The organism is Domibacillus sp. F004, assembly GCF_057814295.1.
In genome coordinates this window covers 401,115-516,457 of sequence record NZ_JBVATB010000001.1, presented here as the reverse complement: position 1 = coordinate 516,457, position 115,343 = coordinate 401,115, and the positions used below count along the sequence as shown (strand labels likewise).

Genomic DNA, 115,343 nt, shown 5'->3' with positions numbered 1-115,343 from the left:
TGAATCAATCGTTTCCTCAAACATCGGATCAAAATATACTACATCAAACGAATGATCCGGAATCGCTTGTAAATAGGCATGGTAATCGGCCGCTGTCACATCAATGCGGCGCATCGCTTTTAACAATTCGTCAGGTCCTTCTGTCCAATTTGACAGCCCTTTTTTCACAATGCGTGCAATAACAGGATTGGCTTCAATCGACTTTACATACCCTTTTGGACCGACAGCAAAGGAGGCTGTTATACTATCTGAAGCAGGACCCATTGTGCAATCTAAAAACGACATGCCTGGGCGCAGTTTGCACGCCTCCACAAAGGCATCCGGCTCTTCATTTAAAAGTCTTTTCACGCGGAACATAGCAGATCCGGGATGAAAAAAGAACGGCGAAGCGCCGTTCAAATCATACAGCTCCATCCGTTCTTCTGTCACGAGCAAGACGGGACAGTTGTGAAAAGATGTCATTTTCGCAAGCGACAGCTTGCCGCGCTCCACGTAATGGGCACCCAACAAGACAGCTTCCGCTGCCGCACGTGTCTTTACATCCTTCCCTGCCCGCTGTGATGTCGTGACAATCACTGGCAGTGCACATCAAATGCAGCAGTTAAATTGCTAATAATCGTCCCAAGATCTTGCCCCTCAATTTCATGACGCGGCATAAAATGAACGACTTTATTTCCTTTTAATAACGCCATTGACGGTGATGACGGCTCAAATTCAGGCATCCACGCCCGCATCGCCGCTGTCGCGTCACGGTCTTGACCTGCAAATACGGTCACAAGACGATCAGGTGCGTGTTCATTCATGGACGCTTGTACTGCTGCCGGGCGGGCAAGACCTGCTGCGCAGCCACAAACCGAATTAATTACAACGAGTGTCGTTCCTTCTGCTGACTTCATAAATTCATTTACTTCATCTTCTGTTGTCAACTCAGCAAAGCCTGCATTTGTCAATTCTGCACGCATCGGCACGACCATTTGCTTCATATATTCTTCATAAGCATTCATTCAAAATTCCTCCTTCTCATTGTTTGCGCGATTCCGTCATTTGTTTCCATACAGAGCCTTTTGCTTCTTCTCCGCCTTCAATCCGTTCAATCGCCATCAAAATTTGCATCTTCACTTCAAATTCCGGATCGTCTGCGGCTTCTTTTAAAGCAGACAACGCAGATTCATCCGCTGTTTCATATAAAAACATGGCCGCTCGCCAGCGAACAATTTTGCTTTTATCTTTTAACGCGTGAATCATTTCAGGCACGGCTTCGGCAAAACCAAGGTCAGACAAACAGTCACCAGCCGTCCGTCGTACGGTGACAGCCGGGTCTTTCAATGCTTTATACAAAACAGGCAAAATGTGTGGGTCTTCAATCATCCCTGCATAGACGACAGCCAGCCGGCGAATCGCTGCTTTTTCATCATTTAAGGCCGCGTCAAGAAGCGGCATATCCGCTAAATCCGGATCAGGCATTTGTTCTAATTGCTGATACCGTGTCCGCCAGTCCACCTCTGTCAGCCACTTTGTAACATCCGGTTTAATGCCATGTTCTTTATGCTGAATAAGCGGGCCGCCGCGTCCTTCTGCTTCGACAATCCGGTCGATGCGCTCTTTCGGATAAGCCGCCATTACTTCTTCAAGCAGTTCAGGCGCTATTTCTTCCAACTCACCGTAACGAATGCCGAACTCCTGCCATTTCCGCTCTAAAATGTAATTATCACCGTCTGTTATCAGTTTTTGAAAAGCTTCCTGACAGTAAGCCGGCAGTGCCACCCGTTTTTCTTCTTCCGCTGATACGAGCTTTAACTGAATGGGAACCCCTTTATACACTTGTATAAATGTTTCCACTTCACCGAAATGATCCAGTTCTGGCCTTGCTGCTCCCGATTCACTGCTGCCTTCTCCAAACGCTGCGCGCACTTTCGGTAAAATCTCCTGCCAATCATACCGACCATTTCGTTCAAGCGCAATAAAATCGGCAACGTGATACACGCCTTTAATTCCTTCAATCGTCAAAATCGCTTTAATGACATCCGGGGCCTGTTCGGCTGTTTCTTGTTTATAATTCGTCCGTTTGCCTGCAGCAAGTTCTTCATCCAAAATGACTTTCATCGTATTCGGGCTTGGTGTCGGTTCGATTTTTAAAATCTTCATCAAATACGCCTCCATTTTGTGAAAAAATCCGCCCGTACTGCGGACGGATCATTCTTTATTTCGTTCATTGACCTCTTTTAATGCGGCCATTCGCGTCGGATCTTCCTCAAAAAACTCGATTAAATCAGCAATGCGGTTAATGGAATCCCAGCTTAAATGATGTTCAATTCCTTCCACATCATTGTAAATGTTCTCCTCTTTCACACCAATCACCGATAAAAACCGTTCGAGCAAATCGTGGCGTGCAACTAAACGCTGACCTATTCTTTGGCCTTTCGCCGTCAATATGAGCCCACGATACCGCTCATACACGAGGTATTCATCTTTATCAAGCTTTTGAACCATTTTTGTTACGCTTGACGGATGAACAGAAAGTGCATCTGCAATATCTGATACACGTGCATACCCTTTCGTATCAATCAGCAAATAAATTTGTTCTATGTAATCCTCCATACTCGGTGTCGGCATGTGGATATTCCTCCTGACATTACTCATCATTAAAAGTTTACTATATACAAGCAGTACGAACAAGGAAAAAGCCGGGATATGTATTCCGGCTTATGATAACTTCATTCCATATTGTTTTAATTTTTCTCCGACAGAGCAGTCTGTAATGCAAAATTTATGCGCCGCCGTCTTGCCTTTTTCTTTACGCAGCGCCGCTTTCACGAGGCAGTCTTTGCAATACGTATTTAGCACACCTTCTACTTCAATTAATACATCTATTCGGCTCAAGTTCACATGCCACCTTTCGATTCCGTCCCGATTTCGGCATGACTTTGTATTTCAACACCGTCAAGCGCCTGTCGAGCAAGCTGGTCAGCTTCTTTATTGTGCCTTCTATCGATCGGTTTGTAAAGCGGCTTAATTCTTAGTTTATTTAATTTTTCTTCAATACGTACGAGCCAGCGAGCATGGTTTTCTTCATAGCATGGCCAATCTCCGCTCAGCTGGTTCAACACCGTTAATGAATCGCCTGAAATGGTTACTGGCTGACTGGCTACACCAAGTTCTTCAAGCTTTCCTACTGCAAAAGAAAGTGCTGCATATTCTGCTTCATTATTTGATTGAATGGCGTCCATTGGCACATTTTCACGCAAACGGTACCGCTTGCCGCCTTTTGAATAATAAATAGCTGTTCCAACGCCTGCACGGCTTGAGTCCACATCGTAACTGCCGTCAAATAAAACGGTGACCTTTTCCGGCTCTTCATCCAGTTTTTCGTTCAGCTTTTTAAATTCCTTCAGCGTCCATTCCTGGCCTAACTCATCGATAATCGTTACTTCTTTTGTGCGGCTGGTTTTTAATAAGTCGTCTGCTGTTTTCAAAACGAGTTCCCGGTCAACCGGCTCTGATTCAAACATCATCTGAACCCCTTTAAAGCTGTATAAAAAACAAATTTTCATTTGCATAATCCAACCTCTTTCCTCTAAAATAAATACAAGATTGGGGGTATCCATATGTTTGAAGTGTATACAGACGGCGCATCCACTGGCGATCCAGGCCTTGCTGGTGCCGGCATCGTCATTCGCCACGATGGCAAAACGGAACGGTTTTCGATTCCCCTTGGAGAATGTGATACACACGAGGCGGAGTTCATCGCCGTTATTAAAGCACTCGAATTGTGTAAAGAAATGGGTGCAGATACTGTATCGCTCCGCAGTGATTCACAAACCGTCGTTTCAGCGATTGAAAAAGAATATATACATAAACAACTGTACAAACCGCTTTTAGCGACTATTTTAACCTTATCAAAAGAGTTTCCGCTTTTTTTTATCAAATGGATTCCATCTAAACAAAACAAAGCAGACGTAGATGCCAAAAAAGCCATACGTGCGAACCGTTAAGCCCGTTTCTTTCTGTTCGCTTCGATTCATATAATGCGTAATTATTTTTTTTGAAACATTTTTGGTTTGCTTAACACGAGAAGCGTATCCATATCTTCTTCAAATCAGCGGCGATTATACTAGCCCTTCCGCTTCTCCATCACTGCCATTTTTTATGTTTTCTAAGCACTTCTTTTTATTTTAACCGATAGAAGGCGATGCTTACAATCATCGACTTGTAAGCTGTCTTTTTTATGATGGATTTCACTTGATTCATCACGTAATCTAGGAAGTACAATACATATAACAAGGAGACCGCCCTGATGAAAAAGCAAACATTGCTATTAATAGATGGATTTAATTTATTAAGCCGTGGATACTTCGCTACATCCTACGGAAAAGAATTGGAGCAATTGACGAAAAGCAGCAAAGGCGTTTATACCAATGCATTAAAAATATTTTTTCAAAAGACCTTTACCCTTATTTCTCAATATGAAGTGACTCATCTTGCTGTCGTATGGGACGTCAAAAAAAATGAAACAACGAGAAGACTAAAACATGATTTTTATAAAGCTACCCGCTCTGACTTGCCGGATGCGTTAATTCAGCAATATGAAGTATGCAAAGGGGTATTGGATCGCATAGGCATTCAACAAGTTTCTGTCCCTTCTTATGAAGCAGATGATGTCATTGGCACTTTAGCAAAAAAGTGGTGTTCCAATGAGTATGGCCACTGTTATATTTACAGCAATGACAAAGATTTATACCAGCTGCTCAGCCAAAATATCTCTCAACTGATCGGCAGCAAAAAAGGGGACATTGTTTATTCTTTGAATCATTTTCAAGATGAATATCGTATTACCTCTGAGCAATGGATTGATGTTAAAGCGCTTCTCGGCGATAAAAGCGATAATATTCCGGGCTGTCCGGGTGTTGGCGAAAAATCGGCTCTGCCGCTCATTCAACTTTACGGATCGGTAGAAAATATTTTCAGGCAAATAGACACGCTGGATCCAAAATTTAATCGATACAAGAAAAAGCTTATAGACGGACAAAACATGGCGCTCATTAGTAAAGAATTATCCGCCATCATATGTGATATTCATGAATTAAATGAATTTCTCTTTGATGATTTACAAGTACGCATTGAAAAAAGCAATTTAATCACAGAGTTAGATGAATTGGAACTTACAATTAAATACTAAACTGCTCAGCGCAGCAATTCGAAGCGGTTTTCTTGAATACGTTTATAAAGCTCCTTTTCTTCAAAGCATATAGTTGATGGAACGCCCCGGCACAAATAACGAAACTCGGTCATATCGTTACCCTGTGCGTGTTCCCCTACTATGCGTAATCCTCTCGTGCTCATCTCTTTTCTTAATGCTTTTAACTGCTTGAGGGCTTGGCTTTCTTGGTATTGGTTCGCTGATAAATAAACGCGTTTCATTTTTACATTTGATGTTTCATTTTCCCTTAACTCACTTTGAAGTGCTCGGATCGTCATGTTATGTATGATATAGTTGTAAACAATTTTTCTGTCTTCATCTGTAATGGCTGTCATGTATATCCCCCTTATTCATTGCAGATTCAATACCGAAAATTCCCATTATTTAATCAACTTTTTCATAACTTAACATTTCTTCTTCCACTACGATTTTCCTTTCAACTAAATAGATTTTATATAATAAAGGCTCTATTATAGAATATTGTTGATTTTTGGCTTCTTTTATCCCGCATTAACGGGCAGTAAGACCCCCACTTCAAGATTTTGGAAAGAAAAAAAGGATATATGGGGGATCAACTGCCCGTAAAAGCCCGATTGGTTCGGGCCAGGCTGAGCCTGGTCACTCAGGTATTGCCGCAGGACGCGGCGCTCTTTACCTGAGTTCCTCTTTTATTCAGTGGGGATAGCGGAACGCAGACTAAACCCGTCACGTCCTGTGACAACGTCTGCATGACCCACATCCTGAGGGCCTAAACCCCCACTGAATGAAGTTTCACTTTATCTGACATTTTCGAATTAAAGCAGGGAAAGGAAATTTTTTTGGCAATCTGGCAACAGAAGCAGAAGTCCAAAAGACATGCCCCGGACCTCTGTCGAACATGTCTTTTGAAAGTGTGCATATTAAACTAAACACTAAAAGCCGTTTCGTACTGACACCGGGTTTTCCATTTCTTTTTCACACAAAGCCATTTACATTAAGCCACTTTCAAATTGAATGGTCACGTTCGGGTTACGGCGATCCAGTTCTTCGATCAATTGTTCTTTTTCCACCACATGCCTAAACGTAATGTTGAGCATCGGATAGCCCATTTTCATACTTAAACGCGTTATCCGTCTCATCCCATCTGACATCATCGGTATGTATTTTTCTTCATCCAACAGCACAAGACCAATAAATTTCGTCCCTTGAATTTCATAAAAAACATAGTCTATTATATCAATCCACTCAATATCCACTTTTTCATTCGGTGTCACGTACAGCGTAAGATAGTTATTCGTTGTTGTAATGTACGGATTGTCTGCCGTTAATTTTTGCATATTTTTAAAGATGACCCAAATCATCAGCAGCGTAAATAAGAAAAAAAGGACCATCATAAAATAGTCTTCCCCATAGTAAGCCAAAACGGTTAGCCCGGCAAAGAAAAGAAGGACCGTCCCGCAAAGAATCACTAAAAACCTATAATTTTTCTTTGCTTCATAGAAATTCATTCATTCTTCCCTCCGTTCTTTCTTAACCATACGGCTGAAAGAAGAATATGTTTCATTTTTTGTGAAAATAATCATCCCGGGGGGACAACCGGGATGTGTTCTTTCTATTCTCCAATAACGCTTTGAAAAATTCTTTAGCAGCGTGAAAACGATTCAGAATCGAAAATAGGAAACTGCGGGTAGGATGACTGTTTTAGAGAGAGCCCGTTTTCTCCTTCGTTCAGCTAGAAGGAACCATATTGTTTCCTGTAGCCTTAAAATAGGAGCGCTTTGATTCCTGTTAAAATGATCCCGATCATAAACCCGCAAACCGCTCCATTCACCCGAATCCATTGCAAGTCTTTTCCAATGTTATTTTCCATCATGTGCACGAGCGTTTCATTATCTAACTTATCCAGATTTTCTTGCACAAGCTTACCGATTTTGGAATGATTATCTTCAACAAGGCTGATCAGTTGCTTTTGAACTTTGTTTTCAATCATGTTGTTTTTTATTGGATCTTCTTTTATTTGATTAAGTAAGCGTGTTATAAATGGAAGAACATACGTGTCCATAAACACGCTGCTTTGAATAAAAGCGGCTGCTTTTTGCTGAATTCGCTGTAAGATTTCAGTTATTGTCTCAGCCGGCTCCCAGTCAGCCAGAAGTTGTTGCTTCCATTGTTCGATTTCTTCGATCCATTCTTTCTTGTTCTCAATATTTTGTAACTTTGTACGTACATGCAGTAGAAACGCTTTTCTATTCGGATCTTCCGTCTGGCGCAAATGACTTACAACATTAAGCAGAAGGTTTTGTAAAATACTGCCGAGTTTTTCTTCATTTAATAAGTTTTGAACAGACTTTAAGGCAAACTGCATAAATCCGTCTAATTCGATATTGTTAAGAGCCTGCATGGCTACACTGCCAAGTTGATAACCTGTATTCTCTTTTTTCGCCCATTGTTCCGCTTCGCTAAGGACGTAATCGAAGGCCTTCTCGTCATATTCATGGAGAAGCACTTGATCAACGACAGATCGAAGGACTCCTTTTACTTCAATTGAAGAAAGAGAAGACTTTAATTCCTTTTCAATAAACGGTGTAATCTTCTCCACTTGAATAGAACGAATTAGTTGATCAGCTAGTGAGACCATTCCATTTCTGACAGATTCAGAATGAAGCTCTCTTTCTAAAATCGGAAATAACTTTTCAGTAAATTGGATTTTTTGTAATTTGTTTTGAATACTTTCTTTTGAAAGCCAATCATTTTCAAGCGTAGAAACAAGTCCTTTAATCATTTTGTTTCGATTTTTAGGCAAGAGAGCTGTATGCGGAATAGGGATGCCCAGCGGGTGGCGGAATAAAGCCGTGACGGCAAACCAATCCGCTAGTCCACCGACCAGCCCCGCTTCAAATCCCCCGTGCAGGACATCAATCCAAGGTAAGGATCCTTGAAAAGGGATCGTTGCCGCAAAGCCTGTCCCCATAGCAGCCAATGAAAAACTAGCTAAATGCTTTGATTGTTTTGATTTTTTAGAAGTCATATGTCTCTTTCCCTTTACAAAATAGATTTGCTGTAACTAGATGAAAAAAATACTTATTTTTCACTATTCTTTCTCACATATCTTTGTATAACCGTTTCGCTTCAAAATAGAAGACTTGGATAAACTTCTTCATATTGACTTTCGTAGGTGTAAAAGACGTCGATGACTCTTCCTGAAGTTCCCTCATCTTTTGACGAACGACCATAAAATCAAAGAATTTTGATGCGTAGTTCTCAAATTTCAGATTAGCATAGTCTGTCAAACCAAGAGAAGCAAAATGAATGAGTGAATGTGTAATAGCTCTTCGGATTCGCTGTTCAGAAGCTTTCGTTTCCCTCGTTATATCCATTTTTGAAGCAGATGATCCCAGCTTTTTTTGAGCAACCTTTGTAAATAGCTCTTTTAAGGAAGGGAAATTTTGGTCAGTAGCCTGTGTATGTTCATACGTAAACAAGCATTCAAGAATGTCAATTAAATCCTTCGATCCATTCTTCCCAACAATACCAAGCTCCGCTAATAAAAACTCTCCGATGTTTACAATGCTTTTTTCATTACTTGCAGGTGACTGTACTGCCTGATCCTCTAAATTTAACAAGCTGCTAAGGGATGTTTTGATTTCCTGAATGGATTTTTCAAGTTGGATTCGTTCCATCACTTTTCGGATGACCGTGACTATTTCAATTCGATTAATAGGTTTCATAATATAATACTCCACCCCAAGTGCATAGGCCTCGCTGATTAGTTCCTTTGATTCCACTTGAGAGATCATGATGATTTTTCCATTAAATTGTCCGTCAAGATGGCGTATCGTCTCAATTCCATCCTTAACAGGCATCAATAAATCAATAAAAAGAATGTCAACTTTTTGTATAGTCAAAAAAGAACCTGTTAGCTGATCGCCATCCGATGATTCTCCAACCACTTCCCCTAAATCCTCATCTTCAATGATTTGACTTAAGATAGACCGAATGGCTTCATCATCATCCACAATAAAAAACCGCATAAAATCAACCTTTCTGAATCAACTGATGGATGGGCAATTTTATGGAAAACACGACCCCATCTGTTTGGTTTTCAAACACAATGTCACCGCCAAAGCTTGTAACAGCTTCTTTCACATAGGCCAGTCCAATGCCTGTAGATGGATTTCCATGTTTGTCATATTTTGATGTAAAACCAGGTTCAAATACAACTTTTTTGTATTTTTCTGGAATGAATGAGCCACTGTTATAAACGTTACATTCAACCATTTTATCCTGTTCAAGCACTTCGATATGAATGCTCCCGCTCTCTTCTATCGCTTCTACTGCATTAGCAGCTAAATTATTAATGAGCGACAAAACCGTGTAAACATGATAATCTGAATGGTTTCCTTTAATAGAATACGTAAAGACAATTTGTTTTCCAAGAGAAAGTGAATATTTTTCGTTACTATGAACAATTAATTGAATTAATTCCACTATACTCATGTAGTCTTTATCGCTTTCATTCGTAATTAATTTCGAAAGCCCGGCAAAAATTCGCTGATTGTCTTTTTTAATCTCATGGATCTCCCCGGCAACTCGAAGCATTCTCTGACTCATTCCTTTGTCAATCTCTTTTAAAGAACGATATAACTGATACGATTCTTTTGTTACGGTTTCTGCATTTTTCAATGTTTTGTTCAAATAAACAGCTTCTTCATACAGATTAGAAATAAGCATCAGCATATGCTCATTTTGCTTTCTAATGTGTTTTTCCCTTGATTGTGCCTCATATAGTTTCACCATATTAAAAAAACTTACCACAATAAAACAACGGATAAATGCGATCATTACCATATCGATCACTTCACTAAATGAAATAGTCGATTTCAATACTAGATATTCAAGCAGAAGTTCTATCCCATTAGATACAAGTTCCGTAAAAAGGCCAATAAGCCCGATTAAAAACGACCAGTTGCGAAATCGTTTTACGTCTACTAGTTGAAATAAACAGGCGTACGTAAAATAAAAGAAAAACGTTGGAAAATGATGTTGAAAAGATAACCATGCATTTTCCATATTCCCTGTAATGAGATCAAGGGTGACCCGGAAAAGAACAACGGCTGCACCCGTCAAAAAACCGGGCAATATAAAAGACCCTTTTTGTAAAAACAATAAATAGAAAAACATCACAGGTGCACCAAAACCGATACGAAACGTTTCGTTAAATGGATAAAACTTCAACTCCCCCGCAAGCGGTACCGTAACGATCATAAGTACAATAATGTAAATATCCTTCTTTATAAATGAATGAAGATGAAAGATCACATCTCACCTCTTTTATTTAACTGAAAAGCAATATACAACCCTTTCACTATTATAACAACAACGTTTCCTTTTTTAAAAACCGCTCTGCTGTCGACATTGTTGATTTTTGACTCATTTTCGCTCTAGCTCGATGAAACGTTTAAAGAAAGCTTGCTCGCTCTTTCGTTTCATCGAGCTGGAGCAACCTTTCAACTAGGAAAAAATAAGCAAAAAATCGTTTGATCAACAATAAGGTTTAACGTATCCTTAAAAATTGTAGATTTTTTTGTCATTATTCGTATGATTCCGTAGGTGCTGCTTTACATTTATAACATACCGATACGGCCTCTTGAAAGCGCTTAATATTTTACTAAGACTGACAGGTGTGACTCTTTCTTGTACGGAACAAATACTGTTTAAATCTATATTAAATGATCGAAAGGACTGATTGTTTGAAAAAGGTTAGTTTAGCTTGGCAAATATTGATTGGTTTACTAATAGGGATTGCAGTAGGAGCTATCTTTTATGGAAATCCTGCTGTTCAAACCTATTTACAGCCTATTGGAGATATATTTATTCGATTGATTAAGATGATTGTCATTCCGATCGTCGTTTCTAGCCTTATCATTGGAGTAGCGGGTGTAGGGGATATTAAGAAATTAGGGAAACTAGGCGGAAAAACGCTTCTCTACTTTGAAATTATTACAACGTTTGCGATTATTATCGGTTTATTTGCTGCAAACCTTTTTCAGCCTGGTGCCGGTCTTGATATGGGTTCTTTAGAAAAAGGGAATATCGATGATTATGTCAGTACGACAGAGGAAGTACAAGGTCACAGCTTTGCTGATACGTTTGTCAACATCGTCCCTGACAATCTATTTGAATCGCTTGCTCAAGGCGACATGTTAGCTATTATTTTCTTTTCGGTCATCTTCGGTCTTGGTGTGGCCGCTATCGGAGAAAAAGGGAAACCGGTTCTCCAATTTTTCCATGGTACAGCGGACGCCATGTTTTTTGTGACCAATCAAATTATGAAATTTGCTCCGTTTGGTGTATTTGCTCTTATCGGTGTAACTGTATCCAAATTTGGACTAGCTTCACTCATTCCTCTTAGTAAGCTCGTCATTTTAGTATACGGTTCTATGTTCTTTTTCATTGTAGTGGTATTAGGATTAATAGCAAAGCTTGTAGGCGTAAATATCTTCCACTTGTTTAAAATATTGAAAAACGAATTAATCCTTGCTTATTCAACAGCAAGCTCTGAAACGGTTCTGCCAAAGTTAATGGAGAAAATGGAGAAATTCGGCTGTCCGAAAGCGATTGTTTCCTTTGTTATCCCAACAGGATATTCCTTTAACTTGGACGGTTCTACACTCTATCAGGCGATCGCGGCTCTTTTTATCGCACAAATGTATGGAATTGATTTATCTATCGCTGATCAACTATCCTTATTGCTCGTCTTAATGGTGACATCTAAAGGGATTGCCGGAGTGCCTGGCGTATCCTTTGTCGTATTACTTGCTACGCTGGGAAGTGTCGGTATACCAGCTGAAGGGCTCGCTTTCATCGCTGGCATTGACCGTATTTTGGATATGGCCCGTACTGTGGTCAATGTTGTCGGAAACTCTTTAGCAGCAATTATTTTATCCAAATGGGAAGGTCAATATAATCCTATAAAGGCAAAGCAATATTTAATAGATTTAAAAAAGGCTGCTTAAAAAAGCCGACCAGCATGAAACAGAGATCATTATTTATAGGATAGTTAGTCACATTGGACTAATTATCCTTTTTTATTTGTATAAAAGCCTCATTGTACAAACGGTCCTCTGGTAGAATGGAAAAAAGAATAAAATGCTGAAAGAGGAAAATAAACGATTACATAAGAAAGAATACATAATAGAACTCATTAAAGGAGCTATATGAATGAAAACAGAAAAGGAAAAAATGGTGAATGGAGAGCTGTACAATCCTGCTGACCCTGAATTAGCAACTAAACGTGAAGAAGCACGGCGCAAAACAAGACTGTATAATCAAACTTTAGAGACTGAAATAGATAAACGTACTAACCTTTTAAAAGAGCTTTTCGGTTCAACGGGAAAAGGCCTGTCGGTGGAGCCAAATTTCCGCTGTGATTATGGTTTCAATATTCATGTAGGTGAAAATTTCTATGCTAATTTTGATTGTGTCATTTTAGATGTTTGTGAAGTAAGAATTGGCGATAATTGTTTCCTTGCTCCCGGGGTACACATTTATACAGCCACCCATCCACTAAATCCATACGAACGTAATTCTGGTGTAGAATACGCAAAACCAATTACCATTGGTCACAATGTTTGGATTGGCGGCAGGGCTGTGATAAATCCAGGAATTAATATAGGGAGCAATGTCGTTATTGCATCCGGAGCAGTCGTGACAAAAGATGTACCGGACAATGTCGTTGCAGGTGGAAATCCTGCAACAGTAATCAAGCAAATAGACATATAAATTGTTTCTCATTCAAAGAAGGCACATAGTAGACATATCTACTATGTGCCTTCTTTTTGTTTTTATATGCTTATCTGATCTAACACTTGTTTTTAATTCGATCAAAAACATACATGATGATCGTTAAATAACGAATACGGCGTTATCCAGTGTTAAATAGGATATAATTAATTCTATAATTATATTTTAATAGAAGAGGTGAGAAACTTGCGAAAAGAGTTGATTTTGGTTATTTCTTTCTTATCGTTACTTATTTTTGCAGCAGCATGTTCTACTTCAGACACAGATCCATCTGCTGGCAAGAAAGAAACGGCATCTGAAAATACGGAAAAAGTAGAATTAACCGTTTCAGCTGCCATTAGTGTAAAAGATGCCATGACGGCCATTCAAAGTACATATAAAAAAGAACATCCTGAGGTGGAATTGACATTTAACTATGGTTCTTCTGGTGCCCTGCAGCAGCAAATTTCCCAGGGAGCACCTGTTGATCTCTTTTTCTCCGCTGCAGAAGATAAATTTAATAGGCTGGTAGAGAGCGGGGATATTTCAAAAGAGGACGGAGTAAATCTTGTAGGGAATGAATTAGTCTTAATTGTCCCAAAAGAAGAAAAGCCCATCATCGAAAGCTTTCAAGATCTGGCAAAAAAAGAGGTACATAAAGTATCAATTGGAATTCCTGAATCTGTACCTGCAGGGAAATATGCAAAGGAGTCCCTTGAAAAGATGGATGTATGGAACCGGATGGAGTCGAAAATAGTATATGCGAAAGATGTACGTCAAGTATTATCCTATGTAGAGACGGGAAATGTGGACGCTGGGATCGTATACAAAACAGATGCGCTCATTTCCGACAAAGTAAACATCATCGCAACAGCTGACCCTGAAACTCATACGCCCATTATTTATCCAGTCGGCATTATCAAGAACACTAACCATTACAAAGAAGCAAAAGATTTTTATAGCTATCTACAAAGCGACGAAGCGATGAAGGTGTTTAAAGACTATGGATTTACTACTGAATGAGGCTTTAAGGCAAGAATTATGGAGTCCAATATGGCTGTCTTTGAAAATAGCGAGTGTATCAGGTATGATCGCCATCATAACAGGGACATTAACAGGGCGGCTTATGGCTCGAAAAACATTTAAGGGAAAAGCCGTTTTGGAAACGATTCTTATGCTTCCAATGGTTCTGCCTCCTACAGTCGTTGGATTCTTTCTCATTGTCATCTTTGGAAAGAATAGCATAGCTGGACAGGCCATTGAATGGCTTTTTAAACAGCCTATTATTTTTACTTGGTGGGCGGCTGTCATTGCTTCCACTATTGTAGCCTTTCCCCTTATGTATCAGTCTGCCAAATCAGGATTTCAAGGAATAAATGTGGAGATTGAAGAAGCTGCTCGAATAGACGGAGCAAACAAATGGAACGTTTTTTATTTTATTTCTATCCCTCTCGCTTCTAAAGCGCTTATTTCCGGAAGTATCTTAAGCTTTGCACGAGCGTTAGGTGAATTTGGTGCTACCTTAATGTTTGCCGGGAATATTCCGGGGGAAACCCAAACCATTCCTACAGCCATTTATGTAGCCATTGATTCTGGCAATATGACGATGGCTTGGCTTTGGGTGATTTCTATCGTGATTATCTCTTTTCTCATGCTTCTTACTGTCCAAATCAAACAAAAATAAAAAGAAAAGCTTGGCTGAAATACTGCCTTGCTTTTCTTTTTATGTAAACAGGACCCTTAATGCCTCGGTCCCCATAGCATGACCGAAACACCAGCCAAACAAATGACCGCACCAATCCAATCATACATATCAGGTGTTTTTTTATCTACTCCCCATCCCCATAAGACTGAAAGAACGATAAACACTCCTCCATAAGCAGCATAAACCCGTCCGAATGAAGGGAACGTTTGAAATGTCGCAATCACCCCGTACAAAGCTAAAGCCACTCCCCCAGCGATTCCCCAATAAAATGGCTTCCCTTCTCTTAGCCATAGCCAAATAAGGTACCCCCCGCCAATTTCCGCCAACCCTGCAAGGATAAATAAACCAATCGTATAAATGATAATAGCCCCTACTTTCAATAAACTATTTTTATAGGAATTATACAGTATTCTAGACTTTTATGGCTTTACATAAAACCGGAGAGAAATTTCATTTTTCTCCGGTTTTCTTATCAGCTAATTCAATCCTTTACTTTTTCTTAATAAATTCCTTAAAAGATAGATATTTCTGTACACTTGTTTGAGTGAAAGCTCTACCTCTACAGGCGCTATTATCATACATGAGTGAAATCCCTTTTCTCACGGCGGGTACTACCCCTATTATCTTGATGACCCGATTACCATTAGCATCTAGAGCATCAAATACTACGATAGACAGAAATTCCTCAAATAACTGTAACTAATAAAATAAAGAAATTCTTCATTTATTTCAATGTTATACATAATCTTCTTGTTTTCATCGTAAGAGTACTGAAAGAATGAACACTATGATAATGTGAATAACCATTTTCAACGGCAAGATTTTTTTCAATAAAATCAAAAAATTTATTGACGGAATACTCGTCCATGCCGCACAGTATAGCCATGCGCTAAAGAGTTTCCTTAGGTAAACTTTTTAAAAGGAGGGAAAGTTATGTCGGATGGAAAAGTATCACGTAGAGATATTCTAAAGATAGGTTCCGCTGGAGCACTTGGAGTAGCAGGCAGTTACTATTTGAATAAGTTTTCTGGAGTGCAGGGTATAGCTCATGCTGCCTCTCATACTTCTCATAGCAACCATGTGAATATGAACGATACGACTAAATCGGCTGGCTATAAAATGGCGGAACGTCTGTTAACTGAGTTTGATTATGGAAAAGTCAGCCTACTACCAAACGGGAAAACATTGCGGGAATATACTGTTGTCGCTATGGATAAAGAAATTGAAATCGCGAAAGGTATTAAGTTTCCAGGCTGGACGTACAACGGAACTATTCCAGGTCCAACGTTTCGCTGTACAGAGGGAGATTTGCTTCGTTTTCATTTTACTAACAAAGGAAGCCATCCCCATTCCATCCATTTTCACGGGATTCACCCTCCTGAAATGGATGGGCTCGAACCTATTCCTTCGGGTCAAAGTTTTACGTACGAATTCGAAGCGCAACCTTATGGATTGCAATTGTATCATTGCCATGTCCTTCCATTAGCAAGGCATATTCATAAAGGGCTTTATGGTAATTTTATTATTGACCCTAAAATACCAAGGGAAAAGGCACTTGAGCTGAATATGGTTATGAATGGCTATGACCTGGATTTAGACGGTGAAAATGAATTTTATACGATAAACGGCTATGCATTTGCCTTTATGAATCACCCTATTAAAATAAAAAAAGACCAGCTTGTTCGCATTTATCTTAGTAATTTAACTGAGTTTGATTTAATAAACTCGTTTCATCTTCATGCGAATTACTTTACGTATTCACCGACTGGACGGATGGATAATCCATCTCAATTTACCGATACCATCATGCAGTGTCAGGGAGAGCGCGGCATTTTAGAAGTAAGGTTCCCATACAAAGGAAAATACATGTTCCACGCACATGTGAGTGAATTTGCCGAGTTAGGCTGGATGGGCTTATTTGAGGTCGAATAAAAAGGAGGAATGCAACATGAAAATGAAATGGATCATTTCAGCGCTTGTTCCTCTCTTGCTATTGGTTGGAGTATTAGGATGGGTGTTGAAGAATGGTGCAGGAATTGAAAAAGATCCTGCTGCTCCTATTGAAGTGCTTAATATCGAAAGGATTAAAATGACCAACTCAGGATTTGAACTTTCCGTCAGCAATACGGGTCCCAAAACGCTTGAAATATCTCAAGTGATTGTGGATGATTCTATCTGGAATTTCACTGTAACGCCAAGCCCTGTTCTAAAACGTCTTCAAGATGGAACCGTCCTTATCAACTATCCGTGGGTAGAGGGAGACCCTCACTCGATTAAGTTAATTACCGCTAACGGAATCGTTATCGAAAGTGGAGTTGATGCTGCAACCCTTACCCCAGAGTTAAACTGGGATAACTTTTTAAATTACGGTTTTATTGGCTTCTACGTTGGGATTGTTCCCATTTCTTTAGGATTAATATGGTACCCCTTCATGAAACGCTTTAACCGGAAATGGATCAATATGATTCTTGCCTTGACGGTTGGTCTTTTATTATTCTTATTTATTGGTACTTTAGCTGATGGGTTTGAAATCGGTGCAGAAGCGCCCTCCATTTTACAAGGAAACATGGTCGTAATTATTGGAGCTGCGCTAACCTTTTTATTACTGATTGCGTTTGATCAATACCAGCGTCGGAAGCAAGAAGCGAAGGGCTATTCCCCATTTCGAGTATCACTTTTGATGGCTACTGGAATTGGTCTTCATAATTTTGGTGAAGGCCTTGCTATTGGATCTTCCTTTGCTCTAGGATCTGTTGCACTAGGCACCTTCTTAATCGTGGGCTTTACCTTGCACAATATAACAGAAGGAATTGGTATCGCTGCACCTTTGCTGAAATCAAAGCCCCGAGGAAGGGATTTTCTTCTACTTGGCACTGTTGCAGGTGCGCCGGCGATTTTTGGTACATGGTTCGGCGGGTTCATCTTTTCACCTATACTAGGTGCCTTATTTTTAGGTATTGGCGCAGGTGCCATTCTGCAAGTCATTTATGTCATTGCAAAAATGCTTATTGATGATCATCGTCTGCACAAAGAACCATCTGTTTCATGGCTAAATCTATCCGGGTTTACAATAGGGATGTTAATTATGTACTTTACTGCCTTTTTTATCAAATAGAAAAGAGGGGATTTTGATGGCTGGTCCAGGAAGTATTGCTTTAATTGGTATAGCTGCTCTCATTATATTTGGTCCTTCGAAATTGCCTGAGCTAGGGAGATCGCTCGGAACTACACTAAGGGAATTTAAACAGGCAACACGCGGGTTAATGGCGGATGATGATGAAAAACATACTAAATAATACCGAGCTAATCCTTCTAAATTTTTTTCTGACGACCTGACTGTTTATGCTGGGAGCGATGATTTAATATCTTCTTCCTATAATTAAGAGAGAATAATAAGAATCTCCTATAAAAAACAGCAATTGAGCGAGAAAAAACCGGAAAGAAATTCAATTTCTCTCCGGTTTATCTTTATTTATTAATCATTGATAAGACACCTAACTTTTTTTTGGAAGATCACTGCATCTTTTAATTACAATGATCTCCTGATGAACAACCTTCTCCGCCTTCTTTATCGATTTGAATAGTAACATGATGCAAATGAAATTCTTCGAGAAGAAGTTTTTTCGCTTTTGATAATACCATTTGATCATCTTCATCCTGATCGACTACTAGATGACAGCTGAGCGCTGGAAAATCGGATGTGATAGACCAAACATGCAAATCATGAATCTCTCTTACTTCATCCAGTGAAAGCAGCCCATTCTTTACTTCTTGAATATCCATATTTAAAGGGGCACCTTCCATTAGAATATGGAAGGAATCTCTTGTTACACGATACCCGCTGATGACAATCAAGATGGCCACAATAATACTGGCGATCGGATCCGCCAAATACCAGCCAAAAAACATAATGAGTATGGCGGCAATGATCGCTCCGACCGATCCAAGCATATCACCGATGACGTGTAAAAAGGCACTTCTCACATTTATGTTTTCGTCTTTATCGCCTCTCATTAAAATAAAGGCAGCCACAATATTGATGACTAAACCAAGAATAGAAATGATCAGCATCCCCCCACTGATAACCTCAGGCGGATTCATCAATCTTCGGTATGCTTCAAAAAAGATATAAACGGATATGGCCATGAGTGTGATGCCGTTAATAAAGGCAGCCAGTATCTCAAAGCGTTTATAACCATATGTTTTTTTGTCCGATGCTGCTCTTTGTCCGAATGTTAAAGCAACATAGCTAAGACCAAGTGCAGCTGCGTCGCTTAACATGTGCCCCGCATCGGAAAGCAATGCCAGACTGTTTGTCATAATCCCACCGATCACTTCCACAATCATATATGAACTGATTAAGAAGAACGCCCATTTTAAAGCAGATTTATTACTGCTTCCATGTTGATGACCATGATCATGTGAATGAGAATGTCCCATTGCTTTTCACTCTCCTTTTTGCATTTTCAGCCATTTAAAATGTGAAGGAATCGACAGAGACTTTTTCATGAACTATATTATTTGCTCTTACTTTTCCGAACATTCATATGCAAAAGAACCATGAAGATGCTAATCAGCGTGAATGCTGTTAGTGCTAAAAAAGGAATCGTGACAAAGCCAAACCAATTAATGTACTGCATATTACATGGAACTCCCTGAACACAAGGCTTAACCTCAGCAAATCCCGGTACCTTTTGCACAAGGTAATGGTAGAAAGAGACCGCTCCGCCGATAAGGGACAACGGAAGCACATATTTCTTTAGATGAATTTCGTTGTAAAACGCCGCAATTCCCAGAATAATGGCCAAAGGATACATAAAAATCCGCTGAATCCAGCAGAGCTCACATGGAACAAATCCTTTAATCTGACTGAAATATAAACTTCCAAGCGTAGCGACAATCGAAACGATCCATGCTGCATACAATGCATATTTTTGAATAAAGGACTCTTTTGATGGATTACTCATCAGCTGCTGATCCTTCTTCAATTAACGATACAATTTTTTCATAGTCAAACGGATCTTCCAACATGACGCCATCAATAATGATTGTTGGGGTATAGGGAACATTAAATTCTTTTACCAAGCCATCATCTGTACTCACTTGTTCCGCTACAGATGTTGCTTCCGAATTTAAATCAGCTTCCAACTGCGCCAGATCTACTTTCGGTGCTGTTGCTCCTGCTATTTCTTTCATCTTATCTATGGTTACCCATGGATTATCATGCTCCTGTGTGGCCGGCTGTGCGTCAAATACTGCTTTATGGAATGCCCAGAATGATTCCGGATCTTGTTTGTAGACAGACTCGGAAGCCAGTGATGCTAGAATAGATTCTTCTCCATGAAACAGCACATTGATATATGAAAATTTTGCTTTTCCGGTGTCTACATAGTCTTCCATCAATTTAGGATATATCGTTTCGCCCCACTGTTTGCACGATGGGCATTTATAATCGCCAAACTCGACAATGGAAACAGGTGCATTGGCGTCTCCTAAAGTTGGCTGTCCCTCAATGGGAGGATGCCCTTTACTGTTCGTTGTTTGATCTATTTCCTGTGCCGTTTCATCTTCTCTATTTATAAACAACACAAGGCCAACGAGCGCGGCAAAAAGAATAAGTGTCGAAATCACGATTTTTTTACTGTTTTTCATAAAGTACCTCCACTTGTTTGTATGTATTCAGCAATATATTTAGCATCATCCCCGACCCCTTGAAGAAGTGCGGAACCGCGCCGATACTGCCACGGTAGTCCTAAAAAATATAGTCCTGCTGCTTGTGTGATGCCTCTTTTGTGTATCGGTTGTCCTTCATTATTTAACGCACCTTTCACTTCCAGCCAGCTGTAATCCAAAACAAAACCGGTGGACCAGATAATATTTTGAACTTCAAGCGTCGTCTGATCCTGAAAATGGATGATTGTGTCCTTCCCATCTACAGCTCTGCTTTTTTGTATCACGATCCCGCTTGCCAATGCCTCTTTTAATGGCAAACCGAAGATAGGATCTCCACTCGCCTGTATCTTTTTCGCTATCCATGAATGACTCGGAGCCTTCAATAATCCAAGCTTGTCAAACCACCAAAAGATGCTCTTATCTCCAATTGTCAGCGGTAAAAACTTCATTTTTTGACTGACCGACAAATAGGTTTCCCGTTCATTGGACAATTCCGCAGCAATTTGAGCACCGCTGTTACCACCGCCTACTACGAGTACATTTCCCTCTATAAGATCAGCTGGGTTCTTGTATTCGGAAGAATGCATTTGGATGATTTCCGGTGATATGCTTTGTGCAAAGGCCGGAATATTAGGTACTTGGAAAGGGCCTGATGCAATGATGACATTCTCTGATTCATACTCTTGATCCTTCGTTTGAATATGAAAATGGTTCTGTTCTTTCCAGACGCGCCTTACTTCTGTCTGGAGCTGAACCGGCAGTTGAAACGACTCCGCATATCTTTTTAAATATTGAGCGATTTCATCTTTTGGCGGAAACTCATGCGGATTCCCTTCCAGCGGGAGACCGGGTAAAGAACTGTACGTTCTTGGCGTAAACAGCACGAGAGAATCATACCGCTTTCTCCACCCCTCCCCGATTGCCTGATTTTTATCTAAAATAAGGAACGATTGGTTCATTTCCTTTAAATAATACCCCATGGACAGCCCTGCCTGACCGGCTCCTATAATGATGGTTTGATACATAGAAACACCTCCTGTCACCTTATGGATAAAGATAAATAGACTTTCTTTTTTACTATTTAAGTGCCCTTATGAATATGATTGAACTATCTCTTATGGATAGGGGTGTAACCATGCATGCCGTATCGTACTTGCTCAGCTTTTATCTTTTTCTTGGAACAAATTTAGGAGCGCTTGTCGCGTGTGCTATTTACAAAATCCCTAAGATCAAAGCCGCTCATTTATACGTTCTTTGTGGTCTTATTTTAACAGCGTTACTTGTTTTAGAACTAATTCCACACGCTCTGAAGGAGTACGGTTTTATAAGTGTTGCCTTTGGTGCTTCGCTAGGTGTGCTGACTTGTATTGGTCTCCATGGCTTTATGGAAGACAAATCATCTCCAGCCTATCGACCGGTGTTCTTTTTAATTGCCGCTATTGCCGTTCATAATATTCCAGCGGGCTTCGCCATCGGTTCCACATTGGATAACCAACATTTATCCACTTCATTTATTACAGCCATGATGCTTCACCAAATTCCGGAAGGATTGGCCATTATGGCTTCCTTGCTGCTTTCAGACAAAAAACATCTTTCCTTGCCTGCTTTTTTCCTCTTCAGCGTTCTTTTATCGGTTGTTTTTCTTATCTGTTCGATTCTAGGACATTCTTTAGCACTGCCGATGAAATTAAACGGACTCATTTTAGGATTAGCCATCGGTTTTTTACTCTTTACAGCTATATGGGAATTTTTAATCAAAAAACACAGCTGATCCATACATCGCCATTACATGATAGTTGGATTTTCTTTTCTCTCTCATCAGCAGCCGTTGAGAGAGCTCTTTTTCTGTTTGCTCCATTCCCACAGCGTCTTTACTGATTTCCTAAGTCCAACTCTCCCCTTATCTAACTCCTCTTGCGTGTCCTTTTTATGCTGAACGATAAACAAATCATTCCATTCAGTGACACTGCCCTATTGAATCGTTACCACCGTCTAACGATGCGATTGTTTTCCCTTATTGTACGAAATGCTCTTCTATGATTAAATAATCATTTGAATATATAATTGACATTTCTGAAAACTCATCATACACTAAAACATAACAATCAAACAATCATTTGAATGAGGAGGATACGGATGACCGAAAAAACAAATCTCGATCAGACAGCGGATACATGTGAAACTTCTTGTTTTAATGAAGTAGTTGTACAACGTGTGCAGCCGAAAATAGACAATGTAAACGGTGTTGAACTTCTTTTTAAAGCCATGTCTGACGCAACACGGCTTAAAATTGTGTATGCCCTCACGCTCGAAGATGAATTATGTGTGTGTGACGTCGCTCAAATCATCGGTTCCACAACCGCTACGGCATCCCATCATTTACGGCTGCTTCGAAATATGGGGCTGGCAAAATATCGAAAAGAGGGCAAACTGGTATACTACTCTGTAAAAGATGAGCACGTTTACCAGCTAGTCCGCATTGCTCTTGAACACTCACAGGAGGACTGATTACAATGAGCGAATCAAAAAATGAATACCGCCTGCAAGGATTATCCTGCACAAGTTGTGCCGCTAAGTTCGAAAAGAATATACGGGATATTCAAACCGTTGAAGATGTTCAGCTGAATTTTGGCGCCTCTAAGATTGCGGTTGTTGGTCAAGCTTCTATCGAGCAGTTAGAAGCAGCCGGTGCGTTTGATGGCATTAAAGTCTATCCGGCAAACGAAAAACGAAAAGAAGAAAAAATTCCGTTTTGGCAAAAACGTGAAAATAAAAATGCAATGGTCGCCCTGGCCCTTTTACTCTTTGGGTACATTTCCAGTTTCACTACCGGAGAAAGCAGCCCGACTACTATAACGATTTTTGCCTTATCCATTTTAATTGGCGGATTTGATTTATTTAAAGTCGGGTTGAAAAACTTGAGCAAACTTCAATTTGATATGAAAACGCTTATGACGGTAGCGATTATTGGTGCGGTAATTATCGGAGAATGGGGCGAAGGGGCCGTCGTTGTCTTTCTCTTCGCTGTCAGCGAAGCACTTGAAAGCTATTCAATGGAGAAAGCACGCCAATCGATCCGGTCTCTAATGGATATCGCACCTGACACTGCTATTATTAAACGGGGAAAGAATGAGTTTGAAGTCGACGTAGAAGACATTCAAGTCGGCGATATTATGGTTATTAAACCCGGCCAAAAAGTAGCAATGGATGGAGAAGTACTAAATGGTCAGTCTTCCATTAACCAAGCCGCTATTACAGGTGAATCCATTCCTGTTCATAAACAAACTGGTGATGAAGTATTCGCCGGATCTTTAAATGAAGAAGGCTTTTTGGAAGCCCGTGTAACGAAGCGTACCGAAGACACAACGATTGCAAAAATCATTCATTTAGTGGAAGAAGCACAAGCAGAACGCGCCCCTTCACAGCAATTTGTTGATCAATTCGCTAAGTATTATACGCCTGCTATTATGATAATTGCACTCTTCGTTACCATCATCCCTCCCCTTTTTACAGGGGCTGACTGGTCAGAATGGATTTATCGTGGTCTTGCTATCCTTGTCGTCGGCTGTCCATGTGCGCTCGTTATTTCTACGCCGGTGGCAATTGTAACGGCAATCGGAAATGCAGCGAAAAATGGCGTTTTAATCAAAGGCGGCATTCATTTAGAAGAAACAGGGCGTTTAAGTGTTGTGGCGTTTGATAAAACAGGTACGTTAACCGTAGGAAAACCAGTTGTAACCAATGTCGTTTCTTTATCTGATCTGAGTGAAAAAGACCTTTTGGCTATTGCTTCAGCCATTGAAAAGTTTTCACAGCATCCTTTGGCTTCTGCTATTCTCCAGAAAGCAGCAGAAGAGCATGTAGAACAATATACAGCTGACGACTTCCAATCGATGACGGGCAAAGGGGCAAAAGCCGTTTTGAACGAAATCACCTATTTTATTGGAAATCCTACATTGTTTGATGAAATGAAATCCATTCCTGAAAAAATTAAAAATCAAATTATCGGCCTCCAGCAGCAAGGTAAAACAGTGATGCTGATTGGAACAGAGGAAGAAATTAAAGGGTATTTAGCCGTAGCAGATCAGGTACGGGAAGGCAGCTTATCCATTATTCAAAAGCTAAAAAAATTAGGTATTGAAAAAATTGTTATGCTGACTGGTGATAATCAATGGACTGGAAACGCGATAGGAAAGCAATTAGGGTTAAGCGAAGTAAAAGCCAATTTAATGCCTCATGATAAACTTGAAGCCATTAAATCGCTCCGGGAACAGCACGGAAAAGTAGCAATGGTCGGCGATGGGATCAACGATGCTCCTGCTCTTGCACGTGCCACAGTCGGAATCGCCATGGGAGGTGCTGGAACAGATACAGCGCTGGAAACAGCCGATATTGCTTTAATGGCAGATGACCTCGAGAAACTGCCCTATACGATCGCTCTGAGCCGCAAAACACTCCTTATAATTAAACAAAATGTTACGTTTGCATTTGGATTAAAGCTGCTGGCCTTGCTTTTGATCATTCCTGGATGGCTGACTCTATGGATGGCGATCTTCGCTGATATGGGCGCTACATTGATTGTTGTACTCAACTCACTGCGTTTACTAAAAACAAAATACCATTAATCAATAATAATAGTCCCCTTTCACGTAAATAGAAAGGGGACTAAAACAGGTCTATATACCTATATAAGAAAGAGTGATATTTTTAAAAACTTTGTCTACTGGCCCGCCTAAAGGATGCTATTATAAACAGCAATAACAACCAGTAAATAAACGACTGCGGCAATTGCCCAGTTTTTCATATGATCACACCTTTATAATTTTACTTTCTGCAATCGAAGGGCATTAAGGACGACCGAAACTGAGCTGAATGCCATGGCCGCGCCCGCAAGCCACGGGGCCAAAAACCCGAGAGCAGCGATCGGAATTCCAATCGTATTGTAACTGAACGCCCAAAACAAGTTTTCTTTAACATTTCGGATCGTTTTCTTACTCATTAGTATCGCCTCGGCAATACTGTTTAGATCGCCCCTGATTAAGGTAATATCCGCTGCTTCTAATGCGATGTCCGTTCCTGTTCCAATCGCCATCCCAATATCGGCCGTTGCCAGTGCCGGTGCATCATTAATTCCGTCGCCCACCATCGCGACTTTTTTCCCTTGTGCCTGCAGTTTTTTCACTTCCTCTGCTTTCTCTTCCGGAAGAACTTCTGCGATCACACGGTCAACATTAACCCGTCCCGCAATCGACTGCGCTGTCTGTTTGTTGTCACCTGTCATCATAATGACTTCAAGTCCCATCTCTTTTAATCGTCCGATAGCAGCTTTAGATGTTTCTTTAATTGTATCTGCAACAGCCACAATCCCTGCATACTGACCATTGATGGCTACCAGCATAGCTGTTTTTCCTTCTTTCTCCATTTCTACCATTTTTTTATGAGCATCCATTATATCCACCTTGTACTGCTTCATCAGCTTACGTGTCCCTACAAGTACCTCTTTTTCTTCGACGATAACTTTAATACCGAAGCCCGGAATCGCTTCAAATGAGTCCGTTTCTTTTAATGAAATCCCCTTGTCTTTAATCCCTTGTACAATTGCTTGAGCGAGTGGATGTTCTGACTGCTTCTCTGCCGTTCCAACAAGGGCAAGAAATTCCGCTTGATCAATGGCGTCATGCACTAAAACGTCTGTTAATACAGGTGTCCCATTTGTAATGGTCCCTGTTTTATCAAGAATAACGGTGTCAATGCGATGTGTTGTTTCGAGATGTTCTCCGCCTTTGAACAAAATACCATACTCTGCAGCACGTCCTGATCCTGCCATGATAGAAGTTGGCGTCGCCAGTCCAAGTGCACAAGGGCATGCGATCACTAATACAGCAATCAATTTTTCAAGTGCTTCGGCGAAGTTTCCTGGCGTCACCCATATAAACCAAATGATAAAGGTGATAATGGCAATCCCAACAACAATCGGAACAAAAATACCGGATATTTGATCCGCTAACCGTTGAATCGGCGCTTTTGATCCTTGTGCTTCTTCAACGACTTTAATAATTTGCGATAAAGCCGTCTCTCTGCCTACTTTCGTCGCTCTCATTTTTAAAAATCCATTTTTGTTCATCGTTGCCCCAACGACTTCATCATGCGGCTTTTTATCTACTGGAAGGCTTTCTCCTGTCAGCATCGATTCATCCACAGCAGATTCGCCTTCTATAATTAAGCCATCTACCGGAATTTTCTCCCCCGGCTTCACATGAAGAATATCGCCCGCAAGTACATCTTCAAGCGGAATTTCCACCTCTTGTCCATTTCGTTCAACGAGAGCTGTCTTCGCCTGCAAGCCGATTAATTTTTTGATTGCCTCTGAGGAACGGCCTTTTGCTTTTACTTCAAACAGTTTTCCTAAAATAATCAGTGTAAGGAGAATCGAGCTCGTTTCATAATACAGCTCGACCATATGACCAGAATGACCGATCGATTCATAAGATAAATACAAACTATAAAAGTAAGCAGCAGATGTTCCGAGTGCGACGAGCACATCCATATTGGCGCTTTTATTTTTTAGCGCTTTATAGGCTCCTATGTAAAACTGTTTCCCAATAATAAATTGTACAGGAGTCGCGAGCGCTAATTGCACCCATGGATTCATAAACATAGCTGGTACGTAAAGTGAAGACGTAAATTCAAAGTGCCCAAACATCGCCCATAAGAGAGGCAGCGAAAGAATGGCTGAAAAGATCAATTTCCCTGTCTGATTTTCAATTTCTTTCTGTCGATGATCGATGCTTTCCTTGCTGCTGTCTTCTTCTTTCAAAACAGCGCCATATCCAAGTGACTCCACTTTTTTAATGACGTCTGCTTTCGATAAAGTGGAAGGATTATATTCAACCGTCGCTCTTTCAAGAGCCAGGTTAACATTTGCATTCGACACACCGTCTAGTTTATTTAATCCTTTTTCAATTCTTGTTGCACACGCTGCACACGTCATGCCGGAAATGAGAAATTCTTTCTTTTCTATGATCACATCATAACCAAGATCTTTAATTTTTTTTTGAATCTCTTCTTCCTTTATTTTGAACGGATCATATTGCACTTGGGATTTTTCTAATGCCAAGTTTACTGTGGCCTTTTCTACACCATCCAGTTTATTTAACCCTTTTTCAATCCTCACAGCACAGGCTGCACATGTCATGCCGGAAATGAGAAGATTTGTTTCCTTCACTTGATCGTTCATATTGACCACTCCTTATACCCATAAGGGGTATATTTATTACCAGAAAGAACGTGCTGAAAAGACCAGCACGTTTTATACGTCTATTTTCAGGCTACTTCATAGCCTTGTTCATCAATAGCTTCTATAATTTTATCCAAAGATACTTGCTGTCTATCAAATTCCACATCCACTGTATGTTCTTGCAAATGAACTTTCACTGAGTTGACACCGTTTAGTTCTCCTACACTGCCTTCAATGGATTGGATGCAGTGTCCGCAAGACATTCCTTGTACAGTTAACGTTGTATGTTCCACTAGTTTCTCTTCCTCCTATTTTAAATCTTCATTTTTTCATTAATTTTTGCATTGTGACAAGCAGTTCATCGACTACTTCAAGATCGCCTTCTTGAATACGCTCAACAATACAATTTTTCATATGCCCTTCAAGAAGAATTTTAGCCACACTATTTAACGCCGCCTGCGTTGCAGAAATTTGTGTAATAACATCATCACAATAAACATCCTTTTCAATAAGGCCTTTAATTCCACGAATTTGACCTTCTATCCGATTGAGCCGCGTCACTAAATTTTTTTTCGTTTTCTCAGAATGGTGGCTCTTTCGATCAGACCCATTCATGTCATCCATCTCACAATTCGGCATCTCCATTACATTCATACTGCCACCTCCTACATTCAGTTTACCATACCCCCCTAGTGTATACAATCTATTTTGCTTAAATAATCAACGATTTCTTCTTTCTATTTACAAACTACTATATACAAAAAAACCGTCCAATAAACCTGAACGGTTAAATTTTACTTTTTTCACTTCTCCATAATGCCTCGTTTTTCTGTTTCAACTGGACGTGACGGATCGCTTGACCATTCACTGTAGCTGCCTGGGTACAATTTAATATTTTTATACCCTGCCATCTGTAAAGCCATTACATTCGGTGTCGCTGAAACACCTGAGCCGCAGTATACAATAACGGGTTCCTCTTTATGGATATGTTCAAACCGGGAGGCCTGCTCTTCCTTTGATTTCCACTTGGTCCCGTCTAGTCCTTCCGCAAAAAAATGATTAATCGCACCTGGAATATGGCCTGGCACACGATCGAGCGGTTCTGTTTTACCAAGATAACGAACTTGTGCCCTCGAATCAATCAGTAAGGCTGAACCTGTTTCAGATGCCTGTTTAACTTCTTCAATGGAGGCACGCATGTCCTCCTTCACATTTAATTGAAACGAAGCTGAACGCTGGCTTGGCCTTTTCGCTGTGACCCGGTATCCTTTTTCCATCCATTCAGAAAACCCACCGTCTAAAATATGTACATCTTCGTGACCAGCATACTTGAGCAGCCACCATAGACGGCCAGCAAACATCGATACACCATCGTCATACGCCACAACGATTGAATCATTAGACACGCCGCAGCTTTCTAAAAATTGTTTAAACACGTTCATATCCGGTAATGGATGACGCCCTCCAGTTGCTCCTTTTTCTCCAGAAAGGTGACTGTCAAGATGTGCATAAAAAGCGCCTGGCACGTGGCTTTTTTCGTATAATTCGGCTCCTTCCGCTGAATCCGCCAAATTAAACCGGCAGTCGAAAAGGGTGATATTCTTATTTTCGAGCTGCTCATGAAGCCAGTCAGTCGTTACGATCATATTCGTTCACCTGTTCCTTTTCCATTAATTTTCTCACATTGGCTTTCGGGTCCCAGCAATTAAACCGATAGCTCGGATTCGTTTCGAACCTGAGCCGGCGACATTTGTACATCATGTGAGCAGACGTTTTTAACGCCGCGAAATGGCGGCATGTCGCACATGCATGAAATCGTGTATTAAGAGGCAGCTTGGATGTCACGTAAAATCCGCTCCCACTCCTCAATATTTTCACTATGCTCCAGCACATCAAGCCACGCTGTAAACTGTTCATTTACATCTAATAAAGCGGATTTTTTCACCTCATCCGTTCCTTTCTCGATAAACAGGAATGCACTGGCTTGAAGAGCTTCTTTTTGATTAGCTAAATACAGATCTGCCTGTGCTTCGATCAGTGTTTGAAGCTCCTTCATCATTAGTTGCTTCTCATTCTTCTCAAAAAACACGCGGGCATTTTTAAATAATGAAAGCGCCTTGGCAAACGCTTCACGCGGTATCTCTGTAAAAGCTGAATCAAAATCCGGAACAGCGAGCTTCGGTGCATCTAGGCCGGATAAAAGCAATTCCCGCTCAATCAGCGATGCTTTATTTGTCAAACGCATCTGCTTTTCATGAAGCAATTTCACGCCATGATTTTCAACACGAATAGACGTTGCCCTCATTTCTTGAGCAAGATCATACCCGACGGATCCAAGTAATTCTTCCAGCGCTTTTTGGAGTGATGCTTTTACGTCTCCCTGTCCGCTTAGCGTGGCCGGGTTAAACGATTCTTTGAAAAAATCAGAGAAACGGTAAAAGACGCGCTGTTTAATGTAATACACCAGTTCATCAAGTTCCTGCGTCATCCGCTTTTTCTCTACGTCTGTATTCTCACTGTTAATGACAGCCGTCATGCGGACCCATTTATCTTCCAGCTCTGCTTTCTTTTGCGCCCGATTGTCACGGTTTTCTTTCGCTGTTTCAATTAGCTTTTCTAACTGCAAAATGCCGCGTTCCGCTTCCGCTTCCGCAGACTGCACAGCCATTGACGCAAGGTCGTTTGATAAAAAGGTGCGGAACGGTTCTTTAAAGTTCTTCATGCCAGACTGTGGATGATTCCATTCGCCGCGTCTTGCTTCTTCAACCGCGAGCATACTTGATACACCATAAAGACGCGGGAAACGGACGCCATATTGAAGCAGCTGCTCGCGTACATATGCTTTTACTTCATTCAGTTCGTCTTCATTTGCTGCCAAGTCAATCGCGTTAATGATAAAGAACATTTTATCAAGCTCAAACGCATCTTTTACACGGCCAAGCTGGATAAGAAACTCTCGATCTGCTTTTGAAAACGCATGATTGTAGTACGTGACAAACAAAATAGCATCCGAATTTTTAATGTATTCAAAAGCCACACCTGTGTGGCGGGCGTTAATGGAGTCAGCTCCTGGTGTGTCCACTAATGTAATACCAAGACGCGTAAAATCACAATCGTAATATAAATCAATCGAATCCACAAAACAGCTTTTTTGTTCATTGGCAACATATTGTTTAAACATATCGAGATCTACGTTAATCGTCTCACCGGGCTTGTTTTCATAAGTATGAAAGCCTTCATAAAACGCACGTAAAAAAGACAAATGAATTTTTTCTTTTCCTTCTCCTTCATTCGAATCCAGCACGCCTGGCACCATTTTATAGGCATCCTGAAGAGATGACGCATTGCGGCTAAACAGTCCAAGTGATACATTCACATCCGCAAGCATGATAGAACTCGTCTTCAAATGAACATCGGCCGTGCGGTGTTTTTTCCCCTCAGTTACTGGATGAATACGGTTAACGGCAGCTGTCGTTGGGTTCGGTGAGACTGGCAGTACTTTTTCACCGAGCAGCGCATTCGCAAATGACGATTTTCCTGCTGAAAACGCCCCGAATAAGGCAATGGTATACGTTCGATTTTCAAGACGCTCCGCTTTTTGAAGCGCACCGCTGCTGTAACGTCCAAAACCGGGCACATCTTTTAAATGATCTGCAAGATAACGCAACCTTTTCACCGCAGAAGCTGGATCCATGACAACTGCCTCCTGCGCCGGTTCCGCATCCCATTCCTTCTCCTCTTCTTTTCGTACTTCTTCCATATCTTCCTGTCCCGTATAAACCGCTATATTTTCCGCTTCCATACGCCACTTTTCCACCAACTCATCTATAACAGCTGGCATACTTGTGTCCTCTATTAATAACGTTTGTTTTAGCTCTTTTTCACGCATCTCTCGCACAAATTCAAGTGATGCAAGCTTTTCTTTTGCTAGAAGACGTTCTTTCCAAATATGATGATCTGCCGCAAATTGCGCATATTCTCCTTTAAACTGGTCCGTTAAAACCGGTGCAGCCTCACGTTTCCATTCATCCGATATAGTACGGGTCCGCTTTTTAATAAGGTTGGCGACATCTTCACAATAATTCAATACAGCTTCACCTGTTACACCAGCACCCCGTTTTACTGCATCTGTAATAACAGATGAATCGACCGGCACAGATAATGCCTCTGCCTTTAAAGCAAGCGACGGATCATCCAAACCGCTTTCTTTTAACCATGAAGCTGTTACTTGCCTTACATGCCACTCAAGCTGTGCTTCTGTCTGTTTTTTCAAATCGACAAGCAGGGCATTCAAGCGTTTTTCACGTTCTTCTTCCGTTTTCCTTTTCGCAAACAGCATTCCTACTTTAAATTCTGAACGAGTCGATTCTAAATAACTGCGAGCCAGTTCACGTGTAGAGGCCGGCATTAAAATCGCATTTTTCAGCACATCTTCACGTCTTTGTTCGTACTCTTTCAGCCAGAACACCGCATCACGCTTTTTCAGTTCCTTTGCAAGTGCCGCTTCTTTTTCTTCAATAGATTGGACCCCAGCTTCCGCAACGACTGCTTCCAACTTTGTCTTCTCTTCTTTCTGCTGTTCTAAAAGCCATTCCATATGTTCATGTACAAGACGATTCATCATCGTTTCAGCTGACTGTTCAGACAACTGTTCCCGGTTCGCCATACTATCATGAATAAGCTGTTTTACTTCATCGAAATCATTATATGGCAGATTTCTGCTCCGCAGACTTGTAAAGTAAAACGCTTCTGGCTGTACATTCCACGTCGCAAATGAATCATACACAGACTGGCGAAACGTACTAAACGATAATTCTTCTTCTTTATGTTTATCAATCTGATTAATAATTAAATACAGCTTTACCCCATGCGATAATAGTTCCTTCGTATAGACAAAATTCAATTCCGACTGTACGTGATTATAATCCATTACGTAAAACACCATATCCGCAAGGTGAAGCGCAGACTCCGTTGAAATACGATGCGCATCATCTGTCGAGTCTACGCCTGGCGTATCCATTACTGTCACATCAATCGGCAAATTAGACGACGAATGACCGATTTCAATCGATGCGACTTCATCGCCATCTTTTGCAAACTTTTTCACATGCTTGATGTCATATGGCGCTTTAAAGACGAGCGGACGCCCATTATGATAATTAATTTTAGCAAAGTCTTCTTCCGCCGGTTTAATTTTAACGAGATTGGCACTTGTTGGAATCGGGCTTGAGGGTAAAAGGGCTTCACCTGTTAATTCATTAATCATTGTTGATTTTCCAGCTGAAAAATGGCCGCAAAATGCAACGATAAATTCATGATCATTCATTTTACGCAAAAAAAGCTCGGCCTTTTCTGCCCGTTCAGTATCTTTATTATGTATAAACTCTTCATAAAGCTTTGCGGTACGTGCTCGAATTGTATCCATTACGCGGCTTTTGGTCGGTGCTTCCATATTTTGTTCCATCCCTTCGATGCGTACACCTTTTTTTATTATTGTATATGATTTTGGACAAATAAAAAAGGATACAGTGAAAGCAGTTTACACTTCTTTCACTGTATCCCTATTGTCATTTTTTATTTTTTCATTGCAGGCGTATTCGTTTGATTTGCCGTACGATCCAGTACATATTTCATTACTCCACCATACGTTACTACTGTCGCCGTCACAAATAACCAGATCATTCCAAACGCCTTCTTTCTTAGTTGATAATGATTTTCATCCTTATTTATATCCTACCATCGTTTTTCTGTTTTGGCAACCTAAAAAGAGACCTTATTCAGTATCGTTTAAAAAGATGAATACATAAGTAGAGCAAGAATAGAACCCCATATGATTCGTGTGAAAGATTTATATAAAAGCTTATTCCCTGCCATCTTATGTATACGTAAATATGTTTATGTATATGGAATTCGCCAACTGCTGTTAACCCTTTTCAATATTTAAAACTAACTCGTATTCCCCGGCTTCCTGAAACGCTATTGGCAGCTTGATCGCCTGCTTGAATCCAGAAATTTTCGAATCGCCTACAATGATCGTTGGCGGTGTAATATCAATCGTAATTCCTTTTACAAACAGTGCCGCACCCATATTGCCCGCGATCATATTGACGACTTCACCGGCAAATGACTCCACCATTTCACCTTCGATTGGCATGCCAAACATCTTCGTCCCTAAACGTGAAAACGATTCTTCTGATCCTTCTAAAATGAGGCGGCCCGGCAAATCACCGGTGATACCGATAAAAACACCTATTGCATGATGGCTAAATGACTCCGTTAATAACGTCGGCCTTCCCATCTGCGCTTCAATTGGAATGACCGTCCGGATGGATTCAATGGCGCAATTTAACACTTCTTTAATGACCGTATTTTTATCTAGTTGTATGTTTTCCATACTCGCACCCCGCTTTTTCTTTTCACCCCGCATTAACAGGTAGTAAGTCCCCTATCGAATGAAGTTTCACTTTATTTTACTGTATAACCGCTTAATTGTCAGTATTTTTTACTATATCTTTGGAACTAAAAAACATTTAAATGTTACCTAGTAAAATAATCAAGATAGGATTGACGTTACTGATTTTTTTAGAGGCTAAATAAATGTTATTGCTTTTAGCTCATTCTCTAGCTAAAAGGTTTACATGGATGTAACTTTACGACGAAAGAAGTCGTTTCTACTGAATTAACCTTTTCTTCAACAGATTAAAATTACAGTCTGTATGGTTTTGGTGCAAATACAGTACGAATCTTTTAAGATCATACTATATTTGCACCAAAACCTTAGCTTGTTAATAGTAGTATTCAAATGGTGAATGAGCGTTATTTTTAACAAAGAATCCATTCACAACGGAGCGGATATGGATCCCAATTGGAAGGTGGCTGGATAATACCTGTTACTCGAACAGATGTTGATGTGTCGACAGGGCAACATGAGACTGGCAAGATGTTTAGGATGAATCGTACTGAACCTTATCATAAGTAAAAAAATGTTTTTATAAGCTGTATAATATGAAAAACACCTATTTATATAATTTGATTTTTCAACCAGATTCAATTGAGAGTATCTTACTCATCTAAAAAGGCAGATCTACTTAGATGCTCTCCAGCAACAATTAGGCTCATCGATTATTGGTAGCAAACAAACGGTAAAAGAAAAGCCGCAGACATTTTTGGAGGAAAGCCAGGCGGATGTGATGAAATCATGGTCATTTCCCAAGTTTTCGACCACAACGCTCGCTTGCGTTATTGTATAATTCTGACAGAAATTATACAAAGCGATAGATTGTAAACAAAATGCCCTAGAATCGTTTGATTCTAGGGCATTTTGTTTACGTTATGAGTTATTCGATAGGAAAAATTAAAGGTTTTGCCTTTTTGAATTTGCATCCGTCAAAGGATCGATATTAATAATGTATTTTATTTTAATGTCCATCTTCTCAAACATTTCAATCCATTTTTTTTCTTCCATTGGTTTTGAGAATGGTCTTTTTGTTTGTATGCCAAGCTGTAATGGATCCACTTTCAATTCTTGCATCTTTTTAACTAGTTCATGTGTTTGTTTTTCAAGATGGGTTTCGAGATCTTTTTTCATATTTTCTAACTCCTTTGGGTCAAATAATTGCTTCTCTCCCCGGTATTCCTCAATTCTTGTATCTACATTCACGGTATAGGTCATTGTAGAATAGCTGCTATCGATATCTACTTTTGTTTTAGATCTAACATGACCCAGTACAACTTCAAATTCTGGAATCGGTAAAACTTCTAAGTAGTGATTGTTGTTTATCAGCTGGAAGATACGATCATCTAAAGATGAAATAGTTTCAACTAGCTTGTCATCTTGAAACAAGGCTGTACCTTCATAGCTGACCCCATCCTCTTGTATTTTGAATACAGGCAAGAAAGGATCTGAATAAGGAGTATAGAGCAAATTTTTAAATTCATGAAGATTAACGACAGTTAATTCTCCTTGGTTTTTTTCCTCATAATGCTTCAGCATTCGGTAAAACGAGTAATCCAAGTTTTCATCTTTGTCCAATTGACTTTCCAAGTACTCGTCAAAATTTCCTTTTACGATAACTAAATAGATTCTTAAAGGAATATCCGGATCAGTCAATAACACATTAATAATAGACATAATCCCTTCTTTTCCAAGTTCATCACTAATTACCAGCATCCGCATTTGTCCGGATTTAATTTCCTGGTAGAAGTTTAAGTTGTACTTCTGTACTCCTTCCTTTAATAAGCTGACTTCTTGCGACATTACACTCTTATTTTCTTTGCTTAGAGGAGGCAAAATTGTACTGACTTTTACTTTCCCTTCATCCCCCTTACTAATTGACAAAAAGGTAATGGGAGAAATTTCTTCAATCATGTTATTTTCGGTAAAAGGGGCACAGCCAGATAACCATAAAGTCATAAAAAGGAGTATCAATCTTTTAAATATCTTTTTATGTAGATGCATGTTTATTAACCCCCTTTTTTTTCATTACTAAAACAATAACAAGTGGAACAAGAAAATAGCTTATGCTTCCAGCTATAATTTGAAGATTAAGTAAAAAGAGCTGCTTCTCCCAAGACTTCCAAAATAATTCATTCACAAGAACCATTCCGATAAAAATAAGGAATACACTGAATAACAAACCTTTTCCACTGGACGGCTTGCTCATTTTACCAAAAGCTATTTTAGATGCTCCATAAAACAATAGTAGAAATAGAGAAACTGCAAAAACTAGGTTAAATAATTCAAAGGAAAGCATGACCATATCAATTCGTTCAAACACTGGGTTTTGAAAATAACGGGCCATATTAATAATTGGATATTGACTTTTACTTAAATAATTGGAACCGAAATAAAGTAGGGATGCTATAAATAGGAATACATACTCTACAACGGTGAGAGCGTTGCCGTAAGACAAATAGCGAAAGGTTTTATTGTTTGTTTTAAGCCATGGTCCCAAAAATACCAGAAATTCCGGACCAGAATAGGAAGACAAAATTAAAAAAAAGGCTTTCCAATTTTCTACTTTCCACTCCATTGGAATAAGTGGATACAAATCACTGAGTTGAGCTATTGGAGGAAAGAAGAAAAAAACGAAAAATGTGATCATCCAAAATGTACAGAAAAAAGAAATCAACACAAAACGAATGGTATGTTCAACGCCCTTACCTGCGACATAACAACAGAACAACAAAATAAAAAAGACAAGAAAATTTGTATCTGTTGATGGAAACATAAATGTTTGAACAATTTCGCTGAATCCTAACATTATGACGGAAAGTTTAAGTAGAATAAAGAACAACCCGATGAAAGAGAGAAATCGTACCAATTTTTTTCCAAACAATTGGACAAATCCGTTATATCCATTGCTAGATAAACGGGTTAAAAGCCACTTCGATAAAAGAAGAAGGTTTAGTTGGGATAATATCCCGACAGCTATAAGCACCCAAATCATATATGGATTGATCAAGATATTTGGCATAATCAGAAAAAAGTATAGCATTTGGAGGCGATTTACCAACAACATGGCATAGAGCCCATTATAGGTTTCATTCTTTTTAAATAATTGGTGGGTTTCCATCAAGTCATCTCCTAGTTTTATATCTCTTCAGTTTTAGAGGTTTAAGATGCTCTGGACGCTCCATCATTTTGACTAATGGCCCTCGAATGAATAAGTCAATCCAATCCTTTCTAAAGAAAGGGGAAACTGGTGAAAAATATGGTTGCTTGATTGAAGACAAGCTATTAAGATGGGCTAAAATAGCAATGATTCCTAGTGCAATCCCAATTATCCCAAGTAAAGAAGAAAAAACAAGAAGCATCAATTGAATTAATGAATTTGCTTTTGTCATAAGGTAGTTGGGAATAAGAAAGGAAGCTATCGTCGAGATCCCGACCATGACAATTAATACGTTGCTAGCGAATCCAGCCTCAACAGCCGCTTGACCAATCACAATACCCCCAATAATCCCAAGTGTTTGACCTGTTTTTGTAGGCATCCTTAAACTTGCTTCTTTTATGATTTCAATAAAAATTAACATGATAAATGCTTCCCAAAAAGGAGTGAAAGGAAGCTTGCTCCTTGAGTCGACCAAGACCAGAAGTGTTTGTATAGGAATCATTTGATAGTGATGAGTTGTCAATGCCACATAGAAAGGAATCAATGTGACTGACAGAATAAAACTGACATATCGGATGATGCGCAAAAAACTGGCAACTACCCATCGATTAATATAGTCCTCGGGTGATTGGAACAAATGGAAAAAAGTAATGGGTGCAACAAGAGCAAATGGTGTATTGTCTACCAGAAGGGTGATTTTTCCTAATCCCAGAGAATAAGTAACTACATCAGGCCGGTCAGTTTGCTGAAACTGAGGAAAAATACTGTTTTGATGTTCCTCCAGGAATGCCGCAACTTGAGAGGAGTCATAGAAGAGATCAAAATTAATTTCAGAAATCTTCTCTTTGACTGTTGAAACAAAATCTGGATTAGTCAGCCCCTCTATGTACATTAAAACAACACTTGTCTCACTCAAAGAACCGACAGTAAACTTCTCTGCTTTCAGTTCATGTATGGGGAGTCGTCTTCGAATAAGCGTAATATTTTGTTCTACTTGTTCACTAAAGCTGTCTTTTGCTCCGAACAGGATGGTTTCTGTTTCGGAAGTTTCAATGGCACGTCCAATAGGATTTTTTAATGGCACAGCTAACCAAAGGTTTTGCGAAGAATCAAATAACAAAATGGACCCTGAAAACAACTGTTTTTTTGCCTCTATAAAAGTAGGAATGGGAATAATTGAGGAATTCACAATGCAATCTTGAATAGACGGTTTGGAACAATTAGTTAAAGGTTTTATAATGCTTTCATTTAATTTTTCTTGGTCAATGAGAGTTCGTATGTAAACAAGATGAATTTTTCGAATATCGGAAATGTCAATTTCCACAAATTCTGCATCATCCATTTGAACGAGGCTTTTTTTCAGAGCTTCTATCGATAATTCTGATTCAGCTATTGATTGAGCAATAAGCTTACTTTCAATTTGTTTTTTTTTCCAAAACATGTACATCCCACCCCTCTTATTGAGAAAAAAACATTTCTAGTCGAACGTAAAAATTCTATATTCATACACATTGTTAGCTTTTTAATATTAAAATATACAAAACACGTAGAGGTGCATTAACGACCCAAGAGGAAAAAGCAATCCATAAAAGAACGAAAGGAATTAATTTTGCTCATTTTCTCAAAAAAATTCAAGACTAAAAGTAATTTCTCATCTAATAAGAAAACACTTATATCCAAACAAAAAAAACGGGAGAAAAAATCACCCGTCCAGAGCGTTGACAAAAGTATTTTTATCAATACGAATGCATGGAATAACACATCACTTGTACTTTGTAGACTTGTCAACTGATGTTGAAAAGTCGTGCATTTTTTCATTTTTTTAATTAATTGCTATATGAAAATGAATGGCAGGGACCGCCACGAAGACTCCTGGGGGAATAGCTTGAACTGAAGACCCCGCAGGAAACGACTAGTGCAAAAGCAATTTTGCGCAAGTCGTTTGCGACGAGTAACCGCAGGAGCACAGGTTTTCGCAGTGACGAGGAGGCTGAAGGCAAGCCCACGGAAAGCGAAGTGGCGGTACCTGCCTACTTTTATATACACCATTATTCATTCGTAATCGACTTTGTCTACAGTCTGAACGGGAGAAAATCCCGTCTTTTTTGCCTCTTACGTTATTTCGGTGAACCGTACCATAAGTAACTGAGGTTTTTTTAAATGTAGTAATAGTAGAGGGACTTCAAAAAGGATACAGAAGTGACGAGTGGGATGTCGGCGATGAGAATAATTTAAGGTGAGGAAGGCAATGCTCATTTAATCAGAGTGCAAGGGAAATCCTCAGTCGATAAAGCGGTGGAAGATATCAGAGCGAGGTTGTTGCCATGCATGAGGCTGGTACGGATTTAACGACGATTGCTAAGCAGACGGGGCATAAGTCTTTGGAAACATTGTTGGAGCATTATTTAACAGTTTCAGATACGACGGTTGATAAATATTTATAACAATATATGCAAGTTCCTAATCCTAAAGATTTATGACATTTGTAAAGTTGAACAGCTGTGGGAGATAGGGTTCAGAATTTACAAAAAAAAGAAGTAATATCAATTGGGAATTATGGTAAAATATTCACAACGAACAGATAATATAGTAGTGAAATAGAGGGAGGTCCAATTTTGAGTTATCAAGAATTGTCTCTAAAAACTGAATACAGATCATTTTTAGATGATATGGTTAAGGATTTCTACATACCTGTCCTTGATAAGTCGGTTAGATATGATAGAGCAGTAGGATTCTTTTCTTCTACAGCATTGATAGAGATTACACGAGGGTTGTCAGGGCTAATAAGAAATAAAGGTAAAGTAAGAATTATTGCTTCACCCAGATTATCACAAGAAGATATTGAAGCTATTACATACGGATATAAAAGTCGGAAAGAAATTATTGAAAAAAATTTATTAGATTCTTTTGAAGAAGAATCAAACATCTTCGATAAAAAAAGATTAAACCTCTTAGCACATTTGATTACCAATGGAATTGTTGATATAAAAATTGCACTAATAGAAGATAGGGTTCTGGTGCAAAAACTTCAAGACAGTTGCAAAAAATCTATGAAGTTTGGACATACTGATACTACTACTTTCAAAAAGGTGCGTGATCAGTATGAAGAATGAACATTTATTTAAGTGGAAGCACTACCAGCCTGAAATCATTTTATTAACGGTAAGATGGTACCTACGGTACAACCTCAGTTTTAGGAATCTTGTGGAGATGATGGAAGAACGGGGTCTATCTATTGCACATACCACCATTATGCGTTGGGTTCATCAATATGGACCTCAATTGGATAAGAGAATCCGTCGTCATCTCAAGCAAACGAATGACTCATGGAGAATCGATGAGACCTATATCAAGGTAAATGTGGAATGGAAGTACCTGTATCGTGCAGTGGATTCCCAGGGAAACACGATTGATTTTCACCTAAGCAAAACTAGAGACAAAAAGGCTGCAAAGCGGTTCTTAAAGAAAGCTTTGCTCTCTTTTCATGTCTCTAAACCTCGTGTCATGACCGTCGATAAGAATCCGGCTTATCCTATAGCCATTCAAGAATTAAAAGAAGAGAATCGTTTGCCTGAAGGCATACAAATAAGACAAGTGAAATATCTCAATAACATAGTGGAACAAGATCATCGGTTTATTAAAAAGCGAGTTCGTTCGATGGTAGGATTGAAATCTTTTCGCACGGCAAGGTTCATTATTTCTGGAATAGAAGCCATGCATATGGCTAAAAAAGGGCAACTTGTTTTACGGGACAAGTCTGTCCAAAATCAAGTGAAGTTCATCCATCAATTATTTGGAATTATGGCGTGAACCTCGATTCCGTTAGGAATCTGTACGAATCTTTCAAGATCATACTATATTTGCACCAGAACCGTCTGTATTCTTTATCTTTCTTCTTTTATTCTGATATAATGTAAAATTATTATTCATAGGAAATGAAAGATAAAAATCCCGCCAGCATATAAGCCAACGGGAGAATCGATTTATTTTCCGATAAACATTTGTGTCCAATGGCCGTCTACATATCCAACGCCAATATGCGTGAAGTCGGCACTTAAAATGTTTTTACGGTGACCATCACTATTCATCCAACCATCCATTACTTCTTCCGGTGTTTGTTGTCCTTTTGCAATATTTTCACCGGCTGCTTTGTACGTAATGCCAAACTGTTTCATCATATCAAATGGTGATCCGTATGTCGGAGATTGATGAGAGAAATAGCCTTTATCTTTCATATCTTGTGATTTTGTACGCGCAACATCGCTTAACTTCGTATCTAGTTGAAGAGCTTGCACTCCTTGTTTCGCGCGTTCTTGATTGACCAATTCAAAGACTTGCTTTTCAAATTGGCTGACAGAACCAGTCGTTGCTGTTGGCTGCGCTGCTGGCGCTTGTGTAGTAGTAGTTGGTGCTTGTGTTGTTGTCGGTGCTTGTTCTGGTGCAGTAGGTGCTTTTTGAACCGGCTGTTGTACTTTTTCGACTGTTTTTTCACCATTATATGTTTTATATTGAACAGGTTGATTCCAGTCACAAGTTGGTGTAGCGGCTTCTGCTTGTCCTGCTGTAAATAATCCAATTGACATTGCACCAGCAATCGCGGCCATACGTAGATTCTTTTTCACTTTTAAAATCCTCCTGCGTCATTTATTTTTGAATGTGGTGCCTCGGCTTCGGCTTTAATATTGCCGGAAATCTTACAATCCCGCAATAGGTTTTAAGCTTCCAAATTAAGCTAGCTTTCCATAATAATAGTTTCCTGTTTTCACCACCAACTTCAGCGCACACAGGGCTTGGGATTTAATCAGGTCGCTTTTTCCAAAAAAAAATCAGGTTATAAAAGCGTAACCTGCTTGTCATATTTGTTATGGTGAAAAAATCCTAAAAAGGCATTTTATAAAGACGTATTATCATCAATATGAAGAAACATATATTTTATCTTCGGGGTATATGCCGGAGAATTTTAGTATCTCCAATCGCGGTTGCGGGTGCTCACTGTATGAGCGTTGACGACCGGTGTATTGCCTGTTTTCCCGGTAACAATGGTTGAATGATCAAACCGGCCATCTCCATTGAAATCATAAAAAATCACATCTCCCAACATAAACTGCTTTGGTGAAGATACTCTTTTTGCTTTTAATCCTTTCATCTAACCTTTCAAATACTATCTTAAGGAATAAGAAACACTCCAGCTAAAACTCCAAGTGCCTCCACGAATCCACCACCCTTTATTTCGAATCGGGTACCTGTGCATTGGACCCCCGCAGATTTGTATAGAGCATGGTTGTTTTTGCGCTGGCATGACCTGCTTATGAATGATCATTCTTTTTTCAAGCCATGAAACCATTATTTTTTGTCATTTTTATACACTATTTTATTAGAAAATAAATGATGTAGCAGTTTAAGATACTTATCCCTTACCGTTCTATTCATTGTTAAAAATTCAATTGTTACAAGAATATAAATGGACGTATAAGACGCTCTGCTGCGATCTCTTGACATCCTGCTCAAGACTTCTTATTCATTCTTATTATAACGATTTGACGGCTCAAGATGATTCTGGTGTACTTGGACACATTGACAACAAAAAAAGAACCGCTCAGTGAACGGTTCAAAATTTTTATTGATTGCTAACTTTTTGCTCGTACATTTCTGCCTTCTTGGTAGAATTATGCAAGCTATAAAAAATTTAGTTATCCATGATACCAACCTGTTTTTACATTCACACCAACAATTCTATATTCTACCCCATCCATTTCAGCGTAAACTGACAGGGTTCCTTGATTGCCATAAACACCAGCTTTTTCATATCTAATAGTATCAATAGAATCTGCGTATCCTTGTCGTACTAGATCAGCTTCAAATTCCGCTTTTACCCCGGGAGCCCAATTATATGGATCAGCAAATTTCAGCTCGTGTGTTATGACATAGGCATATTTGTTTTTGTGTTTAATTTTGGACCAGCCATATTGCTGAGCAGTACTAAAGTCGTCCTGATCCTCACCGATAGGTACGCCACCATATACTTCCACTGTTTGACCAGTTTTAATATTCCCTACTGTTTTAGACGATGTGCTTGGTGAAGATTTTACGACAAGAGATTTGGCTGCATAGGCTTTGTCATAGTGTACAAATCCACTTGAAGCTACGTATCCCGCTTTTCCATTATACTTAATTTTCGACCATCCACCGGACACTGTACTATATACAAATACCGGTGTTCCTTTTTTTAGTGAACCAATCACTTTTGCTCTAGGACTTGGATTATCTTTTACATTTAAAGTATTCACATTTACTGTAAAGTGTTTGTTTACATCAGTAGATTTATTTGGTGATGGTGAAGAAGCCCCATTTTGCTTTAATCCACTGGTTGCAATATACCCTGCTTTGTTGTTGTACTTAATTTTCGACCACCCACCCGGTGCTGTATTATAGACGAATACAACTGCTCCTTTTTTAAGAGACCCTACTACTTTTGTTCTAGGTGATGGGTTTTCACGTACATCTAACGTTTCCACACTCACGGTAAAGTGTTTGTTTACATCGCTTGCTTCTGCTTTCTGCAAAGGTACCAACGTAATCATTAAAACTAAAGCTGCAATGAATCCAATAATCTTTTTCATAATATACCTCCTATGTAATTTTCTGAACTTCAAAACTATTTTACCACAACTTTTGGTGTGTTAATTAGAAAATTTTTGGTTTTAATAGACGTTTAATCATTCATTTTTTATATAGTCTATTAAGGTGTATCTTTAGAGAAAAAATATATTTAATAAATAATCAAATATGATCGGCGTGAGGATACTTCTTTCTCTTGGCGGTATTGAAATATACGCAAAAAAAACACCCGACTAAGTCGGATGGCTAATTATCTATGTTTATCGTAAAAAGGCTTATTTTCTTTGTTGTTCAATTTTAACCATCAAAGTACCTCTTTTATAACAGTAATCCAAAGAGATCCCCTTTCGATTAGCTGCTTGTTTCATCAAATCTATTTCGTAATACATAGCGTTAGACAAAATACCTTTTTTAATATTTTTGTTTATATAATAGTAATATCCAACTAATACATTCAGTGGCAGACAATCATACTCAGTATCCTCTTCCACTATTTGGCCCCCTCTTTATACACGAAGAACATGCCATTAAATGGAATATACCCTTTTTAATTTTATATAAACTAGTATTCTTCAATGTTCGAATGATTATTTTGATCCTTTTTTTTCAATATATTACCTCACCTTCGAGAATTATTATAAGCAGGAAAGAATTTTGGTATCTTTTTTAAAAGAAGTTCATGATATTCAAATTTCCCTTTTTCACAAAAAACGCCTTTTCCCCTTAACCTTGTTCAACTAACCTACTCCGTTAGTCCAATAAGAAAAGCAACACCAGTCGTTATATACATATGATCGTTCTTGCTTTATAAACCAAAGCGATCATCTAGCGGCAGCTTTTTTCCTCTACAAGCGTTTCTCCTTTTTTATTAATTAATAAACTATCGTCATCACTCTCATTTAATTAAATTTCGCTTGTAATAAGAGCGGTGTAGACGGTAGAATAACTTATTCATATCATTCAATCACACCCTATCTTGAATCCTAAACTCCCCCCACTTCATCTGGCAAGCTACGTGATTCCGGTTCCCAATAAGTAAATTTAAACTCTATTTCTTCATTTGTTACCTGCCGTTTTGTTACTCTTTTTGAACACAAAAAACGCCACCTCCATTTCTTTTCATGTAAGAAATGTAGATGACGTTCCGACATTTTACTGCCTTTAAAACGTGGGAGTATTTTATACTGCTTCTTTATTGATCGCTGTCCGCTTCCGGCCGATTTCATTAAACAGTACATTTAGGAAAAGCGCCGTCAAACTGCCGGCGACGATTCCATTTCCCGTTAAAATCTTTACACCGTCCGGCAGACCCGCAAATAAATCCGGTACAACTGTCACGCCAAGTCCCATACCAACTGAGCAGGCAATAATCAGTAAGTTTTCCTGCTTGCCCATGTCGACATTTCCAAGCATCTTAATTCCTTGAGCAATGACCATTCCGAACATTGCCACCATTGCTCCGCCAAGTACACTCGACGGAATAACCGTCGTAAACGCGCCGATTTTCGGCACAAGGCCAAGCAAAATTAAGAAGCCGGCTGTATAAAAAATCACCGTTCTTGACTTCACACCTGACAATTGCATAAGACCGACGTTTTGTGAAAAAGCCGTGTACGGGAACGCATTAAAAATCCCGCCGAGCACAATCGCTAGTCCTTCTGCACGGTACCCTTTCGCCAAATCACGCTCGGTGACTTCTTCGTCACAAATATCTGAAACGGCAAAGTAAACACCCGTTGATTCAACGAGGCTTACCATCGCTACGAGAATCATCGTTAAAATACTCGTCCATTCAAACGCAGGAATACCGAAGTAAAACGGCTGAACGATATGGAACCAAGATGCATCCGTAACGGGGGCAAAATCAACTTTGCCCATAAAGAAGGCAATACCCGTTCCGACAAGAAGACCGAGCAGCACAGAAATGGACCGGGCAAAGCCATTAAAAAAGCGATACATCAAAATAATAATAGCAAGCGTCGTAAATGCAAGTGTAATATTCTCGGCTGAGCCAAAGTCCGGGCTGCCTTGTCCGCCGCCCATATTATTCATCGCAACCGGAATAAGTGTCACACCAATAATCGTCACGACCGAACCCGTCACAACCGGCGGGAAAAAGCGGACAAGCCTGCTGAAAAAAGGAGCGATAAGTAAAACAAAAACGCCTGATGCAATAATGGCACCGTATATATAGTTAATACCGTGCGTTGTCCCGATTGCAATCATCGGACTGACCGCGGTAAACGTACAGCCAAGAACAACAGGAAGTCCGATGCCGACCCATTTGCCGCGCCATACTTGCATCAATGTTGCTATTCCGCACATGAAAATATCAATCGATACGAGATACGTCAACTGTTCTGGCGTCATGCCGATCGCTGCACCTACGATTAACGGAACAATGACTGCACCTGCATACATTGCTAGAACGTGTTGAATGCCGAGAGATGCTGTTTTAAACGTCGAGGGATTCATTTTGCAGCCCCTCTTTTTTAAACTGGATTTTCCCTTCTTTAAGCGACCCGATACGCGCTAATGATTCGACACGTATGCCTTCTTGTTCAAGCAACTCGGCGCCGTTCTGGAATGATTTTTCAATAACGATGCCAACCCCTGCAATGGAGCTGCCTGCCTGACGGACGATATCGATCAATCCGAGTGCTGCCTGACCATTGGCAAGAAAGTCATCAATAATAAGCACATGATCATCAGCCGATAAAAAGGTATTGGATACAGCAATACGATTCGCCGTTTCTTTCGTAAATGAATACACATTGGCTGTCAGTAAATCATCCGTCATCGTCAATGACTGCCGTTTACGAGCAAACACGACTGGCACGCCGAGTACGAGCCCCGTCATAACAGATGGTGCAATTCCGCTCGATTCAAGTGTAACAATTTTTGTAATTTTTTCTGATGCAAAACGCTTGGCGAATTCTTCCCCTATTTCTTTCATAAGCAAAGGGTCAATTTGATGATTCAAAAAAGAATCTACTTTTAAAATGTGTTCGGACAAAACGCGTCCGTTCTGTTCCATTTTTTCCTGAAGACGCTTCATTCTTTCTTCCTCCTAATTTATACATCTTCAGGCATTAAAAAAGCCTGAAGCACAATTTTCTCTTTACTAAACAGAGTGAACAATGCCCTTCAGGCTGCGAACGGACGAACCGTGCTGTTGTCCACTCATAGTCGGAACATTTACGGTAGTCCGGTAGATACTTGCAGGCCAATTCCTGCAATTATATGAGCGAATAATAGTTAATTTATGTTTTATATAATAGCAGAAAGCATGAAAAAATCAAGTTGAAATACGAACATTAAGATTCTATTTTTTCAGATTATTCGTCAAATTATATTTAACATTCTTTCACACTCTTTTCACATTCAGAAGTTATTTCGTGATTTTCCTCACAGAATCTGTTTTTTTGCAAGCTTAAGATAGTGTTAACGGGGAAATAAAGTAATCAAGAAGGGGGAGATTTAATGGCTTCAGGAAAACGCAATCATCATAATCAGGAAGAAGAGCACTCATTAAAAGGAACATTATACGCCGTATTTGGAGTAGGCATTTTCGTCATCGCTTCATGGTTCGTCGTCTTTTCTATTTTCACTGATCGTTTCTAATTTGTTTAAGGGAGGAAGTACACGTATGCATTTACACCGTTATGAAAAGTGGTGGCTCACGTTTGGAATCAGCTCGCTTGTCTTATTCCTCGTCATCGTTGGGATTGGCGCATTCCATCAAGGACATCAGCCGCCTAGTTCAGTAAAAACAATTAATTATGAACAAGTGGACAAAATCGCTCCATTTAACGAACCCGGCCTGAAAAAAGTGGAAGGAAAAGAGTGGGACTATGAACTTGTCGTTGTTGCTTCTGCATTTATGTACTTGCCTGCTGAAGTAGAAATTCCCGTAGGTTCAACTGTAAAAATTATTGCTACAACGAAAGATGTGGTGCATGGATACGAAGTAGCCGGCACAAACATTAATATGATGCTTGAACCCGGCTATATAAGTGAATACGTCACAACGATGGATAAAGCAGGTGAATATCTTGTTGTATGCAACGAATATTGCGGTACAGGACATCACACGATGAAAATGATGTATAAGGTGGTCGATGTAAATGAATAATAGCACATTTTTACGTGTAGATAAACGGGATGCACGCCTTGCTATGGCTCATATGTATGTTGCATTTGCGGCCCTTGCTATTGGCGGATTAATGGGACTTTTACAAGTATTTGTCCGTTCTGGACGTTTTGAGCTTCCAGCAAATATTGGTTATTACCAAGTATTAACTGTTCATGGCGTTATGCTCGGACTTGTCTTAACGACATTCTTTATTCTCGGTTTTCAAGCTGCTGCTGTAAGCCGTACATCTGGTACATTTACAGCGAAACAACGTCTAGCTAGCTGGATTGGTTTTTGGATTATGCTTCTTGGTACTGTTATGTCTGCAACGATGATTTTATTAAATGAAGCAACGGTTTTATATACCTTTTATGCACCGCTGCAAGCACACTGGATTTTTTATCTTGGTTTAACCTTTATCGTCGTTGGCAGCTGGCTCGTCATCTTTGCTCAAATTGCAAAGTATGCACAGTGGCGCAAAGAAAACAAAGGGCAAACTTCTCCGCTTTTAACGTACATGGTTGTTGCCAACTCTCTTATGTGGTTCGTTGCAACACTTGGGGTTGCAGCAGAAGTATTGCTTCAGCTTTTGCCATGGTCGCTCGGGCTAATTGAACGTGTCGACGTGGCGATTACCCGTACGCTATTTTGGTATTTTGGTCATGCACTCGTCTATTTCTGGCTCCTTCCTGCCTACATGGCATGGTATGTCGTTATTCCAAAAGTGATCGGTGGTAAAATTTTCTCCGATTCGCTTGCTCGTCTTTCATTCATTTTATTTTTATTATTCTCCATCCCGGTTGGTATTCACCATCAGCTTACAGAACCAGGGATTACAGAATTTTGGAAATTCCTTCAAGTTGTTTTAACCTTTATGGTTATTATTCCATCGCTCATGACAGCATTTAGCATGTTTGCTACATTTGAGCTGCGTGGACGTGAGCTTGGCGGAAAAGGATTATTCGGCTGGCTTCATAAACTTCCATGGGGTGATGCACGTTTTATCGTTCCATTTATTGGAATGGCTGCATTTGTTCCAGCTGGTGCGGGTGGGATTATCAACGCCTCTCATCAAATGAATCAGGTGATTCACAATACCATTTGGGTAACCGGGCATTTCCATTTAACCGTTGCAACAACCGTTTTATTAACATTTTTCGGGATTGCTTACTGGCTCATTCCGCATTTAACAGGACGCGTTTTAACACCACAAATGAATAAACTTGCGATTATACAGGCCTTTACGTGGGCGTTCGGGATGACAATTATGTCCGGCGCGATGCATTGGGTCGGCCTTCTCGGGGCTCCACGCCGTTCGTCTTACTCAACATATGGCGATGCTGAGCAGGCGCTTGAATGGATCCCCTATCAAATCGCACAGGCTGTTGGCGGCACCATCTTGTTCCTCGGCATCATTTTAGTGTTAATCATTTTTGTAAACTTATGCTGGTTTGCACCAAAAGGCGAAGAAGAATTCCCTCTTGGTGAAGTGGATAAAGATGCTGAAAAAACACCTAAGATTCTCGAAAACTGGAAAGTGTGGCTCACCGTACTGGTTGCACTCATCTTAATTGCGTACACCGTTCCGATTATGGACATCATCAACGGCGGTCCACTTGGATCAAAAGGATTCAAGCTCTGGTAATAGTTATAAAAAAAACGCAAAAGCAAGTCTGCTTTTGCGTTTTTTTCTATCTTCTGGATTTCTGACTGCTCACTGCTATTTTCTGATCACTCTATTCAGCACGGCGCGGTGGACGCTTGCCCCAGTATTGATAATAATCGCAACGAATAAACCCATTGAATAGTTTTCGCTTTTTCGTCGCCGGTTTGCCATATACTTCTTCAAACTGTTCATGCGACGTTAGCATATATATAGACCAGGTATCAAGCGATTTGAACTTATATCCCATATTCGCATACAATTTTTCAACAGCTGGACGGTCGCTTAATCGCTCGCCGTACGGTGGATTACCGACGATGACGCCATATTCTTTATCCGTTTCAAACTTTGTAACATCTCCAACCCGGAAGTTAATTAAATCACCAAGCCCTGCTTCAAACGCATTGCTGTTGGCAATACTGATCATAGTTGAATCAATATCAAACCCTTCAATGTCAAGCGGCTGATCATAATTTGCTTTGTCTTCTGCTTCCATTCGGACATCATTCCAGACGTTATCACCAATCCAGTCCCACTGTTCAGACACGAAATCCCGGTTAAAACCAGGCGCAATGTTTTGACCGATCAACGCTGCTTCAATCGGAATCGTACCAGAACCGCAAAATGGATCAATAAATGGCTTATCTGGGTACCAGTTTGTCAGCTGAACGAGTGCAGCAGCCAATGTTTCCTTGATCGGTGCTTCCCCTTGCCCGACCCGGTAGCCTCTTTTATGTAGACCTGCACCGCTCGCATCGATCGTAATCGTTACTTTATCTTTTAAGAGTGCGACTTCAAGCGGAAATTGCGCACCCGTTTCTGGCAGCCATGCCTCTATTTTATACGCATGCTTCAATCGTTCTGCAATGGCTTTTTTGACGATGGCCTGACAGTCCGATACACTGAACAGCGTCGACTTCACCGATTTCCCCTGCACCGGGAACGATGCATCTTTCGGCAAAAATTGTTCCCATTGAATCGCTTTCGTCTTTTCAAATAATTCATCAAATGTTTTCGCATAAAATTCAGCGGCCACTATTTTGACGCGATCTGCCGTCCGCAGCCACATATTGCAGCGGGCAATCGCCTTTGCATCTCCTTCAAAATAGACCTTTCCATTTTCTGTTCGCGGCGTATAACCGAGTTCTTTCACTTCTTTAGCAACAAGTGATTCTAGACCCATAGCAGCTGTCGCGATGATTGTGTATGTCATAATATCCTCTTTTCATTAATATTCTTCCGTTAAATCCAAATAAAGAAAGTCCATTAATTCTGTAATTGAAACCGGTTTTGAATAATAATAGCCTTGAATGTAATCACACGCTTCGCTTATTAAAAATTGAATTTGCTGCTCATTTTCAACACCTTCTGCGCTGACTTTTAAATGAAGACGGTGGGCCATTGTAATAATCGCTTTTACAATTGAAGCATCATCACCGTGCCGATCTATCGTCTGAATAAAATGACGATCAATTTTTAGGTGGTCAAGCGGAAAACGGTTTAAATAACTGAGCGATGAGTACCCTGTACCAAAATCATCAATCGACAATTTAAATCCGATGTTTTTCAGTTTTGTCAGCCGCTGCACTGATTTTTCCGCATTTGGCATAACCGTACTTTCGGTCACTTCCAAATCTAAAAGGTGAGCCGGTACATTCTCTTCACTTATAATATTGCGGATCGATTTAATAAAGTTATCCTCTAAAAATTGAATCGGAGATACATTTACAGCCAACGGCACATCACTAAATCCAATTTGTATTATTTTTTCAAATCTTGGCATACTTGCTTCAGCACCCATAAACCGATTGGAATGATAAGTCCCGTTTCTTCTGCAAGCGGAATAAATTCACTTGGCGATACCTCTCCAAAGTGGCGATTATTCTATCTAAGCAGTGCTTCCGCTCCCGCAACCGTTTTTGTTTTCACATCAACTTGCGGCTGATACACAATGGATAGTTCTCCTCGCTCAATCGCTTTCCGCAATTCCATTTCCATCGTCCATATTTCTTCGTTTTCAGTTTCCAATTCTTGGTGATATGCAGAAAAGCGATTGCGGCCATTTTGCTTTGATTCATACATCGCTTTATCGGCTTTCCGCAAAAGAGTGTGAGCATCCTGTCCGTCTTCCGGAAAAAAACTAATTCCGATACTTGTCGACATATAAATTTCCTGTCCAGCAACCTTAAACGGTGCGGAAAATGACTGAATAACCCGAGCTGCTAAACGAAATGCCTCACGTGGATGATGAATATTCGTTAGCGTAACCAAAAATTCATCACCGCCAAAACGAGCTGATATGTCTTTATTATGTAGCAAACTTTTAATACGATCCGATACCTGAATAAGAAGTTGGTCACCCGCTTCATGTCCAAATGTATCATTGACTTGTTTAAAGCGGTCAAGATCAAGAAAAAGAACAGCCATTTTTTGTCCATATTTTTTTGATGTTTCGAGCAGTGATTTCATACGGACATTATATGAATACCGGTTTGCGATACCTGTCAATGGATCGCTGTGTGCCATTTTCTTTAATTCTTCCTCTGCCGTTTTTTGATTCGTTATATCTGTGAAGACACCAACATACTGTTCTACAAGCCCTTTATCATCCGTTACAGCTAAAATCGTCAACCATTCAGGATAAAGTTCCCCATCTTTGCGTTTGTTCCATATTTCGCCGCTCCATATGCCTTCTTTTCGAATCGTCGCCCACATGTCATCATAAAAACGCTGACTTTGAATTCCCGAGCGCAATATGTTTGGCCGATGCCCAATTACTTCTTCTTCAAGGTAACCTGTCACGACTTGGAATGCAGGATTCACTGATAAAATAATTCCATCTGCATCAGTAACCATGATTCCCTCTTGTACGTAGCTATAGATCATTTCATTTACTTTTTTTCGCAGCGAATTACATTTTTTCATAAGAAGACGCCTCTCCTGTCAAATAGAAGAAAAGCTCCCCTAAAAAGGAGAGCTGAGTATGATATATTGAACCCTGAATAACGTTCTATAAGCCATGTTTTGTCCCTTTGTACTACAAGCGGCCAGGGTATGACCTCGTACTCCGGTGGCAATCATCTGTCTGCAGAAACATGTGCTTCTGCCTTTCCATTCGTTCAATTCCGTCCGGAAAGTGCCCCTACCAAAATTTGGGTTGCTCGCTCACGGGGTTTACCTCGTTCCACCTTTACCATTTCTGATAAAGCTCCGTCACTGTGGCACTTTCAAAGTATTCACACCATATCCGTGGGGACTTAGGTGTTTTCCCTGCCGTCAGCATTAAATGCTGCCCTGGCTTATGGTTTCGCCAGGCGTGATCACTACAGGCATCTCAGCACTGTGCGAGCATGGACTTTCCTCTGCAGCCGCTTGGACTGCAGCGATTACCCGAACGCTATTCATTTTCGTCTCCCTATTATACTTGATGATCACTCCAAATGCAACGAGTATTTATTCGTTGTTAAGACGATCACCAAATACGTGCCGCTCTAAATTCGACAAACGCTTTAAAATGTCGAAATTCGTTGATCCTGTTGCTTGCTGCTGCTGCGCGCGTATCGGCGGCTCGGGTTGTCTTTGGCGGGAAGCGATAGAACTGTTTTCTTTTTTTAAACGTAAATTTTCCTGTTGTAATTCTTCAATTGCCTGTTGAAATACATCATAATCTTTAATAATCAGATCTAAAAACTGATCCACATCATCCGGATTGTATCCGCGCATGGATGTTTTAAATTCTTTTTCGAGAATATCTTTCCCGGTCAGCTTAAGTTGGTCTGACAACATTGCCTTGCACCACCTTCATCGAGTCCTGTTTTTATAGGTTAATTGTTTCAAAAACAGTACCATTTGTCAATTAGGAAACAGGCCGTCTAAAGGCTTATTGCTTTTTACAAAAAAGCATAGAAACTATCTTTTAAATTCGTTAACACAAATGCAGTCAATCCGATAAACACAAAAAATAATAGAAAAAGCGCACGATTCAACCTGTCATTCACCTCATAGTTATAATTTCTCTTTTAAAATGGTACTCTTCATTTTACGATGTTTTCAACTATGTTACAACAATATGACATTAATTTTTACAATGATTCGACTTTTTTCTTTCTAGTCTTGTCAAACGATGTTCAATTTCCTTTCTGATCCTTTCGTCTGTTGCCATTTTAAGTGCTTGCTCAGTTACCTTAATTGCTTCGTCTATTTCTTTCCATCTATGTTCATACAGCTTGGCTAACTCGAGCGATGCATCGACTGCCCGCGTACTGCGGGACTTCCGGACGCGGTCAAACAGTACTCTCGCTTCTTCAAATGATTTTCCGCGCTTATATTGCATCGCTAGCCTGTAGGCAGCGTCAAGCGCCACATTATCTTGTCCTCTCTCCGCTGACTCGGCAAGGGCTACTCGAGCAGCTTCAACATTACCAGATGATTCAAACCATTTAGCAATTTCAAGCGCTGTGCGATCATCGTTTCGGACAGAACCGTCTAGTACAAGGCGGCTAATATGTGTATACAGTGTAAGCAAGCTGAGAATATCACGCTCATTATGCTTCATTACTTGTAATACACCTTCCGGATCTCCACGCTCCACATAATCATAATAAATAATTGGTGCTAAATGCCCTGGCACATCATCGATCCGTTCAATCCCAAGAATGTTTTTTTCTACATGGACGAGCTTGACCGATTCCATTGTATGCTTAAATAATCGGCGGGATGCATGATATAGATCGAAATGACCAAATGCGGGAAGAGCTGGCACTCGGTCACGCACAAATGTGTGGCGGGACTTTACCTGCGGCCAGTCAAAAGATTTCCCATTATAGGTGACAAGTGTCGTATAATCTGTTTCTTGTAAAAACTTCGCATAGAGTGCGGTCTCATTACCCGGTGACGGAAGGAAATATTGTTTTACGGTGACATGATTACCTGAGATGCGAGCCGTTCCAAGTAAAAAAATAATACTGCCTGATCCTCTAAGGCCTGTTGTTTCCGTATCAAAAAAATACAAATCTGACGGGGAGAATCCTTTTGCAGACAACGGATGAGCACCGTTGAAAGAAGACCAGTCTTGAATTGTTTTTTCCGCATCAAGGAATGTGTAATGGCCATGCTTATAATCAAGTGAATAATGCGTTTCACGGGTAATGCAATACTCGCCTTCAAAATGAAATACGCTTGCACCTGCCGCTTCCCACGTATCCCAGTGACGAATATTCTCTTGCTGCTTCTTGATCGGTAAAACGCTCTCTTCCCGCACAAGATGCTTTTTCATTCGTTGCAGTTTTTTAGTCATACTCATCCGTCCGTACTCCTTTCTTAAAATTGGTCAATTAATTGAATGCTTTTTCGTTTTGCATTCATTCCTTCGATTTCCATGCCAATGCAAGATGGACACCCGTTCTGACATGGACATTTTTCAATTAAATCTTTTGCAGCAGCTTTCACTTCATCGAATCTCTTATACACATCTTCAGCAAGACCAATTCCGCCCGGATAATGATCATACAAGAAAATGGTTGGAAATCCTGTATGGGTTGCTTTTATTTGCGAGACAACGTGAATATCATTCCGATCACACATCGTATGGATGGGTACAATATGATTCAGCACATTCGCAATCCCAATCAGCAATTGTTCAAGGGTCTTTTCTGTTAATTCTGGACTGATCTTTTTTAATTCTAGCCAGGCTGCACTTGTATGCAGCTCTTCTTCTGGCAGTGAAATCGGTCCTGATCCTATATTTTCGAATGTCGATAGCTTGATTTTTTTAAAAATCGTCGGAAGTGCATTCACAGTTACATCCCCATAATGGATAGCTGTCTTCTCCCGCTCTTTCGATTGATCAATTTCCAGCACCTTTAGCTGAACAGCTAGATTCGCATCTGTATAATATTCCACGTCCACTTTCCGAACGTACGCCTTTTTATTGGCCCAATCCAGCTTTTCAACTTGAAATTGCACACCTTCATGTAAATAAATAGCTTCATCATGTAAAAGCGTCATGGCACTAAACCGATCCATTTCACCGATAATTTTCACGTTTGCCACATCCGATTGATCCACAATTACTACATTTTCCTGAGAGGCCGATCGTAAGCTAATATTCGTTGCAGGAAAGGATTCATGTGCCCAATGATATTTGCCCCCATTGTAGTGAAGTACCCGCTCTTCCTGCAAATATTCAAGGATCTCATGAACTTCGGCCGGTCCGAATTTTTCCTCTTCTTTAAAAGGCAATTCATAGGCGGCGCATTTTAAATGATCTACAAGAATAATCAAATTCTCCGGATTAATCCGTGCAGATTCAGGTGAACGGTCAAAAAAGTAGTCCGGATGTTGAACAACGTATTGATCGATCGGTGCAGAACTTGCTACCATAATAATGAGCGCTTCACCGTGCCTTCTACCAGCTCGCCCGGCCTGTTGCCATGTGCTTGCAATGCTTCCTGGATACCCTGTCATCACACATACTTGCAGCTGCCCGATATCAACACCAAGCTCCAGTGCGTTTGTGCTGACAACGCCCAAAATTTCTCCGTCGCGCAGCCCTTTTTCAATCGCCCGGCGTTCATTCGGCAAATAACCGCCGCGGTATCCCCGAATTGTCTTCGGTCCCAGCTCTTTTTTGACCAGTTCTTGAATATGGCTTAAAATAACCTCCACCCTCACCCGGCTTCTTGCAAATATAATCGTTTGAATTTTATTTTTCAAAAATTCTTTTGCCATATTGTTTACTTCAACCGTAGCACTCTTTCGAATATTAAGCGGCTCGTTGATGATTGGAGGATTATAAAAAACAAAATGCTTTCTCCCTCTTGGCGCCCCGTTATTATCGATCAGCCTCATCGGATTACCTGTCAGCTGTTCCGCCAGTTCTTGCGGATTTGCAATTGTCGCCGATGTACAAATAAAAAGTGGACTGCTCCCATAAAAAGCGCAAATCCGCAATAGTCGCCGGATTACATTTGCCACATGGCTGCCAAAGACACCACGGTACGTATGTAGTTCATCGATTACGATGTATTTTAAGTTTTCAAATAAATGCACCCATTTCGTATGGTTTGGCAAGATGGCCGAATGAAGCATGTCCGGATTCGTAATCACGATATGACCCGCTTTTCGCACCTTCTGTCTGATCGCGGGCGATGTATCTCCGTCATATGTGAAACTTTTAATATCAATACCCATTTCACTGATCATTTCATTTAATTCACTTTTCTGATCTTGAGCAAGAGCCTTTGTTGGAAAAATATACAGTGCCCGGTTCGCCTCATTTTCAGCGATCGATTGCAGAACAGGCAAATTGTAACATAGTGTTTTACCTGAAGCAGTCGGTGTCACTGCCACAATATTTTCACCGTGCATAACCGACTCAAATGCGGAATATTGATGCGTATATAACTCCCCGATCCCTCTTTGCCAGAGAGCTTTTCGAATACGCTCGTCAACCATTTCTGGGAGCGGTTTCGTTTTCGCTTCTTCCGGTTCAATCTCATGCCAATTTATAATTTGTTCATTGTTTCGCAATTCAGCAATTAATTGTGAAAGTGTTTTCTTCTTCACCGTTCTTCACACCTTTCTTCCTATGCTAGTTTAACGAACAAACGCTCTTTTTGAAAGCAAAAAAAAGAACGCCTTATAGCGCTCCATCTCGTTTTACTATTTTTTCAAGCGATTCCAGCACGTATAACGCGGAATCTGCTGATTGAATAAATTTCGCTTTGCCCGTTTCAAAAAAATGGGCGTATGCACCGACTCGGCGTGCATTATCCGCTGTTTGCGTCACTTGAGCCGCATGTATATATTTTTGCGGATTTGTTTTCAGCCATTCGAGAGCAGATTGTTCCCATGTATCCGCCACCTTGTCCATTTCATCGGCAAATGGCTTCACAACACCGAAAAAATCAGCTGTCTCTTTGGTTTCTCTCCGCTCTTCATAAATTGATTTTGCTTTATGGATAAGCGCTTGAAGTGTTTCCGTCTGTTCAATCAACTGCACTGCCCACTACCCCGTTTCGTTTACATTGATCCTGCCGCCGGTTTTAACGTAGACATGAAAGAAGGTACGTCCGGTTCGCCACATAAAAAGCGGGCGCCTTCTTCCACAAGCAAAAGCCTGTTTTGAATGCGTTCTTTTTTCACGCGCAGTCCGAATAACTGTTGGTGCCGTTCAGCTGCTACTTTTGTGTATACGAGTCTTTCCAGCTCCAGCGTCTGTTGTTCAATCTCAGCTAACCGTTCCATCCATTCTTCTTTTGTCATGATCGTCTCCACCCCTTTGCTGTGATAAGGATAGATATTCGATTTTCCCTTTGTAATCCCTTCCTTGTCGACAAAACAAGTTGTGTCTTGGCAAAGAAAGAAGAATTTCGACAAATATTTCAGAAGTAGATTAGCTTTCTTCTACATATACCCAGTCATTATTATAGTAGCCGAATGAGAAGGATTATTCAATGTTAATGGTAAAAAAGCAATAAGGCTTTCCAAACAGGCCATTTGCTCATTCATGTGGTATAATATGTATGGATTCAGGAGGAGGGAAAAAAATGGCTATCCGCTACCCAAATGGCAAAAAACATACGTATCCGGCTCATCTAAATCAAGCTGAAACAACAGTGAAAGACACGACCTTCAGCAATCGGGGCATGACGCTTGAAGAGGATATTAATACGACGAATTCGTATTATTTAAATCGCGGGATCGCGGTCATTCACAAAAAACCTGTCCCCATCCAAATTGTCCGCGTCGATTATCCAGCTCGAAGTGCAGCTGTCATTAAGGAAGCTTATTTCAGACAGGCATCCACAACGGACTATAACGGGGTATATAAAGGAAAGTATATTGATTTTGAAGCGAAAGAAACGAGAATTGCATCTTCTTTTCCGCTCAAAAACTTTCACGAACATCAAATCAGCCATATGAAACAGGTAGAGTCGCACGGGGGCATTGCATTTGTCATCATTCGCTTTTCCCAATTGGACGAGCTCTTTTTTCTGCCATTTCAAGCGCTGTATACGTTCTGGTGCCGAATGATTGAGGGCGGACGAAAATCGATTACAAAAAAAGAACTCCTCACATTCGGTACGTCTCTCAAGCTTGGATTATCGCCCCGAATTCCTTATTTGGATGCGGTCGAAAGCATTTATTTTTAACTTTTGAAAGCGAGGAAATAAGACACATGTCTGATGAATACACATCGAGAATCGAAAAGAGGAACAAGCAACGAAAAAAACCGGCTCGTTCAAGCAAAGCACCGAAACAGAAAAAGACACCTGCTAATAAAAAGCAGTCGGTTATTAAACGTATTTTACTTGCACTCTTACTGCTCGTCTTTTTAACACTTGCAGGAGGCGCAGGATTGTTTGCTTATTTTGTAAAGGATGCACCGGAACTGGATGATGCATTGCTTCGTGATCCAATTTCATCGAAAATTAATGACATGAATGGGGATCTTATCACGAATGTAGGCTCAGAACGGCGCGATTACGTCACTTATGAAGATATCCCTGCGCTTATGCGCGATGCAATTTTAGCAACAGAAGACATTCGTTTCTTTGAACATAAAGGGATAGACCCGATCCGCCTTGCCGGTGCCGTTGTGAAAAATGTGACAGAGGGCTTTGGCTCACAGGGTGCAAGTACAATCACCCAACAAGTCGTGAAAATGTCATACTTGGATTATGATAAAACGTTAAAACGTAAAGCGCAGGAAGCATGGCTTGCTTATAAACTTGAAGAAGCCTATTCAAAAGAAGAAATTTTTGAAATGTATGTAAATAAAGTGTATATGTCTAAAGGAATAAATGGCATTAAAGCTGCCGCTGATTACTTTTTTGGTAAAGAGTTAAGTGAGTTGACTTTGCAGGAAGCCGCTTATATTGCCGGAATCCCACAAAGTCCAAATAATTACAATGCCAATGAGCATCCAGAAAATGCAGAAAAACGAAAAGACATTGTTCTTTCCCTTATGCATCAGCACGATAAAATTACACAATCAGAAATGGACGAGGCACAGCAACAAGACATCACTGATTCCTTAATTGAACCCGTGAACAAATCAGAGGTGGCAAAAGAATATAACTCTTACATTGATCTAGTTGTAGAAGAAGTTGAGGAAATGGGCTACAACGCCTATTCAGACGGCTTAACCATTGAAACCACGCTTGATAAAGATGCGCAAATGTACATGGATAAATTGTTAAATAGTGATGAATTCATTGATTATCCAAGTGATTTGTTCCAAGCAGGAATTGCCCTGACAGATACACAGTCTGGGGAAATTCGGGCCATTGGCGGCGGCCGTAAACAGGAAGTAGAACGCGGCTGGAACTATGCGGTTGATTCTCAGCGCCAGTCGGGCTCTGTTATTAAACCACTCATTAATTACGGGCCTGCAATTGAATACTTGAAATGGTCGACGTATGAACAAATTGAGGACAGCCCGCTCAATTATTCCAATGGCGGACCATCTGTTGGAAACGCCGGCGGTTCGTACGCTGGCATGATGACGATGCGCGAAGCACTTGTGCGATCAAAAAATACGCCGGCGGTTCGTACGCTGAAAGAAGTCGGATTTGAAGATTCATATAAATTCCTATCAGGACTCGGCATTGATATGAAAAATGAATATGAATCATATGCGATCGGTGCCAATGACGGCGAAGATGCGATCTCTCCCCTGCAAATGGCAGGTGCCTATGCTGCGTTTGGCAATGGCGGTACGTACAATGAGCCGCATACCGTTACAAAAATTACGCTTCCTGATGGAACAGAAATTAAAAGCGAATTTAAATCGGAATCAGCCATGAGTGATTACACAGCCTACATGATTTCAGATATGCTAAAAGACGTTGTGGACCATGGTACCGGAAGAGCAGCGAATATTCCCGGTCTCCCTGTTGCCGGTAAAACAGGAACAACAAACTATACGGCAGATGAACTAGCAAAGTATGATATCCCATCCAGCGGATCGCCGGATGCTTGGTTTGTTGGCTACACGACGAATTATACAGCAGCCATCTGGACCGGATATGAAAATCGAACAGAATATTTATCAAAAGAAAGCCAGCAAATTGCAAAAGAATTGTTTAAACAGTTAATGACGGAAGTATCATCCGATATAGAAACAGAAGATTTTGAAAAACCGGACAGCGTCGTTGAACTGGCTATTGTAAATGGGTCCAATCCAGCCCAAATTGCTGGAAATGGTATATCGGACAGCAATAAAGTCTATGAGTTGTTTGTACGCGGCGAACAGCCGAAGCGGACAGCGAAACCGGTGAAAGAAAAAGAACCGGAAGAGGAAGAAGACGAAGAAGAACAAGAGCAAGAGGAAGAGACACCATCAGGTGAAGTGACCGGATTAAGTGCTTCAGCTGACGCGGGCGGCAATATTTCTGTCTCTTGGTCATTTAGCGGCAGCGGCGCTTCATTTAGCGTAACGAACGGATCGGAAACGCAATCGATTGGCGGATTCTCTACCGTATTTGGCGGCGGGCAGCCAGGTCAGACCTACTCAATTACGGTGACAGCACTTGTCAATGGTCAAAGCGTGGACTCTGCTTCTACATCCGTAACCATTCCAGGCGGCCAAGCGGAAGAACCGGAACCAGTACCAGAGCCGGAACCAACGCCTAATCCAGTACCGGAGCCAGAACCAGTACCAGAACCAGTACCAGAACCAGAGCCAGAACCAGTACCAGTACCAGAGCCAGAACCAGAGCCAATACCAGTACCAGAACCGGACATACCTACTAACAACGGCAATGGGAACTCCGGAAACAATGGCAATGGAAACAATAGTGGCAGTACCCAAACCCAAAGCAACAGCAGTGGAGAAACCGAAGCAACAGAATAAAAAACAAAAGCGTCTATATGGAGCATATGCTCCGTATAGACGCTTTTTTATCGTTTACGAATGGCGTTTACTGCTGCCGCTTTCTGCAGCTCAGACATCAGTTCGATCAACTGTCGAAACGCCGGGTAGGTGCAGGGCCCGGCAACAATAAATTGAAATCGTTCGCGAAAATTAATCGGTTTTATGCCAAACTCCGCTTCTCTTTGCTTCCAGAAAACAGGGGCTGCCGGCGATCCATTTATCCAAAACAGCGCCATGAAAAAAAGAGCCAGCAGAGCGCTCGTCTCTTCGTGCGTATCTTTTTGGCGCAGTCGGTGTTTTTCCTCTACAGCAGCTATTAGATGTTCCCATATCGGCAGCAACTCTGGCAGCCCCCGCTGCTCTTTTAGCCACGGTTTTTTTTCGCCGGTTAATTCATATAAAAAATAAGGATATTGATCAAGCGTTTTTGGAACTGGTGCGTGCTGTTCATCTGAAAAGAAGCGAAGCCCAGGCGGTATTAGAATGAGATCCCTCATACAATCTTCTGCTTCATTCGTTTTTTCCCTTCCCGGCATAAATCTAATAGCGGGCATTCCGGACAGTTCGGGGACTGTGCTTTACAATGATAACGTCCAAAGAAGATCATCCGGTGATGCGTGACGGACCATTCATCCATCGGAATTTTCTTCATCAATGTTGCTTCTACTTCCGTCACGTTATCTTTCCAGCGGCAAAACCCTAACCGCTTGGAAATACGTTCCACATGTGTGTCCACCGCGATGGCCGGTACACCGAATGCAACAGACGCCACTACATTTGCTGTTTTGCGGCCAACACCTGGAAGTTTTACAAGTTCATCTTGTGTTTTTGGAACAATCCCGTTCCACTCGTTTATAATTAGATGCGACAATTTTTGAATATTTTTTGCCTTGTTTCGATACAAGCCGATCGAGCGAATGTCCTGTTCTAGTTCTTCGAGCGGTACTTCTATATAATCTTCTGGCGTTTTGTATTTTTCAAATAACCTTTTCGTCACTTTGTTGACGAGCACATCTGTACATTGTGCCGATAATAGAACCGCGATGACAAGTTCAAACGGATTGGCATGGTTCAATTCGCAATGCGCATCGGGAAACATCTCGCCAAACGTATCAAGACAGCGGCGAATTTCTTTTCTAGTCAGCATATTACATTCTCCTTACTGCTCAAGCCAATTGTAAAATGGAACGGCATTTTCAGAACGTCTTACCTGCTCTGTTCCAGTTGGCTTACGAAATTTCCGTCCTTGCTCTCGCGCTTGATCTACTGTTTTAATGCCTTGCTTTTTCCACTCAAATAAAATGCGGTCCATATAGCGGAAATTCAGCTTCATTGACATCACTGCTTCACGAAGAGCCGCTTTAATGACGGACGGATCATGTTGATCCTGATCAATCCAAAGTGCCAGCGTTTCACATTCAATCGCTGAAAGGGGCCGGCCAAATTCTTCTTCAAATAAGCTATATAAATCTTTCTCTTCTGTCATCGCTTGTTGTAATGATTGGCCGCGTGCATCCGATTCAAAAAGGGCAGCAATCTTGTACCAAAGCGGTTTTAACGAATAAAATTCATATCCAGTCTGATCCCCTTGTTCAATGGCCACCACTTGCTTCTGTATCATTTTTTTTACACAAGCAGCACAATCAGAAGACGAAATCGTCATCCGTTCCGCAAGGTCTTCAAAGCTTGGAAATAATATGCCTCTTTGAGTAAACGAATAAATGTGCAACAGCACCATCATCTCTTTTTCATCGATTTGCAGCCGTTTATAGTTTTGGAGAAGAACGTTCGGTATACTTGTCATCCCATTTTCCATCCAGCTCATTACGATCTCTTTTTCTTTCATTTTCTATTCCACCTCAAAACTTTTTCACTGGCATTGTTTCATATTATACTAGCAGATACATAAAAAGAAAAGCCGCCCTTGTGGACAGCTTTACTAGTAAGATTAGCCTTTTTTATTATTATTAACATAATCGGCAATGCGTTGTGTTGCTTTTTCAAGCAATTCAAGTGATGTTGCATAGGATAGACGAATGTTTTCAGGCGTTCCGAATCCGCTTCCTGGTACGACCGCTACATTTGCTTCTTCAAGAAGAGCCGTAACAAAGTCATCTACACTTTCATGGCCCGTCAATGTAGCTGCTTCTGCTACATTCGGATACAAGTAAAATGCACCCTGTGGTTTCAAGCATGTAACACCTGGAATAGCTATTAATTTTTCATGAATAATGTTTAAACGCTCTTCAAATGCTTTTTTCATCTCTTCAACCGGCGCTTGCGTATCTGTGTAAGCCGCAATGGCACCATATTGGGATGTTGTTGTCGGATTTGATGTAGAATGGCTTGCAAGGTCCGTCATCGCTTTAATGACCTTTGCATTACCCGCTGCATACCCAATACGCCATCCTGTCATAGAATGCGATTTTGACACACCATTAATAATAATCGTCTGCTCTTTTAACTCCGGAGACAATTCTGCAATTGAAATGTGTTTGTTGCCGCCATATACTAATTTTTCATAAATTTCATCAGATACGATCCAAATATTTTTACGCAGTGCAACTTCACCAAGAGCTTTTAATTCATCCGCTGTGTAAAGCATGCCTGTTGGATTTGATGGCGAGTTAATGATCACTGCTTTCGTTTTATCTGTAATCGCTGCTTCTAATTGTTCAGGCGTCACTTTGAAATCATTTGATTCTTTGCCGTCTACGTACACTGGCACACCATCTGCGAGCTTTACTTGTTCTGGATAGCTAACCCAGTATGGTGTTGGAATAATGACTTCATCGCCTTCATTTAAAATAACCTGGAACAGGTTGTAAAGCGCGTGTTTTGCACCTGTTGTCACAATGATTTCATTTGGTTTATATGTAATGCCTTGATCTTCTTTAAATTTGCTAATGATCGCATCTTTCAGTTCTGCAAGGCCGCCCGCCGGTGTATATTTTGTTTGTCCATCTTTCAATGAAGCATAGGCTGCTTCAATAATATGATCTGGCGTATTAAAATCCGGTTCGCCCGCACCAAGACCGATGATATCGATTCCTTGCGCTTTCATTTCTTTCGCTTTCGCTGTAATGGCAAGTGTCGCTGATGGGGTGAGTGCTTTAACACGTTCTGCTAATTGTACATCCATTTAAATTCTCCATTCTATTATATATTTTCGATTTTTTTCCACCATTTTCCATTCGCAAACGATAAATAGTAGTAATTCAAATTGCCTTTTTCATTTTCAAATGTAAATAACCAGATAGGGGTTTCTTTCTCCATGCCAAGTGTAAGCGAAAGAATCTTCACATTGCCCGCTTCCTTCTTGAAGAGAGCACGCGCTTCTTTTTCCGTTACACCTGTATCAAGTGATTTAATAATCGGTTCTGACTTGCTATCTCGCGCTAGCCACACTGCGACTTTTTTGCCGTTTTCATCTTTCCCTGTCGCCGTATAAAAAACATTTTTGCTATTATATAGATACACCTTTTCCACTTCTGTAAGAGCGGCTTTTTCTTTTATTGCCTGTACAGCGGTCGCTTTTTCTTTTTTATACGGTTTTTGTGCATTATTATACATGATTCCAATTGTTAGCGCAAGAGCAAGCATAATAAAACCGATTATTAACACCCATTTTTTAAAATTCGTTCGTTTATCCATCGCTTCTTACGTTCTATAAATGGTGAAAACCGCTTTCGTTTCGTCTTCTGCATCAAGCGCTAGACCAAACATTAAATTTTCACGCTTCAGTGTTCTATTTAACGTGTCGACAAGCTTATATAAATCACCGCTATTTTCAACGGTTACGGTCGACAGTACATCAATTTTCGACTCCATTATAACCCCTCCTGTTGGCATTATAGCAGGAATATCCACTCTTCATGCAACTATTTTTCATTTGGAAGCCACTTTTCAATGAGCTCTATTGTACCGTAGATATCTTCCTCCAAAGCCGGGATATCCGAAAGCGACTCTAAAAAAGATTTTCCATATCTGCTTGATATGATACGCCGGTCAAAGATGACCGCAACCCCGCGATCAGACTGCGTGCGAATCAACCGTCCGAATCCTTGCCGAAAGCGGATAATCGCCTGTGGAAGTGAATATGCGGAAAATGGATTTTTCCCTTCCTCTTTTAATTGCTTGCTTTTAGCCGCTACAAATGGATCATCCGGCGGTGCAAAAGGGAGTCTAACGATAAACAAAACAGATAGATCTTCACCTGGAATATCGATCCCTTCCCAAAAAGCGCCGGTTCCAAGCAAAATGGCTTTATCATACTGACGAAAATTTTTCGTCAAGCGCGTGACACTTCCGTTTGTAATGCCCTGTGCAATAACCGCGTAGTCTGCCAGCAAGTCTGTTTCTCGTATATAATCATGCGTTTTTTTCAAAATATCAAATGACGTAAACAAGACGAGCATTCGTCCACCTGCTGCTTCTGCTGCCGCGATAATATAATTGGCCACTGCAGCCGCATAGGCTGCATTGTCTACCTCTTTTACTTCCGGGACATCATTTGGAATCACGATGCGGCATTGATCGGCATAATTAAAAGGCGATTTGAACACATATTTATCATAAGAAAATGCAGACAAACCTATTTGATGTGCAAAAAATTGAAATGAATTTTCAACAGTCAACGTTGCTGATGTAAACACGACATGTTTACGTTCAAGCAAATAATGGTTAATAAGCGCTCCTGCGTAAACAGGCTGTGTGCGTATGGTCAATGTATTTAATAATGATCGTACGTCACCTTCCATCCAGACAACTTCACGATCATCCGGCCGGAATATAAGTTCAAATAAACATTCATTCCATTGGCGGCATCGCTCCCGCAGTGCCGCTGCATCATCGACAAACAACTCATCACGTGCAGGCAGCTGTCCGCGAATTTGTTCAATAGGGGCTATTCTTTTCGTTAATTCTTCAATGAACAACGAAAGATCTTTATATACACGTTCTGCTCCCCATTCGATTTGCTGCCATTCGGCCGTTTGACGTTTCTCTTCATCAATTGCCAGCTGTCTTTTGGATTGTGCCATCCATTTCGTCTTTTGTCCAAAGAAAGCCCCTATCAAGGCAAACCACTCTTCCGCTTCCGTTACAACAGATGACATCCGCTTCATCAATTCAATCGAAGAAGGCGCCGATAGATGCTTTTTCTCTATTCGTTCTACTTGATAAAGCAACCGCTTCTCATCGGACATGCCTATTTTTCCAAGTAAAAATTTTAATTGCGAAAGTGAGAGCTCTTTTCCAAGTCGTTCACGTGCTGCTTTTTCAAACTGATGTGCTTCATCGATAATCACGTGCCCATTGTCCGGTAAAAGCGGGCGCTCTGCTTTCATATCAGCAATTAAAAACGAATGATTTGTGACAATAATATCGGCATTTGCCGCCACCTCTTTTGCATATATAAAAAAGTCATGTGCACGCCATGCCTGTTTCGCTTTATTCATATAATCATCCGCCTGGCACACTTCTTCCCAAAGAAGAAGTCCGCCTGAAGACAAATTCAATTCATCGCCGTCTCCTGTCATCGTTTCAAGCAGCCAGACGAGAATTTGCATTTTTGCGATCGTCCGGTCGTAATTCGTCTCACGTTCTTTTAACACGCGCACAAAGCGCGATAAGTCCAGATAATGACGTTTTCCTTTTAATACGGCTGTACTCACATCAAATGGAAGCATCCTCTGGACTTTCTTTAGCTCGTGCTCAAGAAGCTGATGCTGCAATAAAACTGTATACGTTGAAATGATGACCGGCTTGCCCGATTGCCTGCTTTTATACACGCTCGGCAAAAGGTAAGCGAGTGACTTCCCTGTTCCAGTGCCTGCTTCAATGACTGTATGAATGCCGCTTTCAAGCGACTTTTGTACCGCTGCCATCATCTCCATCTGACCGGGACGGCGCTTCATACCAGGCGCTCCTGCTAACAAGGTCCACTTTGCCTCCATTTCTTCCGGAAATGCAATCGACTTATTCGCTTCCCGCTTCACGGGCCGTTCTTTTTTCCGGAGAGCAAGGCCCCTGTATACTGTCCATTCTGAAGGCAGCGTTTCAATACGCTTTTTTTTCTGCATGGCAATACGCGTAAGCAGGACGTGAATATCACTTTTCAGCCCGACTGCCAGTTTTGCAAGCTGTTCAATCGTGACAAGCGGCAATTGCTCCAGCCGCTCCATTAACTGCAAAAAAAGCTGTGCTGTCGCGTACGCATCGCTGTCAGCACGATGCGGCTGCCCGTGATTCAGCTGAAACTGTTCAGATAAATCACTAAGCTTATAGCTGTCGGATGTCGGCAGAACGATTTTTGAAAGTTCCACCGTATCGATTACAAGCCCTTCAAATGAAGGATAACCGGCGGCAGCAAACTCATTATTCAAAAATGTTAAATCAAATGTGACATTATGTGCGACAAAAACAGACCTATTGATCCACTCATTAAAAAGACTCGCTTTGGCTGAAAATGGTGATGCATCTTTTACTGTCTGCTCATCGATCCCTGTTAATTCTTGAATAAACGGGGGAATCGGTGCTTCTGGGTTTAAATATGTATCATATTGTTCTGTTATTATTCCTTTTTCAATGGCAACAAATGCCGCCTGCATAATACGGCCTCCACTTGCATAAGAATGACCGGTCGTTTCAAAATCAGCCACCACAAATCGTAAATCATTGATCACGGCAAACACACCTTTTAGTAAATTCCTCTTCAGTTTACCATAAAAAAAGACCACTGCACGCGCAGCGGTCTAAAATAAAAGGTTACATAATGGTTGCGGCTGGCTCTTGATGCAGCATATTCGCAATCTGATTTTTTTCATTCATAATCAGCACGTTTGGTTTATGATCCTTCACTTTTTCCTCTGCAACCATTACATACGAAATAATAATGACCGTATCCCCTGGCTGCACAAGGCGCGCTGCTGCTCCATTTAAACAAATTACGCCACTTCCGCGCTCACCTGGAATAATATATGTTTCGAGACGTGCACCATTATTGTTATTCACGATTTGCACTTTTTCATTTGCCATCATACCGGCTGCATCCAGTAAATCTTCATCAATCGTAATGCTGCCGACATAGTTTAAATTTGCTTCTGTCACCGTCGCACGGTGAATTTTACCGTTCATCATTGTTCGAAACATGACGTTCTTCCTTTCACAGTTAAGATGGCATTATCAATTAACCGGGCTTTTTTATATTGAACAGCTGTCGCTATAATAATTGTGCCCTCTGTTTCACGTATCGGTTCAAGCTCCGGGTACGAAAGAATTTCTACATATTCTACTTCCGCGCCTGAATGACCATGTAAATAGGCCGTTGCTTGTTCTTTTAAACGGTTCACATGTATTTCACCGGCTTCAATTGCCTCTCTCACATGAGACAGAGCTTTGTAAATAGCGGGCGCTTTTTCACGTTCTTCCGGCAGCAAATATACATTACGTGAGCTTTTGGCAAGTCCATCGTCTTCTCGGACTGTCTCAACTCCAACAATGGTAACAGGTACATTCAAGGTATCGACTAAACCATAAATAACCGCAAGCTGCTGTGCATCTTTTTTGCCAAAGTATGCCTTGTCTGGCTCTGTCAAATGAAACAGCTTTAAAACAACGGTGGCCACGCCATCAAAATGCCCTTCTCGTTTTAATCCGCATAATGCATTCGTCCGTTTTTTCACAGTAAGCACGACAGCCGGTTCATCTGGATACATGTCATTCACAGACGGCATAAATAAGTAATCAACACCAGCCTTTTCCGCAAGGACCGTATCTCGTTTTGGATCACGCGGATACCGCTCATAATCTTCATTTGGACCAAATTGAAGCGGATTGACGAAAATAGACATGATGACAACATCATTTTCCTTTCGTGCCTGTTTCGCCAATGTGATATGGCCTTCATGCAAAAATCCCATTGTTGGAACAAAGCCGATCGTCTTTCCCTTCTTTTTTTCCATATGGACGATGTCTTTTATTTGTGCCACTGCCGAGATTACCTTCATGATTTCATACCTCCGTACAGCTGATCAAGTTCCTCTTCATTCATCGTAAACTCATGTTCAGCAGCCGGGAAAATGCCGGATTTTACATCTGACACGTACGACTGAATAGCCTGTACACCTTGATTGTCAAAATCCGCATAGCTTTTCACGAACTTTGCTGTGCGATCCACACCGTAGCGCATTAAATCGTGATAAACAAGAACCTGACCATCTGTTTTGGCGCCTGCACCGATGCCAATAACAGGTATCCGCAATGCTTTTGAGACTGATTCAGCCACTTGATGCGGTACACATTCAAGCACCAGCATAAATGCACCTGCCTGTTCCATCGCTTTCGCATCAGTAAGAAGACGACGGGCGGCTTCAGCTGTTTTTCCTTGTACTTTATAACCACCCATTACCCCGACAGACTGAGGTGTTAAGCCTAGATGGGGACAAACCGGTACTCCTGCGGCCGTTAACTCACGGACGCGGTCGACAATATCACCGGCTCCTTCTACTTTTACTGCATCTGCTCCTGCTTCTTGAATCAGTTTTCCTGCCGCTTTCATCGTTTCTTCTCTATTTACATGATACGTCATAAATGGCATATCCGTAATAATAAATGTATTAGATGCACCACGCTTTACTGCTTTCGTATGATGAATCATATCATCAAGCGTCACTGACACGGTTGACTTATAGCCAAGAACGGTCATCCCTAATGAATCACCGACAAGAACAACATCTGCTCCACCTGATTGTGCATGTTTTGCTGATGGAAAATCATATGCGGTGACCATCGCAATGTTTTCGTTGTTTGCTTTCATTTGAATAAAATCCACTGTTTTTTTCATCCGTTCGTCCTCCTTTTAAATAAGAGGAGACGAAACAATATAAAAAGGGTCCTCACCAAAAAGCAGAAGGACCCCGTTCCATACGGTTTGAATGTTTCGACCCTCTGTCCCTGTCCACATGGATCAAGGCAGTATATGTCTTAGTAATATGCTATTTTCACTTATTTAACCGGTGCAGCTCACTTTGATACCGCCTGATTTAAGACCATTATAACAGGGTATGTACTCTTTGACCATGATAATTTACTCTTCCATTTCAATATCAGCCGAATAAATATCATGAATGACTCCATTTTTATCCTCCAATTTCAAAACGCCTTCCTCCGTAATACCAAGCGCTTTCCCACGGATTGTCCCCGTGACGGTACGTGCAATAATGGAGCGTCCGATTGAAATGGCATACGTCTCCCACTTCTCTTTAATAAGACTAAATCCATTCGTCATATATTCATCGTAATAGGTTTCCAAATTTTTCATGATTGCTTGAACAATTTGTGCCCGAGAGACCGTTTCTCCTTTTTCAATGGCAATCGAGGTGGCAATATCAGCCAGTTCTTTCGGAAATTCACGCTGATTTACATTTACACCAATGCCGATAATAATGGAGCGGATATGGTCAGAGTCCGCCTGCAGTTCGGTTAAAATACCTGTCACCTTTTTCCCATTTAATAACAGATCATTCGGCCATTTAATGGTTGGCGTGATACCTGTTGCTTCACGAATGGCTTCTGTAACAGCGACTGCCGTAATAAGCGTAAACTGTGGTGCTTTAAAGGGAGGCAGTTCCGGTTTTAAAATTAGGCTCATCCAAATGCCTGTATATTTAGGTGACTGCCATGGACGTGCCATTCGTCCACGTCCCGCTGTTTGCTCTTCTGCAATGATGAGGGTGCCTTCTTCTGCTTCCTCTGCAATTTGGTGTGCTTCTTTTTGCGTTGATTCTACGCTTTCTTTAAAAACAATCCGCTTGCCCAAACGGTTCGTTTCAAGCCCGATCAGCAATTCATTTTCACTTACTTTATCTGGCTTAGACGTAATACGATACCCTTTTTTCCGCACCACTTCGAGTTCGAATCCTTCCTGGCGGAGTGATTCAATATGTTTCCACACAGCTGTGCGTGAACAACCGATCATATCAGCAAGTGCTTGTCCGGATACGAATTTACCGTCCGCTTTTGAAAAAGCTTCAAGCAACGTATGCTTTACAGAAGATTGCACGACCGCAACCACTCCTTTATCTGTTCTTTCTTGTTTTCGATTTTACGATTCACAACTGCTTTTTCAGAGGATATGAGACATTCTTTAATCCAAATGCCACGTTGTTTTCCGCTCCATTCCATTAAATCAGAACCTGTGACATCCAGTGCATTTCTCTCTTTGATCGGCAGGGCGTGCCAGCGGGAAATGACATAGGGAGACTTTGATTCACTTCTGTCAAGCACTGCCTCTACTTCAGCACAGTCAATGGCTGTTTCAAGCTGTGCCTCGTACAACAGAATATCATCCCATCCTTCTGCACGGACTTTTCTTAATATACGTACACCTTTTTCAATTCGTTTAATCCGTTTTGCTGACATACGCCAGCTACGCAAAAACTCGTTTATATATTTATCTGTTATTTCATAAGCAATCAGCAGCCACATTTGATCTGTATCCAAGGACTTTAATGGGCTTTTGGCTATTTGTTCAAGTACTTTTTTTTGACTAGAAAGACCCGGCAGAAATAGAAAAAGGCCTGTCTCGATGAGGACAGATAATCCTTTTTCTTTCGCTATGCCTGTGAATAGCTTATCCATTTCATTTAATTTTCGTTCGACGGCAATATGCGACAAAAGCGGCGCATATTCTTTTATTGCCCGCCTCGTGTCCGAATCAAGTTCGAATGAAAGCTGACTGACAAATCGGGCGGCTCGCATCATACGGAGTGCATCCTCTGAGAACCGTTCTGATGCCTTGCCGACAGTCCGAATCATTTGATTATTCAAGTCTTGCTGTCCATTAAATGGATCGATTAACTGCCCATCTAACGTCATCGCCATCGCATTCATTGTAAAATCACGGCGCTTTAAATCTTCCTGCAGCGACCGGACAAACTGGACCTCGTCCGGTCTTCTAAAATCACTGTACATGGATTCTGTACGGAATGTAGTTACTTCAAAACGTTGATCATTAAGCAAAATAAGAACAGTGCCGTGTTCAATCCCTACATCTACTGTATACGCGAAGACAGTTTTAACTTCCTCTGGTGTGGCGGAGGTTGCAATATCTACATCATGAACTGGTCTATTTAAGAAAAAATCCCGAACGGCACCACCCACAAAAGACGCTTCATAACCAGCCGCTTCAAGTGCCTTCAAGATGGGGACTGCTTCTTTAAAAGAGGGATGGTCAATCATGATCATTCTCCTTTAACAGACGATTATACACCCGTTCATATTGTTCTACAATGTCAGCTGAATGAAAACGTGTTTTTACCGTTTCAATAGCTTGATTTTTCATTTTTTCATACATCCATTGATCCATCAACAGTGTTATGGCTGCCTCACTGATCGCTTCAATGTCGCCTACTGGACAGACGAAACCGTTTATTCCATCTTCAATCACTTCCGGAATCCCGCCCACATCTGTTCCGATACACGGTACACCGCATGCCATCGCTTCAAGTGCAACGAGACCAAAGCTTTCTTTTTCAGACAAAAGCAGCTTCAAGTCACTAATTGCATACAGTTCTGCTACATTATCCTGTTTGCCAAGATAGAGGACACGTCCTTCCAGTCCAAGTGCTTCAACAAGCCGGCAGACGATTGTCATCTCAGGACCATCTCCGACAAGAAGAAGTTTCGCAGGCATACACTCCGCAATACGGGCGAATACATTGACAACATCTGTAACCCGCTTTACTGGCCGAAAGTTTGACACATGAATAATGACTTTTTCATCGTCTTCAATACCATACTCTTTTTTCAAATGATAAATGGATTCCATTGGACGGTAGACCCGCTCATCAATAAAGTTGTACACCGTTTCAATGCTTTTCTCTGGCGCAATCAGTTCCTTTGTTTGGCTTACAAGTGAATGAGATACAGCCGTAACGGCATCAGACTGTTCAATGCCAAATTTAATCGCTTGCGTGAGCGATGAATCTGATCCGAGTACCGTAATATCCGTTCCATGCAGGGTCGTCACAATTTTCACATTTGATTTTGCCATTTGTTTTCCTAAAATAGCACAAACCGCATGCGGCATAGCATAATGAACATGCAATATATCGAGTTTTTCCCTTTCAATAACGTCCGCCATTTTACTAGCAAGTGCAATATCATATGGTGGATATTGAAATACGGAGTATTGATTGACGTCTACTTGATGAAAGAATATATTATGGTACATCCGGTTTAGACGGAATGGAACAGCCGATGTAATGAAATGAATATTGTGTCCCTTTTCTGCAAGCAGCTTTCCAAGCTCGGTCGCCACAACGCCCGAGCCTCCGACCGTTGGATAGCATGTTACACCAATGTTGAGTCTCATCTTATTCGACCGCCGTTCCCTCACTCATCTCTGCTATAATGCCATTTACGATTGCCCGCGCTGTTCCAATGTTTGTCGCAAGTGGAACCGCATATACATCGCAAAGACGCAAGAGCGCTGTTACATCCGGTTCATGTGGCTGTGCTGTTAACGGATCACGAAAGAAAAATACAAAATCGATTTCACCGCGGGCAACGCGAGCACCAATTTCCTGATCGCCCCCGAGCGGTCCTGATTGAAAACGATGTACCGTAAGTCCCGTTGCCTCCATAATTTTAGTACCGGTCGTACCGGTCGCGACTAACGAATGCATACTAAATACATCTTTATAAAGCGACACAAACTCAATTAAAGCCTCTTTCTTTTTATCATGTGCAATAAGTGCAATGTTCATAAAAAACTCCTCCATTAATCAAGAATATTTTCAAGCCCGTATACAAGCGTTTTTGTTTTCATAACCGTTTCAACGCACACTTTTACCCCAGACATAAAGGATACCCGATTGTATGAATCGTGACGGATGGTGAGCGTCTCACCGTCTGCCCCAAATAATACTTGCTGATGAGCAATTAATCCAGGCAAACGTACACTATGAATGTGCATTCCGTTCATCTCAGCTCCACGTGCCCCTTGAATCGTTTCTTTTTCTTGCGGGTGGCCTTGCTTCTTTGGTTCACGCACGTCATTAATCATTTGTGCTGTTTTCACCGCTGTACCGGATGGAGCATCTAATTTTTTATCATGATGCAACTCAATGATTTCCACGTCACCAAAATATTTTGCAGCCAATTGTGAAAATTTCATCATTAGTACAGCACCAATAGCAAAATTCGGCGCGATAATACAGCCAAGCTCTTTTGATTCTGATAACTCTTTTAGCTCCTGAAGCTGTTCATCTGTAAATCCTGTTGTCCCGACAACGGGCCGGATCCCATGCTCTAGTGCTGCTTTCGTATGTATATAGCCAAATTCTGGCGTTGTCAGATCAATTAATACATCGGCTGCTTGATCTGAAAAACAATCACGCACATCTGTATAAATCGGTGCATCTGATCCTTTAAATCCAATATCAGATAACGTTTCACCGCCGTGTTTCCGATCAAGTGCTGCAACTAGTTCAAATTCTGGTGTGTTCAACACCATTTTCACTGCTTCTTCCCCCATGCGGCCTCGTGGACCCGCAATAATGACACGAATACTGCTCATTGTTGTTCCTCCTCTATTCTCGTCCAGCGATCTTTATCCCTCGTCTGAAATTTATTCATAACCCGGTCGTGTGCTGTCTGCAAGTCGATATCGAGCGAATTTGCTAGACATATCGCTACAAACAAAACATCGCCCAGTTCTTCTTCAATTGTCTTTTCTTCTTCTGTCGATTTTTTTGGCTTTTCCCCGTAATAATGGTTTACTTCACGAGCCAACTCACCCAACTCTTCTGTCAAACGTGCTATCATCGCGAGCGGACTGAAATAACCTTCTTTAAATTGGCCGATATAATCATCGACTTCTTTTTGCATACTTCGCATTGATTTTTCCATCTTATTCACCACTTTCTCTACCTATGTTACTAATTATAAACCCACGGTGCAATTTTTTTCTGCTTATCGTTATACTAAAAGAAAGGAGGGATTTTATGTTGTTTAGCATGCGTTTCAAAAATATCTTATTTATTTTACTGGGTTCGGCTATTTTTTCATTCGGACTCGTTCATTTTAACATGCAAAACAATCTAGCAGAAGGCGGATTCACAGGTATTACCCTTTTATTATACAGCTTTTTTCATATTAATCCGGCCTATTCTAACCTTTTGCTGAATATTCCGCTTTTTTTTATCGGATGGAAACTGCTTGGACGTGTCTCCTTTTATTACACACTCATCGGCACGGTCAGTGTCTCGCTTTTTTTGTGGATTTTTCAGCGCTGGCAGTTTCACATTCCTCTTCATGACGATTTATTTCTTGCTGCTTTATTTGCCGGTGTTTTTATCGGCGTTGGGCTTGGTATTACATTCCGCTATGGCGGCACGACCGGCGGCGTCGATATTATCGCAAGGCTTTTGCATAAATACCGGCAAATCAGCATGGGAAAAACAATGTTTATTTTTGATGCATGCGTCATCCTTGCTTCTCTTCTCACTTACATTGATTATCGGGAAGCGATGTATACGCTTGTCGCCGTATTCACTGGTGCACGTGTGATTGACTTTATGCAAGATGGGGCGTATGCAGCGCGCGGAGCCATGATTATTTCTAGCCAATATGAAGAGATTGCCACTGAAATAAACAAACGGATGGATCGGGGTGTAACCATTTTAAAAGGATATGGCTCCTATACAAAACAATCGCGCGATGTCCTTTACTGTGTCGTCGGGAAAAATGAAATTGTCCGATTAAAAAATGTAATCCATGCGGTTGATCCACATGCCTTTGTATCCGTTACAGTCGTTCATGACGTATTTGGCGAAGGGTTTACACTTGATGAAAACAAACAGCCGATCCAATAATAAAAGCACCGGAACCGTAAAGATTCTGGTGCTCTTGATTAATCCTCTTGCTGCATTCCTGTATACATTAAAATCAACCGGACAAGTTCAAGTACAGCCACTGCAGCAGCAGCAACGTATGTCATGGCAGCAGCATTCAACACTTTCCGTGCTTCCCGCTCTTCATCATTGCGGATAATCCCGGATGAAACAATGTGATTCATCGCACGATTTGATGCGTTAAATTCTACGGGCAATGTGATCAATTGGAACACTACACCCGCCGCCATTAACACAATGCCCAGCAACAGCATATTTGTCATTGTGGAAAAGATACCGATCATAATAAACACCCACGATAAATTTGAACTAATATTTGCTACTGGCACAAGTGCATGGCGGAAACGAAGAAATGCATACGCTTCTTTATCTTGAATAGCATGGCCCACTTCATGCGCTGCGACAGCAGCACCAGCAATCGAATGACCGTGAAAGTTACTTGATGACAAATGAACCGTTTTCGTCATCGGATTATAATGATCACTTAAAAGTCCCCGTGTCTCCACTACATTCACTTGTTGCAATCCGTTGCTATCCAGAATGCGTCTTGCTGCTTGTGCGCCCGTAATGCCTGTGGAAACCGGTACTTGTGAATATTTTTTATACGTACTTTTCACCTTAATTTGTGCCCATATCGGTACAATAATGATGATCGCAAAGTATAGTAGAAAACTCATTTACTTCTGCCTACCTCCATGTGTAATGTCGTATTTTGTTACTATTATTGTACCGATCTATTCCCCTGTACGTCAATGTTTACGCTTCATTACTTCTTCTTTTTTCATTCCTTTATACTTTTTTCTTCCTGTATATACAAGTGCTGAAATGATCACACCGCCGGTCAGCGCCGTTACATGAATGAGATGTTCTTTTTCTTTTGGGTTCATCTCTTCAGCACCGCTTACCGGAACAAATACGAGAAGGAAACTCCATATAAAGACGATGATTTTATCCATCTCCATCCCCCCATCCACATGTCATAGTATATGCAGCGGTATGGAGAAAAGATGATGATTTATCACCAGATTATCCGACTTGATCTCACACACATATACCACGTAACAAAAATCGATACAATGCTTAGCCAGAATGTAAAGTAGCCAATCTCTTGGATGTACAAATGAAGCTGTGAATACGTAGGATATTGCATATATACATAATCAATGATTTCATTATGCAGAGTCCAGACAGCTGCAATCACCAGATGAATGACTTTCACCTTAAAGAAAGGTGCATATAATAATCCCTGTATCGCCATACCAAGATGAGAGGCGACGAGCATCCAGCCAAGCCACGACAGGTGCCCTGTCACAATTAATGTCAATAGATTCATTACAACGGCCCATATCCCGTATTTAAATAGTGTCATAACAGCGAGCGCCTGCATAAGCCCCCATCCTCGGCCAATCAGCAAGCCAAACAAGGCAATCGTAAAAAACAAACTCGCTGTCGGGCTATCCGGCACAAATGGCAGAAAGATCGTCGGTGTCTGCTCAAGCTGAGGCATATACCATATGTATCCGTAAATAGTTCCTCCTAAGTTGATCAAAAACAACATCCATATAAACGGGCGGTTTGATAAAAAGAAGTTCAGCATCGGCAAGCCTCCATAAAAAGAAAGGACCGCCGAACAATTCCGGCAGTCCTTTCTTTTTGATTATTTTGCTTCAAGTGTTGAAATAAATTCAGACAATTTAACGAGATCTTCCTCATTGCCTTTATACATTCCGGCAGGCATTCCACCTTTACCGTTTTTCGCAATGTCCGCAATTTCTTCAGGTGTTAATCCCGTGCCAACGAGCGACGGAGCTGCTGCCCCTCCGGATAATGTATCACCATGACAGTTAATACAACCGTTTTCTTGATAAATTTTGAATCCATCGGAATTTGTATCAATGGCCGCTTCTTCGACGATTTCTCCCATTGCTTCTTTTGCTTCCCAGTCAACAGCATCGACGGATTCCCAAGTAAGGTAAATCACCGCTGCAAGTGATAGCAGCATAAAGCCTGTCGCAAATGGACGCTGCGTCGGACGGCGTTTCGGTCCACGATCGATAAACGGAGCGAGCATCAAGCCTCCGAATGCAAGACCTGGAATAATAAAACCACCAATTACGTTGTATGGACCTGAAGCATATGTGTATTTAAGCAATTGATATAGAAACAAGAAATACCAGTCAGGCAATGGAAGATAGCCTGTATCTGTCGGATCTGCTACACGCTCAAGCGGTGATGGATGAGCGATGGTTAAGCACAGATAACCAATTAGGAATACGGCTCCGACCATCCATTCCTTCAAAAGGAAGTTTGGCCAGAAAGCTTCTGTTTTGCCCGGATATTCCGAATAATCTTTTGGAATATTTGGTTTGCGTTCTGCCGGTATACGTGAGTCGCCGACAAACTTCATCCCTTTTCCACGATGCATTGTGTCCCCTCCTTCTTTTCAAAAAAATAACTGTTAGCGTATTTTTTACAACGGTCCTGTAATACCTTGTTTGCGGATCATGATAAAGTGACCTGCCATTAAAGCAAGAAGAGCCGCTGGCAAGAAGAATACATGAATCGCAAAGAAACGAGTTAACGTTTGCGCACCGATAATATCAGGGTGTCCCGCAAGCAATACTTTCAGTTCATGACCGATCAGCGGTGTTGAAGCCGCAATCTCAATACCTACTTTTGTTGCAAATAGTGCTTTCATATCCCAAGGAAGCAAGTAACCTGTGAAACCAAGACCGAGCATGACGAAGAATATAAGCACGCCGACAACCCAGTTCAATTCACGTGGTTTTTTATACGCCCCTTGGAAGAATACACGCAGTGTATGTAAAAACATCATAACGATAACGAGACTCGCACCCCAGTGATGCATACCACGTACAATTACGCCAAAAGCAACTTCATTTTGTAAATAATAAACAGATTCCCATGCATTTTTAATGTCTGGCACATAGTACATTGTCAAAAACATACCCGACAAAATCTGGATGACAGTGACAAAAAATGTCAGACCGCCAAAACAGTATACAAATGCCGAAAAATGATGGGCCGGGTTTACGTGCTCAGGCACTTCGTGGTCAGCAATATCACGCCACATTGGCGTAATGTCGAGACGTTCGTCAACCCAGTCATAAATTTTATTAAGCATTTATTACGCCTCCTTTACACGTTGTTTGCCTGTGGTTTGCCAAGTTGCAGCAAGCCGTCTTTTTCAGCTGTTGGATAAACATCAAGCGGTTTAAGCGGTGGTGTTCCTGGAACGTTTTTCCCACTCTTTTCATACAAGCCATTATGGCATGGACAGAAAAACTTATCTTTATGATCGTTTCCTTCCCAGCTGACTGTGCAGCCAAGATGTTTACACACCGGTGATAATGCAACGATTTCGCCTTTTTTGTTTTTGTATACCCAGGCGGTATGCGTTACTTCAGATGTGTACCATGCATCGGTTTGCTCATAAGAAAAGTCGACGCGTACAGGCGTATCCTTTATTTCAGATACTTTTTGCTGTGTTGGATGGTAGTCGCCTGCTGCTTCTCCTTTCAGCACTGGATCTACAGCAAAACGCACCATTGGCATCAGCATGCCCGCTGCCATGAAACCGCCTACACCCGTTAGTGTGTAGTTTAGGAACTGACGTCTTGATACAGGTTGTTTTTTACTCATTCTTTTCCCCCCTCTATACAGTAAGCTTCGCCCACGACGGACCGTGTATGAGCATAAACATAAACTAGGACATCATTATGATAATCTATCCAGCGTAACAGGTCAATAACATCAGGAATGAAAACAGATACTAGGTTGTGACGATTTTTCGAATTATAATACACTTCCCTGCCATTTCTGCACAATAATATTGACAATTTGCTTCGCCTGATTTTCAATGAGTGAATATTTCACGCTGTCTTCCATATCACCAAGCGGTACCGATGGCACCCAAATAACAGCTGCACCCGTTTCCTCTTCCGATTCTCTCCATCTACTATCCGATGTGAAAAAGAAGACATGTTTAAATCCTGCCTTTTTTAGCCTTCCTGTCCACTCGGCAGCATCGCTTACTACTTCATCACGCTCCGGCAAATAGGCATGCGGCGGTGTGACGAGCAAACGCCCTTTAAATTGTTTTTCAAGAAATGTGACGAGCAGTTGAATAAATTCATACTGTTCCGCTGCCCCAATCATGCCCGGTCCAAAGTCAGCCGGCACAACAGGTACAATAGCCGTGTCAATATACTCTTTTTGCTGTACAAAAAGAGCTGTATCTTTTCCGTTCCAATTCATTTTTCCACCTCTTTTTTCATCCCGTTTTAACAGACAGCAAAATCCCTACTAAGGGTCGTTTTCCTTTATCATACACTCTCTTTTCTGCTGTTGCAAACATGAGTACGGGGCATAGCAAAAGAAAAACGCCTGTTTATTTATCAGACGTTTTGAGGTGTTTTGCTAGTTCATTTAATTGATCAGTCAACTGCATAAATTGTTCTTTGTCTCCACGGTCAAGCGCGGCATCAATTTTTTCATTAAGCCCCTCCCGCTGAAACTCATATACACTCCATTTCAAAAACTGTTCGGCCAGTTCTTTTTCTTTTTCTGTTAACCGCATCTGCTTTGGTATAAAAGGATTTTCTTCCCGAACAGCTGCGTATTGATGTGACTGAGGGGCACCGTTAAACTTCAATTCAATAAAAATGTCTTCTTCTTTATTTAAACGTATATCATGAAACGATTTTTCTGCATCGGTTGTCATAATATTGTCTTTAAAAAAACGAAACGGTGCGCTGTCTACACAGTGTGCCGACATAATCATGCCGCGCGGGCAATATTGAGCATCATCGACAAAGTGTACATTTTCCATCAGCTGGTCATGACTCATTAAATAATTTAAAATCCAGACAGACTCTCTTCTTTTCAACTGATAATGATTTAAAAACCAACGAATAAAATCTTTTTTCTCATGAGCAGAAACCGGGGCTGTCATTATTATCACTCCCAATCACTTAATATACATCCATTTTAAGACGATCGACTAAATCTATCCATTCATCATTTTGCGGCTCTTCTTTCAAAAGCATTTCGAATGCAGCAAGCGCGTCAGCACGACGACCGGATTCAAGTGAAAAGTATCCATATTCTGATAAAAACTCCGTATTTTCTTTTAATATAGGGAATAACTGTACATACAATTCGTCTGCTTCTTCATATTCTTCCAGCCGTTTGGCTGCACGCGCTGCATCCCATAAAAGAAGCGGTTCTGCACTGCCTGATTCACGAAACATTGAAACAATTTCAAGCACGCCTGTGTATTGTTCTTTTTTCATTAAAAGCGCATTTAGTGCAATTGCTGCTTCTGTATATTCCGGATCAAGTGCCAGTGATTCACGCAAGTATGATTCTCCTTCTTCTTCCAATCCTCTTTTTAATGCCAATTTGCCGGCGAGCAAATACAATTCTTTTTGATACACATCACGGGTAAGTCCCAATCTTGCCGCTTCAAGAGCTGAATCAATTTCTTCTTCCATTTCATATGCACGGGCAAGGTGCAAATAAATAGAATGATAATCCGGATCCAGTTCAGCTGCTTCTGTTAATTTAATCGCTGCCAGTTTATATTGTCCTGCTTGAAATGCAGTGAAGCCATACATGAAGAGCGTATCGACATCCACTTTTAAATCAAGGGCTTTTTTATAGAATGGCAGGCTTTCTTCAAACGCTCCGCCGGCACTGTATGCTTCGGCCAATCGTTTATAAATCAAAATGCCCGCAATCTCGGTTTCATTTGCTTCAGCAAGTATTTCGTATTGGCGCACCGCATCCAAAAACTTGCCTTCTTCTAAATATAATTCACCGAGTGCAAGATGTATAATTGGCTCATCCGGCTCTACACGCTGCGCTTTCAATAATTTTTGTTCGCTTACTTCATACAGCCCCTGCATTTGATAGATATCTGCCAGAACGAGCAGCGAGCGCGCATAAAACGGATCGGTATCATCAATTTCTTCTAGAATAACCATCGCTTCTTCTTCTCTGTCCATCTCCACCAATGTCTCGGCTAAAAGCAGCGACAACTCTCCTTCTCCTGGATACGACTCTAAGAGAACCATGAACAGCTTTCGTGCTTCATCTAAAAAACCTAGCTGGAGCAATTGCTCACCCAGCATGAATTGTTCTTCTGCATCACTTGAGGCAAGTACACTCTCATACAGTGAAGACGCCTTTTCCATGTCTCCCTGTTCAAGATGTGCAATCATTTTTTCTGCATTTATCATACATATCCGCCTCTTCTTTCATCAAACTTCTTTTCTTGATTCTTTATTTTAATCAAACATATTCAAATCATCAACTTTTTCGCTTGTATTGTTAATTCGATTCTTTTTGTTCATCTCCTTCTTTTTTTGAATGTCTCCCTTTATGGAAGAAAATCAATTTTCTGGAGAATTAAATAAATAAGAAAAACGCCCTCACGAGAGGACGTTATTTGATTAGCTGATTCACATGTTCGAAAAATTCAGGGTAGGATACTGCAATCGCTTCAGGATTTTCAAGCTCCACTTCTCCATCTGCAATAAGGGCGGCAATAGCCATGACCATTCCAATACGGTGATCGCCGTGTGACGAAACAGATCCGCCGTGCAGCTTCGATTTTCCACGGATGATCATTCCATCATCAGTTGCTTCAATGTCTGCACCCAGCTTTTTCAACTCATCGACAACCGTATCGATCCGATTCGTCTCTTTTACTTTTAACTCCTCCGCATCACGAATAATGGTATCCCCTTCTGCTTGCGTAGCTAGAAGCGCTATGATCGGTATTTCATCAATTAAGCGCGGAATAAGTGCTCCACTAATTTCCGTTCCTTTTAATTGGGATGTACGGACGGTAACCGTACCAATTTCTTCCCCTTTAAAAGATGTTTTTTCAACCGTCATATCAGCACCCATTTGTTTAAATACGTCAACAATACCCGTACGTGTTTCATTTAATCCGGTATTATGAAGAACAATCTCACTGTCCGGAGCAATGGCCGCAGCAACCATAAAAAATGCGGCAGAAGAAATATCACCCGGTACGTATACATCAGTTCCTTTAAATGACTGACCACCTTCAATGATAATCCGGTCTCCTTCGCGGCGAATGCCGCCGCCAAACTGTTCAATCATTTTTTCAGTGTGATCACGCGTCGCTTCTGGTTCGATAATAACGGATTCACCTTCCGCCTGCAGTGCTGCAAACATAATAGCTGATTTTACTTGAGCGCTTGCGACAGGCAGCTTGTATTCTATCGTTTTCAACTTGCGGCCTCGGATAGAGAGCGGCGTAAAGCGCCCATGATCGCGTCCCGCAATATCTGCTCCCATTGACGCAAGCGGCACCGTTACACGATCCATCGGGCGTCTAGCTATCGATTCATCGCCAATCATAACCGAATGGAACGGCAAGCCCGCAAGAATGCCAAGCATAAGACGTGTTGTCGTCCCCGAGTTGCCTGTATCGAGAATCGAAGATGGTTCTTTTAATCCTTCCCATCCCGTTCCATGAACAATAATTTCTTCTTCGGTTTCTTCAATCTTCACGCCAAGTTTGCGGAAGCAATCAATTGTGCTTAAACAGTCTTCCCCTTTTAAAAAGTGACGAATGACTGTTTTTCCATTTGCAAGCGCACCGAACATAATCGAGCGATGCGAGATAGATTTATCGCCAGGCACTTCAATTTTCCCGCCAAGAGACGGTTGTCCGAAATTCAGTTTCATCTATTTATACCCTCACTTATGCTAAAAATAAATCGTACGTCGTTTTTTGTTCAATGCAAATTTTTGCACGCAAGCGGTCTCTTTCATTTTGAAAACTAATGACGAGAACACCAAATACATCTTCGCGTGTTTCCATAATGCGAATATTTGTAATGCTGATGCGTTCTTCAGCCAAATAGCCAGTCAACTCAGAAATAACCCCTGGATAATCGGGTACATCTACGTAAAGCTCGTAAAAAGAAGGTATGGCACCTTGTGAACGAATCGGCAAGGAATCACGAAATGTTTTGGCATCGTCAAAATATCGATACAATCCATCCGCATCTTCTTTTTCCAAAATGGACAGGATGTCATTCATTTCATCGCGCCAATCCGCTAAAAGTGTAAGCAGCATCTCTTTATTGTGAAGCGAAATGTCTTTCCACATTTCCGGATTAGATGATGCAATGCGCGTAATATCCCTAAACCCGCCCGCTGCGAGCCGTTCAATTAACGGATTTTCATCGTTGAATTTTCGCGCTTGGTGCACGAGGGAAGCGGCTATAATGTGCGGGAAGTGACTAATGACACCCGTTAATTCATCATGCTGCTCTGCTGTTACTTCCATTATTTTCGCCCGCGTGCCTTCTAGCCACTTTTTTAAAATAGCTATATTTTTTTCTTCTGCCGACTTTGGAGGCGTTAGCAAATAAAACGCATTTTCAAAAAGCAATTCTTTTGCTGCTGCAACACCACTTTTATGCGATCCCGCCATCGGGTGACCGCCAATAAAGGCAATTCCTTTTTCCTCCAATATACGTGCCCGCTTCATAATACGGCTTTTCGTACTGCCTGTGTCTGTGATTAATACACCTTTTTTTAATGGCAATGATGCCAGATGCTCAATCATATACTCCGTCTGCAGAACAGGAACAGCAATAATAATTAAATCTGCAGTAGCTGCACCTTCTTCAATGGAGGCCGCCTTTTCATCAATAATATTAAGCGCATCCGCAAGCCCAAGTTCAGATTCGCGTAAATCAAATCCGATAATGTGTGCCTGTGGATGCGCTTTTTTAATCGCCTTAGCAAGTGATCCGCCAATTAAGCCAAGGCCAGCAATAAACACATTCCCTCTCATAGGCGATTACACCTTCTATCTCTTCACAGTTTCTGTCAAAAAGCTTTTCATCGCTTTCATGACGCCTTCATTTTGTTCTTTTGAACCCACTGTTACACGGACAGTGCCCGGAACGCCCAGTGCTGAGCCTGATCGCACAATGTACCCTTTTGACATTAAATATTCAAACAGCTCGTTGCTATCACATTTAAAATCAATCAAAATGAAATTGGCTTCAGATGGATAATAATCTAAGTTTTCTTCTTTGCAAAATGCATAAAACTGTTCTAAACCCGATTTGTTTTCGGAGCTGCACATCTTAATAAATGATTGATCAGCAATAGCTGCCGCGGCTGCTTTCTGTCCGAGTGAGTTTACATTGAATGGTTCGCGAACTGGATCAAGCTGGGCAATTAACGACTCATCCGCAAAACCATAACCGACACGGAATGCTGCAAGACCGTAAATTTTTGAAAATGTGCGCAGAACGATCACGTTTTTATATTGCTTGATAATCTCGCGGGCGTCGTAATAATCTTCTGCTGTGACGTACTCATAATACGCTTCATCAAGGACCACGAATACATCCTGTGGTACACGGTCTAAAAATGCGCGAAGCTCGCCGTCTGTAATATGTATGCCTGTTGGATTATTCGGGCTGCACAGCCAGACAATTGCTGTATTTTCATCGATCGCATCAGCCATCTTATCAAGATTATGTGCGCCTTCTAAAAGTTCAATTTCACGCACTTCCGCTCCTTCAACAACCGCATTATGGCGATATTGAGGAAAAGTTGGCGTCGCCATAACCGTATTTTTACCTGGCTCTAGCATGGCGCGGGAAATCATTAAAATAATTTCATCGGAGCCGTTGCCAAAAATGAGCTGTTTTTCGTCAAGTTGTAAAAATTCAGCTATCACTTTGCGCAGACTGCCTGTATAGCCATCGGGATAAATCGCAAAAGAATCAGCGTACGCACGAATGCATTCTTTCACTTTTTCAGATGAGCCAAATGGATTTTCATTCGATGCCAATTTTACAACTTCTTTCAGTCCATATTCTTTTTTCACATCGTTCGTTGTCCGCCCTGGCTGATAGGCTTTTAACGACAGCATTTGTTCTTTCCATTTCATACTTACATTCTCCCTTCAATTAGTCGATTGCTGTAAATCTGGACGTAAAACAACTGCCCCATCTAAATAAACATGGCGAATCTCTTTTTGCTCTACCTCTGTATTTACGTGCATCATAATGCGGATGCATTTTTCCAGGCCGCCTTTTATCGCCAATTCCTGCATACACATAACAGGCACGTATTCCCATCCTTTTAATTCACGAAGAGCCCGTGCCGGGAACATTGCATCTAAATCCTCAGTCGCTGAAATAAATGCCGAGCATACTTGATCCGGGTTAATCTTATTTTGTTCAATCATATCCGCAATCAAACGTTCTGTTGCTTTTACCATTTCTTCTCCATTGTTTTGCTTCACTGTGATGGCTCCGCGAATTCCTCTTACCAATGCAGGGCCTCCTTCCGAAATTGTTGATCTATTTTTTGCAATTCTTCTTTTGTCATATCCGCTACGTATGGATCGCCAATTTTATTTAACAAAACAAATCGAACCGTACCGCCAAACGCTTTTTTATCACGCGCCATGACATCGTATATATGATCAAATGAAAACGCTGTTCCCGATTCAACCGGATATCCTAGCCCTTTTAGCCACGCAGCAAAAGACGGAATGTCAAACGAAAGACCATTTTTGGCCGCGGATGCATATAAGGCAAAAATCATTCCACAAGCAATCGCTTCTCCATGTGCTACATTGCCGTAGCCTGATAACGATTCAATCGCATGTCCATACGTGTGACCAAAGTTTAAATACGCCCGTACGCCTGTTTCACGCTCATCTTCTTTCACAATTGCCCCTTTAATTTCGATGCCCCGCTTCAAACTATGTTCTAAAAAAGAACCTGCAATATCCGTTACATCATTCACATTCGCTTGAATGCTATGATAGAGTTCTACATCCGCGATTAGTGCATGTTTAATCACTTCCGCAAAACCACTTCTCGTTTCTTTTTCAGACAGCGTGTGCAAAAACAGCGTGTCGTACATAACCGCTTCCGGCTGATGAAAGGCACCGATCATATTTTTACCTAGCGGATGATTGACAGCTGTTTTCCCGCCGACTGCACTGTCATGCGCTAAAATCGTTGTCGGCACTTGAATAAACGGAATGCCTCGCATATATGCCGCAGCACAAAAGCCAGCTAAATCTCCGCAAGCACCCCCTCCAAATGCAATGACAAGTGAACGGCGGTCAAGCGCACATTCAAGCATTCGTGTTAAACATTGTTCAAATACGCTGAATGATTTCGCAGATTCTCCCGCTGGTACGTTATGCCAGTCAGCCGGAATCCCTTCAGGCAATGCTGCCTCAAGAAGCGCTCCATGAATTCTTCGCACCGATTCATCTGCAATGATAAACAGCCGTGTCGGTTTTTGCTTCATTTCGCCGATGAAAGGAGCGATCGAATTGACTGCTCCTTCACCGATGATGACAGGATATGTTTTATTTACTGTTTCTATCATCACTCGGTTCATTCATCAAAACTCCTTTGCGTACTGCTTATGATCCTCAATCTGCCGGATTAAAGCATCCATCCGGTCACCGTTAAACTGATCTAAAATGGCCTGCGCAAGTTCCCAGGCAACTGCTGCTTCTGCCACAACGGCTGCTGCCGGCACTGCACAGCTGTCGGAGCGCTCAATGCTCGCTGTAAACGGTTCTTTCGTATCAATATCTACGCTCTCAAGCGGCTTATAAAGCGTTGGAATCGGCTTCATAACACCACGCACAACGATTGGCATTCCATTTGTCATGCCGCCTTCAAATCCGCCAAGACGATTTGTTTTTCGGTAAAAACCTTGTTCTTCATTCCAGGCGATTTCATCATGCACTTCACTGCCAAACTTATGAGCTGCTTCAAAGCCAATGCCAATTTCTACACCTTTAAAAGCATTTATGCTTACGATGGCTGCTGCCACCTTGGCATCCAGCTTCCGATCGTAATGGACGTAGCTTCCTACGCCAATCGGCATTCCTTCTGCGATAACTTCTACTACGCCTCCGATTGAATCACCATTTTTCTTCGCGTTATCAATCGCTTCAATCATTTTCTGCGCTGCCTCTTCATCCAAGCAGCGGACAGTTGATTCCTCACTGCGCTCTTGCAGCTCTTGAATGGTAGTAAATTGAACATTTTCTGCTCGAATACCGCCAATTTCAATGACATGCGATGCAATTTCAATACCGAGCAGTTTCAGCAGCTTTTTAGCCGCGGCACCAGCTGCTACCCGCACTGTCGTTTCACGCGCAGATGAGCGTTCTAGCACATTCCGCATATCTCGATGGCCATATTTAATACCGCCGTTTAAGTCTGCGTGTCCCGGGCGTGGACGAGTAATTTGACGCTTTACTTCCTCAGCCGCTTCTTCTCCTTCAAGCGGTTCAATGCCCATAATTTTTGTCCAATGTTTCCAGTCATCATTTTCAACGACGAGCGTCACGGGAGAACCGAGCGTCTTGCCGTGGCGTACCCCGGATTTAATTGCCACTAAATCTTTTTCAATCTGCATACGACGTCCTCGGCCGTGCCCTTTTTGACGGCGCAGTAAATCGGTATTAATGTCTTCTCCTAAAAGCTCCATTCCCGCTGGCAGCCCTTCAATAATCGCTGTCAATTGTGGGCCATGTGATTCCCCTGCTGTTAAATATCTCATTTTTCTTCTCCCTTCAGTACGTTAAAGCGGTTATGTACTACTATACCATATTTTATTTTTGCAGAACAGCTGAAACGACTGTTTTTGAGCATTTTATCACAATTCGATGTTTATTTGTGACAAATGTAAAAAACGGTTACAGCCTCTGTTTTTACCCTTTTTTATAAAAGAATGTTTCTTCTACTTCAAAGCCGTATCGCTCTGGATTAAAAATCTGTTCTGTACTGCCGACAAATAGCACGCCGCCCAGACGCAGCGCTGAATTGAATTTATGATAAAGCTTATCTTTTGCTTCTTCTGTAAAGTAAATCATTACGTTTCGGCAGACAATTAAATCATATCCTGTTTCAAACCGGTCTGATAGCAAATTCTGCTTTTTAAATGTTACCGTACGTTTAATGTCGTCAGCTATTTTAAAGTACTGTCCTTCTTCATAAAAAAATTTTTCCCTCATCGCATCCGGTACCTCTGCCAATGAACGCTCAGAATAAACACCTATTTTTGCTTTTTGAATTACGTTCTGATCAAGGTCTGTTGCTTGCACCTTCACGGCAGACAGTGGCAGAATATTTGAAAATACCATGGCCATGGTATATGGCTCTTCTCCTGTCGAACATGCTGCACTCCATACTTTTAAACGTTTGTTTTCTTTAAGTAAACGAGGCAATATTTTTTTTTCGAGCACGTCCCAACGTTTTCTGTTTCGGTAAAATTCCGATACATTAATCGTCATTCGGTCCAAAAATTCATTCATCATATCTTGATTGCTGCCTAACGCATCAAAAAAAGCCGAAAACGATGGATATCCTTTTTTTTCATAAAATGACGTTAGCCGCCGCTTCATTTGAGCTTCTTTATATAAAGAAAGGTCAATTCCAGTTTTCTTTTTAATGGACGAAACAAATTTTTCGTAATCGTCTATTGTACTCACCCTTTCCCCGTCTCTCCTTTATTATAGCTGAAGTTAGGAAAAGTAGTGGTATCATTTTCACACAAAAAAAGCTTTCAGCCTCAAAAAACAGCTAAAAGCTTTTAAAAATTAGTATACCCACTCAGAACCGGACTTTTGATAGTCTGTCAATTCTTCTTCTTTAAAGAAAATACCAATTTCACGAACTGCACTTTCTGGAGAATCAGAACCATGAATAATGTTTTTTCCAACGCTTACTGCATAATCACCGCGGATTGTTGCTGGTGCCGCATCTTTAGGGTTTGTAGCACCCATCATTTGACGCGCAGTTGCGATCACATTCTCGCCTTCCCACACCATTGCAAAAACAGGACCGGATGTAATGAAATCCACAAGTTCACCGAAAAAAGGACGTTCTTTATGTTCGCCGTAATGCTGTTCCGCTGTCTCGCGTGATACTTGCATTAGTTTTGCTCCAACCAAACGGAAACCTTTTTTCTCAAAGCGGGCTGTAATTTCACCGATTAATCCGCGTTGTACGCCATCTGGTTTAATCATTAAGTATGTTTTTTCCATATTTCATCACTCCTAATGTATGTATACCGCTATCATGCGGACATGATGAATCGTATCATTTTCATTATAAGTTTACAACTTTTCCACGGAAAAACTCAATATTTTCTGCGGCCTATAAAGTGGGCTATTTCGCGAAGCTGTTTTTGATGATGCCCCTGCGGAATTTCCTCTAGAACAGCCAGCGCACGGTCTAAATAACGATAGCTTAATTCATTTGAACGTTCTATTGCATCACTTTGTTTCAACAAAGAAATAATTTCATCAATATCCTGTCTATCTGTATGTGCGGAAACATTTACAATACGGCTGCGTAATTCATCTTTCTCCATTGCAAATAAAACAGGCAATGTAATATTCCCTTGCAAAAGATCACTGCCGGCTGGTTTCCCTAATTCTTTTTCACTAGCAGTAAAATCCAGTATATCATCGGTAATTTGAAATGACATCCCTACGTTATAGCCAAACTCATATAGTTTACGATGAACGTGTGCAGGCGCTCCTGCTGTAATCGCACCAAGTTGACAACTGGCTGCAATTAAAATGGCTGTTTTCCTTTTAATGCGACGTAAATAGTCGCGCAACTGTTGGTTATACCGGTATTTATCTTGAATTTGTACAATTTCGCCAATGCACAGTTCTGTCATCGTATGCGACAAAATTTGATGGGCGTCCGGATCATCTATTTGTGCCATGCATTCAAGTGCTGCCGCGAAAATAAAATCACCTGTATACATAGCGATACGGTTATCCCATTCTGCTTTCACCGTCTTTTCCCCGCGTCGTATAACCGCATCATCGATGACATCGTCATGGACAAGCGATGCCATATGTATTAATTCCAGTGCAGCAGCAGCATATTTTATGCGATGTATATCGTATTCGCCGAATTTCGCGCCGAGCAAAAGCAAAAGCGGACGAATTCGTTTTCCGCCTGCCTTCAGCAAATGAACAGATGCCTCTTCTAATATGGGAGAGTTCGATTTCACCGTGCGTTCGAGTTCTTTTTCGATTATATCAATATCCGCTTTCATAAGCGAATAGATCAGTTTAATATTCATTCTTTTCTTCACCCGGCTTTTGGTCTATTGTTTATTCCCATAGTGTGTCGCCGCCACACCGCCTGTATGCGGCTTAAAGCGGACATTTGTAAATCCTGCCTGCTGAAACATCCGTGCTAATTCTCTCATATCAGGAAAGTGACGGGCAGATTCTTGCAGCCACGAATATTCATCATAGCTTTTTGCAAACAAACGGCCAATTGCCGGCATCACATAGCGGAAATACAATGTATATCCTTCTTTAAAAACCGGCAGTTCCGGCTGACTCGTTTCTAGGCACACGGCCATGCCACCTTGCTTTAATACACGATTCATCTCTTTGAGCACTTGCATATAATCCGGAACATTACGCAGACCAAAACCGATTGTAACATAATCAAACGTATTATCTTCAAAGGGCAATTCCATTGCGTTGCCATGAACAAGCTCTACTTGATCTAAATGCGCCGCTTTCACTTTTTCTTCGCCCACTTGCAGCATATTTTTACTAAAGTCAATCCCTTTAACAATACCTTCTTTACCGACTGCTTCAGCAAGAGCGATCGTCCAGTCTGCTGTACCGCAGCAAATATCAAGCGCTGAAGATCCGGCCGGCACGTTCATGATTTTCATTGTTTCTTTCCGCCATCGTTTATGCTGCTGAAAGCTGATGACAGAATTCATTTTATCGTAATTTCCATAAATTCTTTCAAACACATGGTGGACTTTTTCTTCTTTCGATTGCTGCATGTCGTCACCCTTCTTCCGCATATCGAAGTTTACTTTCAAATATGCGGTCATATTCTGCCTGTACAATGGCTGCTGTTTGCTGATTCAGCTTTCGTATATGCATAAGAATACTGCTTTCAAGCTCATGTAAATGAGCATTTATTTCATCCACGACGCGTGATGGAGACTCAAGCATATGAAGAAGCACATCATATACAATAAATGAATTTTTCAGTTCATTGCGCAGACGCTCCGCTGTCAATAATAAAGACATCGACTCAATTAAATGGATATCCGCCTTATTTTCTAGGTAGATAGCACGAATAATATTCGATTCAATTACACGCACAGTACGGAACACGTCTGCTGCTGATGTGCATTCTTTCTGGTGAAGGGCTGTTTTCATTTCATTTACTTGTTTAACCGCTTCTGCCAATACACTCACATAATGAATAGATCCCGCTTCTGCCAGCGTCCGGTAATATACCCCGCTAAAATAATCACCTGCCAGGGCAATTAACTGGTCCGTTTGCGTGATCTCTTTCAAGATTGGGGCAATTTGATCATGTGTATCAAGGGCCAGTTGAATGATTATAGCAGCTGTCATTTGCTTTCGTACTTGAAATGTTGTTCGTTCCTTATCTGTAAATGCCAGCATTAATGCAGATACCCGCAGAGAATTAATGTTAGGAGCACCAATCCCTTTAACTAAAAATGACTGTGAACACGTCCGTCTCATTTCCTCCACTAGCTCTGTCTGCTCAATTTGCCAATCATCCATTCCTACAACCCCTCAATCTCAAAACATGTCATTGTTTTTTTATTTCCCGTTCAATTAAAAGCAAGTACAGTATACCATAAATCGTTCCTTATGACGAACGAATGAGCGCAAGGAGCTCCGTTCGAAGCTGTGAATCATTCTCATAGCGGCCCCGTGCTGCAGTTGTTACGGTCTTTGCACCCGGCTTCTTCACGCCGCGCATCGCCATACACATATGCTCCGCTTCTACAATCACCATCGCACCATGCGGCTCCAGCATTTCCATAATGGCATTTGCCACTTCATTTGTAATCCGTTCTTGGAGCTGCGGTCGCCGTGCTACCGTTTCAACAGCACGAGCTAGTTTGCTAAGCCCTGTTACTTTGCCGCCTTTTGGCAAGTAGGCAACATGGGCATGACCAAAAAATGGCACAAGATGATGCTCACACATCGAATAGAATGGAATATCCTTTACAAGCACGAGTTCTTCATACTGCTCTTCAAAGACCGTTTCAAAATAGTCTTTTGGATCGGTGTGAAGACCCGAAAAAACTTCTGCATACATTTTTGCTACCCTTTTCGGTGTATCTTGCAGGCCTTCACGGTCCGGATTTTCTCCTACTGCTTCTAAAATGAGGCGCACAGCCTCTTCAATTTTGGCATGATCTACTTCAGCCATTGTCATCACTCCTGTATATGCTCAACGCGTTTATTATGTACTGCTATCCATATTAGCATATCAATTCATTGTCCGGCAAAGAGAAGTGTTATAAAAAAATGGGACCGCTCTTAATAGAGCAGCCCCATCTACAGCCTTCATCGGCTATGTACTTATTTAACTGCGTCTTTAAGCGCCTTACCCGGTTTAAATGCAGGTACTTTGCTTGCAGCAATTTCGATTTCTTCACCTGTTTGTGGGTTGCGTCCTTTACGTGCAGAACGTTCGCGTACTTCAAAATTCCCAAAACCAATCAATTGTACTTTGTCGCCTTTTGCCAATGTGTTCTGGATGGCATCGAAAAGAGCGTCCACCGCTTTCGTAGCGTCTTTCTTTGAAAGTTCAGCTGTTTCTGCCACTTCATTGATTAAATCAGTTTTATTCATGCCATTCACCTCCTCCTGGATAGGACCCGATAAACATTGTTGTATCAATGTTTTACCGTAATTCTGTTAAAAGATTATCACATGTGTTTGGTCATATCAAGTAGAATCCTCCTTAAACACTCATTTTCACCATTTTCATACAAAAAAGACTCTCGAAATCGAGAGCCTGACTGTTTTCATAGTAAAATAGCAATCATGCCGCCCGATCCTTCATTAATGATTTTCTCAAGCGTATCTTTTAATTTATAGCGGGCATTGTCCGGCATAAGAGATACTTTTGATTGGATACCTTCACGGACAATCGAGCTTAAATTGCGTCCGAAAATGTCGCTGTCCCAAACAGACAATGGGTCTTCATCAAAGTTTTTCATGACGTGCTGCACAAGTTCCTCACTTTGCTTTTGTGTTCCGATAATAGGAGAGAACTCGGACTCCACCTCAACTTTAATCATATGAATGGATGGTGCGACTGCTCTCATTCTAACGCCATATCTTGAACCGTGACGTATAATTTCTGGCTCTTCAAGGCGCATATCCGCAAGCGACGGCACCGCAACACCATAGCCCGTCTGCCGCACCATATTCACTGCTTCTTCCACCTGTCCGTATTCTTCTTTAATACGGGCGTAGTGCTGCATAATTTCCAGCAAGTGTTCTTTACCCCGTAACGGTTCGCCAATAATTTCATTGACAATTGTTTCATATAAACCATCCGGTGCGTTTAAATTAATTTCTGCAACCCCTTGGCCCATGTCCATCCCAGTTAAAACGGCTGATTGTATATACTCGCCACCGCCAAATTGATCGACGACACGATTGACATCTCGGAGCCGCTTAATATCTTTCACTGTTTCTTTGACCATGTCATTATAGCGATCACGCAGCCAGTGTGATTCATCAAGTGCCATAATCCAGGATGGCAAGTGGACATTCACTTCATGGACTGGAAATTCAAACAGCGCTTCTTGCAGCACGTGCAGCACATTTGATTCTGTCATCGCTTCCACAGACATTGCCAATACCGGAATATCATATTTCTCGCTTAATTCCTGTTGTAACTGTGCTGTTTCAGCATGGTGGGGTCTTGCCGTATTAATAATGACAATAAACGGTTTACCTACTTCTTTGAGCCCTGCAATCGCTTTTTCTTCTGCTTCTACATATACGTCCCGTCTTATTTCACCAAACGAGCCATCTGTTGTGACCACAACACCGATTGTCGAATGCTCTTCAATCACTTTGCGCGTTCCGATATCAGCCGCTTCATTAAATGGGACTGGCTCATCGAACCACGGCGTTTGAATCATACGCGGGCCATGTTCATCTTCATACCCTATCGCTTCAGGAATGACATAGCCGACACAGTCAACGAGCCGGATGTTCACTTGTACACCGCCTGCTTGCACGGCAGCCGCACGGCTTGGGACAAATTTAGGTTCGGTCGTCATGATGGTTTTACCGGATGCGCTTTGCGGCAGCTCGTCCTGCGCTCTGCGACGCTCTGATTCACTGTCCATATTCGGTAAGACAAGTAATTCCATAAAACGCTTAATGAATGTTGATTTTCCTGTCCGAACAGCACCAACCACGCCTAAGTAAATATCTCCTTCCGTTCGCTCTGCTATATCTTTCATCAACTCTGCCTTTTCCATGAGGAGCCCCCTTCCGTACTTAACGGCCCGTCCGCCGCCAACAATACATTGTATGAACATATAGCTGTGTTTATGAAAAAAAGAAGTCTGACTGAGTTAGTCAGACTTCCTGCTGTTCATAAAAATAGGCTCTCCATGATCATCTACTGTGTATGGAAGAGAGTAGGCCGGTACAAAAGGTGATGAGTTTACGAGTAATGAACGGATATCTTCACCTGATTTTGGCTTTTCCTTCGTTTCCTGCAATACAGCGTATAAATCAGCTGCATAATCAATATACAACGTACCATCGCCACTCATCACAAAAGTCAATGGCTTCTGTGAATATGGACTGGTTACATACGGTTCCTCTTTATAACCAAGTTCCTTGAAATCAATCGAATACACGTTATCAGCAAGTGTATCTTTAAATGGAGGATACTCATGTGCAATCAATCGGATATGCATGCTTTGAATTTGCTCGGCAATACGTAAGTCAATTAATTTAACGGTTGGATCCGTTTCCACATCTACAAGAACATACTGATAAACACCACCGCTTTCAAACGCATTTCCGGGTGGTTCGGCCATATACTTCGGAGAAATCTTACTGAAATCAACCGGGTATTTTTCATATATATCCGGGTCATCTTCTTTCGTTTTAATCGGCAAAATCCCATCCTGCTCCGATTGAAATTGATCAACAGCTAACTGTACAGCCTGCAATTGATCTTCATACGGCACTTGATTTTGACTGCGGTTTTCATCAGGGTATAAACAGCCGCTTAAGAAAAGCACTGCGCTCATCATCATAAAAATAACGGTTTGATTTTTTTTCTTCATCGCACGATACTCCTTTATAGACCAGTCGGACCGCTTAACACCACATACGCCACAATAAGACCGCCCATAGCCATACATAAATAGGCAAAAAGCGCAGTCATACTTTTTATAACCCCGTTCTTTATTTTATACCGGCTTACATAAATTGAGAAAATGGCGACGATCATCAGCCCCATTCCGGCAAATGATATCCACATTTTGAGCATTGATGCTGACATTCCGATTCGTCCTTTCGTTTATATTCACTCGTCCTGCCTTGCCCCGAGCACATTAATTAAATCTTCCAGCTCATGTTTCTTCACACGAGCCATTAATTCATCAACAGCTTTTTTCGGATCCTGCTGTTTAAATAAAATATTGTACAGGGCATTTGTAATCGGCATTTGCACGTCATACTTTGCAGACAGCTGATGAGCAGCTTTCGTCGTACGTACTCCTTCAACGACCATCCCCATACTTCCCAGTACTTCACTAAGCTTTTGACCTTTTCCAAGCATGTTCCCAGCACGCCAGTTTCGTGAATGTACACTGGTACATGTTACAATTAAGTCACCTATGCCGGCAAGACCGGAAAATGTGAGTGGATTAGCCCCCATTTTCGTCCCAAGACGGGCAATTTCAGCGAGGCCACGTGTGATCAAGGCCGCCTTGGCATTATCGCCGTAGCCAATACCATCTGAAATACCAGCGGCAAGGGCGATAATATTTTTCAATGCACCACCGATTTCAACACCAATAATATCTGGATTTGTATAAACACGAAAATGTTGATTCATAAACAAATCCTGTATTTTTTTGGCAGCTTCGGACGACTTCGAGGAAACCGTCACGGTTGTCGGATGACGCAAGCTCACTTCTTCTGCATGAGAAGGGCCCGACAGCACAACCACACTTTGAAGCATGTTTGCCGGTACTTCTTGCTCGATCATTTCAGAGATACGCAGAAGAGAATTCGGTTCAATTCCTTTTGATACGTGAACGATCGTGACAGGCGTTGCAGCTATCGTTACGACTTTAGCAGCCACTTCTCTGATTGCCTTAGTCGGGACAGCCAGTACCACAACGTCAACACCTACAAGCGCCTCTCCTAAGGATGTTGTGCCGATAATATTTTCAGGCAACTCAATATTCGGCAAATAGCGGCTGTTTTTATGGGTCATGTTTATCTCGTTCACTCGCTCTTCATTTTCCGTCCATAAAAAGACGTTATGCCTGTTATCTGCCAGAACGAGCGCAAGCGCCGTTCCCCAGCTGCCTGCCCCAAGTACGGCAATTTTCTCAGTCACATGAACCCCTGCCTTTCTGATTATTTTCTCGCGCGTGCGATAATGTGTATAGGTGTCCCTTCAAACACAAACGCATCTCGAATACGATTTTCTAAGAAGCGAATATACGAAAAATGCATCAGTTCCGGCTCATTGACGAAAACAATAAATGTAGGCGGCTTAACTGCTACCTGTGTGGCATAGTAGACTCGAAGACGTTTCCCTTTATCGGCTGGTGCAGGGTTCATCGCAACCGCATCCGCAATTACATCATTTAACACGCTTGATTGAACACGCATAGAATGGCTTTCACTTGCTCTATCAATAAATGGCATGAGTGTATGAATACGTTTTTTCGTTTTCGCAGATAAATAAACGATCGGTGCATAATCCAAAAACTGAAAATGACTGCGAATATTTTCTTCAAACTCACTCATCGTTTTTTCATCTTTTTCAACCGCATCCCATTTATTCACAACAATGACGACTGCCCGGCCCGCTTCATGTGCGTAACCGGCAATATGTTTGTCCTGTTCGCGAATTCCTTCTTCCGCATTTAAGACGACAAGGACAACGTCAGATCGTTCAATTGCACGCATCGCACGTAATACACTATATTTTTCTGTCGTTTCATATACTTTTCCGCGTTTGCGTATACCTGCCGTGTCAATCAATACGTACTTTTGCCCGTTGTACGTATAAGGCGAATCAATCGCATCACGCGTTGTTCCTGCAATATCACTCACAATGACTCTCTCTTCACCTAAAAGTGCATTTACAAGCGATGACTTCCCTACATTTGGACGGCCAATCAGTGAAAATTTAATGGTGTCTTCATCATACGGCTTATCTTCCCCAGTAGGAAAATGAGAAACGACTTCATCTAGAAGATCACCTAGACCAATCCCATGTGAACCGGAAATCGGATAAACTTCACCAAAACCGAGCGAGTAAAAATCATATATATCGCTGCGCATATCTGGATTATCAATTTTATTGACGCCTAACACAATTGGTTTTTTGGATCGATATAAAATTTTTGCTACTTCTTCATCTGCTGATGTAACACCTTCACGTCCATTAACAATAAAGATAATAACATCTGCTTCATCAATCGCAATTTCTGCTTGCTGACGAATTTGTTCAAGAAATGGTTCATCGCTCAGATCAATTCCACCTGTATCAATTAAATTGAATTCATGTGTCAGCCATTCTCCAGAGCTGTAAATTCGATCACGCGTTACACCCGGCACATCTTCAACAATTGAAATGCGCTCGCCAGCAATGCGATTAAAGATTGTCGATTTCCCCACGTTTGGTCTGCCGACGATGGCTACAGTCCGTTTCATTATTGCATCTTTCCCTTCAAAGGTTCAGTCATTTATTCCTGCTTTATTTATTTTTTTCAAAAGAAAACCCTTCTGCCGTGAGAAGGGGTTCAGTCAATATCTTATTTTACCAATATTTCTTTCATGAATCAAATGAGGGTGGTATTCTCACTGCAAACCGATCAGGCTCACATTGACGAACTTTCAGCCAATGATAAGTTTCATCATGGATAACAAGCGGCACATGTTGAAGGTCTGCAATCGTTTTTGCCCCAAGTGCACACATCATCATCTGCATATCTTTCTTTAGTTGTTCTACATATTCGATTAATACCTCTATACCGTCGTTTATTAAAATATTTAATAGATAGCCAGACATACCTGCTGCCGATGCACCGAGCGCCAACGATTTCACTGCATCTTCAGCTGTTTGAAGGCCTCCCGATGCGATGGTTCTTTTCTCTGGTGCTCCTATTACCGTTTCTACTATAGAAACAGCCGTAGGAAGGCCCCATTTGTTAAAAAAAGACATCGGTTTTTCAGATCGTTCATTTTCGATTCTTGCAAAATTGGTCCCGCCAAAACCACCTGTATCAATCGCGGCCACAGGAAGTTTATTTAATAATGCAGCCGTTTCACGCCCTATCCCAAATCCTGTCTCTTTTACAATTACAGGAACGGATACACGTTCGGCAATCACTTCGATTCGCTCTGCTACACCTCGGAAATCACGATCTCCTTCAGGCATAGCCAATTCTTGAATCACATTTAAATGAATTTGCAGAGCATCCGCTTCAATCATGTCACACACCGCCAGCGCCTCATCTGGTGTTGATTCCGATCCAATATTCGCAAATAAAAGCCCGTTCTTATTCACTTTCCGTACTGCTGTAAATGTATCACGTTCCTGTGGATGACGCAGTGCTGCCATTTGCGATCCTACCGCCATAGGTATTCCGCATGATGCAGCCATTTCTGCTAGCTGCCGGTTAATGTCAGCCGTTGTTGTTCCGCCTCCGCCTGTCATCGCGTTCACAAAAATGGGCGAACTCCATTGAAGTCCGCCAATTTCGGTTGAAAGCGATATATCATTGACAGAGGAGCCCGGGATGCTGCGGTGTACAAACTGAATATCATCCAATCCTGTACCACGACTCTGTCCCGTTGAAAGCGCATAGTGAATATGATCAATCTTCCGCTCCGCTCTGCTCAATTATTCATCACCATCTTATTTTAAGTCTTTTAATTGATCACCGAGAATATCGCCGATTTGGAATCCAGAACTTTCTTCTGGCATTTCATATGAATCATACGATTCTTCCGGTTGACTTTCTTCAAATGGCTTCATGCTAAGTGACAGACGATGCTCCTCTTCGTTAGCATCCAGCACTTTCACTTTTACATGCTGCCCTTCTTCAAGTACTTCATGCGGTGTACCGATATGACGGTTGGAGATTTGTGAAATGTGAACAAGTCCTTCTACACCAGGGAACACTTCTACAAAAGCACCGTACGAAACGAGACGTTTCACTGTTCCTTCAAGCTCTGAACCGATCGGCGCACGGTCGGCAATATTTTCCCACGGTCCAGGAAGTGTTTCTTTAATTGACAATGAGATACGCTCGCTGTCACGGTCAATCGAAAGCACTTTCACTTTTACTTCTTCACCTTCAGCTAACACATCAGACGGTTTTTCCACATGCTCATGAGACAATTGTGAGATATGGACAAGTCCGTCAACACCGCCAATATCAACAAATGCGCCAAAATCTGTCAAACGCTGTACTTTTCCTTCAAGCACATCGCCTGCTTGAATGTTTTCAAGCACTTTTTGTTTATTTTCTGCTTTTTCGATATCGAGAACAGCACGATGTGATAAGATCAACCGGTTTTTATCCTGTTCAAGTTCGACAATTTTAAGCTTAATCACTCTACCTTTATAGTCTTCAAAATCTTCAACGAAGTGATCTTCAACAAGTGAAGCAGGAATAAACCCTCGAATGCCAAGATCAACAACGAGGCCGCCTTTGACAACTTCTTTAATTTCCGCTTCAAAAATCTCACCTTCTTGAAAACGGCGCTGCATATCTTCCCATGCGGTTTCCGCGTCAGCTTTCCGTTTTGATAAAACGTAAAGATCATCTTCTTCTTTTGTAACAAGCAGCTCTAGCTCGTCGCCTTCTTTGACCACGTCCGATGCTTTTTCTACGTGAAGGCTTGACAGTTCACTGATCGGAATAATGCCGTCTTTCTTGCTGTCCGCGATTTCCACCTGGACTTGCTTTTCTTCGACTTTCACGACCGTGGCGCTTACTTTATCACCAACGGAGTAGTTGTTCACTTCTACCTGGTTCATATCCTCTGTCATATGTAATCCTCCTCAATACAAAACTGCTGCAATTTTTTTAAAAATTCTTTCTTCTAACTTCTTACAAACTAGCGGATTTGTCAAGTTGAATGCTCACACACTATGTTCCTGAATTAACCGTCCGATTGCATTCATAATAGCTTCCGTTGCTTCTTCAGCGGAGGCTTTCCTCGTCCGAAGTTCACTCATATCAATGGGCGGTCCATATACAACTTTTAGCTTGCGGCCTATTTTATAAGGACCGATGACGGCACACGGCACAACCGCTGCGTCGGTGCGCAAGGCAAAAAAACCTGCGCCGGAAAGCCCTTTTCCGAGCTGCCCATTTTTAGAACGGGTGCCTTCTGGAAACAAACCAAGCACCTGTCCTTCTTTTAACATTTTCAATCCGCTTCGCAATGCTTCACGATCGCTCATTCCCCGTTTGACGGGAAAAGCATTTAATCCACGCATTAGTTTGCCTGTCCATTTTGTCTTAAAGAGCTCTTCCTTTGCCATAAAACGAACAGGGCGTTTCGATGTTATGCCGACAACAGGTGGGTCAAGATTGTCGATATGGTTGGCGCATAAAAGAACACCGCCTTCTTTCGGAAAATGCTCCAATCCTAAGACTTGAATACGGTAGACAGGCGTTAATGCTAATTTAACCACTGTTTTTGCTGCTGTATAAAGGGTTACCACCGTCATCCGTTCCTCTCAGTCACATTTGCCATGATCGCTTCCACCACTTGTTCAATTGTCATGAATGTCGTGTCGATTTCAATCGCATCTTCTGCTTTTTTTAGCGGAGACTCCACCCTTTCCATATCCATGCGATCGCGATCAGCAATCTCTCTTTTTAAATTCTCCAAATCTGATGAAAATCCTTTTTTAAGATTTTCTGCATAACGTCTTTTTGCCCTTTCCTCCACGCCCGCTAACAAAAATATTTTTAATTCAGCGTCCGGCAAAACACTTGTACCAATATCCCGTCCATCCATAACGATACCACCCTTTTCGGCTAGCTGCTGCTGACGAATCGTCATATCACGGCGGACTTCGCTATGGCGGGCAACGCTCGATACGTTATTCGTCACAGCATCTGTTCGAATCGCATCGGTTACATCCACACCGTCGAGAAGCACACTTTGGCCGCTTACGCCTTGTTTCAATGTGATTTCCGTTTCGGCAAGAAGCTCACCAAGCGCTTTCCCGTCCTCCAAATTTATGCCGTTTTGCAGCGCTTTATACGTAATAGATCGATACATTGCACCTGTATCGATGTAAATATAGGAAAGCCGTGCTGCCACAAGTTTTGCCGTTGTGCTCTTTCCGGCAGCTGCCGGCCCGTCAATTGCAATTTGAATCTTTCTCTCCATCTTGTCACCTCTATAACAAAAAATTCTTTTTTTATTTTAACATAGTTATATATGAATATAAAAAAAGAACCCGCTCCCGGGCTCTTATTCTAAACCTTTTTTTCGTAACTGAAGCTGCTTTTCAAAACAAAAACGCATTAAGAACTGTTGCTCTATATGACGAATATTTTCAAATTGAAAGGATGCAATGCTGCGCCCACTCTTTTCATCTGATTGAATCCGTACAACAGAAGCAGTCAATTCAAGATAATGATTTTCTTTATTATTCGATGGAATCACCACATATAAATGTGCCGTTTCCCCTTCTTCCACCGTAATTGAATACGGCAATACAATCGCTGCTCCTCCCGCACTCATATCTTCCGTTACCGTTCTAAAAGCGGGATTGCCTTCAAACTGTACAGCGACCTCGACCGCTGTTTGAACGCGAACAAATTTCCTTCTTTGCACACGAAGATAATCACTCAAGCCTGGGTCATGCAACATGAGCAGCGGAATTTTCTTTTTGACTCTGCCGATTACTTCCGTACGAAACATGTAGATTGCTGAAGAAGACGCCGGGTCAATAAAACTAGCCGCTAACTGCATTCTATCAAGCAAAAAGACAGTTCGATTCGTTTGTATATTTACTGGATAATCAATGAAAATTTTCCCATCTTCAATATCTGCCACTTTGCACCGATATTCTTCTTTATCATTTGCACTTTCATACGGTTCGAGAGTAATTGTCAAACCTGCTTCAAGCATTTCCGTCATCACTCACTTTTCCTAAATATATGCCTTTTGACCTAAATCGTCTATCCTAGGAAAAATTATAATAGAAACGACTTGGAAATGCAATGCACTCCAATTATTTAATATCCTGCTTCCGCTTCTGCAAGTTTCTCAATCCGTTCTTCTTTTCCATCTTTTGCATTAATGAAAATCCGATAAGAAGCGGTTCCGTTTTCAGCTAAAAATTCATAGCACAGTACATCTTCTCCTATTTCATTTGTTACAACTGCCTTTTGCACTTCCATAACAGTCAGCTTTGGATGAAGTTCTTTTTTCGCTTCCTCTGCTGTTAATGTTGGCACTCCAATATCCCGTTCACGTCTATTTTTCCAATAATTTTGCGCCTCTAGTCCGGAAACAATACCATTATCAAGTGCTGTTTTGACCGTTACGGACTCTGGATAAATCAATACATCATCTTGCTTCGTCGTAAACGTGAAAACAGCCGTATGATCATATTGGGCACTGTTAGTCATAACCATATTGTCAAATCCATGCTTTTCTAAAAAAGCGGCCGCTTTTTTAGAAGCATCATGAAGACTGAGTTTTCCTTTTCCGCTCGTTTTATTCACATTAAAAGTAAGGGGATACCCGCCTTTTTCTGTCACATCCATACTAGCTTCTTCTCCATTTTTTCCGATAACGGCCACATTGTAAAATGGAATAGCTGCCCCTTTCAAGTTTTTCTCCACAGTTGTCACTTCTGCATCAATATCAAAATAGTCTTTCGCAATGGATGCGGCTTCTTCTTTCGTCACTTTATCCCCTTTTAGCCGCTTTAATCCATCATCAGAAACAGATTTTTCTACCTGGCCTGCTTGAGAGACATTGGCTTCAGAAAATTCAGTTGCTTTGTTTTCAATCGTATTAAATCCATCTATAACGGTATTATCAGTCGGTTCATCCCCTTTTGCTGTCGCATGCGCAATCTCGGTCCAACGCAAATTTTTATCGAGTACCGACATTTGTACGGACCTTAATTGTTTTTGTATATCGGCCGCCTGACTGTACAACGTTTCTAACTGGTTATACTCTTTATCAGTTAAAGGCTCATTATCCAAGTCTCGAACGGCTGTTTTGTACGTAAAATCACCACTTGCGCCAAGAAACTCTTCTGTTTTAGAAAATGGCATAAATCCGAGCGGCAGCCGGCTAATCGCGTTATGTGCTTCAGATGTGAGCCGCCATACATCGGTTAACGCCGGTGTTAAATTCTCTTTTGAATTCATAGCCAGCGCTTCGCCGGTCCTATCATGAATAACATCAACTTGATAGACGAGTTCATGAAACGCCTGTTGATAGCCATTTTCTGCTTCAATATACATTGCTTCTTTTTGCCGGTACTGTGAAAAACCCCATACAGCCGTGACAGCAAGCAGCAAAGTAAGAGCAGCGATTGTAAATTTATGCATCCTTTTCACTCCTATTCACAGAAAATATGTTGACCGATTTTTTTAATTTGCGGCCTTGACCAGATCCAATCACTCGTTGCCGTTTCCGGGTTAAAATAATAGAGTGCTTCACCGGTCGGATCCCATCCGTTTATCGCATCAAGCACAGCTTTTTTTGCCGTTTCATTTGGAGTCAGCCATATCTGACCGTCTGCTACCGCTGTGAATGCGCCCGGCTCAAAAATAACCCCTGATGCTGTGTTTGGAAAGCTTTCACTGCCTACTCGATTTAAAATAACTGCAGCAACCGCCACCTGACCTTCATATGGCTCCCCGCGCGCTTCTCCATACACAGCGTTTGCCATTAGCTGAATATCATTTTGTGAAAAGCCCGGCGGTGAATTGACGGACTGCGCTGTCGTGTCAGCACCACCGTAGTAAGTAAAAGACCGGCCTTTACGAATTTGGCTTTTCACGTGTGCCTCATCGTATTTCGACGCTTGTTCCAGCTTTTTTTTCGTTGTTGTGCCTGCCAGGCCATCTACCGGCAAACCAAATGATTCTTGGAAATTCCGCAGTGCCCAGTAGGTTGACCAGCCGAACACACCATCTATCGGACCGCGATAATAGCCTGTATACTGAAGCCGTGCCTGCAATTCAATGACATCGTCTCCTTCTGCCCCACGCTGGATGATCTGATTGGAAAACGCGCCCGCATGATTAGCTGTCAAAAGAAGAATCAATGTCATACACACTACAGCCGCTTCTTTCCACTTTTTCATATGTGTCACCTTCCTGTTTCAATATGCTAGTAGTGTGACACGAGATTCACTGTTTTATGCACAAAAAAGACGCGGTAAGAGAGATTCACTCCTCAACGCGTCTTTACGCTTTCGTCCGATGGTATATTTCCGTTAATAGATGTGCTTTCTTCACTTTTCGCAGTGCATACCACCATAAAAATAGCATGAATGGAATGATGTAATACACCCATGTCGTTTCAAGAAATAAGATATAGTCAAAGGATCCATGCAGCAAAAAGGAAAGTAAAAAGGCTAAAAAGAGCATTTTCTTTTCCAAATAAATTTTACCGAATTTTGCCCGGCTAAAATAATAGCCCATAATAACACCGAATAATGCATGGCTTGATACCGGCAAAAGCGCTCTCAAAAAGGCATGTTCTACACCGTGTACTGCTAAATAAAGCACGTTTTCCACTGTTGCAAAACCAAGTGACACACTTGTCGCATATACAATGCCGTCATAAGGTTCATCGAAATGGGTATGACTATAAATTAAATAATATAAAATAAACCATTTCATAAACTCTTCCGGCATGGCTGCAGATAGGAACGCTTGCAAAAAACCACTGGACAAAAGCTGTTCTTCTTTAAGCACATATTGAAAAAACATGACTGGGAACGTAATAACAACGCCATATAAAAACGCTTTAGCTACCGTCGCTATCGGTTCTGCTTCATAACGATCGCGCAAATAAAAGTAACAGAGAAGCGCAAGACCGGGCGCCATCCCCGCTGAAAAAATCGGGAGCATACGCTTTTCCTCTTTTCTTTCTATTTCTCTCATCGTATCATGGGACATGCATATTGAAAATAAGGAGTGCACGTTATGTCGAAAAAACACATTTTACTCATTCATACAGGCGGCACCATCTCGATGAAAAAACAGGCGGAAACAGGAGGCATAAAACTAGATGGAAGCAATCCTATTGCAGAGATCATTGAAATCCCAGATGTTGATGCCGTCTATACGGTTAAAGAACCGTTTCAACTACCGTCACCTCACATGACTGTAAAAGAAATGGTCAGCTTAAAAAAACTCATTGACCAGACAGATGCAGATGGTATCGTCGTGACGCATGGGACTGATACGATGGAAGAAACAGCCTATTTTCTAGACTTAACCCTTTCAATTAACATTCCAGTCGTGATTACCGGTGCAATGCGCTCAAGCAATGAAGTCGGTTCAGATGGACTTTCCAATTTGATGGCAGCCGTTAAAACAGCGGTCAGCGATCAAGCAGTGGATAAAGGTGTACTTGTCGTGATGAATAATACCATTCATAGTGCTCGATATGTTACAAAAGCACATTCGAATAACCTTGACGCATTTCAAAGTTTTGACGCCGGGCCTGTCGGGGTTGTAACGAAAACAGGACCCCGTTTTTTCAATACACCGGCAGCTTCAGAAACATTCCATATCGGATCGGTTGATTTCACTATCCCTTTATTGAAAGCCTATACCGGCATGGACGATATTCTCCTCAATCAACTCAGCCATTGCGACGGTGTTGTCATTGAAGCATTTGGTCAAGGGAATTTACCGCCAGCCGCTGCACAGGCTGTTATCCGACTTATTAAAGCAGATATACCCGTCATCATTGCTTCCAGGTGCGCAGGCGGCCTTATCCAGCCTGTCTACTCCTACGATGGCGGCGGCCGCACTTTAAAAGAAGCAGGGGCACTTTTTGCAGAAGGATTAAATGGTCAAAAAGCACGATTAAAATTACTAGCTGCCCTATCCTCCGGCCGCAAAGAAGATTTACCGCACATTTTCTCATAAAAAGGCGAGCATTAAGCCTCGTCTTTTTCTCTTTCTGTAATCGATGCCGCGATTTCCCCGCCGTGATAGCGGCCATTTTCAATAAATATTTCATTTGCATCATTGCCTGCTGCAATAACACCAGCAATAAAAATACCCTCTACGTTCGTTTCCTTCGTTTTTTCATTGTACTGGGGTCTTCCTGTTTTTCTATCAATCTTTACTCCCATTCTCGTTAAAAATGAATGGTCCGGATGATAACCTGTCATCGCAAAAACAAAATCATTTTTTAATGTAACAAGTTCACCGTTCTTTTCATATGTAAATGTGTCCTTTGTAATTTCTTTTGCTTCTGCATTAAATATCATAGCAATTTCCCCGTCTCTTACAAGAGCAGCAAACTCTGGTAAAATCCATGGTTTTACACTCGGTGAGTATTCGCTGCCACGGTAAATAACTGTTACTCTTGCACCTGCTTTATGCAGTTCCAATGCCGCGTCCACCGCTGAATTTTTTCCGCCGATGACAACAACGTCTGTGTCAAAAAACGGATGGGCTTCTTTAAAGTAATGAAAAACGTGGCCAAGTTCTTCTCCAGGAATCTTCATGTAATTTGGATGATCGTAGTAGCCTGTTGCAATAATAACGTATTTCGTTTCATATTTTTCTTTTGAAGTATGTACATGAAATAACCCATTTTCCTGCTTCTCAACACTTGTTACTTGTTCAAATCGATGAATGCGCAGTTCTTTCAATTTTACGACTTCACGATAATAAACGAGCGCTTGATTACGATGGGGTTTTCGCTCTTCAATAATAAATGGCACATCACCGATCGCTAACTTTTCGCTAGAACTAAAAAATGTCTGATGTGTCGGGTATTCATAAATAGCATTCACAACGTTGCCTTTTTCAATTACGAGCGGGTTTTTGCCGATTTGCTTTAATGCGATGGCCGCTGCTAATCCGCATGGACCCCCTCCGACAATAATACAGTCTTCCTTTTTCATCACAATCGCTCCTATCTATATTTCACTACCCTCCATTGTAGAAAAAGTAGAGAGATAATTCAATTAGACACTCTCACAGCCGGCTGCTCATCCACTGATCCCATTCTTGCTGTGTTTTGCCGACATAGTAAGGTGCCGCTCCATCCGGCAGCGGTCCGTCCATTGCCGGGCCCCCTATGCCAATTTCTATAGTTGAATAAGCCGCTTTCAATTTATTCGCTAATTGGACTGTCGCTGCTACGTTATCCAGCATGGTACAAGAAAAAAATAAAAATTTCGGTTTTACTGTGTTGATAACGGTAAAAATATCGCCTTCTTTTAAGCTCGTTCCAAGATAAACAACCTCATAGCCGAGGCGTCGGACGAACAACGTAAAAATAAGCAGTCCAATTTCGTGCCACTCACCTGGTCCACATACAGCCACCACTTTTGGTAAAACGCCGTTATGCGGAAATGAATGCATGACCATACTAATACGCGAGCGAAGAATCGACATCGCAAAATGTTCATGTGCTGTCGTAACCTCCCCTTCTTCCCACATTTTCCCAATTTGTTGGAGAAGAGATGCAAGAATATCAATGGTCATATAATCAATTGTATAGAGCGCATACCCTTTGTTAATGAGTTCTTGTGCTTTCACTTCATCAAAGCGAAGAAGCGCCTGTAAAAGCCCATCAAACAGCGCTTCTTGCTGACTCATTTCTGCTGCTTCCACATATGCATATGAGTCCATTTTTGTTCCATGCTGATCAAGGATTGCTGCAGCCTGACTGATCGTCAAACCTTGCTGTACTTTTTCAGAAAGCCATTTTAACTTACGAATATGCTCATCCGTATACAACCGGTGACCTGCATCGTTGCGAATGGGTTCTAATATGCGATAGCGACGTTCCCATGCTCTCAGCGTACCTGGCTGAATGCCTGTTAATTTGGAAACAGCTTTAATATTATACTTTCCTTCATTCATGAGCCTCATCCTTCCCGGTAGTCATACAGCTGTGATATGATACGTCAAATTTATGTCTTCTCCTCTGACTGAGAAATGGTAATAAGATGTGTTTCTGCTCGGGCGCCCAGGCGGAATGGGATGCCTGTCGTCCCATATCCATTTGACACGAGTGCATAAATCCCTTTTACTTTTTTCCAACGTCCTTTTTCGTATAATCCCCATGGTCCAAATCGAATTTGTCCACCATGCGTATGGCCGCTTAATAGGATCGCTACACGGTCTGTCGGTTGAATCCTCCGGATAAATGCCGGGTTGTGGCTCACCACCACTTTGTATGAATGAGATGGCACATTTTTAAAAAGAGCTCCTTTGTCGCTCTTTCCTTTACTCAAATCATCTGCACCGAGTATATATACATCGGGCGTCAACCGAACAGACCCGTTTTTCAGTACCGTCACATTCCATTCAGAAAAAATAGCCGAAAGACGGTCCCATTCCAATTCATAATCATTATTGCCCGGTATAAAATAAAGCGGTGCGATCGAAGACAGCCGCTTTATATTTTCTCGAATTCTCTTCTCCCTAACTCCATCCTCACATAAATCTCCACCAATGATAACCGCCTGTACGCGTCCTTGTACCTGTTTAATAATAGAGGAATGAATGAGTCTGCGATGAATATCTGAAATAAAAAAAAGCGCGATCGGCGCCTTTTCCGGAAATCGATTGTCGGCTACTCGTGTTTCTTTTACTTCATTGTGGAATGCTTCTTTCCACATATAAAGACCGGCTGCAGCAAAAGGGGCAGCCACAAGTATAAGTTGTTTCAGCATGATGAGCTTCCCTTCATTCCTGTAAACTGTTTTTATTTGCGTCTTGGGCTGTTTCTTCATTCACGGGATCCTGCTGCTCTGTAAAAACTCGTTCTACAGGCGGTTTCTCTTCTTTATATACATACACGGCAAGAAAAGGTAATGCGATAAAACAGATAAGAAGAGCTGTTAATAGCGGGTAGTGGCTCTTTTTTTCACCTTTTTCTTTCACCGGCCGCTGCAGTGTCCCTGTATCTTCTTCCTGTTTGTTTTTTACTTTTTCAAGCGGCTGTTTATGTTGTTCAGCCATTTCACGATATGGGTCTTTCTTCATAATGGTTCCTCCCCAAGCTAAATCGTAAAAAGCAATTGATTATTCCTATTATACTCGACAAGAACGCGTTGGTTAATAGGTCATTTTCCTGGCAGCAACTCTGCCAGCATATCTCGCCAGTTTAGCCGTTCTTCACTGCGCCTGTTCACCGATTTATTTTTATATAAGGACAAATCAATGCCACAGCAGTCACAGCATTGTAACTGTTTGATCGGCTTTTCATTAAAAAAGTGCATATACCCTGCCCTGCGGCAGTTTGAAGACAATATCCACGTAACCATTTCATGACGTTTTTCCGCTTTTCGTGCTAGTAAATAATCGCGCCTCTCTTTCATATAAACAGCAATATTCATATTTTTTCGGCTTGCTTCCTGTTTATAATGAATAGCAAAGCGCTCTTGCGTCTCAGACAGCGGCGGCTGTACATCCCGAGGCTTTACTGAATGCTCCGTCAACTGCCTCATCTGCCCGTCATTTGGAAACTCCATCTCTGCAATAAACTCATGGCGCGACTCATCTCCTTGCGCATATAAGAGAACAGCAATAGATGGATTTCCATCACGTCCCGCCCGCCCGATTTCCTGTAAATAAGACTCCATTTGCGGCGGCATATGATAATGAATAACAAATCGGACATTTTCTTTATTAATGCCCATCCCAAATGCGCTCGTTGCACATACAACATCTAGTTCACCTGTTAAAAATTGATGTTGAATGAGCAGACGGTCACCCGCTTCCATCCCCCCATGGTAATAAGCGGCCCGCACAACCCCTGCCTTTTTTAATTGAATGACCGCTTCTTCGGTTGCTTTTCGTCCTGAAAAATAAACAATTCCCGGATTTTCCAAAAAAGTCACCAGTTCAATAAGCCGTTGATGCTTGTCCATTTGATTTTGCAGACATTCTACTTGTAAAGCAATATTCGGACGATTGACAGAAAATATCCATTCTTTTAAAGCCGACAGATGAAGACCTTCTTTAATATCCTGCCTTACTTTTTCTGTTGCCGTGGCCGTTAGAGCAAGCGTCAGCGGGTTGCCGAGTTTATGACGAACATCACCAAGCAAACGATAATCTGGACGAAAGTCATATCCCCACTGCGAAATACAGTGCGCTTCATCCACAACAAATAACGAAATGGGCAAGCGGCACAACGCTCCAATCACATGCGGCAATTGAAGCATTTCTGGTGATAAAAAAATAAATTTATACTTATTCAGATTTGCAAGTGCCGCTGTTTTTTCTTCATAATGCAAAAATGAATTCAAAGCAATAACCCGTTTTTCCCCGCGCATTTTTAACTGTTCGGTCTGATCCTGCATAAGCGATAAGAGCGGTGATACAATTAAGACGGTGCCAGGAAGTAAATAGGCTGGCAGCTGATAACAGAGCGATTTTCCCGTTCCGGTAGGCAGCATACTTAATGTATGATGTCCGGATAAAATGGACTCGATCGTCTCTCTTTGTCCAGCACGAAACGCTGTAAAACCAAATTGTTCATGAAGCACATTTTCTATATTCATAGCGATCTCCTGCTTTCTTTCGCCAGGACGAGCCGAATTTGAAAATATGAATGATCCGGCAATTTCTCTTTTAATGGTTTTAATTGACGATTTGAAACGAACCTTGCTGCTTCGATGACCGCTGCTTCTTTTTCTTCTTCAATAAATGGACGGATGGAAAAGGATGGGTCATTCAAGGTTAATTCAACAATATGATCTTCAATTGTTGCTTTTTTGAGCCGTCTGCTTGCAGCGATTTGATCTATTGTCATCGCTTGCTTTAAATAATCCGCTGTCTGTCGTGCCGATATGGTTAATGTCAATGGATCATGTATATCCTTCATAATTGCCTCCAGCACAGGAGTTTGTTCTCTTGATTCTGTTATATTTTTGATCATCGAATGAAGAGCATGAAGAAATCGGAACCAATATTCTGTTTCTTCCATTCCAAGCTTTTCCGCTGCCTGCATAATCGTTTTACCGGTCTGCTTGTGACCCGAAAAACGAATCACAATACACTCAGGCTGTTCAGGAAGTTGTTGAAAAAGATAAGCAAGCTCACTATGCAGATGAGGAGACAGTTCTTTTTTTGAACATGGCATATACGTTAAAAATTTCTTTACCCATTCAAGAATTCTGTCATCACGCGTTACCGGATAATAGGACGAATCGCTGTAAGCAAGATGGGATGCTACCTGAACAAGCAGTTGGAGTCGACTAAAAAAAACAGAAGCCGTCCCCGAAAAATGCCATCCCGATAATTCATTAAATGAACCTGTCTGCTGAAAAAGGCGATTCATCTTTTCCAATCCTTCTTGTGTAACAAAAGGGCGTTGCAAATCACCTGTGATATATGCTTTTTTTATAAGGTCGTTCATGATTGTTTCAAATGCAGTACTCGTTAAAAAAGGAGCAGTATGAAACCATTTTGTTAATCGGTATAAGTGCGCATCTTGAATCGTCTGTGCGGATTTTTTCCCTTTTAGTAAATGATAGACAGACGATGATGTGCGTTCTCCCTCTACAGCCTTTATAACATTTACAATAACTGCCTCTAAACACCTCATATATAGTACCTCTTCTTTTTTACTTCACTTTATTGTAACACAAAACATGCGTTCTTGTCTCTTCGTCTCCCTCTAAATGTAAGCCTTTTCATTAAGAATTCAAAGAGTTTTGTGTTGAAAAGTCATTTAATCGGACTTAGAATGAAAGGTAGAAGTGTTTAATCGACGCTTACTGACAAATTTTATAGGAGGTCCATTCATGGCAAAGTATACGATTGTCGATAAAGACACATGTATCGCTTGCGGCGCTTGCGGCGCTGCTGCACCCGATATTTATGACTATGACGACGAAGGAATTGCATTCGTTATTTTAGATGACAACGAAGGTACTGCTGTTGTTCCTGACATTTTAGAAGAAGATATGCAGGACGCATTTGAAGGCTGCCCGACAGATTCAATCAAAATCGCTGATGAACCATTTGACGGCGATGCGCTTAAATTCGAATAGAAAAATGCCCTGCTTTTTTAAGAAGCAGGGCATTTCTTAATTAAGCTGCCATCTGTTTTTTCGTCCAACTATTTAAGCGGACAAAAATCATATAATACACAATACCAACGATTATTCCTTTTACGATGTTAAATGGCAAAATACCAGTGACAATCATTTGGCGCATTTCCGGACCGCTCATAGCCGGTGAACCGAGGAACAGTGTATACGCCGGTAAAATAACGTAGTAGTTTAGCACACTCATAATCACAGACATGAAGACAACACCTGTTAAAATCGCAAAAGGCATCGCTTTTTTGGACTCAAATCGTTTATATACGTAATAGACAGGTAATATGAACGTAACACCTGCCGCAAAGTTAGCAAGGTGGCCAACCGGAACGCCAGTAGGACTTCCCATCATAATAAAATTCAATATATTTTTCAAAAATTCAACTGTAATGCCCGCAATAGGGCCAAAGATAACAGCGGCAATCAGTGCAGGTATATCGCTGAAATCAATCATTAAAAAAGGTGGAAATGGCGGGATTGGAAAATTGATCAACATCAACAAATAAGACAGTGTTGAAAGCAACCCGACCATCGTTAATACACGTACTTTGTTCTTCTTCATATTTAATTCTCCCCTTCTTGTTATCCATCTCACTAGAAGGAAGGTATACCAAAAAGCAAAATCCCCTTAAGCAAAGGGCTTAAGGGGAGAAATTAGTTATGCTTAAATAAACGTTCATTATGCACTCTTTTGAACGCCGGCATACCTTCATCTTCTCCCATCCAGACTATACTGTCGGCTCCGGAATCTCACCGGATCCTGCCTTATCGGCTCGCGGGCTTAAGGAGTCTATACTCCAATTACCGCCGGTCGGGAATTTCACCACGCCCCGAAGATGAATTGATTAAATTTGAAGTTAATTATCTCAAATTTGGAATTGTTTTGTCAAGTGTATCTTGGAATAGTAAAGAAAAAAACGGTTCCTTGTCCAAGATGACTTTGTACTTTAATCGTGCCGCCATGTGCATGGACGATATTTTTTGCAATCGATAAGCCAAGTCCAGTGCCAGAACGCCCGCGTGTTCTGGCTTTATCTGCTTTATAAAAACGTTCAAAAACAAATGGTAAATCTTCTTTTGGAATACCTGAACCGGTATCTTCGATGCGGATGACATGAAACCGTTCTTTTAATTCATGCACAACTGCCACCTGTCCATTCTCTGGCGTATGACGCAGCGCATTGTCGATTAAATTCGTGAGCACTTGCTCAATTCGGTCTTCATCAATCGATACAGGCGCAGGGGAATAACTCGTTTCCGCGGACAGGTGAATATTTTTTTCCTTTGCAACGCCCTGGAACTTATTCGTTACGCGGATGATAAATGGCTCAATGTCTGTCTCTTCCTTATTTAATGTCATATGCCCGGCCTGCATACGGGCAAGATCGAGCAGTTCGTTAACGAGACGTCCCATTCGCAAAGATTCATCATGAATAATTTGCGCGATTTCTCGCTTTTCTTCTTCTGTAGACGCAATATCGTCAACGATCGCTTCACTG

General features: G+C 41.3%; 121 protein-coding genes, 1 other RNA gene and 2 riboswitches (2 of these 124 cut by a window edge). Of the genes, 22 read left to right on the top strand and 100 right to left on the bottom strand.

Annotated elements, in window-relative coordinates; translation table 11 throughout:
• From ACZYRN_RS02770 to ACZYRN_RS02745, 6 genes are all read right to left on the bottom strand, one after another.
• Window positions 1-576, bottom strand: partial view of a class I SAM-dependent methyltransferase gene (locus ACZYRN_RS02770; protein ID WP_488909963.1) — the 5' portion only. It extends 210 nt beyond the left edge of the window; 576 of the gene's 786 nt are visible here — the first part of the coding sequence; its start codon is at window positions 574-576; its stop codon lies beyond the left edge, outside the window.
• Complete coding sequence (locus ACZYRN_RS02765; RefSeq protein ID WP_488909962.1) at window positions 573-1,004, bottom strand: BrxA/BrxB family bacilliredoxin; 432 nt, start codon at window positions 1,002-1,004, stop codon at window positions 573-575. The genes ACZYRN_RS02770 and ACZYRN_RS02765 overlap by 4 nt, the downstream gene beginning before the upstream one ends.
• Window positions 1,005-1,020: 16 nt before the next feature.
• Window positions 1,021-2,145, bottom strand: a complete 1,125-nt coding sequence (locus ACZYRN_RS02760) for a conserved virulence factor C family protein (RefSeq protein WP_488909961.1) — start codon at window positions 2,143-2,145, stop codon at window positions 1,021-1,023.
• A gap of 48 nt (window positions 2,146-2,193) precedes the next feature.
• On the bottom strand, window positions 2,194-2,613 hold the full coding sequence (gene mntR, locus ACZYRN_RS02755) for a transcriptional regulator MntR (protein ID WP_488909960.1): 420 nt from the start codon (window positions 2,611-2,613) through the stop codon (window positions 2,194-2,196).
• 90 nt (window positions 2,614-2,703) lie between these two features.
• The gene (locus ACZYRN_RS02750; RefSeq protein ID WP_488909959.1) at window positions 2,704-2,886 is read right to left on the bottom strand and encodes a zinc-finger domain-containing protein; all 183 of its coding nucleotides are present in this window, start codon (window positions 2,884-2,886) and stop codon (window positions 2,704-2,706) included.
• The gene (locus ACZYRN_RS02745; RefSeq protein ID WP_488909958.1) at window positions 2,883-3,557 is read right to left on the bottom strand and encodes a reverse transcriptase-like protein; all 675 of its coding nucleotides are present in this window, start codon (window positions 3,555-3,557) and stop codon (window positions 2,883-2,885) included. Before ACZYRN_RS02745 ends, ACZYRN_RS02750 begins: the two co-directional genes overlap by 4 nt.
• A 48-nt stretch (window positions 3,558-3,605) precedes the next feature.
• Between ACZYRN_RS02745 and ACZYRN_RS02740 the strand changes: the two genes are divergently transcribed.
• Entirely contained in the window at window positions 3,606-3,992 is a 387-nt protein-coding gene (locus ACZYRN_RS02740) for a ribonuclease HI family protein (protein WP_488909957.1), read from the top strand.
• 302 nt (window positions 3,993-4,294) lie between these two features.
• A complete protein-coding gene (locus ACZYRN_RS02735) occupies window positions 4,295-5,176 on the top strand; it encodes a 5'-3' exonuclease (RefSeq protein WP_488909956.1) in 882 nt (293 codons plus the stop codon).
• A 5-nt stretch (window positions 5,177-5,181) separates the two neighbouring features.
• Here the strand turns inward: ACZYRN_RS02735 and ACZYRN_RS02730 are convergent, their stop codons facing one another.
• From ACZYRN_RS02730 to ACZYRN_RS02710, 5 genes are all read right to left on the bottom strand, one after another.
• Window positions 5,182-5,532 (bottom strand): YhjD family protein, encoded by a 351-nt coding sequence (locus ACZYRN_RS02730; protein WP_488909955.1) that lies wholly within the window; start codon window positions 5,530-5,532, stop codon window positions 5,182-5,184.
• Window positions 5,533-6,165: 633 nt separating this feature from the next.
• Entirely contained in the window at window positions 6,166-6,684 is a 519-nt protein-coding gene (locus tag ACZYRN_RS02725) for an STM3941 family protein (protein WP_488909954.1), read from the bottom strand.
• Window positions 6,685-6,938: 254 nt separating this feature from the next.
• Window positions 6,939-8,204: a DUF445 domain-containing protein gene (locus ACZYRN_RS02720; protein ID WP_488909953.1), complete on the bottom strand. Its 1,266-nt coding sequence runs from the start codon at window positions 8,202-8,204 to the stop codon at window positions 6,939-6,941.
• A gap of 73 nt (window positions 8,205-8,277) precedes the next feature.
• Window positions 8,278-9,207: a response regulator gene (locus tag ACZYRN_RS02715; protein WP_488909952.1), complete on the bottom strand. Its 930-nt coding sequence runs from the start codon at window positions 9,205-9,207 to the stop codon at window positions 8,278-8,280.
• Window positions 9,208-9,211: 4 nt separating this feature from the next.
• Entirely contained in the window at window positions 9,212-10,441 is a 1,230-nt protein-coding gene (locus tag ACZYRN_RS02710) for a sensor histidine kinase (protein WP_488910532.1), read from the bottom strand.
• Window positions 10,442-10,926: 485 nt separating this feature from the next.
• Here ACZYRN_RS02710 and ACZYRN_RS02705 point away from each other — a divergent pair, with 485 nt between their 5' ends.
• The 4 genes from ACZYRN_RS02705 to modB all read left to right on the top strand — a co-directional run bounded on the left by ACZYRN_RS02705 (window position 10,927) and on the right by modB (window position 14,642).
• Entirely contained in the window at window positions 10,927-12,192 is a 1,266-nt protein-coding gene (locus ACZYRN_RS02705; RefSeq protein ID WP_488909951.1) for a cation:dicarboxylate symporter family transporter, read from the top strand.
• A 205-nt stretch (window positions 12,193-12,397) separates the two neighbouring features.
• A complete protein-coding gene (locus ACZYRN_RS02700) occupies window positions 12,398-12,958 on the top strand; it encodes a sugar O-acetyltransferase (RefSeq protein WP_488909950.1) in 561 nt (186 codons plus the stop codon).
• Window positions 12,959-13,165: 207 nt separating this feature from the next.
• Window positions 13,166-13,981, top strand: coding sequence for a molybdate ABC transporter substrate-binding protein (gene modA, locus ACZYRN_RS02695; RefSeq protein ID WP_488909949.1), 816 nt, complete (start codon window positions 13,166-13,168; stop codon window positions 13,979-13,981).
• A complete protein-coding gene (gene modB / locus ACZYRN_RS02690; RefSeq protein WP_488909948.1) occupies window positions 13,962-14,642 on the top strand; it encodes a molybdate ABC transporter permease subunit in 681 nt (226 codons plus the stop codon). Before modA ends, modB begins: the two co-directional genes overlap by 20 nt.
• Before the next feature lie 56 nt (window positions 14,643-14,698).
• Here the strand turns inward: modB and ACZYRN_RS02685 are convergent, their stop codons facing one another.
• Window positions 14,699-15,025 (bottom strand): YnfA family protein, encoded by a 327-nt coding sequence (locus ACZYRN_RS02685; protein ID WP_488910531.1) that lies wholly within the window; start codon window positions 15,023-15,025, stop codon window positions 14,699-14,701.
• Window positions 15,026-15,596: 571 nt separating this feature from the next.
• On the opposite strand from ACZYRN_RS02685, the gene ACZYRN_RS02680 reads away from it, so the two are divergent.
• The 3 genes from ACZYRN_RS02680 to ACZYRN_RS02670 are packed head-to-tail and all read left to right on the top strand — an operon-like array spanning window position 15,597 to window position 17,959.
• Window positions 15,597-16,595 carry a multicopper oxidase domain-containing protein gene (locus tag ACZYRN_RS02680; RefSeq protein ID WP_488909947.1) on the top strand — a complete coding sequence of 333 codons (999 nt, stop codon included), beginning with the start codon at window positions 15,597-15,599 and terminating at the stop codon, window positions 16,593-16,595.
• Between the two features lie 16 nt (window positions 16,596-16,611).
• Window positions 16,612-17,778: a ZIP family metal transporter gene (locus tag ACZYRN_RS02675; RefSeq protein WP_488909946.1), complete on the top strand. Its 1,167-nt coding sequence runs from the start codon at window positions 16,612-16,614 to the stop codon at window positions 17,776-17,778.
• A 16-nt stretch (window positions 17,779-17,794) separates the two neighbouring features.
• On the top strand, window positions 17,795-17,959 hold the full coding sequence (locus tag ACZYRN_RS02670) for a twin-arginine translocase TatA/TatE family subunit (protein ID WP_488909945.1): 165 nt from the start codon (window positions 17,795-17,797) through the stop codon (window positions 17,957-17,959).
• 229 nt (window positions 17,960-18,188) lie between these two features.
• Here ACZYRN_RS02670 and ACZYRN_RS02665 read toward each other — a convergent pair whose 3' ends face one another.
• From ACZYRN_RS02665 to ACZYRN_RS02650, 4 genes are all read right to left on the bottom strand, one after another.
• Window positions 18,189-19,103, bottom strand: coding sequence for a cation diffusion facilitator family transporter (locus ACZYRN_RS02665; protein WP_488909944.1), 915 nt, complete (start codon window positions 19,101-19,103; stop codon window positions 18,189-18,191).
• A gap of 77 nt (window positions 19,104-19,180) precedes the next feature.
• On the bottom strand, window positions 19,181-19,630 hold the full coding sequence (locus ACZYRN_RS02660) for a disulfide oxidoreductase (protein WP_488909943.1): 450 nt from the start codon (window positions 19,628-19,630) through the stop codon (window positions 19,181-19,183).
• Window positions 19,623-20,315, bottom strand: a complete 693-nt coding sequence (locus ACZYRN_RS02655) for a DsbA family protein (protein WP_488909942.1) — start codon at window positions 20,313-20,315, stop codon at window positions 19,623-19,625. The genes ACZYRN_RS02660 and ACZYRN_RS02655 overlap by 8 nt, the downstream gene beginning before the upstream one ends.
• Window positions 20,312-21,361, bottom strand: a complete 1,050-nt coding sequence (locus ACZYRN_RS02650; protein WP_488909941.1) for a flavin-containing monooxygenase — start codon at window positions 21,359-21,361, stop codon at window positions 20,312-20,314. The genes ACZYRN_RS02655 and ACZYRN_RS02650 overlap by 4 nt, the downstream gene beginning before the upstream one ends.
• 110 nt (window positions 21,362-21,471) lie before the next feature.
• Here ACZYRN_RS02650 and ACZYRN_RS02645 point away from each other — a divergent pair, with 110 nt between their 5' ends.
• The 3 genes from ACZYRN_RS02645 to ACZYRN_RS02635 all read left to right on the top strand — a co-directional run bounded on the left by ACZYRN_RS02645 (window position 21,472) and on the right by ACZYRN_RS02635 (window position 24,961).
• Entirely contained in the window at window positions 21,472-22,107 is a 636-nt protein-coding gene (locus tag ACZYRN_RS02645) for a ZIP family metal transporter (protein ID WP_488909940.1), read from the top strand.
• A gap of 365 nt (window positions 22,108-22,472) precedes the next feature.
• Window positions 22,473-22,844 (top strand): ArsR/SmtB family transcription factor, encoded by a 372-nt coding sequence (locus ACZYRN_RS02640; protein ID WP_488909939.1) that lies wholly within the window; start codon window positions 22,473-22,475, stop codon window positions 22,842-22,844.
• Window positions 22,845-22,849: 5 nt separating this feature from the next.
• Entirely contained in the window at window positions 22,850-24,961 is a 2,112-nt protein-coding gene (locus tag ACZYRN_RS02635) for a heavy metal translocating P-type ATPase (RefSeq protein ID WP_488909938.1), read from the top strand.
• 191 nt (window positions 24,962-25,152) lie between these two features.
• Here ACZYRN_RS02635 and ACZYRN_RS02630 read toward each other — a convergent pair whose 3' ends face one another.
• The 9 genes from ACZYRN_RS02630 to ACZYRN_RS02590 form a co-directional block, all read right to left on the bottom strand.
• Window positions 25,153-27,573: a heavy metal translocating P-type ATPase gene (locus ACZYRN_RS02630; RefSeq protein ID WP_488909937.1), complete on the bottom strand. Its 2,421-nt coding sequence runs from the start codon at window positions 27,571-27,573 to the stop codon at window positions 25,153-25,155.
• An 86-nt stretch (window positions 27,574-27,659) separates the two neighbouring features.
• The gene (copZ, locus tag ACZYRN_RS02625) at window positions 27,660-27,866 is read right to left on the bottom strand and encodes a copper chaperone CopZ (protein WP_488909936.1); all 207 of its coding nucleotides are present in this window, start codon (window positions 27,864-27,866) and stop codon (window positions 27,660-27,662) included.
• 28 nt (window positions 27,867-27,894) lie between these two features.
• Window positions 27,895-28,227 (bottom strand): metal-sensitive transcriptional regulator, encoded by a 333-nt coding sequence (locus tag ACZYRN_RS02620; RefSeq protein ID WP_488909935.1) that lies wholly within the window; start codon window positions 28,225-28,227, stop codon window positions 27,895-27,897.
• A gap of 149 nt (window positions 28,228-28,376) precedes the next feature.
• Window positions 28,377-29,219, bottom strand: a complete 843-nt coding sequence (locus ACZYRN_RS02615; protein WP_488909934.1) for a sulfurtransferase — start codon at window positions 29,217-29,219, stop codon at window positions 28,377-28,379.
• 176 nt (window positions 29,220-29,395) lie between these two features.
• Complete coding sequence (locus ACZYRN_RS02610) at window positions 29,396-33,037, bottom strand: dynamin family protein (protein ID WP_488909933.1); 3,642 nt, start codon at window positions 33,035-33,037, stop codon at window positions 29,396-29,398.
• A 459-nt stretch (window positions 33,038-33,496) separates the two neighbouring features.
• Window positions 33,497-33,967, bottom strand: coding sequence for a chemotaxis protein CheX (locus ACZYRN_RS02605; protein ID WP_488909932.1), 471 nt, complete (start codon window positions 33,965-33,967; stop codon window positions 33,497-33,499).
• A gap of 960 nt (window positions 33,968-34,927) precedes the next feature.
• Complete coding sequence (locus ACZYRN_RS02600) at window positions 34,928-36,031, bottom strand: Ger(x)C family spore germination protein (protein ID WP_488909931.1); 1,104 nt, start codon at window positions 36,029-36,031, stop codon at window positions 34,928-34,930.
• Window positions 36,018-37,148 carry a GerAB/ArcD/ProY family transporter gene (locus ACZYRN_RS02595; protein WP_488909930.1) on the bottom strand — a complete coding sequence of 377 codons (1,131 nt, stop codon included), beginning with the start codon at window positions 37,146-37,148 and terminating at the stop codon, window positions 36,018-36,020. Before ACZYRN_RS02595 ends, ACZYRN_RS02600 begins: the two co-directional genes overlap by 14 nt.
• A 4-nt stretch (window positions 37,149-37,152) precedes the next feature.
• The gene (locus ACZYRN_RS02590; RefSeq protein WP_488909929.1) at window positions 37,153-38,628 is read right to left on the bottom strand and encodes a spore germination protein; all 1,476 of its coding nucleotides are present in this window, start codon (window positions 38,626-38,628) and stop codon (window positions 37,153-37,155) included.
• A 1,174-nt stretch (window positions 38,629-39,802) separates the two neighbouring features.
• On the opposite strand from ACZYRN_RS02590, the gene ACZYRN_RS02585 reads away from it, so the two are divergent.
• Both ACZYRN_RS02585 and ACZYRN_RS02580 read left to right on the top strand, forming a co-directional pair.
• Complete coding sequence (locus ACZYRN_RS02585) at window positions 39,803-40,300, top strand: phospholipase D-like domain-containing protein (protein ID WP_488909928.1); 498 nt, start codon at window positions 39,803-39,805, stop codon at window positions 40,298-40,300.
• Window positions 40,290-40,997: an IS6 family transposase gene (locus ACZYRN_RS02580; protein WP_488909927.1), complete on the top strand. Its 708-nt coding sequence runs from the start codon at window positions 40,290-40,292 to the stop codon at window positions 40,995-40,997. The genes ACZYRN_RS02585 and ACZYRN_RS02580 overlap by 11 nt, the downstream gene beginning before the upstream one ends.
• A gap of 173 nt (window positions 40,998-41,170) precedes the next feature.
• Here the strand turns inward: ACZYRN_RS02580 and ACZYRN_RS02575 are convergent, their stop codons facing one another.
• The 6 genes from ACZYRN_RS02575 to ACZYRN_RS02550 form a co-directional block, all read right to left on the bottom strand.
• Window positions 41,171-41,809: a CAP domain-containing protein gene (locus tag ACZYRN_RS02575; protein WP_488909926.1), complete on the bottom strand. Its 639-nt coding sequence runs from the start codon at window positions 41,807-41,809 to the stop codon at window positions 41,171-41,173.
• A gap of 338 nt (window positions 41,810-42,147) precedes the next feature.
• Window positions 42,148-42,333 carry an amidase domain-containing protein gene (locus ACZYRN_RS02570; RefSeq protein WP_488909925.1) on the bottom strand — a complete coding sequence of 62 codons (186 nt, stop codon included), beginning with the start codon at window positions 42,331-42,333 and terminating at the stop codon, window positions 42,148-42,150.
• 544 nt (window positions 42,334-42,877) lie between these two features.
• Entirely contained in the window at window positions 42,878-43,807 is a 930-nt protein-coding gene (locus ACZYRN_RS02565) for an SH3 domain-containing protein (RefSeq protein WP_488909924.1), read from the bottom strand.
• A 273-nt stretch (window positions 43,808-44,080) separates the two neighbouring features.
• Window positions 44,081-44,296 carry a hypothetical protein gene (locus ACZYRN_RS02560; protein ID WP_488909923.1) on the bottom strand — a complete coding sequence of 72 codons (216 nt, stop codon included), beginning with the start codon at window positions 44,294-44,296 and terminating at the stop codon, window positions 44,081-44,083.
• A gap of 688 nt (window positions 44,297-44,984) precedes the next feature.
• Window positions 44,985-46,280: a nucleobase:cation symporter-2 family protein gene (locus ACZYRN_RS02555; RefSeq protein WP_488909922.1), complete on the bottom strand. Its 1,296-nt coding sequence runs from the start codon at window positions 46,278-46,280 to the stop codon at window positions 44,985-44,987.
• The gene (locus tag ACZYRN_RS02550) at window positions 46,261-46,863 is read right to left on the bottom strand and encodes a xanthine phosphoribosyltransferase (protein ID WP_488909921.1); all 603 of its coding nucleotides are present in this window, start codon (window positions 46,861-46,863) and stop codon (window positions 46,261-46,263) included. The genes ACZYRN_RS02555 and ACZYRN_RS02550 overlap by 20 nt, the downstream gene beginning before the upstream one ends.
• A gap of 108 nt (window positions 46,864-46,971) precedes the next feature.
• Window positions 46,972-47,072: riboswitch (purine riboswitch) on the bottom strand.
• 216 nt (window positions 47,073-47,288) lie between these two features.
• Here ACZYRN_RS02550 and ACZYRN_RS02545 point away from each other — a divergent pair.
• The 3 genes from ACZYRN_RS02545 to ACZYRN_RS02535 are packed head-to-tail and all read left to right on the top strand — an operon-like array spanning window position 47,289 to window position 49,585.
• Window positions 47,289-47,429 carry a hypothetical protein gene (locus ACZYRN_RS02545; RefSeq protein ID WP_488909920.1) on the top strand — a complete coding sequence of 47 codons (141 nt, stop codon included), beginning with the start codon at window positions 47,289-47,291 and terminating at the stop codon, window positions 47,427-47,429.
• 25 nt (window positions 47,430-47,454) lie between these two features.
• Window positions 47,455-47,940: a cytochrome c oxidase subunit II gene (locus tag ACZYRN_RS02540; RefSeq protein ID WP_488909919.1), complete on the top strand. Its 486-nt coding sequence runs from the start codon at window positions 47,455-47,457 to the stop codon at window positions 47,938-47,940.
• On the top strand, window positions 47,933-49,585 hold the full coding sequence (locus tag ACZYRN_RS02535) for a b(o/a)3-type cytochrome-c oxidase subunit 1 (RefSeq protein ID WP_488909918.1): 1,653 nt from the start codon (window positions 47,933-47,935) through the stop codon (window positions 49,583-49,585). The genes ACZYRN_RS02540 and ACZYRN_RS02535 overlap by 8 nt, the downstream gene beginning before the upstream one ends.
• A 91-nt stretch (window positions 49,586-49,676) precedes the next feature.
• Here ACZYRN_RS02535 and ACZYRN_RS02530 read toward each other — a convergent pair whose 3' ends face one another.
• The 10 genes from ACZYRN_RS02530 to ACZYRN_RS02485 all read right to left on the bottom strand — a co-directional run bounded on the left by ACZYRN_RS02530 (window position 49,677) and on the right by ACZYRN_RS02485 (window position 57,868).
• A complete protein-coding gene (locus ACZYRN_RS02530; protein WP_488910530.1) occupies window positions 49,677-50,819 on the bottom strand; it encodes a THUMP domain-containing class I SAM-dependent RNA methyltransferase in 1,143 nt (380 codons plus the stop codon).
• 12 nt (window positions 50,820-50,831) lie between these two features.
• Window positions 50,832-51,386 (bottom strand): EAL domain-containing protein, encoded by a 555-nt coding sequence (locus tag ACZYRN_RS02525; RefSeq protein ID WP_488909917.1) that lies wholly within the window; start codon window positions 51,384-51,386, stop codon window positions 50,832-50,834.
• The gene (locus tag ACZYRN_RS02520; protein ID WP_488910529.1) at window positions 51,365-51,448 is read right to left on the bottom strand and encodes a hypothetical protein; all 84 of its coding nucleotides are present in this window, start codon (window positions 51,446-51,448) and stop codon (window positions 51,365-51,367) included. Before ACZYRN_RS02520 ends, ACZYRN_RS02525 begins: the two co-directional genes overlap by 22 nt.
• A gap of 39 nt (window positions 51,449-51,487) precedes the next feature.
• Window positions 51,488-52,528 (bottom strand): putative bifunctional diguanylate cyclase/phosphodiesterase, encoded by a 1,041-nt coding sequence (locus ACZYRN_RS02515; RefSeq protein WP_488909916.1) that lies wholly within the window; start codon window positions 52,526-52,528, stop codon window positions 51,488-51,490.
• A gap of 83 nt (window positions 52,529-52,611) precedes the next feature.
• An RNA gene (gene rnpB, locus ACZYRN_RS02510) (RNase P RNA component class B) lies at window positions 52,612-53,001 on the bottom strand.
• A 55-nt stretch (window positions 53,002-53,056) separates the two neighbouring features.
• A complete protein-coding gene (gpsB, locus tag ACZYRN_RS02505; RefSeq protein WP_488909915.1) occupies window positions 53,057-53,389 on the bottom strand; it encodes a cell division regulator GpsB in 333 nt (110 codons plus the stop codon).
• 289 nt (window positions 53,390-53,678) lie between these two features.
• On the bottom strand, window positions 53,679-54,905 hold the full coding sequence (locus ACZYRN_RS02500; RefSeq protein WP_488909914.1) for a ribonuclease H-like domain-containing protein: 1,227 nt from the start codon (window positions 54,903-54,905) through the stop codon (window positions 53,679-53,681).
• A gap of 17 nt (window positions 54,906-54,922) precedes the next feature.
• Window positions 54,923-57,169 (bottom strand): DEAD/DEAH box helicase, encoded by a 2,247-nt coding sequence (locus ACZYRN_RS02495; RefSeq protein WP_488909913.1) that lies wholly within the window; start codon window positions 57,167-57,169, stop codon window positions 54,923-54,925.
• A gap of 73 nt (window positions 57,170-57,242) precedes the next feature.
• Window positions 57,243-57,605, bottom strand: a complete 363-nt coding sequence (locus tag ACZYRN_RS02490; RefSeq protein ID WP_488909912.1) for a DUF1798 family protein — start codon at window positions 57,603-57,605, stop codon at window positions 57,243-57,245.
• A 20-nt stretch (window positions 57,606-57,625) separates the two neighbouring features.
• Window positions 57,626-57,868, bottom strand: a complete 243-nt coding sequence (locus ACZYRN_RS02485) for a hypothetical protein (protein WP_488909911.1) — start codon at window positions 57,866-57,868, stop codon at window positions 57,626-57,628.
• 284 nt (window positions 57,869-58,152) lie between these two features.
• Here ACZYRN_RS02485 and recU point away from each other — a divergent pair, with 284 nt between their 5' ends.
• Together recU and ACZYRN_RS02475 are read left to right on the top strand one after the other, a co-directional pair.
• The gene (gene recU / locus ACZYRN_RS02480; protein ID WP_488909910.1) at window positions 58,153-58,758 is read left to right on the top strand and encodes a Holliday junction resolvase RecU; all 606 of its coding nucleotides are present in this window, start codon (window positions 58,153-58,155) and stop codon (window positions 58,756-58,758) included.
• A gap of 26 nt (window positions 58,759-58,784) precedes the next feature.
• Window positions 58,785-61,463 carry a transglycosylase domain-containing protein gene (locus ACZYRN_RS02475; RefSeq protein WP_488909909.1) on the top strand — a complete coding sequence of 893 codons (2,679 nt, stop codon included), beginning with the start codon at window positions 58,785-58,787 and terminating at the stop codon, window positions 61,461-61,463.
• 47 nt (window positions 61,464-61,510) lie between these two features.
• On the opposite strand, the gene ACZYRN_RS02470 is transcribed toward ACZYRN_RS02475, so the two are convergent.
• The 16 genes from ACZYRN_RS02470 to ACZYRN_RS02395 form a co-directional block, all read right to left on the bottom strand.
• A complete protein-coding gene (locus ACZYRN_RS02470; protein ID WP_488909908.1) occupies window positions 61,511-61,981 on the bottom strand; it encodes a YpoC family protein in 471 nt (156 codons plus the stop codon).
• Window positions 61,978-62,631 (bottom strand): endonuclease III, encoded by a 654-nt coding sequence (nth, locus tag ACZYRN_RS02465; RefSeq protein ID WP_488909907.1) that lies wholly within the window; start codon window positions 62,629-62,631, stop codon window positions 61,978-61,980. The genes ACZYRN_RS02470 and nth overlap by 4 nt, the downstream gene beginning before the upstream one ends.
• A gap of 12 nt (window positions 62,632-62,643) precedes the next feature.
• Entirely contained in the window at window positions 62,644-63,330 is a 687-nt protein-coding gene (locus ACZYRN_RS02460) for a DnaD domain-containing protein (RefSeq protein ID WP_488909906.1), read from the bottom strand.
• A 102-nt stretch (window positions 63,331-63,432) separates the two neighbouring features.
• Window positions 63,433-64,626, bottom strand: a complete 1,194-nt coding sequence (locus ACZYRN_RS02455; protein WP_488909905.1) for a pyridoxal phosphate-dependent aminotransferase — start codon at window positions 64,624-64,626, stop codon at window positions 63,433-63,435.
• Window positions 64,627-64,643: 17 nt separating this feature from the next.
• A complete protein-coding gene (locus tag ACZYRN_RS02450) occupies window positions 64,644-65,138 on the bottom strand; it encodes a cell wall elongation regulator TseB-like domain-containing protein (RefSeq protein ID WP_488909904.1) in 495 nt (164 codons plus the stop codon).
• A gap of 6 nt (window positions 65,139-65,144) precedes the next feature.
• Window positions 65,145-65,315 carry a YpmA family protein gene (locus ACZYRN_RS02445; RefSeq protein ID WP_018393762.1) on the bottom strand — a complete coding sequence of 57 codons (171 nt, stop codon included), beginning with the start codon at window positions 65,313-65,315 and terminating at the stop codon, window positions 65,145-65,147.
• A 50-nt stretch (window positions 65,316-65,365) separates the two neighbouring features.
• A complete protein-coding gene (gene dinG / locus ACZYRN_RS02440) occupies window positions 65,366-68,170 on the bottom strand; it encodes an ATP-dependent DNA helicase DinG (RefSeq protein WP_488909903.1) in 2,805 nt (934 codons plus the stop codon).
• Between the two features lie 82 nt (window positions 68,171-68,252).
• Window positions 68,253-68,636 carry an aspartate 1-decarboxylase gene (gene panD / locus ACZYRN_RS02435; RefSeq protein WP_488909902.1) on the bottom strand — a complete coding sequence of 128 codons (384 nt, stop codon included), beginning with the start codon at window positions 68,634-68,636 and terminating at the stop codon, window positions 68,253-68,255.
• Window positions 68,621-69,493, bottom strand: a complete 873-nt coding sequence (gene panC, locus ACZYRN_RS02430) for a pantoate--beta-alanine ligase (RefSeq protein WP_488909901.1) — start codon at window positions 69,491-69,493, stop codon at window positions 68,621-68,623. The genes panD and panC overlap by 16 nt, the downstream gene beginning before the upstream one ends.
• Window positions 69,490-70,329: a 3-methyl-2-oxobutanoate hydroxymethyltransferase gene (gene panB / locus ACZYRN_RS02425; protein WP_488909900.1), complete on the bottom strand. Its 840-nt coding sequence runs from the start codon at window positions 70,327-70,329 to the stop codon at window positions 69,490-69,492. Before panB ends, panC begins: the two co-directional genes overlap by 4 nt.
• Before the next feature lie 243 nt (window positions 70,330-70,572).
• Complete coding sequence (locus tag ACZYRN_RS02420) at window positions 70,573-71,547, bottom strand: biotin--[acetyl-CoA-carboxylase] ligase (protein ID WP_488909899.1); 975 nt, start codon at window positions 71,545-71,547, stop codon at window positions 70,573-70,575.
• Window positions 71,532-72,725 (bottom strand): CCA tRNA nucleotidyltransferase, encoded by a 1,194-nt coding sequence (locus ACZYRN_RS02415; protein WP_488909898.1) that lies wholly within the window; start codon window positions 72,723-72,725, stop codon window positions 71,532-71,534. Before ACZYRN_RS02415 ends, ACZYRN_RS02420 begins: the two co-directional genes overlap by 16 nt.
• Entirely contained in the window at window positions 72,718-73,860 is a 1,143-nt protein-coding gene (gene bshA / locus ACZYRN_RS02410; protein ID WP_488909897.1) for an N-acetyl-alpha-D-glucosaminyl L-malate synthase BshA, read from the bottom strand. The genes ACZYRN_RS02415 and bshA overlap by 8 nt, the downstream gene beginning before the upstream one ends.
• 1 nt (window position 73,861) lies before the next feature.
• A complete protein-coding gene (gene mgsA / locus ACZYRN_RS02405) occupies window positions 73,862-74,254 on the bottom strand; it encodes a methylglyoxal synthase (protein ID WP_488909896.1) in 393 nt (130 codons plus the stop codon).
• Window positions 74,255-74,268: 14 nt separating this feature from the next.
• Complete coding sequence (gene dapB, locus ACZYRN_RS02400) at window positions 74,269-75,066, bottom strand: 4-hydroxy-tetrahydrodipicolinate reductase (protein WP_488909895.1); 798 nt, start codon at window positions 75,064-75,066, stop codon at window positions 74,269-74,271.
• Entirely contained in the window at window positions 75,063-75,398 is a 336-nt protein-coding gene (locus ACZYRN_RS02395) for a nucleotide pyrophosphohydrolase (RefSeq protein ID WP_488909894.1), read from the bottom strand. The genes dapB and ACZYRN_RS02395 overlap by 4 nt, the downstream gene beginning before the upstream one ends.
• A 95-nt stretch (window positions 75,399-75,493) precedes the next feature.
• Here ACZYRN_RS02395 and ACZYRN_RS02390 point away from each other — a divergent pair, with 95 nt between their 5' ends.
• On the top strand, window positions 75,494-76,363 hold the full coding sequence (locus ACZYRN_RS02390) for a YitT family protein (RefSeq protein ID WP_488909893.1): 870 nt from the start codon (window positions 75,494-75,496) through the stop codon (window positions 76,361-76,363).
• Between the two features lie 38 nt (window positions 76,364-76,401).
• Here ACZYRN_RS02390 and ACZYRN_RS02385 read toward each other — a convergent pair whose 3' ends face one another.
• From ACZYRN_RS02385 to prsW, 35 genes are all read right to left on the bottom strand, one after another.
• Window positions 76,402-77,079 carry a zinc metallopeptidase gene (locus ACZYRN_RS02385; protein WP_488909892.1) on the bottom strand — a complete coding sequence of 226 codons (678 nt, stop codon included), beginning with the start codon at window positions 77,077-77,079 and terminating at the stop codon, window positions 76,402-76,404.
• Window positions 77,080-77,151: 72 nt separating this feature from the next.
• Entirely contained in the window at window positions 77,152-77,358 is a 207-nt protein-coding gene (locus ACZYRN_RS02380; protein WP_488909891.1) for a sporulation protein YpjB, read from the bottom strand.
• A gap of 62 nt (window positions 77,359-77,420) precedes the next feature.
• On the bottom strand, window positions 77,421-77,999 hold the full coding sequence (gene lhaT, locus ACZYRN_RS02375) for a lipoprotein heptaprenylglyceryl N-acetyltransferase LhaT (protein ID WP_488909890.1): 579 nt from the start codon (window positions 77,997-77,999) through the stop codon (window positions 77,421-77,423).
• A gap of 60 nt (window positions 78,000-78,059) precedes the next feature.
• Entirely contained in the window at window positions 78,060-78,827 is a 768-nt protein-coding gene (locus ACZYRN_RS02370; RefSeq protein ID WP_488909889.1) for a c-type cytochrome, read from the bottom strand.
• Between the two features lie 45 nt (window positions 78,828-78,872).
• Entirely contained in the window at window positions 78,873-79,547 is a 675-nt protein-coding gene (gene qcrB, locus ACZYRN_RS02365) for a menaquinol-cytochrome c reductase cytochrome b subunit (RefSeq protein WP_488909888.1), read from the bottom strand.
• A 14-nt stretch (window positions 79,548-79,561) separates the two neighbouring features.
• Window positions 79,562-80,065: a Rieske (2Fe-2S) protein gene (locus tag ACZYRN_RS02360; protein ID WP_488909887.1), complete on the bottom strand. Its 504-nt coding sequence runs from the start codon at window positions 80,063-80,065 to the stop codon at window positions 79,562-79,564.
• Between the two features lie 153 nt (window positions 80,066-80,218).
• Window positions 80,219-80,680: a YpiF family protein gene (locus ACZYRN_RS02355; protein WP_488909886.1), complete on the bottom strand. Its 462-nt coding sequence runs from the start codon at window positions 80,678-80,680 to the stop codon at window positions 80,219-80,221.
• Window positions 80,681-80,813: 133 nt separating this feature from the next.
• On the bottom strand, window positions 80,814-81,377 hold the full coding sequence (locus ACZYRN_RS02350; protein ID WP_488909885.1) for a ReoY family proteolytic degradation factor: 564 nt from the start codon (window positions 81,375-81,377) through the stop codon (window positions 80,814-80,816).
• A gap of 19 nt (window positions 81,378-81,396) precedes the next feature.
• A complete protein-coding gene (locus ACZYRN_RS02345) occupies window positions 81,397-82,665 on the bottom strand; it encodes a tetratricopeptide repeat protein (protein ID WP_488909884.1) in 1,269 nt (422 codons plus the stop codon).
• Window positions 82,666-82,870: 205 nt separating this feature from the next.
• The gene (gene aroA, locus ACZYRN_RS02340) at window positions 82,871-84,148 is read right to left on the bottom strand and encodes a 3-phosphoshikimate 1-carboxyvinyltransferase (RefSeq protein ID WP_488909883.1); all 1,278 of its coding nucleotides are present in this window, start codon (window positions 84,146-84,148) and stop codon (window positions 82,871-82,873) included.
• A 16-nt stretch (window positions 84,149-84,164) separates the two neighbouring features.
• The gene (locus ACZYRN_RS02335; RefSeq protein WP_488909882.1) at window positions 84,165-85,268 is read right to left on the bottom strand and encodes a prephenate dehydrogenase; all 1,104 of its coding nucleotides are present in this window, start codon (window positions 85,266-85,268) and stop codon (window positions 84,165-84,167) included.
• Window positions 85,269-85,283: 15 nt separating this feature from the next.
• Window positions 85,284-86,381, bottom strand: coding sequence for a histidinol-phosphate transaminase (gene hisC / locus ACZYRN_RS02330; RefSeq protein WP_488909881.1), 1,098 nt, complete (start codon window positions 86,379-86,381; stop codon window positions 85,284-85,286).
• Between the two features lie 15 nt (window positions 86,382-86,396).
• On the bottom strand, window positions 86,397-86,768 hold the full coding sequence (gene aroH / locus ACZYRN_RS02325) for a chorismate mutase (protein ID WP_488909880.1): 372 nt from the start codon (window positions 86,766-86,768) through the stop codon (window positions 86,397-86,399).
• Window positions 86,762-87,856, bottom strand: a complete 1,095-nt coding sequence (aroB, locus tag ACZYRN_RS02320; RefSeq protein ID WP_488909879.1) for a 3-dehydroquinate synthase — start codon at window positions 87,854-87,856, stop codon at window positions 86,762-86,764. The genes aroH and aroB overlap by 7 nt, the downstream gene beginning before the upstream one ends.
• A gap of 3 nt (window positions 87,857-87,859) precedes the next feature.
• Window positions 87,860-89,035 carry a chorismate synthase gene (gene aroC / locus ACZYRN_RS02315; protein ID WP_488909878.1) on the bottom strand — a complete coding sequence of 392 codons (1,176 nt, stop codon included), beginning with the start codon at window positions 89,033-89,035 and terminating at the stop codon, window positions 87,860-87,862.
• A gap of 151 nt (window positions 89,036-89,186) precedes the next feature.
• The gene (locus ACZYRN_RS02310) at window positions 89,187-89,957 is read right to left on the bottom strand and encodes a CheR family methyltransferase (protein ID WP_488910528.1); all 771 of its coding nucleotides are present in this window, start codon (window positions 89,955-89,957) and stop codon (window positions 89,187-89,189) included.
• Window positions 89,958-90,074: 117 nt separating this feature from the next.
• Complete coding sequence (gene ndk, locus ACZYRN_RS02305; RefSeq protein WP_488909877.1) at window positions 90,075-90,521, bottom strand: nucleoside-diphosphate kinase; 447 nt, start codon at window positions 90,519-90,521, stop codon at window positions 90,075-90,077.
• A gap of 95 nt (window positions 90,522-90,616) precedes the next feature.
• Window positions 90,617-91,579: a heptaprenyl diphosphate synthase component II gene (gene hepT, locus ACZYRN_RS02300; protein WP_488909876.1), complete on the bottom strand. Its 963-nt coding sequence runs from the start codon at window positions 91,577-91,579 to the stop codon at window positions 90,617-90,619.
• A gap of 24 nt (window positions 91,580-91,603) precedes the next feature.
• Window positions 91,604-92,308: a demethylmenaquinone methyltransferase gene (locus ACZYRN_RS02295; RefSeq protein WP_488909875.1), complete on the bottom strand. Its 705-nt coding sequence runs from the start codon at window positions 92,306-92,308 to the stop codon at window positions 91,604-91,606.
• A gap of 4 nt (window positions 92,309-92,312) precedes the next feature.
• Window positions 92,313-93,068 (bottom strand): heptaprenyl diphosphate synthase component 1, encoded by a 756-nt coding sequence (locus tag ACZYRN_RS02290; protein ID WP_488909874.1) that lies wholly within the window; start codon window positions 93,066-93,068, stop codon window positions 92,313-92,315.
• A gap of 88 nt (window positions 93,069-93,156) precedes the next feature.
• Window positions 93,157-93,726, bottom strand: a complete 570-nt coding sequence (gene folE, locus ACZYRN_RS02285; protein WP_488909873.1) for a GTP cyclohydrolase I FolE — start codon at window positions 93,724-93,726, stop codon at window positions 93,157-93,159.
• A gap of 152 nt (window positions 93,727-93,878) precedes the next feature.
• Complete coding sequence (locus tag ACZYRN_RS02280) at window positions 93,879-94,151, bottom strand: HU family DNA-binding protein (protein ID WP_018393795.1); 273 nt, start codon at window positions 94,149-94,151, stop codon at window positions 93,879-93,881.
• 176 nt (window positions 94,152-94,327) lie between these two features.
• A complete protein-coding gene (gene spoIVA, locus ACZYRN_RS02275) occupies window positions 94,328-95,803 on the bottom strand; it encodes a stage IV sporulation protein A (RefSeq protein WP_488909872.1) in 1,476 nt (491 codons plus the stop codon).
• Window positions 95,804-95,899: 96 nt separating this feature from the next.
• A complete protein-coding gene (locus tag ACZYRN_RS02270) occupies window positions 95,900-96,625 on the bottom strand; it encodes a hypothetical protein (RefSeq protein WP_488909871.1) in 726 nt (241 codons plus the stop codon).
• A 14-nt stretch (window positions 96,626-96,639) separates the two neighbouring features.
• Window positions 96,640-96,843, bottom strand: coding sequence for a DUF2768 domain-containing protein (locus tag ACZYRN_RS02265; RefSeq protein ID WP_488909870.1), 204 nt, complete (start codon window positions 96,841-96,843; stop codon window positions 96,640-96,642).
• A 24-nt stretch (window positions 96,844-96,867) separates the two neighbouring features.
• Complete coding sequence (locus ACZYRN_RS02260; protein ID WP_488909869.1) at window positions 96,868-97,911, bottom strand: NAD(P)H-dependent glycerol-3-phosphate dehydrogenase; 1,044 nt, start codon at window positions 97,909-97,911, stop codon at window positions 96,868-96,870.
• Between the two features lie 20 nt (window positions 97,912-97,931).
• Complete coding sequence (gene der / locus ACZYRN_RS02255) at window positions 97,932-99,242, bottom strand: ribosome biogenesis GTPase Der (RefSeq protein WP_488910527.1); 1,311 nt, start codon at window positions 99,240-99,242, stop codon at window positions 97,932-97,934.
• Window positions 99,243-99,360: 118 nt separating this feature from the next.
• Window positions 99,361-100,431, bottom strand: coding sequence for a type 2 isopentenyl-diphosphate Delta-isomerase (gene fni / locus ACZYRN_RS02250; protein ID WP_488909868.1), 1,071 nt, complete (start codon window positions 100,429-100,431; stop codon window positions 99,361-99,363).
• 15 nt (window positions 100,432-100,446) lie between these two features.
• A complete protein-coding gene (gene rpsA / locus ACZYRN_RS02245) occupies window positions 100,447-101,586 on the bottom strand; it encodes a 30S ribosomal protein S1 (protein WP_488909867.1) in 1,140 nt (379 codons plus the stop codon).
• Between the two features lie 93 nt (window positions 101,587-101,679).
• Window positions 101,680-102,273 (bottom strand): lysophospholipid acyltransferase family protein, encoded by a 594-nt coding sequence (locus ACZYRN_RS02240; RefSeq protein WP_488909866.1) that lies wholly within the window; start codon window positions 102,271-102,273, stop codon window positions 101,680-101,682.
• A complete protein-coding gene (cmk, locus tag ACZYRN_RS02235; RefSeq protein WP_488909865.1) occupies window positions 102,270-102,944 on the bottom strand; it encodes a (d)CMP kinase in 675 nt (224 codons plus the stop codon). Before cmk ends, ACZYRN_RS02240 begins: the two co-directional genes overlap by 4 nt.
• 84 nt (window positions 102,945-103,028) lie before the next feature.
• Window positions 103,029-103,700, bottom strand: a complete 672-nt coding sequence (locus ACZYRN_RS02230) for a flagellar brake protein (RefSeq protein WP_488909864.1) — start codon at window positions 103,698-103,700, stop codon at window positions 103,029-103,031.
• Between the two features lie 98 nt (window positions 103,701-103,798).
• Complete coding sequence (gene ypeB / locus ACZYRN_RS02225; RefSeq protein ID WP_488909863.1) at window positions 103,799-105,130, bottom strand: germination protein YpeB; 1,332 nt, start codon at window positions 105,128-105,130, stop codon at window positions 103,799-103,801.
• Between the two features lie 11 nt (window positions 105,131-105,141).
• Complete coding sequence (sleB, locus tag ACZYRN_RS02220; RefSeq protein ID WP_488910526.1) at window positions 105,142-105,858, bottom strand: spore cortex-lytic enzyme; 717 nt, start codon at window positions 105,856-105,858, stop codon at window positions 105,142-105,144.
• Window positions 105,859-105,994: 136 nt separating this feature from the next.
• A complete protein-coding gene (gene prsW / locus ACZYRN_RS02215; RefSeq protein ID WP_488909862.1) occupies window positions 105,995-106,663 on the bottom strand; it encodes a glutamic-type intramembrane protease PrsW in 669 nt (222 codons plus the stop codon).
• A gap of 75 nt (window positions 106,664-106,738) precedes the next feature.
• On the opposite strand from prsW, the gene ACZYRN_RS02210 reads away from it, so the two are divergent.
• Window positions 106,739-107,692 (top strand): asparaginase, encoded by a 954-nt coding sequence (locus ACZYRN_RS02210; RefSeq protein ID WP_488909861.1) that lies wholly within the window; start codon window positions 106,739-106,741, stop codon window positions 107,690-107,692.
• An 11-nt stretch (window positions 107,693-107,703) separates the two neighbouring features.
• Here the strand turns inward: ACZYRN_RS02210 and ACZYRN_RS02205 are convergent, their stop codons facing one another.
• From ACZYRN_RS02205 to ACZYRN_RS02180, 6 genes are all read right to left on the bottom strand, one after another.
• On the bottom strand, window positions 107,704-108,681 hold the full coding sequence (locus ACZYRN_RS02205; RefSeq protein ID WP_488909860.1) for a YpdA family putative bacillithiol disulfide reductase: 978 nt from the start codon (window positions 108,679-108,681) through the stop codon (window positions 107,704-107,706).
• Between the two features lie 73 nt (window positions 108,682-108,754).
• A complete protein-coding gene (locus ACZYRN_RS02200; RefSeq protein WP_488909859.1) occupies window positions 108,755-109,648 on the bottom strand; it encodes a MerR family transcriptional regulator in 894 nt (297 codons plus the stop codon).
• 50 nt (window positions 109,649-109,698) lie between these two features.
• Complete coding sequence (locus ACZYRN_RS02195; RefSeq protein WP_488909858.1) at window positions 109,699-110,463, bottom strand: metallophosphoesterase; 765 nt, start codon at window positions 110,461-110,463, stop codon at window positions 109,699-109,701.
• Between the two features lie 13 nt (window positions 110,464-110,476).
• Entirely contained in the window at window positions 110,477-110,776 is a 300-nt protein-coding gene (locus tag ACZYRN_RS02190) for a hypothetical protein (protein ID WP_488909857.1), read from the bottom strand.
• 80 nt (window positions 110,777-110,856) lie between these two features.
• Window positions 110,857-112,299, bottom strand: coding sequence for a RecQ family ATP-dependent DNA helicase (locus ACZYRN_RS02185; RefSeq protein ID WP_488909856.1), 1,443 nt, complete (start codon window positions 112,297-112,299; stop codon window positions 110,857-110,859).
• Entirely contained in the window at window positions 112,296-113,345 is a 1,050-nt protein-coding gene (locus ACZYRN_RS02180; RefSeq protein ID WP_488909855.1) for a YpbB family protein, read from the bottom strand. The genes ACZYRN_RS02185 and ACZYRN_RS02180 overlap by 4 nt, the downstream gene beginning before the upstream one ends.
• A 199-nt stretch (window positions 113,346-113,544) precedes the next feature.
• Between ACZYRN_RS02180 and ACZYRN_RS02175 the strand changes: the two genes are divergently transcribed.
• A complete protein-coding gene (locus ACZYRN_RS02175; protein ID WP_488909854.1) occupies window positions 113,545-113,793 on the top strand; it encodes a ferredoxin in 249 nt (82 codons plus the stop codon).
• A 40-nt stretch (window positions 113,794-113,833) separates the two neighbouring features.
• Here the strand turns inward: ACZYRN_RS02175 and ACZYRN_RS02170 are convergent, their stop codons facing one another.
• Both ACZYRN_RS02170 and ACZYRN_RS02165 read right to left on the bottom strand, forming a co-directional pair.
• Complete coding sequence (locus ACZYRN_RS02170; RefSeq protein WP_488909853.1) at window positions 113,834-114,406, bottom strand: ECF transporter S component; 573 nt, start codon at window positions 114,404-114,406, stop codon at window positions 113,834-113,836.
• A gap of 145 nt (window positions 114,407-114,551) precedes the next feature.
• Window positions 114,552-114,686, bottom strand: a riboswitch (FMN riboswitch).
• Between the two features lie 44 nt (window positions 114,687-114,730).
• On the bottom strand, window positions 114,731-115,343 hold the end of the coding sequence (locus ACZYRN_RS02165; RefSeq protein WP_488909852.1) for an ATP-binding protein. It continues 1,166 nt past the right edge of the window; the window shows 613 of its 1,779 coding nt (coding positions 1,167-1,779); the start codon falls outside the window, past its right edge; its stop codon occupies window positions 114,731-114,733.

Excerpts from the sequence above, each read along its gene's own strand:
- ACZYRN_RS02765 (WP_488909962.1), bottom strand. The coding sequence starts at position 1,004 with ATGAATGCTTATGAAGAATATATGAAGCAAATGGTCGTGCCGATGCGT.
- ACZYRN_RS02760 (WP_488909961.1), bottom strand. The coding sequence starts at position 2,145 with ATGAAGATTTTAAAAATCGAACCGACACCAAGCCCGAATACGATGAAA.
- mntR (WP_488909960.1), bottom strand. The coding sequence starts at position 2,613 with ATGCCGACACCGAGTATGGAGGATTACATAGAACAAATTTATTTGCTG.
- ACZYRN_RS02745 (WP_488909958.1), bottom strand. The coding sequence starts at position 3,557 with ATGCAAATGAAAATTTGTTTTTTATACAGCTTTAAAGGGGTTCAGATG.
- ACZYRN_RS02740 (WP_488909957.1), top strand. The coding sequence starts at position 3,606 with ATGTTTGAAGTGTATACAGACGGCGCATCCACTGGCGATCCAGGCCTT.
- ACZYRN_RS02735 (WP_488909956.1), top strand. The coding sequence starts at position 4,295 with ATGAAAAAGCAAACATTGCTATTAATAGATGGATTTAATTTATTAAGC.
- ACZYRN_RS02730 (WP_488909955.1), bottom strand. The coding sequence starts at position 5,532 with ATGACAGCCATTACAGATGAAGACAGAAAAATTGTTTACAACTATATC.
- ACZYRN_RS02725 (WP_488909954.1), bottom strand. The coding sequence starts at position 6,684 with ATGAATTTCTATGAAGCAAAGAAAAATTATAGGTTTTTAGTGATTCTT.
- ACZYRN_RS02720 (WP_488909953.1), bottom strand. The coding sequence starts at position 8,204 with ATGACTTCTAAAAAATCAAAACAATCAAAGCATTTAGCTAGTTTTTCA.
- ACZYRN_RS02715 (WP_488909952.1), bottom strand. The coding sequence starts at position 9,207 with ATGCGGTTTTTTATTGTGGATGATGATGAAGCCATTCGGTCTATCTTA.
- ACZYRN_RS02710 (WP_488910532.1), bottom strand. The coding sequence starts at position 10,441 with ATGATCGTTACGGTACCGCTTGCGGGGGAGTTGAAGTTTTATCCATTT.
- ACZYRN_RS02700 (WP_488909950.1), top strand. The coding sequence starts at position 12,398 with ATGAAAACAGAAAAGGAAAAAATGGTGAATGGAGAGCTGTACAATCCT.
- modB (WP_488909948.1), top strand. The coding sequence starts at position 13,962 with ATGGATTTACTACTGAATGAGGCTTTAAGGCAAGAATTATGGAGTCCA.
- ACZYRN_RS02680 (WP_488909947.1), top strand. The coding sequence starts at position 15,597 with ATGTCGGATGGAAAAGTATCACGTAGAGATATTCTAAAGATAGGTTCC.
- ACZYRN_RS02675 (WP_488909946.1), top strand. The coding sequence starts at position 16,612 with ATGAAAATGAAATGGATCATTTCAGCGCTTGTTCCTCTCTTGCTATTG.
- ACZYRN_RS02670 (WP_488909945.1), top strand. The coding sequence starts at position 17,795 with ATGGCTGGTCCAGGAAGTATTGCTTTAATTGGTATAGCTGCTCTCATT.
- ACZYRN_RS02665 (WP_488909944.1), bottom strand. The coding sequence starts at position 19,103 with ATGGGACATTCTCATTCACATGATCATGGTCATCAACATGGAAGCAGT.
- ACZYRN_RS02660 (WP_488909943.1), bottom strand. The coding sequence starts at position 19,630 with ATGAGTAATCCATCAAAAGAGTCCTTTATTCAAAAATATGCATTGTAT.
- ACZYRN_RS02655 (WP_488909942.1), bottom strand. The coding sequence starts at position 20,315 with ATGAAAAACAGTAAAAAAATCGTGATTTCGACACTTATTCTTTTTGCC.
- ACZYRN_RS02650 (WP_488909941.1), bottom strand. The coding sequence starts at position 21,361 with ATGTATCAAACCATCATTATAGGAGCCGGTCAGGCAGGGCTGTCCATG.
- ACZYRN_RS02645 (WP_488909940.1), top strand. The coding sequence starts at position 21,472 with ATGCATGCCGTATCGTACTTGCTCAGCTTTTATCTTTTTCTTGGAACA.
- ACZYRN_RS02640 (WP_488909939.1), top strand. The coding sequence starts at position 22,473 with ATGACCGAAAAAACAAATCTCGATCAGACAGCGGATACATGTGAAACT.
- ACZYRN_RS02635 (WP_488909938.1), top strand. The coding sequence starts at position 22,850 with ATGAGCGAATCAAAAAATGAATACCGCCTGCAAGGATTATCCTGCACA.
- ACZYRN_RS02630 (WP_488909937.1), bottom strand. The coding sequence starts at position 27,573 with ATGAACGATCAAGTGAAGGAAACAAATCTTCTCATTTCCGGCATGACA.
- ACZYRN_RS02620 (WP_488909935.1), bottom strand. The coding sequence starts at position 28,227 with ATGAATGTAATGGAGATGCCGAATTGTGAGATGGATGACATGAATGGG.
- ACZYRN_RS02615 (WP_488909934.1), bottom strand. The coding sequence starts at position 29,219 with ATGATCGTAACGACTGACTGGCTTCATGAGCAGCTCGAAAATAAGAAT.
- ACZYRN_RS02610 (WP_488909933.1), bottom strand. The coding sequence starts at position 33,037 with ATGGAACAAAATATGGAAGCACCGACCAAAAGCCGCGTAATGGATACA.
- ACZYRN_RS02605 (WP_488909932.1), bottom strand. The coding sequence starts at position 33,967 with ATGGAAAACATACAACTAGATAAAAATACGGTCATTAAAGAAGTGTTA.
- ACZYRN_RS02600 (WP_488909931.1), bottom strand. The coding sequence starts at position 36,031 with ATGCATCTACATAAAAAGATATTTAAAAGATTGATACTCCTTTTTATG.
- ACZYRN_RS02595 (WP_488909930.1), bottom strand. The coding sequence starts at position 37,148 with ATGGAAACCCACCAATTATTTAAAAAGAATGAAACCTATAATGGGCTC.
- ACZYRN_RS02590 (WP_488909929.1), bottom strand. The coding sequence starts at position 38,628 with ATGTTTTGGAAAAAAAAACAAATTGAAAGTAAGCTTATTGCTCAATCA.
- ACZYRN_RS02580 (WP_488909927.1), top strand. The coding sequence starts at position 40,290 with ATGAAGAATGAACATTTATTTAAGTGGAAGCACTACCAGCCTGAAATC.
- ACZYRN_RS02570 (WP_488909925.1), bottom strand. The coding sequence starts at position 42,333 with ATGAAAGGATTAAAAGCAAAAAGAGTATCTTCACCAAAGCAGTTTATG.
- ACZYRN_RS02565 (WP_488909924.1), bottom strand. The coding sequence starts at position 43,807 with ATGAAAAAGATTATTGGATTCATTGCAGCTTTAGTTTTAATGATTACG.
- ACZYRN_RS02555 (WP_488909922.1), bottom strand. The coding sequence starts at position 46,280 with ATGAATCCCTCGACGTTTAAAACAGCATCTCTCGGCATTCAACACGTT.
- ACZYRN_RS02550 (WP_488909921.1), bottom strand. The coding sequence starts at position 46,863 with ATGAAGCGTCTTCAGGAAAAAATGGAACAGAACGGACGCGTTTTGTCC.
- ACZYRN_RS02545 (WP_488909920.1), top strand. The coding sequence starts at position 47,289 with ATGGCTTCAGGAAAACGCAATCATCATAATCAGGAAGAAGAGCACTCA.
- ACZYRN_RS02540 (WP_488909919.1), top strand. The coding sequence starts at position 47,455 with ATGCATTTACACCGTTATGAAAAGTGGTGGCTCACGTTTGGAATCAGC.
- ACZYRN_RS02535 (WP_488909918.1), top strand. The coding sequence starts at position 47,933 with ATGAATAATAGCACATTTTTACGTGTAGATAAACGGGATGCACGCCTT.
- ACZYRN_RS02525 (WP_488909917.1), bottom strand. The coding sequence starts at position 51,386 with ATGCCAAGATTTGAAAAAATAATACAAATTGGATTTAGTGATGTGCCG.
- ACZYRN_RS02515 (WP_488909916.1), bottom strand. The coding sequence starts at position 52,528 with ATGAAAAAATGTAATTCGCTGCGAAAAAAAGTAAATGAAATGATCTAT.
- gpsB (WP_488909915.1), bottom strand. The coding sequence starts at position 53,389 with ATGTTGTCAGACCAACTTAAGCTGACCGGGAAAGATATTCTCGAAAAA.
- ACZYRN_RS02500 (WP_488909914.1), bottom strand. The coding sequence starts at position 54,905 with ATGAGTATGACTAAAAAACTGCAACGAATGAAAAAGCATCTTGTGCGG.
- ACZYRN_RS02485 (WP_488909911.1), bottom strand. The coding sequence starts at position 57,868 with ATGACAAAAGAAGAATGGATGGAACGGTTAGCTGAGATTGAACAACAG.
- recU (WP_488909910.1), top strand. The coding sequence starts at position 58,153 with ATGGCTATCCGCTACCCAAATGGCAAAAAACATACGTATCCGGCTCAT.
- ACZYRN_RS02475 (WP_488909909.1), top strand. The coding sequence starts at position 58,785 with ATGTCTGATGAATACACATCGAGAATCGAAAAGAGGAACAAGCAACGA.
- ACZYRN_RS02470 (WP_488909908.1), bottom strand. The coding sequence starts at position 61,981 with ATGAGGGATCTCATTCTAATACCGCCTGGGCTTCGCTTCTTTTCAGAT.
- nth (WP_488909907.1), bottom strand. The coding sequence starts at position 62,631 with ATGCTGACTAGAAAAGAAATTCGCCGCTGTCTTGATACGTTTGGCGAG.
- ACZYRN_RS02460 (WP_488909906.1), bottom strand. The coding sequence starts at position 63,330 with ATGAAAGAAAAAGAGATCGTAATGAGCTGGATGGAAAATGGGATGACA.
- ACZYRN_RS02455 (WP_488909905.1), bottom strand. The coding sequence starts at position 64,626 with ATGGATGTACAATTAGCAGAACGTGTTAAAGCACTCACCCCATCAGCG.
- ACZYRN_RS02450 (WP_488909904.1), bottom strand. The coding sequence starts at position 65,138 with ATGGATAAACGAACGAATTTTAAAAAATGGGTGTTAATAATCGGTTTT.
- ACZYRN_RS02445 (WP_018393762.1), bottom strand. The coding sequence starts at position 65,315 with ATGGAGTCGAAAATTGATGTACTGTCGACCGTAACCGTTGAAAATAGC.
- panD (WP_488909902.1), bottom strand. The coding sequence starts at position 68,636 with ATGTTTCGAACAATGATGAACGGTAAAATTCACCGTGCGACGGTGACA.
- panC (WP_488909901.1), bottom strand. The coding sequence starts at position 69,493 with ATGAAGGTAATCTCGGCAGTGGCACAAATAAAAGACATCGTCCATATG.
- panB (WP_488909900.1), bottom strand. The coding sequence starts at position 70,329 with ATGAAAAAAACAGTGGATTTTATTCAAATGAAAGCAAACAACGAAAAC.
- ACZYRN_RS02415 (WP_488909898.1), bottom strand. The coding sequence starts at position 72,725 with ATGATTGACCATCCCTCTTTTAAAGAAGCAGTCCCCATCTTGAAGGCA.
- bshA (WP_488909897.1), bottom strand. The coding sequence starts at position 73,860 with ATGAGACTCAACATTGGTGTAACATGCTATCCAACGGTCGGAGGCTCG.
- mgsA (WP_488909896.1), bottom strand. The coding sequence starts at position 74,254 with ATGAACATTGCACTTATTGCACATGATAAAAAGAAAGAGGCTTTAATT.
- dapB (WP_488909895.1), bottom strand. The coding sequence starts at position 75,066 with ATGAGCAGTATTCGTGTCATTATTGCGGGTCCACGAGGCCGCATGGGG.
- ACZYRN_RS02395 (WP_488909894.1), bottom strand. The coding sequence starts at position 75,398 with ATGGAAAAATCAATGCGAAGTATGCAAAAAGAAGTCGATGATTATATC.
- ACZYRN_RS02390 (WP_488909893.1), top strand. The coding sequence starts at position 75,494 with ATGTTGTTTAGCATGCGTTTCAAAAATATCTTATTTATTTTACTGGGT.
- ACZYRN_RS02385 (WP_488909892.1), bottom strand. The coding sequence starts at position 77,079 with ATGAGTTTTCTACTATACTTTGCGATCATCATTATTGTACCGATATGG.
- ACZYRN_RS02380 (WP_488909891.1), bottom strand. The coding sequence starts at position 77,358 with ATGGATAAAATCATCGTCTTTATATGGAGTTTCCTTCTCGTATTTGTT.
- lhaT (WP_488909890.1), bottom strand. The coding sequence starts at position 77,999 with ATGCTGAACTTCTTTTTATCAAACCGCCCGTTTATATGGATGTTGTTT.
- ACZYRN_RS02370 (WP_488909889.1), bottom strand. The coding sequence starts at position 78,827 with ATGCATCGTGGAAAAGGGATGAAGTTTGTCGGCGACTCACGTATACCG.
- qcrB (WP_488909888.1), bottom strand. The coding sequence starts at position 79,547 with ATGCTTAATAAAATTTATGACTGGGTTGACGAACGTCTCGACATTACG.
- ACZYRN_RS02360 (WP_488909887.1), bottom strand. The coding sequence starts at position 80,065 with ATGAGTAAAAAACAACCTGTATCAAGACGTCAGTTCCTAAACTACACA.
- ACZYRN_RS02355 (WP_488909886.1), bottom strand. The coding sequence starts at position 80,680 with ATGAATTGGAACGGAAAAGATACAGCTCTTTTTGTACAGCAAAAAGAG.
- ACZYRN_RS02350 (WP_488909885.1), bottom strand. The coding sequence starts at position 81,377 with ATGACAGCCCCGGTTTCTGCTCATGAGAAAAAAGATTTTATTCGTTGG.
- ACZYRN_RS02345 (WP_488909884.1), bottom strand. The coding sequence starts at position 82,665 with ATGATAAATGCAGAAAAAATGATTGCACATCTTGAACAGGGAGACATG.
- aroA (WP_488909883.1), bottom strand. The coding sequence starts at position 84,148 with ATGAAACTGAATTTCGGACAACCGTCTCTTGGCGGGAAAATTGAAGTG.
- ACZYRN_RS02335 (WP_488909882.1), bottom strand. The coding sequence starts at position 85,268 with ATGAGAGGGAATGTGTTTATTGCTGGCCTTGGCTTAATTGGCGGATCA.
- hisC (WP_488909881.1), bottom strand. The coding sequence starts at position 86,381 with ATGAAATGGAAAGAACAAATGCTGTCGTTAAAAGCCTATCAGCCAGGG.
- aroB (WP_488909879.1), bottom strand. The coding sequence starts at position 87,856 with ATGAACCGAGTGATGATAGAAACAGTAAATAAAACATATCCTGTCATC.
- aroC (WP_488909878.1), bottom strand. The coding sequence starts at position 89,035 with ATGAGATATTTAACAGCAGGGGAATCACATGGCCCACAATTGACAGCG.
- ndk (WP_488909877.1), bottom strand. The coding sequence starts at position 90,521 with ATGGAAAAAACATACTTAATGATTAAACCAGATGGCGTACAACGCGGA.
- hepT (WP_488909876.1), bottom strand. The coding sequence starts at position 91,579 with ATGAATATTAAACTGATCTATTCGCTTATGAAAGCGGATATTGATATA.
- ACZYRN_RS02295 (WP_488909875.1), bottom strand. The coding sequence starts at position 92,308 with ATGCAGCAATCGAAAGAAGAAAAAGTCCACCATGTGTTTGAAAGAATT.
- ACZYRN_RS02290 (WP_488909874.1), bottom strand. The coding sequence starts at position 93,068 with ATGGATGATTGGCAAATTGAGCAGACAGAGCTAGTGGAGGAAATGAGA.
- folE (WP_488909873.1), bottom strand. The coding sequence starts at position 93,726 with ATGGCTGAAGTAGATCATGCCAAAATTGAAGAGGCTGTGCGCCTCATT.
- ACZYRN_RS02280 (WP_018393795.1), bottom strand. The coding sequence starts at position 94,151 with ATGAATAAAACTGATTTAATCAATGAAGTGGCAGAAACAGCTGAACTT.
- spoIVA (WP_488909872.1), bottom strand. The coding sequence starts at position 95,803 with ATGGAAAAGGCAGAGTTGATGAAAGATATAGCAGAGCGAACGGAAGGA.
- ACZYRN_RS02270 (WP_488909871.1), bottom strand. The coding sequence starts at position 96,625 with ATGAAGAAAAAAAATCAAACCGTTATTTTTATGATGATGAGCGCAGTG.
- ACZYRN_RS02265 (WP_488909870.1), bottom strand. The coding sequence starts at position 96,843 with ATGTCAGCATCAATGCTCAAAATGTGGATATCATTTGCCGGAATGGGG.
- rpsA (WP_488909867.1), bottom strand. The coding sequence starts at position 101,586 with ATGACAGAGGATATGAACCAGGTAGAAGTGAACAACTACTCCGTTGGT.
- ACZYRN_RS02240 (WP_488909866.1), bottom strand. The coding sequence starts at position 102,273 with ATGACGGTGGTAACCCTTTATACAGCAGCAAAAACAGTGGTTAAATTA.
- cmk (WP_488909865.1), bottom strand. The coding sequence starts at position 102,944 with ATGGAGAGAAAGATTCAAATTGCAATTGACGGGCCGGCAGCTGCCGGA.
- ACZYRN_RS02230 (WP_488909864.1), bottom strand. The coding sequence starts at position 103,700 with ATGACGGAAATGCTTGAAGCAGGTTTGACAATTACTCTCGAACCGTAT.
- ypeB (WP_488909863.1), bottom strand. The coding sequence starts at position 105,130 with ATGCATAAATTTACAATCGCTGCTCTTACTTTGCTGCTTGCTGTCACG.
- sleB (WP_488910526.1), bottom strand. The coding sequence starts at position 105,858 with ATGACATTGATTCTTCTTTTGACAGCTAATCATGCGGGCGCGTTTTCC.
- prsW (WP_488909862.1), bottom strand. The coding sequence starts at position 106,663 with ATGCTCCCGATTTTTTCAGCGGGGATGGCGCCCGGTCTTGCGCTTCTC.
- ACZYRN_RS02210 (WP_488909861.1), top strand. The coding sequence starts at position 106,739 with ATGTCGAAAAAACACATTTTACTCATTCATACAGGCGGCACCATCTCG.
- ACZYRN_RS02205 (WP_488909860.1), bottom strand. The coding sequence starts at position 108,681 with ATGAAAAAGGAAGACTGTATTATTGTCGGAGGGGGTCCATGCGGATTA.
- ACZYRN_RS02200 (WP_488909859.1), bottom strand. The coding sequence starts at position 109,648 with ATGAATGAAGGAAAGTATAATATTAAAGCTGTTTCCAAATTAACAGGC.
- ACZYRN_RS02195 (WP_488909858.1), bottom strand. The coding sequence starts at position 110,463 with ATGCTGAAACAACTTATACTTGTGGCTGCCCCTTTTGCTGCAGCCGGT.
- ACZYRN_RS02190 (WP_488909857.1), bottom strand. The coding sequence starts at position 110,776 with ATGAAGAAAGACCCATATCGTGAAATGGCTGAACAACATAAACAGCCG.
- ACZYRN_RS02185 (WP_488909856.1), bottom strand. The coding sequence starts at position 112,299 with ATGAATATAGAAAATGTGCTTCATGAACAATTTGGTTTTACAGCGTTT.
- ACZYRN_RS02180 (WP_488909855.1), bottom strand. The coding sequence starts at position 113,345 with ATGAGGTGTTTAGAGGCAGTTATTGTAAATGTTATAAAGGCTGTAGAG.
- ACZYRN_RS02175 (WP_488909854.1), top strand. The coding sequence starts at position 113,545 with ATGGCAAAGTATACGATTGTCGATAAAGACACATGTATCGCTTGCGGC.
- ACZYRN_RS02170 (WP_488909853.1), bottom strand. The coding sequence starts at position 114,406 with ATGAAGAAGAACAAAGTACGTGTATTAACGATGGTCGGGTTGCTTTCA.